Annotated in this window: 88 protein-coding genes (1 of these 88 cut by a window edge); 26 read left to right on the top strand and 62 right to left on the bottom strand. The window is 67.9% G+C overall.

The window, feature by feature from the left end; all coding sequences use genetic code 11:
- Positions 1-297 precede the first annotated feature (297 nt).
- The 3 genes from DFS13_RS16765 to DFS13_RS16755 form a co-directional block, all read right to left on the bottom strand.
- A complete protein-coding gene (locus tag DFS13_RS16765) occupies positions 298-1,092 on the bottom strand; it encodes an ABC transporter ATP-binding protein (protein WP_006486391.1) in 795 nt (264 codons plus the stop codon).
- A 1-nt stretch (position 1,093) separates the two neighbouring features.
- Complete coding sequence (locus tag DFS13_RS16760) at positions 1,094-1,990, bottom strand: ABC transporter permease (RefSeq protein WP_006486373.1); 897 nt, start codon at positions 1,988-1,990, stop codon at positions 1,094-1,096.
- A 139-nt stretch (positions 1,991-2,129) separates the two neighbouring features.
- Positions 2,130-3,095: an ABC transporter substrate-binding protein gene (locus DFS13_RS16755; protein WP_059721064.1), complete on the bottom strand. Its 966-nt coding sequence runs from the start codon at positions 3,093-3,095 to the stop codon at positions 2,130-2,132.
- Positions 3,096-3,427: 332 nt separating this feature from the next.
- Between DFS13_RS16755 and DFS13_RS16750 the strand changes: the two genes are divergently transcribed.
- Positions 3,428-3,745 (top strand): VF_A0006 family four-cysteine protein, encoded by a 318-nt coding sequence (locus DFS13_RS16750; protein ID WP_006499038.1) that lies wholly within the window; start codon positions 3,428-3,430, stop codon positions 3,743-3,745.
- An 86-nt stretch (positions 3,746-3,831) separates the two neighbouring features.
- Here DFS13_RS16750 and DFS13_RS16745 read toward each other — a convergent pair whose 3' ends face one another.
- Positions 3,832-4,647 (bottom strand): MetQ/NlpA family ABC transporter substrate-binding protein, encoded by an 816-nt coding sequence (locus DFS13_RS16745; protein WP_006486394.1) that lies wholly within the window; start codon positions 4,645-4,647, stop codon positions 3,832-3,834.
- A 226-nt stretch (positions 4,648-4,873) separates the two neighbouring features.
- Positions 4,874-6,511 (bottom strand): methyl-accepting chemotaxis protein, encoded by a 1,638-nt coding sequence (locus tag DFS13_RS16740; RefSeq protein ID WP_111441896.1) that lies wholly within the window; start codon positions 6,509-6,511, stop codon positions 4,874-4,876.
- A gap of 231 nt (positions 6,512-6,742) precedes the next feature.
- Between DFS13_RS16740 and DFS13_RS16735 the strand changes: the two genes are divergently transcribed.
- Positions 6,743-7,033 carry a YciI family protein gene (locus tag DFS13_RS16735; protein WP_006486398.1) on the top strand — a complete coding sequence of 97 codons (291 nt, stop codon included), beginning with the start codon at positions 6,743-6,745 and terminating at the stop codon, positions 7,031-7,033.
- Positions 7,034-7,185: 152 nt separating this feature from the next.
- On the opposite strand, the gene DFS13_RS16730 is transcribed toward DFS13_RS16735, so the two are convergent.
- The 5 genes from DFS13_RS16730 to DFS13_RS16710 are packed head-to-tail and all read right to left on the bottom strand — an operon-like array spanning position 7,186 to position 11,268.
- A complete protein-coding gene (locus DFS13_RS16730; protein ID WP_012492388.1) occupies positions 7,186-7,803 on the bottom strand; it encodes an SCO family protein in 618 nt (205 codons plus the stop codon).
- An 18-nt stretch (positions 7,804-7,821) separates the two neighbouring features.
- Positions 7,822-8,724 carry a heme o synthase gene (gene cyoE, locus DFS13_RS16725; RefSeq protein WP_006477738.1) on the bottom strand — a complete coding sequence of 301 codons (903 nt, stop codon included), beginning with the start codon at positions 8,722-8,724 and terminating at the stop codon, positions 7,822-7,824.
- 8 nt (positions 8,725-8,732) lie between these two features.
- Entirely contained in the window at positions 8,733-9,845 is a 1,113-nt protein-coding gene (locus DFS13_RS16720) for a heme A synthase (protein ID WP_006486378.1), read from the bottom strand.
- 25 nt (positions 9,846-9,870) lie between these two features.
- Positions 9,871-10,497, bottom strand: coding sequence for a cytochrome C oxidase subunit I (locus DFS13_RS16715; protein WP_111441894.1), 627 nt, complete (start codon positions 10,495-10,497; stop codon positions 9,871-9,873).
- Between the two features lie 60 nt (positions 10,498-10,557).
- Positions 10,558-11,268, bottom strand: a complete 711-nt coding sequence (locus tag DFS13_RS16710) for an SURF1 family protein (protein WP_241308687.1) — start codon at positions 11,266-11,268, stop codon at positions 10,558-10,560.
- An 84-nt stretch (positions 11,269-11,352) separates the two neighbouring features.
- Here DFS13_RS16710 and DFS13_RS16705 point away from each other — a divergent pair, with 84 nt between their 5' ends.
- Positions 11,353-11,562, top strand: a complete 210-nt coding sequence (locus tag DFS13_RS16705; RefSeq protein WP_006477735.1) for a twin transmembrane helix small protein — start codon at positions 11,353-11,355, stop codon at positions 11,560-11,562.
- 174 nt (positions 11,563-11,736) lie between these two features.
- Here the strand turns inward: DFS13_RS16705 and DFS13_RS16700 are convergent, their stop codons facing one another.
- From DFS13_RS16700 to DFS13_RS16670, 8 genes are all read right to left on the bottom strand, one after another.
- Entirely contained in the window at positions 11,737-12,594 is an 858-nt protein-coding gene (locus DFS13_RS16700; protein WP_006486364.1) for a cytochrome c oxidase subunit 3, read from the bottom strand.
- A 158-nt stretch (positions 12,595-12,752) separates the two neighbouring features.
- The gene (locus DFS13_RS16695; protein ID WP_006486367.1) at positions 12,753-12,953 is read right to left on the bottom strand and encodes a DUF2970 domain-containing protein; all 201 of its coding nucleotides are present in this window, start codon (positions 12,951-12,953) and stop codon (positions 12,753-12,755) included.
- Between the two features lie 16 nt (positions 12,954-12,969).
- Complete coding sequence (locus DFS13_RS16690; protein WP_006486387.1) at positions 12,970-13,581, bottom strand: cytochrome c oxidase assembly protein; 612 nt, start codon at positions 13,579-13,581, stop codon at positions 12,970-12,972.
- Between the two features lie 35 nt (positions 13,582-13,616).
- Positions 13,617-13,757, bottom strand: coding sequence for a cytochrome oxidase small assembly protein (locus tag DFS13_RS40335; protein WP_006486385.1), 141 nt, complete (start codon positions 13,755-13,757; stop codon positions 13,617-13,619).
- A gap of 80 nt (positions 13,758-13,837) precedes the next feature.
- The gene (gene ctaD / locus DFS13_RS16685; protein WP_006477731.1) at positions 13,838-15,445 is read right to left on the bottom strand and encodes a cytochrome c oxidase subunit I; all 1,608 of its coding nucleotides are present in this window, start codon (positions 15,443-15,445) and stop codon (positions 13,838-13,840) included.
- Between the two features lie 43 nt (positions 15,446-15,488).
- Entirely contained in the window at positions 15,489-17,087 is a 1,599-nt protein-coding gene (coxB, locus tag DFS13_RS16680; protein ID WP_006477730.1) for a cytochrome c oxidase subunit II, read from the bottom strand.
- 56 nt (positions 17,088-17,143) lie between these two features.
- Positions 17,144-17,668: a DUF2244 domain-containing protein gene (locus tag DFS13_RS16675; RefSeq protein WP_006486400.1), complete on the bottom strand. Its 525-nt coding sequence runs from the start codon at positions 17,666-17,668 to the stop codon at positions 17,144-17,146.
- A 195-nt stretch (positions 17,669-17,863) separates the two neighbouring features.
- A complete protein-coding gene (locus tag DFS13_RS16670) occupies positions 17,864-18,829 on the bottom strand; it encodes a methyltransferase domain-containing protein (protein ID WP_111441892.1) in 966 nt (321 codons plus the stop codon).
- A gap of 81 nt (positions 18,830-18,910) precedes the next feature.
- Between DFS13_RS16670 and DFS13_RS16665 the strand changes: the two genes are divergently transcribed.
- A complete protein-coding gene (locus DFS13_RS16665; protein WP_111441891.1) occupies positions 18,911-19,708 on the top strand; it encodes a ComF family protein in 798 nt (265 codons plus the stop codon).
- 102 nt (positions 19,709-19,810) lie between these two features.
- On the top strand, positions 19,811-20,281 hold the full coding sequence (gene trmL / locus DFS13_RS16660) for a tRNA (uridine(34)/cytosine(34)/5-carboxymethylaminomethyluridine(34)-2'-O)-methyltransferase TrmL (protein ID WP_006481560.1): 471 nt from the start codon (positions 19,811-19,813) through the stop codon (positions 20,279-20,281).
- 27 nt (positions 20,282-20,308) lie between these two features.
- On the opposite strand, the gene DFS13_RS16655 is transcribed toward trmL, so the two are convergent.
- The 5 genes from DFS13_RS16655 to DFS13_RS16635 all read right to left on the bottom strand — a co-directional run bounded on the left by DFS13_RS16655 (position 20,309) and on the right by DFS13_RS16635 (position 23,228).
- On the bottom strand, positions 20,309-20,833 hold the full coding sequence (locus DFS13_RS16655) for an O-acetyl-ADP-ribose deacetylase (protein ID WP_006481556.1): 525 nt from the start codon (positions 20,831-20,833) through the stop codon (positions 20,309-20,311).
- Between the two features lie 92 nt (positions 20,834-20,925).
- Complete coding sequence (locus DFS13_RS16650; RefSeq protein WP_006499050.1) at positions 20,926-21,924, bottom strand: NAD(P)H-dependent glycerol-3-phosphate dehydrogenase; 999 nt, start codon at positions 21,922-21,924, stop codon at positions 20,926-20,928.
- A 25-nt stretch (positions 21,925-21,949) separates the two neighbouring features.
- Positions 21,950-22,441, bottom strand: a complete 492-nt coding sequence (gene secB / locus DFS13_RS16645) for a protein-export chaperone SecB (protein ID WP_006481561.1) — start codon at positions 22,439-22,441, stop codon at positions 21,950-21,952.
- A gap of 107 nt (positions 22,442-22,548) precedes the next feature.
- Entirely contained in the window at positions 22,549-22,809 is a 261-nt protein-coding gene (gene grxC, locus DFS13_RS16640; RefSeq protein ID WP_006477722.1) for a glutaredoxin 3, read from the bottom strand.
- Complete coding sequence (locus tag DFS13_RS16635; RefSeq protein ID WP_006481558.1) at positions 22,806-23,228, bottom strand: rhodanese-like domain-containing protein; 423 nt, start codon at positions 23,226-23,228, stop codon at positions 22,806-22,808. Before DFS13_RS16635 ends, grxC begins: the two co-directional genes overlap by 4 nt.
- Positions 23,229-23,364: 136 nt before the next feature.
- Between DFS13_RS16635 and gpmA the strand changes: the two genes are divergently transcribed.
- From gpmA to DFS13_RS16620, 3 genes are all read left to right on the top strand, one after another.
- Positions 23,365-24,111: a 2,3-diphosphoglycerate-dependent phosphoglycerate mutase gene (gene gpmA, locus DFS13_RS16630; protein WP_006481562.1), complete on the top strand. Its 747-nt coding sequence runs from the start codon at positions 23,365-23,367 to the stop codon at positions 24,109-24,111.
- 234 nt (positions 24,112-24,345) lie between these two features.
- Complete coding sequence (locus DFS13_RS16625) at positions 24,346-25,899, top strand: S41 family peptidase (protein ID WP_006487071.1); 1,554 nt, start codon at positions 24,346-24,348, stop codon at positions 25,897-25,899.
- A gap of 104 nt (positions 25,900-26,003) precedes the next feature.
- Positions 26,004-26,756 (top strand): molybdopterin-synthase adenylyltransferase MoeB, encoded by a 753-nt coding sequence (locus DFS13_RS16620; protein ID WP_006487067.1) that lies wholly within the window; start codon positions 26,004-26,006, stop codon positions 26,754-26,756.
- A 67-nt stretch (positions 26,757-26,823) separates the two neighbouring features.
- Here DFS13_RS16620 and ptsP read toward each other — a convergent pair whose 3' ends face one another.
- From ptsP to DFS13_RS16585, 7 genes are all read right to left on the bottom strand, one after another.
- Positions 26,824-28,596 carry a phosphoenolpyruvate--protein phosphotransferase gene (gene ptsP / locus DFS13_RS16615; RefSeq protein ID WP_006487070.1) on the bottom strand — a complete coding sequence of 591 codons (1,773 nt, stop codon included), beginning with the start codon at positions 28,594-28,596 and terminating at the stop codon, positions 26,824-26,826.
- A gap of 201 nt (positions 28,597-28,797) precedes the next feature.
- The gene (locus DFS13_RS16610) at positions 28,798-29,067 is read right to left on the bottom strand and encodes an HPr family phosphocarrier protein (RefSeq protein ID WP_006477716.1); all 270 of its coding nucleotides are present in this window, start codon (positions 29,065-29,067) and stop codon (positions 28,798-28,800) included.
- A 73-nt stretch (positions 29,068-29,140) separates the two neighbouring features.
- Entirely contained in the window at positions 29,141-29,611 is a 471-nt protein-coding gene (locus DFS13_RS16605) for a PTS sugar transporter subunit IIA (RefSeq protein ID WP_006487073.1), read from the bottom strand.
- A gap of 237 nt (positions 29,612-29,848) precedes the next feature.
- A complete protein-coding gene (gene gshB / locus DFS13_RS16600; RefSeq protein ID WP_111441890.1) occupies positions 29,849-30,805 on the bottom strand; it encodes a glutathione synthase in 957 nt (318 codons plus the stop codon).
- 25 nt (positions 30,806-30,830) lie between these two features.
- Positions 30,831-32,120, bottom strand: coding sequence for a glutamate--cysteine ligase (gene gshA / locus DFS13_RS16595; RefSeq protein WP_006477713.1), 1,290 nt, complete (start codon positions 32,118-32,120; stop codon positions 30,831-30,833).
- A gap of 243 nt (positions 32,121-32,363) precedes the next feature.
- Positions 32,364-33,875, bottom strand: a complete 1,512-nt coding sequence (locus DFS13_RS16590) for an ammonium transporter (protein WP_006499054.1) — start codon at positions 33,873-33,875, stop codon at positions 32,364-32,366.
- A gap of 37 nt (positions 33,876-33,912) precedes the next feature.
- On the bottom strand, positions 33,913-34,251 hold the full coding sequence (locus DFS13_RS16585; protein ID WP_006398175.1) for a P-II family nitrogen regulator: 339 nt from the start codon (positions 34,249-34,251) through the stop codon (positions 33,913-33,915).
- Positions 34,252-34,606: 355 nt separating this feature from the next.
- Between DFS13_RS16585 and DFS13_RS16580 the strand changes: the two genes are divergently transcribed.
- Complete coding sequence (locus tag DFS13_RS16580; protein WP_006489451.1) at positions 34,607-34,858, top strand: accessory factor UbiK family protein; 252 nt, start codon at positions 34,607-34,609, stop codon at positions 34,856-34,858.
- A gap of 265 nt (positions 34,859-35,123) precedes the next feature.
- Positions 35,124-36,728 carry a YifB family Mg chelatase-like AAA ATPase gene (locus tag DFS13_RS16575; RefSeq protein WP_111441889.1) on the top strand — a complete coding sequence of 535 codons (1,605 nt, stop codon included), beginning with the start codon at positions 35,124-35,126 and terminating at the stop codon, positions 36,726-36,728.
- 332 nt (positions 36,729-37,060) lie between these two features.
- Here the strand turns inward: DFS13_RS16575 and DFS13_RS16570 are convergent, their stop codons facing one another.
- A complete protein-coding gene (locus DFS13_RS16570) occupies positions 37,061-37,633 on the bottom strand; it encodes a hypothetical protein (RefSeq protein ID WP_006499056.1) in 573 nt (190 codons plus the stop codon).
- A gap of 157 nt (positions 37,634-37,790) precedes the next feature.
- On the opposite strand from DFS13_RS16570, the gene DFS13_RS16565 reads away from it, so the two are divergent.
- Positions 37,791-38,327, top strand: a complete 537-nt coding sequence (locus DFS13_RS16565; protein WP_006490813.1) for a peroxiredoxin — start codon at positions 37,791-37,793, stop codon at positions 38,325-38,327.
- Positions 38,328-38,426: 99 nt separating this feature from the next.
- On the opposite strand, the gene DFS13_RS16560 is transcribed toward DFS13_RS16565, so the two are convergent.
- The 9 genes from DFS13_RS16560 to DFS13_RS16520 all read right to left on the bottom strand — a co-directional run bounded on the left by DFS13_RS16560 (position 38,427) and on the right by DFS13_RS16520 (position 51,372).
- Positions 38,427-39,779, bottom strand: coding sequence for a sigma-54 dependent transcriptional regulator (locus tag DFS13_RS16560; protein ID WP_006499057.1), 1,353 nt, complete (start codon positions 39,777-39,779; stop codon positions 38,427-38,429).
- Positions 39,780-39,866: 87 nt separating this feature from the next.
- Complete coding sequence (locus DFS13_RS16555) at positions 39,867-41,876, bottom strand: ATP-binding protein (RefSeq protein ID WP_006499058.1); 2,010 nt, start codon at positions 41,874-41,876, stop codon at positions 39,867-39,869.
- Between the two features lie 4 nt (positions 41,877-41,880).
- Positions 41,881-43,170 carry a dicarboxylate/amino acid:cation symporter gene (locus tag DFS13_RS16550; protein WP_006490818.1) on the bottom strand — a complete coding sequence of 430 codons (1,290 nt, stop codon included), beginning with the start codon at positions 43,168-43,170 and terminating at the stop codon, positions 41,881-41,883.
- 356 nt (positions 43,171-43,526) lie between these two features.
- Positions 43,527-45,212 (bottom strand): cation acetate symporter, encoded by a 1,686-nt coding sequence (locus tag DFS13_RS16545; RefSeq protein WP_062884303.1) that lies wholly within the window; start codon positions 45,210-45,212, stop codon positions 43,527-43,529.
- Positions 45,213-45,223: 11 nt separating this feature from the next.
- Positions 45,224-45,529, bottom strand: a complete 306-nt coding sequence (locus DFS13_RS16540) for a DUF485 domain-containing protein (protein ID WP_006477703.1) — start codon at positions 45,527-45,529, stop codon at positions 45,224-45,226.
- Between the two features lie 95 nt (positions 45,530-45,624).
- The gene (locus DFS13_RS16535) at positions 45,625-46,830 is read right to left on the bottom strand and encodes a CaiB/BaiF CoA-transferase family protein (protein ID WP_006490819.1); all 1,206 of its coding nucleotides are present in this window, start codon (positions 46,828-46,830) and stop codon (positions 45,625-45,627) included.
- Between the two features lie 29 nt (positions 46,831-46,859).
- Positions 46,860-48,005: an acyl-CoA dehydrogenase family protein gene (locus DFS13_RS16530; RefSeq protein WP_111441888.1), complete on the bottom strand. Its 1,146-nt coding sequence runs from the start codon at positions 48,003-48,005 to the stop codon at positions 46,860-46,862.
- A gap of 14 nt (positions 48,006-48,019) precedes the next feature.
- Positions 48,020-49,216 (bottom strand): acyl-CoA dehydrogenase family protein, encoded by a 1,197-nt coding sequence (locus DFS13_RS16525; RefSeq protein ID WP_111441887.1) that lies wholly within the window; start codon positions 49,214-49,216, stop codon positions 48,020-48,022.
- 29 nt (positions 49,217-49,245) lie between these two features.
- Positions 49,246-51,372: a 3-hydroxyacyl-CoA dehydrogenase NAD-binding domain-containing protein gene (locus tag DFS13_RS16520; protein WP_062911161.1), complete on the bottom strand. Its 2,127-nt coding sequence runs from the start codon at positions 51,370-51,372 to the stop codon at positions 49,246-49,248.
- Positions 51,373-51,531: 159 nt separating this feature from the next.
- Between DFS13_RS16520 and DFS13_RS16515 the strand changes: the two genes are divergently transcribed.
- Together DFS13_RS16515 and ggt are read left to right on the top strand one after the other, a co-directional pair.
- Positions 51,532-52,494 (top strand): LysR family transcriptional regulator, encoded by a 963-nt coding sequence (locus DFS13_RS16515; protein ID WP_006485246.1) that lies wholly within the window; start codon positions 51,532-51,534, stop codon positions 52,492-52,494.
- 83 nt (positions 52,495-52,577) lie between these two features.
- On the top strand, positions 52,578-54,452 hold the full coding sequence (gene ggt, locus DFS13_RS16510) for a gamma-glutamyltransferase (RefSeq protein ID WP_111441886.1): 1,875 nt from the start codon (positions 52,578-52,580) through the stop codon (positions 54,450-54,452).
- 56 nt (positions 54,453-54,508) lie between these two features.
- Here ggt and DFS13_RS16505 read toward each other — a convergent pair whose 3' ends face one another.
- Genes DFS13_RS16505 through tauA form a run of 3 tightly spaced genes read right to left on the bottom strand, consistent with a single transcriptional unit; the run spans position 54,509 to position 57,323 of the window.
- Positions 54,509-55,471, bottom strand: coding sequence for an ABC transporter permease subunit (locus DFS13_RS16505; RefSeq protein WP_077055806.1), 963 nt, complete (start codon positions 55,469-55,471; stop codon positions 54,509-54,511).
- Positions 55,471-56,268 carry a taurine ABC transporter ATP-binding protein gene (locus tag DFS13_RS16500; protein ID WP_006499066.1) on the bottom strand — a complete coding sequence of 266 codons (798 nt, stop codon included), beginning with the start codon at positions 56,266-56,268 and terminating at the stop codon, positions 55,471-55,473. The genes DFS13_RS16505 and DFS13_RS16500 overlap by 1 nt, the downstream gene beginning before the upstream one ends.
- A gap of 38 nt (positions 56,269-56,306) precedes the next feature.
- Positions 56,307-57,323, bottom strand: coding sequence for a taurine ABC transporter substrate-binding protein (gene tauA / locus DFS13_RS16495; protein WP_111441885.1), 1,017 nt, complete (start codon positions 57,321-57,323; stop codon positions 56,307-56,309).
- Positions 57,324-57,705: 382 nt separating this feature from the next.
- Between tauA and DFS13_RS16490 the strand changes: the two genes are divergently transcribed.
- From DFS13_RS16490 to DFS13_RS16475, 5 genes are all read left to right on the top strand, one after another.
- A complete protein-coding gene (locus DFS13_RS16490) occupies positions 57,706-58,257 on the top strand; it encodes a PAAR domain-containing protein (protein ID WP_166677914.1) in 552 nt (183 codons plus the stop codon).
- Positions 58,254-58,688, top strand: coding sequence for a hypothetical protein (locus tag DFS13_RS39905; RefSeq protein ID WP_134163149.1), 435 nt, complete (start codon positions 58,254-58,256; stop codon positions 58,686-58,688). The genes DFS13_RS16490 and DFS13_RS39905 overlap by 4 nt, the downstream gene beginning before the upstream one ends.
- A protein-coding gene (locus DFS13_RS16485) for an IS3 family transposase (protein ID WP_111441884.1) occupies positions 58,573-59,756 on the top strand; the annotation gives its coding sequence in 2 pieces (ribosomal slippage) (positions 58,573-58,840 and positions 58,840-59,756; 1,185 coding nt in all). The genes DFS13_RS39905 and DFS13_RS16485 overlap by 116 nt, the downstream gene beginning before the upstream one ends.
- Positions 59,757-59,822: 66 nt before the next feature.
- Positions 59,823-60,458, top strand: a complete 636-nt coding sequence (locus tag DFS13_RS16480; protein ID WP_134163150.1) for a glycine zipper family protein — start codon at positions 59,823-59,825, stop codon at positions 60,456-60,458.
- A 13-nt stretch (positions 60,459-60,471) separates the two neighbouring features.
- A complete protein-coding gene (locus DFS13_RS16475; RefSeq protein WP_060265670.1) occupies positions 60,472-61,140 on the top strand; it encodes a hypothetical protein in 669 nt (222 codons plus the stop codon).
- 300 nt (positions 61,141-61,440) lie between these two features.
- Here the strand turns inward: DFS13_RS16475 and lipA are convergent, their stop codons facing one another.
- From lipA to DFS13_RS16460, 3 genes are all read right to left on the bottom strand, one after another.
- The gene (gene lipA, locus DFS13_RS16470; RefSeq protein ID WP_006485242.1) at positions 61,441-62,433 is read right to left on the bottom strand and encodes a lipoyl synthase; all 993 of its coding nucleotides are present in this window, start codon (positions 62,431-62,433) and stop codon (positions 61,441-61,443) included.
- Positions 62,426-63,181: a lipoyl(octanoyl) transferase LipB gene (gene lipB, locus DFS13_RS16465; RefSeq protein ID WP_111441882.1), complete on the bottom strand. Its 756-nt coding sequence runs from the start codon at positions 63,179-63,181 to the stop codon at positions 62,426-62,428. The genes lipA and lipB overlap by 8 nt, the downstream gene beginning before the upstream one ends.
- A gap of 84 nt (positions 63,182-63,265) precedes the next feature.
- Positions 63,266-63,592: a DUF2917 domain-containing protein gene (locus tag DFS13_RS16460; RefSeq protein WP_006485239.1), complete on the bottom strand. Its 327-nt coding sequence runs from the start codon at positions 63,590-63,592 to the stop codon at positions 63,266-63,268.
- Positions 63,593-63,694: 102 nt separating this feature from the next.
- Here DFS13_RS16460 and DFS13_RS16455 point away from each other — a divergent pair, with 102 nt between their 5' ends.
- On the top strand, positions 63,695-64,684 hold the full coding sequence (locus DFS13_RS16455; protein ID WP_111441881.1) for a transcriptional regulator GcvA: 990 nt from the start codon (positions 63,695-63,697) through the stop codon (positions 64,682-64,684).
- Between the two features lie 23 nt (positions 64,685-64,707).
- Here DFS13_RS16455 and DFS13_RS16450 read toward each other — a convergent pair whose 3' ends face one another.
- From DFS13_RS16450 to DFS13_RS16405, 10 genes are all read right to left on the bottom strand, one after another.
- Positions 64,708-65,016, bottom strand: coding sequence for a YbeD family protein (locus tag DFS13_RS16450; RefSeq protein ID WP_011546305.1), 309 nt, complete (start codon positions 65,014-65,016; stop codon positions 64,708-64,710).
- The gene (locus tag DFS13_RS16445; protein ID WP_006485237.1) at positions 65,016-65,942 is read right to left on the bottom strand and encodes a D-amino acid aminotransferase; all 927 of its coding nucleotides are present in this window, start codon (positions 65,940-65,942) and stop codon (positions 65,016-65,018) included. The genes DFS13_RS16450 and DFS13_RS16445 overlap by 1 nt, the downstream gene beginning before the upstream one ends.
- A 48-nt stretch (positions 65,943-65,990) precedes the next feature.
- Entirely contained in the window at positions 65,991-67,301 is a 1,311-nt protein-coding gene (locus DFS13_RS16440) for a D-alanyl-D-alanine carboxypeptidase family protein (protein ID WP_006485243.1), read from the bottom strand.
- Between the two features lie 508 nt (positions 67,302-67,809).
- On the bottom strand, positions 67,810-68,454 hold the full coding sequence (locus DFS13_RS16435; RefSeq protein WP_006485236.1) for an alpha/beta hydrolase: 645 nt from the start codon (positions 68,452-68,454) through the stop codon (positions 67,810-67,812).
- Positions 68,455-68,467: 13 nt separating this feature from the next.
- Entirely contained in the window at positions 68,468-68,785 is a 318-nt protein-coding gene (locus DFS13_RS16430; protein ID WP_006485233.1) for a ferredoxin, read from the bottom strand.
- A gap of 154 nt (positions 68,786-68,939) precedes the next feature.
- Positions 68,940-70,091 (bottom strand): VanZ family protein, encoded by a 1,152-nt coding sequence (locus tag DFS13_RS16425; RefSeq protein WP_034201321.1) that lies wholly within the window; start codon positions 70,089-70,091, stop codon positions 68,940-68,942.
- Positions 70,092-70,110: 19 nt separating this feature from the next.
- Positions 70,111-70,734, bottom strand: coding sequence for an ABC-type transport auxiliary lipoprotein family protein (locus DFS13_RS16420; protein WP_011546311.1), 624 nt, complete (start codon positions 70,732-70,734; stop codon positions 70,111-70,113).
- Between the two features lie 79 nt (positions 70,735-70,813).
- The gene (locus DFS13_RS16415; protein WP_006481551.1) at positions 70,814-71,743 is read right to left on the bottom strand and encodes an MlaD family protein; all 930 of its coding nucleotides are present in this window, start codon (positions 71,741-71,743) and stop codon (positions 70,814-70,816) included.
- A gap of 17 nt (positions 71,744-71,760) precedes the next feature.
- Positions 71,761-72,675 carry an ABC transporter ATP-binding protein gene (locus DFS13_RS16410; RefSeq protein WP_111441880.1) on the bottom strand — a complete coding sequence of 305 codons (915 nt, stop codon included), beginning with the start codon at positions 72,673-72,675 and terminating at the stop codon, positions 71,761-71,763.
- Positions 72,672-73,796 (bottom strand): ABC transporter permease, encoded by a 1,125-nt coding sequence (locus DFS13_RS16405; RefSeq protein WP_012492376.1) that lies wholly within the window; start codon positions 73,794-73,796, stop codon positions 72,672-72,674. Before DFS13_RS16405 ends, DFS13_RS16410 begins: the two co-directional genes overlap by 4 nt.
- A gap of 343 nt (positions 73,797-74,139) precedes the next feature.
- On the opposite strand from DFS13_RS16405, the gene DFS13_RS16400 reads away from it, so the two are divergent.
- The 5 genes from DFS13_RS16400 (at position 74,140) to DFS13_RS16380 (ending at position 79,501) form a co-directional block, all read left to right on the top strand.
- The gene (locus DFS13_RS16400) at positions 74,140-76,209 is read left to right on the top strand and encodes a bifunctional 2',3'-cyclic-nucleotide 2'-phosphodiesterase/3'-nucleotidase (protein WP_058901841.1); all 2,070 of its coding nucleotides are present in this window, start codon (positions 74,140-74,142) and stop codon (positions 76,207-76,209) included.
- Positions 76,210-76,217: 8 nt separating this feature from the next.
- A complete protein-coding gene (locus tag DFS13_RS16395) occupies positions 76,218-77,063 on the top strand; it encodes a tetratricopeptide repeat protein (protein WP_034201318.1) in 846 nt (281 codons plus the stop codon).
- A 280-nt stretch (positions 77,064-77,343) separates the two neighbouring features.
- Entirely contained in the window at positions 77,344-78,264 is a 921-nt protein-coding gene (locus tag DFS13_RS16390; RefSeq protein WP_111441879.1) for a biotin--[acetyl-CoA-carboxylase] ligase, read from the top strand.
- Positions 78,261-79,061, top strand: a complete 801-nt coding sequence (locus DFS13_RS16385) for a type III pantothenate kinase (RefSeq protein ID WP_111441878.1) — start codon at positions 78,261-78,263, stop codon at positions 79,059-79,061. The genes DFS13_RS16390 and DFS13_RS16385 overlap by 4 nt, the downstream gene beginning before the upstream one ends.
- A 197-nt stretch (positions 79,062-79,258) precedes the next feature.
- Positions 79,259-79,501 carry a hypothetical protein gene (locus DFS13_RS16380; protein ID WP_006482093.1) on the top strand — a complete coding sequence of 81 codons (243 nt, stop codon included), beginning with the start codon at positions 79,259-79,261 and terminating at the stop codon, positions 79,499-79,501.
- Between the two features lie 16 nt (positions 79,502-79,517).
- Here the strand turns inward: DFS13_RS16380 and rfaE2 are convergent, their stop codons facing one another.
- From rfaE2 to DFS13_RS16345, 6 genes are all read right to left on the bottom strand, one after another.
- A complete protein-coding gene (gene rfaE2, locus DFS13_RS16375) occupies positions 79,518-80,003 on the bottom strand; it encodes a D-glycero-beta-D-manno-heptose 1-phosphate adenylyltransferase (protein WP_109343410.1) in 486 nt (161 codons plus the stop codon).
- 161 nt (positions 80,004-80,164) lie between these two features.
- Positions 80,165-81,043, bottom strand: coding sequence for a diiron oxygenase (locus DFS13_RS16370; RefSeq protein ID WP_011353352.1), 879 nt, complete (start codon positions 81,041-81,043; stop codon positions 80,165-80,167).
- A gap of 465 nt (positions 81,044-81,508) precedes the next feature.
- Positions 81,509-82,735: a patatin-like phospholipase family protein gene (locus tag DFS13_RS16360; RefSeq protein WP_006482098.1), complete on the bottom strand. Its 1,227-nt coding sequence runs from the start codon at positions 82,733-82,735 to the stop codon at positions 81,509-81,511.
- A 24-nt stretch (positions 82,736-82,759) separates the two neighbouring features.
- Positions 82,760-83,503, bottom strand: coding sequence for a PhaM family polyhydroxyalkanoate granule multifunctional regulatory protein (locus DFS13_RS16355; RefSeq protein ID WP_111441877.1), 744 nt, complete (start codon positions 83,501-83,503; stop codon positions 82,760-82,762).
- Between the two features lie 81 nt (positions 83,504-83,584).
- Positions 83,585-84,412: an enoyl-CoA hydratase/isomerase family protein gene (locus tag DFS13_RS16350; RefSeq protein ID WP_006495425.1), complete on the bottom strand. Its 828-nt coding sequence runs from the start codon at positions 84,410-84,412 to the stop codon at positions 83,585-83,587.
- 132 nt (positions 84,413-84,544) lie between these two features.
- The gene (locus DFS13_RS16345) at positions 84,545-85,537 is read right to left on the bottom strand and encodes a fumarylacetoacetate hydrolase family protein (protein ID WP_006490901.1); all 993 of its coding nucleotides are present in this window, start codon (positions 85,535-85,537) and stop codon (positions 84,545-84,547) included.
- A 129-nt stretch (positions 85,538-85,666) separates the two neighbouring features.
- On the opposite strand from DFS13_RS16345, the gene DFS13_RS16340 reads away from it, so the two are divergent.
- Entirely contained in the window at positions 85,667-86,533 is an 867-nt protein-coding gene (locus DFS13_RS16340; RefSeq protein WP_006490900.1) for an IclR family transcriptional regulator, read from the top strand.
- Positions 86,534-86,654: 121 nt separating this feature from the next.
- On the top strand, positions 86,655-86,955 hold the 5' end (the start) of the coding sequence (locus DFS13_RS16335; RefSeq protein ID WP_034201314.1) for a DUF3108 domain-containing protein. It continues 959 nt past the right edge of the window; the window shows 301 of its 1,260 coding nt (coding positions 1-301); it begins with the start codon at positions 86,655-86,657; its stop codon lies off the right edge, out of view.

Genomic DNA, 86,955 nt, shown 5'->3' with positions numbered 1-86,955 from the left:
CATACATCGAAACGGAGAGTCCTTGGCGACCCCACCGCAGAACGCTTTCACGCTTTTCGCCCTCAAACTATGTACTCCACGGGTATAGGTCCAAAGCGACGGATGAAGGGATTCGGGAGTAATGGAGGATGCGAGCATGACGCCACCCACAACTGTATGGATATACAGTATATGGCAATGCGCGCGCGTCGCACAGCACCGGTGCAAAACCGGTTTTCGTCGGAAGAAACCGGGGAGAAGCCGGCGCGCCCGTCATGTCACGGCGCGCCGGCCCGTCAGCCGTCGGTCAGCAGCCCGTCAACCGAGCAGCAACGCGTCGTCGTCGAGCTGCTCGTGCCGCACCTTCTCGAACATCTGCAGCAGATCCGGCACGTCCAGCCCCTTGCGCGCGTCGCCCGACACGTCGAGCACGACCTGCCCCTGGTGCAGCATCACCGTGCGGTCGCCGTAGTCGAGCGCCTGCCGCATGCTGTGCGTGACCATCATCGTCGTCAGCTTGCTCTCGGCGACGATGCGCGCGGTCAGCTCCAGCACGAACGCGGCCGTCTTCGGATCGAGCGCGGCCGTGTGCTCGTCGAGCAGCAGGATCCGCGACGGCCGCAGCGACGCCATCAGCAGGCTCACGGCCTGCCGCTGGCCGCCCGACAGCAGCCCGATCCGGTCGGTCAGCCGGTTTTCCAGCCCGAGGTTCAGCAGCCGCAGCTTGTCGCGGAACAGCTCGCGCGACGGCCGGTCGAGCGCCGCCCGGAAGCCGCGCCGCGCGCCGCGCGCCATCGCGAGCGCCATGTTCTCCTCGATCGTCAACGCCTCGCAGGTGCCGGCCATCGGATCCTGAAACACGCGCGCGACGAGGTGCGCGCGGTCCCACGCAGCCTTGCGCGTCACATCCGTGCCGTCGATCGCGATGCGTCCCGCATCGACGCGCTGGTCGCCGCTGACCGCATTGAGGAAGGTCGACTTGCCGGCGCCGTTCGAGCCGATCACCGCGACGAACTGGCCGTCGGGAATCTCGAGCGACAGCCCGCGCAGCGCGCGCGTCTCGATCGGCGTGCCGGGATTGAACGTGAGTTTGAGATCGTGTGCGGACAGCATGTCATGCCCCTCCGTTCTTGCGCGCGAACAGCTTCTTGCGCGTCGCCGGCAGCACCAGCGCGATCGTGACGAGCGCGGCCGTCACGAGGTTCAGATCCTGCGCCTTCAGGCCGATGAATTCGCTGTTCAGCGCGAGCGCGATGAAGAAGCGGTAGACGATCGCGCCGAGCACGACGGCAAGCGTCGTCAGCACCAGCCGGCGCGCCGGCAGCAGCGTCTCGCCGATGATCACGGCGGCCAGCCCGATCACGATCGTGCCGATCCCCATCGAGATGTCCGAGCCGCCCTGCGTCTGCGCGAACAGGGCGCCCGCGAGCGCGACGAGCGCGTTCGACAGCGCCATCCCGGCGAGCGTCGCCCGGCCGGTCGCGATGCCCTGCGCGCGCGCCATCCGCGGGTTCGCGCCGGTCGCGCGCATCGCGAGGCCGAGCTGCGACGAGAAGAACCAGTCGAGGCCGAGCTTCGCGATCACGACGACGATCGCGAGCAGCGCCGGGCGCAGCACGTAATCGGGCATCCAGTCGGGCTGCAGCACGGTGAAGAGCGTCGGCTCGGTGATCAGCGGCACGTTCGGCCGGCCCATGATCCGCAGGTTCACCGAGTAGAGCGCGATCATCATCAGGATACTGGCGAGCAGATCCATGATCTTCAGGCGCACGTTCAGCCAGCCGGTGACGAAGCCGGCTAGCGCGCCCGCAACGATCGCGAGCAGCGTCGCGGAAAACGGGTCATGGCCGGCCGAGATCAGCGTCGCGGCGACGGCGCCGCCGAGCGGAAAGCTGCCGTCGACGGTGAGGTCGGGGAAGTTGAGGATGCGAAACGAGATCAGCACCCCGAGGGCGACGAGACTGAAGATCAGGCCGATCTCCAGTGCGCCCAGAAACGAGAACAGAGACATGATGGGGAAATCCTGTTGCTTCCCGGCCGGACATGTACGGCCGGGCGAAGCGAACGGGCGGCCCCGGGTGGGAGCCGCCCGTCCGGCGATGTCGTCGAGGCCCGGATCGGGCCTGCAAGCGCGGCGGTCGGGCCGCGGCTTACTTGATGACCGTCTTCGCTTCCTTCACGAGATCCGGCGACAGCGTGACGCCCTGCTTCGCGGCCGCGCCCGTATTCACGAACAGTTCGAGGTTGCTGCTCGTCTCCGACGCGATCGCGCCCGGCTTCTCGCCCTTCAGGATGCGCGCGACGACCCTGCCCGTCTGGCGGCCGAGGTCGCCGTAGTTGATGCCGAGCGCCGCGATGCCGCCGCGCTTCACGCTGTCGGTGTCGCCGGCGACGAGCGGAATCTTCGCTTCGTTCGCGACCTTCACCAGCGCTTCGTACGCGGACACGACGTTGTTGTCGGTATTCGTGTAGATCACGTCGACCTTGCCGATCAGGCTCTTCGCGGCCGGGCCGATGTCGACGGTGCGCGGCGCGGCCGCTTCCTTCAGCGTCATCCCCTGCTTCGCGAGGATCTCCTTGAGCTCCTTCACGACGACGACCGAATTCGCCTCGCCCGGGTTGTAGACCATGCCGACCGTCTTCGCATTCGGCACGACGCGCTTGATCAGCGCGACCTGGCGATCGAGCGGCAGCTTGTCGGACACGCCCGTCACGTTGGTGCCCGACGGGCCCCAGCCCTTCACGAGCTGCGCGGCGACCGGGTCGGTGACGCCCGAGTAGACGACCGGCACGCTCTTCGTCGCGGCGACGACCGACTGCGCGGCCGGCGTTGCGATCGCGACGATCACGTCGGGCTTGTCGCCGACGAACTTGCGCGCGATCTGCGCGGCCGTGCCGGTGTTGCCCTGCGCGCTCTGGTACTCCCACTTGAGCTTGTCGTCGCCGTAACCTTCCGCCTTCAGTTCGGCGCGCACGCCGTCGCGGATCGCATCGAGCGCCGGATGGTCGACGATCGACAGCACCTTGACGGTCTGTGCATGCGCGGCGCCTGCCAGCGCGAGTGCGGCGACGCCGGCCGTGATCGAACGGATCGCGAAAGTCTTGAATCGCTTCATGGGTGAGTCTCCCCCGTATTGTGTCGGTTCTGGATGATGGATTCCCGCCGCCGTCGGGCGGGCGCCGCCCGTGCGTCCGAGACGCGGGCGATCGGCCCGCGCACGCTCCGGGAAAGCGTGCAGCGGCGAACGCACGAGGATACCATTTCCGCAGACCACCGCCTGACTCCGTGCTTTCGCGCGGCGCGCCGGACACAACCTCGCCGAGGCCCCGAGAAAGCGCGCCAAGCCTTGCCGGTGGCGGCGCCGATCCGCGTCGGCCAATGCGTCGGCCGCGCATGCGGCTTTACGCTATGCTGTCGGCCGACCCAATCCACTCCACCGGAGGGCAGATGAAACGGGGTATCCGAGCCGCCGCATTCGCAGCATTCACCGCCGTCGCGCTGACGCTGCCGGGCGCGGCGTTCGCGCTGACCGACGGCAACGCGCAATACGACGACTGCATGCTCAACGCGCTGCGCGAAAGCCGCAACGGCGCGGCGGCCCAGTTGATCCAGCGCTCGTGCGACGCGCTGTACCGCAACAACGCGATGCTGCTGCCGCGCGAACGGCGCTTTCACGAGTGCGTCGTGCAGTCGCTGCCCGGCGTGCGCGACAACTACGCGATCCAGCAGATCATGTCGATCTGCTCGCGGCGCGGGGAGATGTAGGCATAGGCGCGCGTGCCGCGCCAATGAAAAAAGGGCCTGCGCGATGCAGGCCCTTTTCGTTCAGCGGTCCGACCGGTGGGCGGCGTTCAGAACGACGCGACCATCGAGCCCTTGAACTGCTTCTTGATGAATTCCTTCACTTCCGGCGACTGGTACGCCTTGACCAGCTTCTTCACCCACGGCTGATCCTTGTCCTTCGCGCGCACGGCGATCAGGTTCGCGTACGGGCTCGTCAGCGATTCGAGCGCGATCGCGTCCTTGGTCGGCTGCAGGTTCGCGGCCAGCGCGTAGTTCGTGTTGATCACGGCCGCGTCGACGTCCGACAGCACGCGCGGCAGTTGCGCGGCGTCGAGTTCGGAGATCTTCAGCTTCTTCGGGTTCTCGGCGATGTCGAGCACCGTCGCGTTGTTGCCGCCCGTGCCGGCGCCGGCCTTCAGCTTGATCACGCCTTGCGTCTGCAGCAGCAGCAGCGCGCGGTTCTCGTTCGACGGATCGTTCGGCACCGCGAGCTTCGCGCCCTGCGGCAGATCCTTCAGCGACTTGAATTTCTTCGAGTACACGCCGATCGGCGAGATGTAGGTCAGGCCCGCGCTGACGATCTTGTAGCCGCGCTGCTTCACCTGGCTGTCGAGGTAGGGCTGGTGCTGGAAGCTGTTCGCGTCGAGGTCGCCCGAATCGAGCGCCGCGTTCGGCTGCACGTAGTCGTTGAACTCGATGACCTTCACGTTCAGGCCTTCCTTCTCTTTCGCGACCTTCTGCACGACTTGCCACACTTCCGAATCCGGGCCGGCGACCGTGCCGACCTTGATCACCTTGTCTTCGGCGTGCGCGCCTGCCGACAGCGTCAGCGCGGCGCCGGTGGCCAGCACGGAAAATACCTTCAGGAGACTGCGACGCTTCATCTGTTTCTCGCTTTCTTGCTTACTGGAAATGGGGCGCGATACGGGTATGCCCGGACTCGCAGGAAGGGCCAAATGGTGTCACAGGATCGGCGGGAAGTGAAATACATCCCGCTCATATGGGTATGCACCAGCGCAGTGCCGGCGGCCGCCGCACAACTCGGCCGTTAGTTGCATTTTTCCTCGACGCATCGACGCATCGACCCATTGGCCAATCGGCCGATACACGTCACGCCGCCACCGTCTCGTCGGCCGCCTTCGTGCCGAAAGCCGGCTCGGCCGCCCATGCACCGGTCCCGCGCGGCGACGGGCCGCCGGTATTGGCGACCCGGAACGCGCCGACCGCGTCGCGCAGCCGCGCGGCCTGTTCCTGCAGCGACGCAGCGGCCGCGGCCGCTTCCTCGACCAGCGCCGCATTCTGCTGCGTCACCTGGTCCATCTGCGTGACCGCGCGGCCGACCTGCGTGATGCCGCTCGCCTGCTCCTCGGACGCCGCCGCGATCTCGCCCATGATGTCGGTCACGCGTGCGACCGCCTGCAGGATCTCGCCCATCGTCGTGCCGGCCTGGCCGACCAGCGTCGAGCCGTTGCGCACGCGCTCGACCGAATCGACGATCAGCGCGCGGATCTCCTTCGCGGCCGTCGCGCTGCGCTGCGCGAGCGAGCGCACCTCGCCCGCGACCACCGCGAAGCCGCGGCCCTGCTCGCCCGCGCGCGCGGCTTCGACCGCCGCGTTCAGCGCGAGGATGTTGGTCTGGAACGCGATGCCCTCGATCACGCCGATGATGTCGGCGATCTTGCGCGAGCTGTCGTCGATCTCGCCCATCGTGCCGATCACGCGGTTCACGACGTCGCTGCCCGCACGCGCGATGTCCGACGCATTGTTCGCGAGCCCGCTCGCCTGCCGCGCGTTGTCCGCGTTCTGCTTCACCGTCGCGGTCAGCTGCTCCATGCTCGCGGCGGTTTCCTCGAGCGACGCGGCCTGCTCCTCGGTGCGCTGCGACAGGTCGTCGTTGCCGGCCGAGATCTGGCGGCTCGCCGACGCGATCGATTCGGCCGACTGGCGAATCCCGCCGATCGTCGCCTGCAACCGTGCCTGCATGTCGTGCATCGCGGCCATCATGCTGGTGCGATCGCCCGCGCGCACCGGCACCGGCTGCGTGAGGTCGCCCTGCGCGATGCGCGTCGCGAGCGCGGCCGCTTCGTCCGGCTCGCCGCCGAGGCTGCCGCGCACGTTGCGGATGATCACCAGCATCGCCGCGCTGATCACGAAGCCGATCACGAACACCATGGCCAGATGGCCGAACAGCGTCCGGTAGTACACGGTGTCGATGTCCTTCAGGAACACGCCGCTCGAGATATTCCAGTCCCACGGCGCGAACCGCGTGACGTAGCTGATCTTCGGCACGGCCGTCTCGCTGTGCGGCAGCCGCCCGCGATATTCGGCGAAGCCGCTGCCGGTCGCCTTCGCCGCGTTCAGGATCGTCACGAACAGCGGCTTGCCGTCCGGATCGAGATAGTCGCCGACCTGCGTGTTGACGAGTTTCGGCAGCGTCGGATGCATCAGCACGACCGGCTTCGAATCCATCACGAACACGTAGCCCGAATCGCCGTAGCGCATCGCGGCGAGGCTCGCGAGCGCGTCGCGCTTCGCGTTGGCCTCGGGCAGCGTGCCGCTCTGCGCGAGCGCGTGATAGGCCTTCACGATGCCCGCCGCCGAGTCGACGAGATTCGCGATGCCGGCCTTGCGTTCGGCGAGCATCGTCGCGCGCGTCTCGTAGGCGCTCCATGCGCCGACGCCCAGAAGACCGATCCATACCAGCGCAAGCGCGAGCCACAGCTTGCGGTTCAAACTCATTCTGCTCATCTGCGTGCCTCTGTCGATGTCGATGCATCCGACGCGCGAACGGCCGGCCGCGCGCAAACGGTTGCTCTTTTATTTACGGCAACGAGGCTTACATCTTGAATACGCGTCGCCGCGGCGAACCGGCGATCGATAGGCCCCCACGCGGCGCGCCGGCGCGACAGCCCGCATCCGCTGTGCTAAAAAGACCGGCTGGCCGGCGCGCGAAGCGCCGGCATCATTCCAGGGGCATCCATGTACGTCATCGACATCCACTACACCGCGTCGCTCGAGCGCATCGACGACGCGCTCGAACGCCATCGCGCGTACCTGCAGCCGCAGTTCGACAAGGGCATCTTCATCGCGGCGGGGCCGAAGGTGCCGCGCGCAGGCGGCATGATCCTCGCGGCCCGCATCGATCGCGACGCACTCGACGCGATCCTCGAGACCGACCCGTTCGTCACCGAGGGGCTCGCCACGTATCGCGTGACGGAATTCCGGATCACCCGCGCCGCGTCGGGCTTCAACGTGCCGGCGCTGCCGTAACGCGGCTTCGGCGCAATACGTGCGCAATACGCGCGCATGCCGACGCGCCGCCCGGCGGGCAGCGCATGCGCGCAAAGATGAGAGCGGGGAAACGTGACGGCGCGAACACGGCCGTCACGCGAAACGCCGGGCGGGCGCCCGGCGGCGGCCGGTCAGTCGACCAGCAGCTTCAGGTCGTGGACCCACGGGGCCGGGCCCTGGCCGTCGCGCACGAACAGGCGCAGCTTGCCGTCGCGGTCGAACACGTAGCTCGCGGCCGTGTGATCCATCGTGTAGCTGCCGGGCGTCTTGCCGGGCACCTTCGCGTAGTACACGCGGAAATCCTTCGTGACCTTCTTCAGCGCCGCTTCGTCGGCCGGCCGCAGGCCGATGAACGACGGATCGAACGCGGGCACGTACTGGCCGAGCAGCGCCGGCGTGTCGCGCTCCGGATCGACGGTGACGAACAGCACCTGCACGCGCTTCGCGGCATCCGGCCCGAGCTGCTTCAGCGCTTCGGACAATTCCGCCATCGTGGTCGGGCACACGTCCGGGCAATGCGTATAGCCGAAGAACATCACGACGGCCTTGCCCTTGAAGTCGGCGAGCGTGCGGACCTTGCCGCTCGTATCGGGCAGCGCGAAGTCGCTGCCGAACTGCGTGTTGCCGGTGATGTCGAGATTCTGGAATTTCGGCGCGTTGTCGCATCCCGCGAGCAGCAGCGCTGCCGTGAATGCGCACGCGAGCATCCAGCCTTGGCGCGCGCGGCGCCCGAACCGTGATGGGAGCATTGCGTTCAAACCGTGCGGTTACACGCCGAGCAGCGGGCGTGCGTAGTGATCGACGAGCAGCGCGGCAAACAGCAGCGACAGATAGACGATCGAGTAGCGGAAGGCCTTGCGGGCGAGTTCGTCCGAATAGTCGCGATGGATCTTCCACGCATACGCGAGGAACACCGCGCCGAGCAGTACCGCGCTCGTCAGGTAGACGGCCCCGCTCATCCCGGAAATGAAGGGCATCAGCGTGACCGCGAACAGGATCACCGTGTACAGCAGGATGTGCAGCCGCGTGAACTTCTCGCCGTGCGTGACGGGCAGCATCGGCAGCCCCGCGTTCTCGTAATCCTTGCGGCGATAGAGCGCGAGCACCCAGAAATGCGGCGGCGTCCACACGAAGATGATCAGCACGAGGATCCAAGCGTCGCCCGGCACCGCGCCGGTGACGGCGGCCCAGCCGAGCGCCGGCGGCATCGCGCCCGACGCGCCGCCGATCACGATGTTCTGCGGCGTCATCGGCTTGAGCAGCAGCGTGTAGATCACCGCGTAGCCGACGAACGTCGCGATCGTCAGCCACATCGTCAACGGATTCGTGAACGTATAGAGCGTCCATGCGCCGACGCTGCCGAGCACGGCCGAGAACAGCAGGATCTGCGGCGTCGTGATCTCGCCGCGCGCGGACGGGCGCCATGCGGTGCGGCGCATCATCGCGTCGATCTTCTGTTCGACGAGGCAGTTGATCGCGAACGCGGCGCCGGCCAGCAGCCAGATGCCGACGGTGCCGCCGATCAGCACATGCCACGGCACCATGCCCGGCGTCGCGAGGAACATGCCGATCACCGCGCAGAACACCGCGAGCTGCGTGACACGCGGCTTCGTCAGCGCCATGTACTGGGAAAAGCGGCTACCGGGCGATTGGGAGAGGGTGCTTTGCATGGGGGCGGTCACGCCGGGGCGGCGTCGCGCGCAGGCTGCGCGACACGGCCGGGGCGGCTTGAAAGGATGCGAAAGTTTAACATGACGACGAGCAGCAGCAGGATCGCGGCCCCGCCGTTGTGCGCGACGGCGACGGGCAGCGGCCACTGCAGCACGATGTTGGTCAGGCCCGTCACGAACTGCAGCAGGACGACCAGCAGCACGCCGTTCGCGGGCCGCCGCAGCGATTCGAAGCGGCGCATCTTCAGCGCGAACGCGACCAGGTACGCGACCACGACGAACGCGAACGTGCGGTGCGTCCAGTGGATCGCGACCAGCGCGTCCTGCGTGATCGCGTCGCCGTCCTTCGTCATCCCGAGCGCGCGCCACAGGTGAAAGCCGTGCTGGAAGTCCATCGGCGGAATCCACTGGCCGTTGCAGGTCGGGAAGTCGGTGCACGCGAGCACCGCGTAGTTCGTGCTCACCCAGCCGCCGAGCGCGATCTGCACGACCAGCAGCACGAGCGCCGCGAGCGCGGCCGCGCGGTAACGCCCGGCCTCGGGGTCATACGACGGCAGCGGCGTCTGGCGCGCCGCGAGCCAACCCAGCGTGCCGAGCAGCGTGAGGCCGAGCAGCAAGTGGATCGTGACGATCACCGGTTGCAGCTTCATCGTGACCGTCCATGCGCCGAACGCGCCCTGCACGAGAATCAGCAGCAGCAGGCTCGTCGGCCACCACGGCGACACGTGCAGCGGGCGGCGACGCAGCCGGGCGGCCCATGCGATCACGGTCTGCGCGATGATCAGCACGCCGATCGCCATCGCGAAATAGCGGTGGATCATCTCGATCCACGCCTTCGTCATGCTGACCGGCCCGGTCGGCATCGCCTGGTGCGCGGCCGTGATCGCCGCGTGCGCGATGAACGGCGACGACGTGCCGTAGCAGCCTGGCCAGTCGGGACAGCCGAGCCCCGAATCGGTCAGCCGCGTGAAGCCGCCGAACATCACGAGGTCGAGGGTCAGGAAGGTGGTGATCCACACGAGCTTGCGGAACTTGTCGTCGTCGGCCTTCACCCACACGTACGACAGCGGCAGCAGCGCGATGCACAAGCCGATCAGGCCGAGTTGCAGTAGATACGACATCGGAATGGTGCCTCGTTCTCTCGCCTTAACCGATGCTCGACCACTTCAGCAGCTTCGTCACGTCCGACTTGATCTTGCTGGGATTCGGGTCTTTCGGGAAACGCATCATCAGGTTGCCGTTCGGGTCGACCATGTAGATGTGGTCGCTGTCCTTCGTGCCGGCGTCGGCCGGCAGCCACGCGGCCACCGCGGCCGGATCGGCAACGAGCCGGCGCGTGTCCGGATACGCGTCCAGCACCTTCTGCGGCACCGCGCCCGCATCGCTGCGCAGCCACACCATCGTGATCCGGTGCCGTTCGCCCGCCTGCGTGACGCGGATCTGGCGCATGAAATAGAGCTTCTGCGCGCACGCGTCGTCGCACGCGCTGCGGTCGGTCATCACGAACAGCCAGACGCCGCGCAGCGCCGACAGCGGCACCGTCTTGCCGGCTTCGTCGGTGACCTGCAGATCCGCCGGGATCGGGCGCTGCGGCTCGATCAGCGTGCCGTAGTTGGTCGACCCGCCCTTCGGCTTGATCACGTAATAGGTGAAGTACGACGCGATCATCGGCGCGGCGCACACGAGACCCAGCAGCACGAGCATCCAGCGGCCGCGCTTGCGGGCCGCGGGCGACATCGGCGCAGCGGCCGGACCCTGACGGGGAGATTGCATGGACAAATCAGACCTCTCGAAACAAACCCGCGGCGCGCTCGCCGCGTCCTGGCATGACGCTCACGCGCCGGCCGACTTCTTCGCCGCACGCCGCGCGGCGTACAGCCCGAAGCCGAGCGCGGCCGCCGCCATCGCCCACCACTGAAACATGTAACCGTAATTGCGCTCGACGCCGGTCGTCGCCGCCGGCCAGTCGCGCACGAGCTTGTCGCCGTCGTCGCTCGTCTGCTGGATCACGAACGGCTGCAGCGGCAGCCCGGTTTCCCGCGCATACGCGGCGACGTCGAGGTTCTGGCGGATCTTCTGATGCGCGGCCGACCCGCCTTCGCCGAGCTCGAACGCGCGCGACGCATCGGCGCGCGCGATGCCGACGATCTCGACGTCGCCCGCCGGCGTCGCGAACGGCTCGATCGCCGTGCGATCGGCGATATTGCGCGGCAGCCACCCGCGGTTCACGAGCACGACGCCGCCGCCCGTGAGTTTAAACGGCATCACGACGTAAAAACCCGGCTGGTCGTTATACGGCCGATTGTCGAGGAACACCGCTTGCTCGGGCATGAAACGGCCCTTTGCCCGCACGCGATGAAACTCGATCGACGCGAGCGGAACCGGCTGCGCGCCGATGTCGACAGGGGCCGCCTGCTCGTAGCGCTCGATGCTCGCCTGCAGCGCTTCCTTCTGGTGCGCGCGGTCGCGCTGCCAGAAACCGAGACGGACCGTGACAGCGACGACGACGAGGATCAGCAACGCGGGCAGCCAGCGGATCTTCATCATGCGGCCCGCCCGGCACCTGCGCGAAAGCGAAGTGCGATAATTATCCTCTTCCTTTCGAATTGCCGTCGTCCGGTTCGTGTCATGCACATACTCGTTCCCATCGCCTTCGTCCTCATCATTGCCAGCATGGGCTCGGCGCTCTACTTCATGATGCACGACCGCGGCCATACGAAGCGCATGGTCTGGTCGCTCGCCACCCGCGTCGGGCTGTCGGTGTCGCTGTTCCTGCTCATCCTGTTCGCGAACTGGATGGGCTGGATCCATTCGACCGGCCTGCCGATCGGGCGTTGATGCCGTTGCCGCGCCGGCCGCTGTGACATTTCGCCGCACGGCCGCGCCACCAAGCAAAAGCGCCGCCTGACTGAGTCGCGGCGGCGCCAGGGTGGTGTCGCTCGCGGCTTCGCCGCCGCGCGCTCGACACCAATGAAAACGGCCCGCGCATTGCTGCGCGGGCCGTCGTTCCATTTACAGCCAGTAGACGACGACGTACAGGCCGAGCCAGACGACGTCGACGAAGTGCCAGTACCACGCGGCGCCTTCGAAGGCGAAGTGGTGATCGGGCTTGAAGTGGCCGCGGATCATCCGCACCAGCACCACCGCGAGCATCGTGCCGCCGAGGAACACGTGGAAGCCGTGGAAGCCCGTCAGCAGGAAGAACGTCGAACCGTACACGCCCGAGTTCAGCGTCAGGTTCAGTTCGTTGTACGCGTGGTAGTACTCGAAACCCTGCAGGAACAGGAAGCAGATACCGAACACGAGCGTCGCGGCCAGCCAGGCGATCGCCTTCTTGCGATGATCGTCACGCAGCGCGTGGTGCGAGATCGTCAGCGTCACGCCCGAAGACAGCAGGAACGCGGTGTTCAGCGTCGGGACCGGCCACGGGCCCATCGTCTTGAAGTGACCGGCGAGCGCGGCGGGGCCTTCGTTCGGCCACACGGCGGAGAAGTCCGGCCAGATCAGCTTGTAGTCGAGGCTGCCGAGCTGGTGCAGCGCGATTTCACGCGCATAGAACAGCGCGCCGAAGAACGCGCCGAAGAACATCACTTCCGAGAAGATGAACCAGCTCATGCTCCAGCGGTACGACTTGTCGACGTTCTTGCCGTAATGACCGCCTTCCGATTCGGCGATCGCGTCGCCGAACCAGTGATACAGCGTGAAGAGCAACCACAGCAGGCCGAGCAGCGCCGTAAACGGCGCCCAGTCGTGACCGTTGATCCACAGCGCTACCGAGCCGAGCATGACCAGCAGGCCGATGGCCGCGCTGATCGGATGCTGCGACGGATGCGGCACGAAATAGTACGGGGTCTGGTTTTGACCGCTCATGCTTGATTCTCCACTTCAGTCCAATTTGTGTACCGGAAACCGCTCCGGCTTTATTTCTTGCGCGGCGAGACCGCCACCGCTCTTTCCTGCACGCCGCGCCGTGGCGCCGCGCACTGCATTCTTTCGTCGCCGCGGGCCGCTAGCCGCTAACTGCGCCCTCAACCCACGACGGCACGCACGATCAGGATCAGCACGCCGATGAACACGCCGGCCGCGATCAACGCGACGATCAGCACGTGCAGCGGATTGAGCTGCGTCGCGTCGGCCTCCAGGTCGCGCCGCTTGCGCACCCCGAAGAACGACCACAGCACCGCTTTCAGCGCCTGACCGAACGTACCGCTCCGCTTGACCTCCGTCATCGCCCCGCCTCCGTCGTCATGCATCCGGCTTCGCCGCACCCTGCGCCGCCGCCGTACTGCGCTGCGCCGGGGCCGGCGTGGCCGGGGTATTCAGCTCGAAGAACGTGTACGACAGCGTGATCGTCTTCACGTCCTTCGGCAATTTCGGGTCGATCACGAACACCACCGGCATCTTGCGCGACTCGTTCGCGGTCAGCGTCTGCTGCGTGAAGCAAAAGCACTCGATCTTCTTGAAGAACTCCGTCGCCTGCTTCGGCGCGTAGCTCGGAATCGCCTGCGCGACGACCGGCCGGCCCTGCCCGTTCGTCACGTCGTACACGATCGTCGTCAGTTCGCCCGGATGCACGTCGAGACTGTTGTGCTCCGGCTTGAAGCCGAGCGGCCCGCGCGCGTTCGCATCGAACTCGACCGACACCGTGCGGCTGTAGTCGACCTGCGAGTTCTTCACCTCGCGCTCGCTGACATCGCGCTGCACCAGGTTGTTGATGCCGGTGATCTGGCAGATCGCCCGATACATCGGGATCAGCGCGAAGCCGAAACCGAACATCAGCCCGGCCACGACGAAGAGCTTCACCAGCATCGAACGATTGAACGCGCGATCCGCGGCGCCCTCTTCCGGCTTCGACATACGACGACTTCCTCGCTACTGCGTCAGTTACTGCATCAGTGGGTGGACAGCCACCACTGCTTGATCACGACACCCACAAAAAAAACGGCGGCGATGACGAGCAGGGTGAGGCCGAGCCGCTTGTTGCCCGCGCGGATCTGCTCGGGCGTTCGTCTTTCTTGTGGATTCCGGGTCATCTGAAACTTCGCTGAAACTTCCGTTTCGCGCCCGCCGCGCCTGCCTGCGCGGCAGGCAGCGGCGGAACGCTAGGTGAAACTTATTCGACGTGCGGCGGTTGCTCGAACGTGTGGAACGGAGCCGGGCTCGGGACCGTCCACTCGAGGCCCGTCGCGCCATCCCACGGCTTGTCCGACGCCTTTTCCAGCTCGCCGCCGCCACGGTAGGCCGGCAGCGCGACCGCGAACAGGAAGTACACCTGCGCGAGGCCGAAGCCGAATGCGCCGATCGTCGCCACCTGGTTGAAGTCCGTGAACTGCGCCGGGTAGTCCGCATAGCGGCGCGGCATGCCCGCGAGACCGACGAAGTGCATCGGGAAGAACGTCAGGTTGAAGAAGATCATCGACGCCCAGAAGTGGATCTTGCCGCGCGTCTCGTTGTACATCCAGCCCGTCCACTTCGGCGCCCAGTAGTACCAGCCCGAGAACAGCGCGAACAGCGAGCCGGCCACCAGCACGTAGTGGAAGTGCGCGACCACGAAGTAGGTGCCGTGATACTGGATGTCGAGCGGCGCCATCGCGAGCATCAGGCCCGTCAGGCCGCCGAACGTGAACACGAACAGGAAGCCGATCGCGAACAGCATCGGGGTTTCGAACGTCATCGAGCCGCGCCACATCGTCGCGAGCCAGTTGAACACCTTCACGCCCGTCGGCACCGCGATCAGCATCGTCGCATACATGAAGAACAGCTGGCCGGTGACCGGCATGCCCGTGGCGAACATGTGGTGCGCCCAGACCATGAACGACAGGATCGCGATCGACGCCGTCGCGTACACCATCGAGCTATAGCCGAACAGCGTCTTGCGTGCGAACGCCGGGATCACCTGCGACACGATCCCGAACGCCGGCAGAATCATGATGTACACCTCGGGGTGGCCGAAGAACCAGAAGATGTGCTGGTACATCACCGGGTCGCCGCCGCCTGCCGCGTTGAAGAACGACGTGCCGAAGTGGCGGTCGAACAGCACCATCGTGATCGCGCCTGCCAGAACCGGCATCACGGCGATCAGCAGGTACGCGGTGATCAGCCACGTCCACGCGAACATCGGCATCTTCATCAGCGTCATGCCCGGTGCGCGCATGTTCAGGATCGTCACGACGATGTTGATCCCGCCCATGATCGACGATGCGCCCATGATGTGGACCGCGAAGATCGCGAAGTCCATGCCCGGGCCCATCTGCGTCGACAGCGGTGCGTACAGCGTCCAGCCGGCCGCCGTCGCGCCGCCCGGCGCGAAGAACGAACCGACCAGCAGCACGGCTGCGACCGGCAGCAGCCAGAAGCTGAAGTTGTTCATCCGCGCGAACGCCATGTCGGATGCGCCGATCTGCAGCGGAATCATCCAGTTCGCGAAGCCGACGAACGCCGGCATGATCGCGCCGAACACCATGATCAGGCCGTGCATCGTCGTGAGTTCGTTGAAGAACTCCGGACGCATGATCTGCAGGCCCGGCTCGAACAGCTCGGCACGGATGCCGAGTGCCATCACGCCGCCCGACAGGAACATGATGAACGAGAACAGCAGGTACAGCGTACCGATGTCCTTGTGGTTGGTGGCGAACAGCCAGCGACGCCAGCCGTGCGGGGCTTCGTGCGCGTGGTCGTCGTGCGCGTGGTCCGCGGCTACGTCGTGCCCGATGCTAGACATGAGAATCTCCTAATGCGAATACGTCGACTAACTCAGCGACACGTCAAGCCGCCGGGCCGATCTCGACACGCCGGGCTTCCTTCGCGTCAGCCCCGCCCGTGATCGTTTCCGGCTTTTTGAGAATAATGTGGTCTTCCGCCACGCCTGCTGCCTTCAGCGCATCGCGCACGGCCTGCGCCCGATGCTTCGCCAGTTCGGCGTTCGCGTCGGCCGAGCCCGTCTTGTCGGTGAAGCCCGACAGCGCGAGCTTCGCGTCCGGATGCGCCTTCGCATAGTCGGCCGCGGCGGCGATCGCCGCCTTCGCGTCGGCCGGCAGCACGCTCTTGCCCGTCTCGAAGTAGATCGTCGACAGCGCGGCCGATGCCGCTGCCGCCGGCTGCTCGGCGCCCGACGCGGCTTGCGCCGGCGCCGAAGCCGCTTCCGCCGGGGCCGCTGCCGTTGCCGCGCCTGCCGTGTCTTCCGGCAGCTTGCCGTTGCGTGCGTCGGCCACTTGCTTCGGCTGCAGCAGGTCGTTCTTGTGGTTGCCCCACGAGTTGCGTTCGTACGTGACGACCGAAGCGATGTCGAGGTCCGACAGCGACGCCCACGACGGCATCGCGCCCTTGCCGTGCAGCACGCGCTCGACGTGCGCGGCGATCGGGCCGTTCACGATCGGGCTGCCGTCCATCGCCGGGAATGCGCCGAGGCCCTTGCCGTTCACCTGGTGGCAGGCCGCGCAGTTCGCCTTGTAGACTTCCTCGCCGTGCGCGACGAGTTCGGCCATCGTGTAGACCTTGTTCGGGTCGACCGCCGCGCTGGCCAGCTTGGCCTTCTGCGCCGTCACCCACTTCGCGTAGTCGTCGTCCGACAGGACTTCGACGACGACCGGCATGTACGCGTGCTCCTTGCCGCACAGCTCGGTACAGAAGCCGCGGAACGTGCCGACCTTGTCGGCCTTGAACCACGTGTCGCGCACGAAGCCGGGGATCGCATCCTGCTTCACGCCGAACGCGGGCACGTACCACGAGTGGACGACGTCGTTCGCGGTCGTGATGATGCGGATCTTCTTGTTGACCGGCACGACGAGCGGGTTGTCGACTTCCTGCAGATAGGTGTCGGTGATCGGCTTCTTGCCCATCACTTCGTCGCGCGGGGTGGTCAGCGTCGACAGGAAGCCGATGCCCTCGCCCGGGCCCTTCACGTAGTCGTAGCCCCACTTCCACTGGTAGCCGGTGACCTTGATCGTGAGATCGGCGTTCGTCGTGTCCTTCATCGCGACGACGGCCTTCGTCGCCGGCAGCGCCATCAGCACGACGATGACGAACGGCACGATCGTCCAGATGATCTCGACGGTCGTGCTTTCATGGAAATTGGCGGCCTTGTGGCCCTTGGATTTGCGGTGCGCGAAGATCGAATAGAACATCACGCCGAACACGCCGACGAAGATCACCGTACACAGGATCAGCATCATCGTGTGGAGATCGTAGAGCTCCTCGGCGATCTTCGTGACAGGCGGCTGAAAGTTGATCTCGTTGACACGGGGGCCGCCCGGGCTATCACCGACCGCCAGGGCCGCACCGGCAAAGAGCAATCCGCTGCATGCCAGCACGCCCGTGAGGGCTCGCTTGATTGTTTTCATAGCATCCTTACCCAAAATTTCCATTCAAACCCTCCCCCGTCGCAAGCCACCGGCCTCGTCCGGCCGATGACCGCGCCTCGTCAGCCGCAGCGCCTGAGCGACACGCGCAGTTCGTCGGCGAACTGCGCACGCTTGTACTGCGCGAGATGCTGCCCGATTACGACGGTCTGCCCGCGCGATACCAGCCGAATCGGATCGCGTGGCGTCGCACCCGGCTCGACCCGCACCCAGCGCGGGTTGAATTCGATCTGCGTGAGCCGCTCCGCATCCATCCGCTCGATCACGAGCCGGTGCGGAAACAGCCTGATGCGCTCGTAATCGACCGCATGGCGAGCATAGATCGCAAATGCGACACCCACCGCCAGCAACTCGATTCCGGTGAAGGGCATGACGAGCCAGACCCCTCTCCACATCAGCAACGCCGCGATCGCCAGCGAGAAGCCCGCGAGCGACGCATAAAACAGCACGAACTGGCGTGGCGACACCGAACAGTTGCGTTTCATGAGCCAGTCTTCGAGGACCGGTTCGCTGTCCGCCGTCTCCGCCAAAACCCTCGCTGCTTCCATCGCCGCCTCACGCGAATGGCATGCGATGCATGCCTGCATCGGACTCGTCGCCCCGTATTGCGGGGACCCCGGGACGACAAGCTGACGCATTATAGGCGGGTTCAATGGCATCCACAAGCAAGCGCCTATCGCCCGCCAAGCCAAGTGCGACAAGCTTTCCGGCCGTTTTTGGCGCCAATTCGACCCCGCTTTGCGCCGCTAATTTCAGACATAACAAAACCCCTCTTTACCGCTTTACCGATTCTTCGGACGCCCCTTGCCGATGTCCTCGATGCGCACGATCCCGTGGCCTTCCGCGGTCGTGCGCGGCACGGCCTTCCACGCGTGGCCGTAGATCACCTCGAAGGTCAGCGGGATCGTGCCGTCCTCGCGCCGGCGCGCGTCCAGCGCGTCGCCGAGCGCCGCGCGAAAGCGCCGCGTCGCGTGCTGCGGCGTCGCCCGCTCGAACGGATAGGCGCCCCAGCGGCGCACGTCGGCCAGCAGGGAGTCGGGGGATTTGTAGGTGACGGTCAGCACTTCCTGGTCCATCACGGGAATCTCGAAGCCGCTCTCGACAAGCATGTCGCCGAGGTCGTGCATGTCGACGAAATCGATTACGCGCGCGGCGGGCGGCGCGATGCCGAGCGCCGCTTCGGCGTCCGCGCAGGCCGCGCGCAGCTCGCGCAGCGTGTCCGGGCCGAGCGTGCTGAACATCAGCAGGCCGTTCACGCGCAGCACGCGCTGCCATTCAGGAAACACCGTATCGGGACGCGAATGCCAGTGGAGCGCGAGATTCGACCAGATCAGGTCGAACGCGCCACCGGGAAACGGCAGCGCGGCGAAGTCGGCCTGCGCGACGCGCGGGCCGCGCTGGCCCAGCGCCCGGCCGAGCGACGCCGGCAGCCAGCGGCGCCAGTTGGTCTGCTCGACCTCGCGCTGGCCGGCCCGCGCGAGCATCGCGCCGGACAGGTCCACGCCGAACACCGGCGCCTCCGGAAAGCGCGCGCGCAGCGCCGGCAGGTCGTCGCCCGGGCCGCAGCCCGCGTCGAGTACGGCCGCGGGGCTCACCTTGATGTATTCGAGACGCTCGTTCATCCGCTGCGCGATCTCGCGCGGCAGGAACGCGACCGCATCGAACGTGGCGGCACGGCGGTCGAAGATCCGCCGCAGGCGCCGGGTGTCATTGGCCGGACGGCCGGTTGAAGTCGAAGCTGGGGACATGTCGGGCACACTGGCGAAGAGCCCGAAGTATACTCGCTCGCCTCGCAAGCTTCATTGAGGCGGCGTGCCAGGAGTGTTGCGATGGTCCGCGGTTCCGCCGAGCGCACGATGCGCGTCGTTTTGTCGCAGGTTCGAACGCTGGTCGTGCGCGTTGCCGCGGTCGCATTGCCGAAACGCTGCGCGTTGTGCGGCAATTTGTCACACGGAGTGATTTGCGGCGCCTGCGATGCCGCGTACTGGAATGAAGCGAGGCTGCGCTGCGCGGTCTGCGCGCTGCCGCTCGGTGTCGGACATGCGCGATCGCCTGGCGGCCGTCGTACCGGCGCCGGCCGCGCGACCGCGTACCGGTGCGACGCGTGCCGCACCGCGCCGCCGCCGTTCGATGCGACGCTCGCGCTTGCCGATTACCGCGCACCGCTCGACGGGCTCGCGCGCGGCCTGAAGTTTCACGCGCGACTCGCGCTCGGCGGCGAATTCGCGGCCCGGCTCGCCCGGCTGGTCGACGATACGCACGGCGCGAGCGGCTTCGACCTCGTCGCGCCGGTGCCGCTGTCGCACCGGCGGCTCGTCGCGCGCGGCTACAACCAGGCGTGGGCGATCGCACGTCCGCTCGCGCGCCGGCTCGGCGTGCAAGCGGACGCAACCTTGCTCACGCGCGTCGCCGACACCGCGCCGCAGTCGCGGCTCGACCGGCACGCACGGCGCGACAACGTGATGACGGCTTTCGCGGTGGCCGGCGGCGTCGCCGGCCGCCACATCGCGCTCGTCGACGACGTGATGACGTCCGGCGCGACGCTCGCGGCGGCCGCGCAGGCGCTGAAGGCGGCGGGCGCCGCGCGCGTGACGAATCTGGTTGCGCTGCGCACCGCCAGGGATTAATTAGAGAGAGAGGCCGGCCGCCGCGAATGCGGCCGTCACGAACCGGTCGGCCGGGAGCCCGCGCGCGTTGCGCGGCTCCGGCCGGCCCAGCCAAACCGAAACATGTTCAACGTCGTCCTCGTCGCCCCCGAAATTCCGCCGAACACCGGCAACGTGATCCGCCTGTGCGCGAACACCGGCGCGCACCTGCACCTGATCGAGCCGCTCGGCTTTCCGCTCGACGACGCGCGCATGCGTCGCGCCGGCCTCGACTATCACGAGTATGCGCAAATGCGCGTGCACCGCAACTGGGACGCATTCGTCGCCTCCGAAGCGCCCGATCCCGCGCGGATGTTCGCGTTCACGACGCGCGGCTCGGGCCGCTTCCACGATCGTGCGTTCCTGCCCGGCGACTGGTTCGTGTTCGGCTCGGAAACGCGCGGCCTGCCGGCCGAGCTGCTCGAACGCTTCCCGAACGAACAGCGCGTGCGCCTGCCGATGCGACCCGACAACCGCAGCCTGAACCTGTCGAACACGGTCGCGGTGGTCGTGTTCGAGGCGTGGCGCCAGGCCGGCTTCGAAGGCGGCGCCTGACGCTCGCCGCGCGCGGCGTCGAACGCGTCAGGTTCGCGCGAGCCGTGCGCGGTACAGGTCGTAGATATCGGGGGAAAAGCACGCGAACACCACGCGTGTGAGGTTCGGCGCCTGCGCGAGCATCTCGGCGACGGTGCCGACCGCGATATCGACGGCGGCTTCAGCCGGATAGCGGTAGACCCCGCAACTGATCGCCGGGAACGCGATCGACGTCGCGGCGACTTCCTCGGCCAGCTCGATCGCGCGCCGGTAGCACGACGCGAGCAACTCGGCCTCGCCACGCGCGCCGCCGTACCAGACCGGCCCGACCGCGTGGATCACATAGCGCGCCGGCAGCCCGTGGCCGCGCGTGAGCTTCGCGTCGCCGGTGTCGCAGCCGCCGAGCGTGCGGCACTCGGCGAGCAGGCCGGGGCCGGCCGCGCGGTGAATCGCGCCGTCGACACCGCCCCCGCCGAGCAGCGAGCCGTTCGCGGCGTTGACGATCGCGTCGACCTCGAGCGTCGTGATGTCGACGACTTGCGCATCGAGCGTGGTGGAATGGATCTGCAGCATGACGACCTCGCGGAACGCCGGAGATTGTTCAAGCGTAGTCCGCTTTGGCGCCGCGCGCCCGGCGCAACCGTGCCGGGCGAACCCGGCTCGCGCTACTCGGCGCGCGCGTCGCGGCGCAACAGGCCGCTGACGGCGTCGCGCGGCGCGATGCCGTCGAACAGCACCCCGCACACGGCTTCCGTGATCGGCATTTCGATCGATTGCGCGCGCGCGAGCGCCAGCACGGCCTGCGCGCAGCGCACGCCTTCGGCCACGTGGCCGAGCGCGCCGAGGATGTCGTTGAGCGTGCGGCCGGCCGCCAGTTGCAGGCCGACCGTGCGGTTGCGCGACAGGTCGCCCGTCGCGGTGAGGATCAGGTCACCGAGGCCCGTGAGGCCCGTGAAGGTTTCCGCGCGGCCGCCGAGCGCCACGCCGAGCCGCGACATTTCGGCGAGGCCGCGCGTGATCAGCGCGGCGCGCGCGTTCAGCCCGAGGCCGAGGCCGTCGGAAATGCCGGTCGCGATCGCCAGCACGTTCTTCACCGCGCCGCCGACCTCGACGCCGACCACGTCGTCGCCCGTATAGATCCGCATCGCGCCGTGATGGAACGCGGCGAGCGTGCGCTCGCGGCATCCGGCCGACGTGCTCGCCACCGTCAACGCGACGGGCAGCGACTGCCCGACCTCGCGCGCGAAACTCGGGCCCGACAGCACGCCGTTGCTCTGCTGTCCGGGCAGTTCGGCCGCGATCACCTGATGCGGCAGCAGGTGCGTGTCGGCCTCGAAGCCCTTGCAGACCCAGACGATATGCGCGGGCACGCAGCCGGCGTCGCGCATCGCGTGACACAGCGTGCGCAGCCCGGCCACTGGCGCGGCGATCACGCACAGCGCGTCGTCCGCGGCGCCATGCGCGAGCGCGACGCCGAGATCGGCGTCGTAGCGCAGCGCGTCAGGCAACGCGATGCCGTCCAGATAGCGGGAATTTTCGTGCCGGGCCTGCAGCCCGGCGATGAGCGCGGCGTCGCGCGCCCACAAAAGCGTATCGTGCCGCGCGGCCAGATGGCCCGCGAGCGCGGTGCCCCAGGCACCGGCGCCGAGAACGGCTACTTTCATACCCAGCACCGGTCCGAGCGAAACGTCAGTTCAGCGTCGTGCCATTCGGCGCGCCGTTCGGTGCGCCTGCCGCACCAGCCTGCTGCTGGAGCTGCGCGAGACGCTGCTCGTACAGCGCCTGGAAGTTGATTTCCGCGAGGTGGATCGGCGGGAAGCCGGCGCGCGTGATCGCGTCGGCGATGTTCGAGCGCAGGTACGGGAACAGGATCGTCGGGCATGCGATGCCGACGAGCGGGTCGAGCTGTTCGTCCGGAATGTTGCGAATGTCGAAAATGCCGGCCTGCTTCGCTTCGATCAGGAACGCGACCTTGTCCTTCACCTTCGCGGTGACGGTACCCGACACGACGACTTCGAACACGCTTTCCGCGAGGCGGTCGGCCTTGACGTCGACTTCGACTTCAACCGACGGCATGTCCTGCTCGAGGAAGATCGCCGGCGAATTCGGCTGCTCGAGCGACATATCCTTCAGGTAGACGCGCTGGATGTTGAAGAACGGTTGGTTTTCGACGTCGGACATGGTGTTTCCCTAAAAGTGGTGACGGGGCGGCCCGGCTGCTCGCCGGCCGCCACGGATGAATCCTGCGCGCCCAAGCCGCGGCGCGGCCGGCGGCCATTCTGCCCTAATCAGGCCGCTTGCAGAAGCGGCACGAGGCCGCCTTCGCGGTCGAGCTTCGACAGATCGTCGTAGCCGCCGACGTGCGTGTCGCCGATATAGATCTGCGGCACCGTGCGGCGCCCCGTGCGCGTCATCATTTCCTCGCGGCGGGCCGGATCGCGATCGATCAGCACCTTTTCGATCTGCTCGACGCCGCGCAGCTTCAGCAGGCGCTCGGCCTGCATGCAATACGGACACACCTGCGTGCTGTACATCAAAACCTTGTTCACTTCGCCACTCCTTGTTTGACGACCGGCATCCCGGCCTGCTGCCAGGCGGCCACGCCGCCTTCGAGCACGTGCACCTCGGCGTACCCCGCCGCCTCGACCTCGCGCGCCGCCTTCTGCGACTGCTGGCCGTTCTGGCAGACGAGCAGCACCGGGGTGCTCTTGTTCTTCGCGACCTGCGCAATTTTCGCGCCGATCTCGCCCGCCGCGACCTGACGCGCCGACGGCAGGTGGCCGGCGGCGAAGTCGGACGCGGCGCGCAGGTCGATCACGACCGCGTTGCGGCGATTGATGAGCTGCGTCGCCTCGGCGGCCGACAGGCCGCCGCGGCCGCGGCGCAGGGCCGGCCATGCGAGCAGGCCGCCGGAAACCAGCAGGATCGCGATAAGGGCCAGGTTCGTGTAATTGGTAAAGAACGTCACGGAATGCCGCCGGAAAAAGAGAAATCGGATGAGGACAATCCCGCCATTATAAAATAACCGTCTTGCGCGATGTCGGGCCCCGGTTCGGTCCCGTGCGACGCGCCCCGCTTCCCTATCACTACCGACCGCAAGATCCATGTACAAACTCGTTCTCATCCGCCACGGCGAATCGACGTGGAACAAGGAAAACCGCTTCACCGGCTGGGTCGACGTCGACCTGACCGAACAGGGTCGCAACGAGGCCTACCAGGCCGGCGAATTGCTCAAGGAGGCCGGCTATACGTTCGACATCGCGTACACGTCGGTGCTCAAGCGCGCGATCCGCACGCTGTGGCACGTGCAGGACAAGATGGACCTGATGTACCTGCCGGTCGTCCATTCGTGGCGCCTGAACGAGCGCCACTACGGTGCGCTGTCGGGCCTGAACAAGGCGGAAACGGCCGCCAAGTTCGGCGACGAGCAGGTGCTCGTGTGGCGTCGCAGCTACGACACGCCGCCGCCCGCGCTCGAGCCGACCGACGAACGCGCGCCGTTCAACGACCCGCGCTACGCGAAGGTGCCGCGCGAGCAGCTGCCGCTCACCGAGTGCCTGAAAGACACGGTCGCGCGCGTGCTGCCGCTGTGGAACGAGTCGATCGCGCCGGCGGTGCGCGCCGGCAAGCAGGTGCTGATCGCCGCGCACGGCAACTCGCTGCGCGCGCTGATCAAGTACCTCGACGGCATCTCGGACAGCGACATCGTCGGCCTGAACATCCCGAACGGCGTGCCGCTCGTCTATGAGCTCGACGAAAACCTGAAGCCGATCAAGCACTATTACCTCGGCGACCAGGAAGCGATCGCGCAGGCGCAGGCCGCCGTCGCGAAGCAAGGCAAGGCGGGCTGACGCCCGGCGCGGCGTGCCCGGCCCCGGTCGCCCGCTGCACGCGCTGCACGCCGCGCGAACCTTCACGGCCCCGCTGCGGTCGAACCCGCTTTCGAACCGCAGCGCCCCCGCCGGGGCCTCTGCGGCCTTTTCGACGCTTTTCGCGCCGTTCCACTGAGTTATCGGACGAACAGTTATACTTGTCCGCTACATCCCCGCTACCGCCACGCGCTTCCCGACCGCACCAGACTCTCTATGCGAATGAATTTGAAGAACATCGGCCTGATTGCCGCGGGCCTCGCCACGGGCGTGTTCGCCACGCTGCAGGTTTCCGCATCGGCCGAGCAGACCGCCACGGCGCCGCTTCCCCTCGACCAGCTCCGCCTGTTCGCGGAGGTATTCGGGCAGATCAAGCGCGAGTACGTCGAACCGGTCGACGACAAGAAGCTGCTGACGGCGGCGATCAAGGGCATGGTGTCGAGCCTCGATCCGCACTCGTCATTCCTCGACAAGACCGACTATGACGAGCTGCAGGAGCAGACGAAGGGCCGCTTCGCGGGTCTCGGCATCGAGATCTCGCAGGAAGACGGCCTCGTCAAGGTGATCTCGCCGATCGAGGACACCCCCGCGTTCCGCGCCGGCATCCGTCCGGGCGACCTGATCACGCGCATCAACGACAAGCCGGTGCGCGGCATGACGCTCGACAAGGCCGTCAAGCAGATGCGCGGCGAGCCGGGCACCAAGGTCACGCTGACGATCTTCCGCAAGAGCGACGACCGCACGTTCCCGGTCACGGTCACGCGCGCGATCATCAAGGTCCAGAGCGTGAAGATGAAGATGCTCGATCCGGGCTACGCGTATGTCCGCATCACGAGCTTCCAGGAGCGCACGACGCCCGATCTCGCGCAGAAGCTGCAGGACATCGCGCGCCAGCAACCGAACCTGAAGGGCCTCATCCTCGACCTGCGCAACAACGGCGGCGGCCTGCTGCAGAGCGCGGTCGGCGTGGCCGGCGCGTTCCTGCCGCCCGACTCGGTCGTCGTGTCGACCAACGGCCAGATCCCCGATTCGAAGCAGGTCTACCGCGATACGTACGACAACTATCGCCTGCCGTCCTTCGACGGCGATCCGCTGAAGAACCTGCCGCCGATCTTCAAGACCGTGCCGATGATCGTGCTGACGAACGCGTATTCGGCGTCCGCGTCGGAAATCGTCGCCGGTGCGCTGCAGGATTCGAAGCGCGCGCAGATCATGGGCAAGACGACGTTCGGCAAGGGTTCGGTGCAGACGGTGCGCCCGATGACGGCCGACACCGCGCTGCGTCTGACCACCGCGTACTACTACACGCCGAGCGGCCGCTCGATCCAGAACAAGGGCATCACGCCGGACGTGCCGGTCGATCAGTACGCGGACGGCGATCCGGACGACGTGCTCGTGACGCGCGAGGTCGACTACACGAACCACCTCGCGAACACGCAGGATCCGAACGAGAAGAAGGAGCAGGAAGAACGCGAACAGCGCCGGATGGATCAGCTGCGCATTCTCGAAGAGCAGAACGACAAGAAGACGCCGGAGCAACGCCAGAAGGATCGCGATCGCAAGCCGATCGAGTTCGGCAGCGCCGACGACTTCATGATGCAGCAGGCGCTCAACAAGCTCGAAGGCAAGCCGGTCCAGGAATCGAAGTCGCTGCTCGCCGAGAGCACGACCAAGAGCCCGGCCGCGAAGGCGGCGACGGCGTCGAAGGCATCGGGCGCAAGCGCCGCGAAGCCGGCTTCCGCACCGAAGCCCGCATCCGCGCCGAAGTAAGCGCCGGCCGGCATCGAACGGGCCATCGCGGGAAGACCGCGATGGCCCGTTTTTCATGCGCGCCTAAAATAACGAACGTCCGCCCGCCTCGCTCACGACTCCCCATGAACGACGATCAACTCCTTCGCTACTCCCGCCACATCCTCGTCGACGAGATCGGTATCGAGGCGCAGCAGCGCTTTCTCGATGCGCATGCGATCGTCGTCGGCGCGGGCGGCCTCGGCTCGCCGGCCGCGATGTATCTCGCGGCATCCGGAGTCGGCACGCTCACGCTCGTTGACGCCGACACGGTCGACCTCACGAACCTGCAGCGGCAGATCCTGCACGTGACGGCCTCGGTCGGCCGCAGCAAGGTCGAGTCGGGGCGCGACGCGCTCGCGCAACTGAACCCCGAGGTGACGGTGAACGCGGTCGCGGAGCGCGTCGACGATGCGTGGCTGGACGCGCACGTGCCGCATGCGAGCGTCGTGCTCGACTGCACCGACAACTTCGCGACGCGGCACGCGATCAATCGCGCGTGCGTCGCGCACGGCGTGCCGCTCGTGTCGGGCGCCGCGCTGCGCTTCGACGGCCAGATCAGCACGTTCGACTTCCGCGACGCGGCCGCGCCCTGCTATGCGTGCGTGTTCCCGGAAGACCAGCCGTTCGAGGAAGTCGCGTGTTCGACGATGGGCGTGTTCGCGCCGACCGTCGGGATCATCGGCGCGATGCAGGCGGCCGAGGCGCTGCGCGTGATCGGCGGCATCGGCAAGACGCTCAACGGCCGGCTGATGATGCTCGATTCGCTGCGGATGGAATGGACGACGATGAAAATCGCGCGCCAGGCCGACTGCCCCGTGTGCGGGGGTCGGCACTGACGCGCGACGGGCATGCGCTGGACGCGCATGCGTGACACTTCGCTACAGTTGGCGGCGACGAAAACGCCTACGCGGCCGCGTCCGCCCGCGGCTCGGCGACCGACAGCCGCTGCAGCGCCGCCTGCACTTCCTCCGGCTCGAACGCGGCCAGCACGTCAGCCGTCGGCTTTTCGAGCGCCTTCAGGTGCGCGCGCAGGATCTCCTGCTTCACGACGAGCAACTGGCTCGGGTGCATCGAGAACTCGGTGAGCCCCATCCCGAGCAACAGGCGCGTGAGCGCCGGGTCGCCCGCCATCTCCCCGCACACCGACACCGACACGCCCGCGCGCTTCGCTTCGCGCAGCGTGTACGCGATCAGATGCAGCACGGCCGGATGCAGCGGGTCGTACAAGTGCGCGACCGCGTTGTCCGCGCGATCGATCGCGAGCGTGTACTGAATCAGGTCGTTCGTGCCGATCGACAGGAAGTCGAAGCGCTTCAGGAACAGCGGCAGCGCGATCGCCGCGGCCGGGATCTCGATCATCGCGCCGAGGCGCACGTTGGGATCGTATGCGAGCCCCGCGTCGTCGAGCTGGCGCTTCGCCTCGCGGATCAGGTCGAGCGTCTGGTCGATCTCCTGCGCATGCGCGAGCATCGGGATCAGGATCTTCACCTGGCCGAACGCGGACGCGCGCAGGATCGCACGCAACTGCGTGAGGAACATCTGCGGCTCGGACAGGCTCCAGCGGATCGCGCGCAGCCCGAGCGCCGGGTTCGGCGCCGTTTCGTAGCCTTCGTCGAGCGCCTCGAGCGGTTTATCGGCGCCGACGTCGATCGTGCGGATCGTCACCGGCATGCCCTTCATCCACTCGACGGCCCGCTTGTACGCGGCGAACTGCTCCTCCTCTTCCGGCATCTCCTTCTGATGCATGAACAGGAACTCGGAGCGGAACAGGCCGACGCCGACCGCGCCGGCCTCGACGGCCGCCTTCGCGTCGTCGGGCAGCTCGATGTTCGCGTACAGCTCGATCTTCGTGCCGCACAACGTTTGCGTCGGCGAGAACTTCAGGCGCTGCAGCTTGCGTTGCTCCAGCAGCTTCTCGGACTGGCGGTACGAATATTCCTCGAGGACGATCGGCGCCGGATCGACGATCACGATGCCCTGGTCGCCGTCGACGATGATCAGGTCGTCCTGGCGGATCAGCGAGCTCGCATGCTGCACGCCGACCGCGGCCGGAATGCCGAGACTGCGCGCGACGATCGCCGTGTGCGACGTGCGCCCGCCGAGATCGGTGACGAACGCCTGGAACGACTGCGTCTTGAACTGCATCATGTCGGCCGGCGCGATGTCGTGCGCGACGACGATCATGTCGTTCGTGCCGTTCCTGGCCGCGCCGTCGAGCGCCTGCGACGCGGACGGCGCACCGGCGAGCGCCTTCAGCACGCGCTCGACCACTTGCTCGATGTCGGCCTTGCGCTCGCGCAGGTACTCGTCCTCGATGTCGTCGAAATGGCGCGTCAGCAGTTCGAGTTGCTCGGTCAGCGCCCATTCGACGTTGTAGCGGCGCGTGCGGATCAGGTCGATGGTTTCCTGCACGAGCATCTCGTCGCTCAGGATCATCGTGTGGACATCGATGAATGCGCCGACTTCGCTCGGGGTGTCGTCGGTCAGGTCGGCGCGCAGCGCTTCGAGCTCGCGACGCACGACGTCGAGCGCCGTGCGGAATCGCTCCACTTCGGCGTCGATCTGGTTGGCCTCGATCAGGTAATGGGCGACGTCGAGCGCCGCCGGCGCGATCAGATACGCTCGCCCGATCGCGATACCTCGTGAGACGGGAATGCCATGCAGCGTGAAGGACACGCGCACCTCCTCTGTACAAGTAAAGCCGCGGCACACTGCTGCGATGCGCTTATGACCCCGGTTAGCGATTATAAATTCCGCGACTCCCTGCTGACTGCATGCAGCGCAGCATTGCGCATTCCGCATCAATGCTTCCGACGAAAAAAATGCCGCGAGATCCGCGGCATTCTGACTGGAAACGGCAATGATTCCGCGTGGCGATCACTGGCCTTCGCCGAACTTGTCGGCGATCAGCTTCAGCAGCGCGTCCATCGCTTCCCGCTCGTCGGGCCCTTCGGTTTCGATCGTCACGGTGCTGCCGATGCCGGCCGCCAGCATCATCACGCCCATGATGCTCTTCGCATTGATCTTGCGCCCGTTGCGTGTCATCCAGACTTCGGACTGGAAGTTGCCGGCCAGTTGCGTAAGCTTGGCCGATGCGCGCGCATGGAGCCCCAATTTATTGACGATGGTGGTTTCTTGTTGAAGCATGATTCTCGGTCGGGTCGGTCTGGACCGCCGGCGGCACGCGTCGGCAGGTCGGTCTAAAACGGAAAACGGCGGCTCAGTGCGATTCGGTGCGCGGTTGCGGCTCCGGCGGAATCGGCGCGCACTGGCCGCAGCCGGTTTCCGTCGGCGGCGGCGGCGTGCCGGACGACACCTCGTGGACGCCCTTCGCGCCGCCGGACAGCGCCTTGTCGACCAGCTTGTCGAGCGGCACGGTGCGGTAGCAGACGGCTCGCACGAGCATCGGCAGGTTCACGCCGGCCAGCACGCGCACGTTGTCGAGCTTCGCGAGCTGGCCCGCGATGTTCGCGGGCGTCGCGCCGTACATGTCGGTCAGTACGACCACGCCGTTTTCTTCCCGCAGCCGCGCGAGTTCCGCGTGCGCAAACGCCATCACTTGGGTCGGATCGCTGTCCGCCATCACGTCGATACAGCCGATGCGGGCAGGTACGCCGCCGTAGATGTGCGCGATACAGTCCCGCAGCGCGGTGGCGAGCGGGGCGTGCGCGATGATCAGGATCCCGGCCATGTCAGATCGCTCCCGGCCGCCCCTGGCGGGCCGATACCCCGCGGCGGGGCAATGAGCGTAGCGAGTGTGGGGAACGTTTCATGTTCAGCCTTGCAACAGTGTCGGCCCGACCGCCGGGCCTTCGGTGCGCCGATCACGGCACCGGGCGAGCGGGCATTGTAGCAGGCCGGTCAAGCTGCTCCGGCGACGGGGGACCTGCGCGGCCGCCGCCGGGGTTGCGCGGGAAACGGGTCGGGCCTACGCGGCCGCACGCTCCAGCGCGTCGATGAACATCGCGGCAACGTCGAAACCCGTCTGCTCCATGATCTCGCGGAAGCACGTCGGGCTCGTGACGTTCACCTCGGTCAGCCAGTCGCCGATCGCGTCGAGCCCGACCAGCAGCAGCCCGCGCGATGCGAGCACGGGCCCGAGCGTGTCGGCGATCTCGCGGTCGCGGGCCGTCAGCGGCTGCGCGACGCCGAGCCCGCCCGCGGCGAGATTGCCGCGCACCTCGCTGCCCTGCGGAATCCGCGCGAGCGAATACGGCACCGGCTCGCCGCCGATCAGCAGGATGCGCTTGTCGCCGGCCTTGATCTCGGGAATGAACTTCTGCGCCATCACCGAGCGCGTGCCGTCGTGGCTCAGCATCTCGACGATCGAACCGAGGTTCATGCCGTCCGGCTTCACGCGGAACACGCCCATCCCGCCCATCCCGTCGAGCGGCTTCAGGATCACGTCGCCGTGCTCGGCGTGGAACGCGCGCAGCCGTTTCGCGTCGCGCGTGACGAGCGTCGGCGCGACGAACTGCGGAAACTCGCCGATCGCGAGCTTCTCCGAATGGTCGCGGATCGACTGCGCCTTGTTGAACACGCGTGCACCCGCGCGCTCGGCCAGCTCGAGCAGCCACGTCGACGTCACGTACTCCATGTCGAACGGCGGATCCTTGCGCATCAGCACCGCGCCGAACGATTCGAGACGGCGCGCGTCGACCGGGCCCGCGTCGAACCAGGTGCCGCGATGCAGGTCGTCCAGCTCGCCGACGAACGTGATGCGCCGCACGTCGGCCTCGACGGCCGAGCCCGTCCACGCGAGGTGGCGCGGCTCGCACGCGTACACCGCATGCCCGCGCCGGGCGGCCTCCGCCATCATCGCGTAGGTCGAATCCTTGTAGATCTTGAAATGCTCGAGCGGGTCGGCGATAAAAAGAATGTCCATGCGGGTCCTGTACGTAGCGAAGCCGTTACACCTGGATGGCTTCGGGATCGGTCTTTTCCAGTTCGATCGACGACGCGATCAGCGACAGCCGCGCGACGACGCCGTACATGTAGAAACGGTTCGGCGGCGCGGCGCCCGGCTTGGCGCCTGCATCCGGCAGCGCGGTGTGCTCGAAGCCGAGCGGCACGTAGTGCATGCCCGGCGCGTTCAGGTTCTGGTCGCGCTCGCGGCCGCCGTGCGTGCGGTAGAAGCCGCCGACCACGTAGCGGTCGATCATGTAGACGACCGGCTCGGCCACTTCGTCGCCGACGCGCTCGAACGTGTAGACGCCTTCCTGCACGATCACGTCGCGCACCGCGAGGCCGGCCTTCGATTCGGCCATCTGCGCGCGCTCGGCCTTCGTCATGCGGCCGATCTCGGCCGCGTCGTGCACGGTCATCACGCCACGGCCGGCGGTGCCCGCGTCGGCCTTCACGACGACGTACGGCTTCTCGCTGATCCCGTATTCGCGATACTTGCGCGCGATCTTCTTCAGCACGCCGTCGATCGCGTCGGCGAGCGCCTGCTCGCCTTCATGCGCCTGCCAGTCGACGCCTTCCACGTGCGCGAAATACGGATTCACCATCCACGGATCGACGCCGACCATCTTCGCGAACTTCTTCGCGACGTCGTCGTAGCACGAGAAATGCGTCGACTTGCGGCGCACGGCCCAGCCTGCGTGCAGCGGCGGCAGCAGGTACTGCTCGTGCAGGTTTTCCAGCACGGCCGGGATGCCGGCCGACAGGTCGTTGTTCAGCAGGATCGAGCACGGATCGAAATTCTTCAGGCCGAGGCGGCGCTGCGAACGCTCGAGCGGTTCGAGCACGATCTTCTGGCCGTCGGCCAGCGTGATCGGCGTCATGTCGGTGATGCTCGGGTCGAGCGAGCCGAAGCGCACGTTCAGGCCGGCCTGGCGCATGATCGTCGCGAGGCGCGCGACGTTTTCCAGGTAGAACGCGTTGCGGGTCGGCAGCTCGGGAATCACGAGCAGATTCTTCGCGTCCGGGCAGATTTTCTCGATCGCGGCCATCGCGGCCTGCACGGCGAGCGGCAGCACTTCGGACGGCAAATTGTTGAATGCGCCGGGAAACAGGTTCGCGTCGACGGGCGCCAGCTTGAAGCCGGCATTGCGCAGGTCCACCGAACAATAGAACGGCGGGGTGTGTTCCTGCCATTCGAGCCTGAACCAGCGTTCGATCGCAGGCGTCGCGTCGAGGATCTTCTGCTCGAGTTCGAGCAGCGGACCGTTCAACGCGGTAACGAGGTGGGGAACCATGAATCACTCGCGAGCGGGAGAATGAAGATTGTAGAGCAATTGCCTTGCCCATTTGGGGATTGTTCCCGGCTTCGCAAGGATATCGAGGAACTTTTCGGCTATTGACCCGATAGAGTGAAGGGTTATCCGCTACGGCAGCGGGTGACAGGAGAAAAAAAGCCCGCCGGGTGGGCGGGCCGAAGTCGCTGCGCTCATTCGGAGCGGGCGCCGTCGTCGCGGCGGCCCGCCGTTGATTCGTATGACTTATTCCACGTGCTCGCCGTGCAGGATCACGTCGAGACCTTCGCGCTCTTCCTCTTCGGTCACGCGCAGGCCGATCGTCAGGTCGATCAGCTTCAGCAGCACGAAGCTCAGCACGCCGCTGTAGACCAGCGTGATCAGCACGCCCTTGGCCTGCAGCAGCAGGCTGCCGTCGAAGCCGCCGATGTCCTTGACCGCGAATACGCCCGTCAGCAACGCGCCGAGAATCCCGCCGATGCCGTGCACGCCGAACGCGTCGAGCGAATCGTCGTAGCCGAGCTTGGACTTGAGCCAGGTCGCCGACCAGAAGCAGACGACGCCCGCCGCGATACCGATCACCAGTGCGCCCGCCACGCCGACGAAACCGGCGGCCGGCGTGATCGCCACGAGACCCGCGACCGCGCCCGACACGATGCCGAGCACCGACGGCTTACCCTTCGCGATCCACTCGGCAAACATCCAGCCGAGCGCCGCGCAGGCGGTCGCCACTTGCGTGGTCAGCATCGCGAAGCCGGCACGGCCATCGGCCGCGACCGCGGAGCCCGCGTTGAAGCCGAACCAGCCGACCCACAGCATCGAGCCGCCGATCATCGTCAGCACCAGGTTGTGCGGCGCCATCGATTCACGGCCGTAGCCGACGCGCTTGCCGAGCACGAGGCACGACACGAGGCCCGCGATACCGGCGTTGATGTGCACCACCGTGCCGCCCGCGAAGTCGAGCACGCCGTCGGCCGACAGCCAGCCGGTCGGCTCCCACACCATGTGCGCGATCGGCACGTAGACGATCAGCGACCAGAGCGTCATGAACACGAGCATCGCCGAGAACTTCATCCGGTCGGCGAACGCGCCGCAGATCAGCGCCGGCGTGATGATCGCGAACGTCATCTGGTAGACGAAGTAGACCGATTCCGGAATCGTCGTCGCGAGATGGCTGACCGTCAGCGTCGTCGCCTTGTCGCCCTTGATGTAGTTCATGCCGTGCAGGAACGCACGCGACAGGCCGCCGATGAAGCCGTTGCCCGGCGTGAACGCGAGGCTGTAGCCGACCACCGTCCACAGCACCGTGATCACCGCGGTGATCGCGAAGCTCTGCATCACGGTCGCGAGCACGTTCTTCTTGCGGACCATGCCCGCGTAGAACAGCGCGAGGCCCGGGATCGTCATGAACAGCACGAGCGCGGTCGACGTCAGCATCCACGCGGTGTCGCCCGCGCTGATCTTCGACGAATCGACCGAGAACGGGGCGGTGGGCGCGGCCGGGGCGGCCGGCGCGGACGCGGCGGCGGCAGCCGATGCGTCGGTCGCGCCCGAAGCCGGTGCGGCCGCAGCGGCGGTGGCGGATGCGTCGGCGCTCGGCGCCGAAGCGGCCGGTGCGGCGGCAGCCGATGCGTCGGAAGCGGTGGCGGCAGGCGCGGAACCGGCCGCGGCGGACGCCGCGTCGTCCGCGAGCGCGGAGCCGACGCCGGCCGCGATCAGCGAGCCGGCCATCAGCAGGGACATCAGAAGTTTGCGCATCTTGGGTTTCCTCTTGTCGCTTGTCTTGTGTGTTCTGTTACAGCGCGTCCGCGCCCGTCTCCCCGGTGCGAATCCGGATCACCTGTTCGATCGGCGTGACGAAGATCTTGCCGTCGCCGATCTTGCCCGTGCGCGCGGCCCGCTCGATCGCTTCCACCGCCTGGTCGACGAGATCGTCGGACACGGCCGCCTCGATCTTCATCTTCGGCAGGAAATCGACCACGTATTCGGCGCCGCGATACAGCTCGGTGTGCCCCTTCTGGCGCCCGAACCCTTTCACCTCCGTCACCGTGATGCCCGAGACGCCAAGCGCCGACAGCGCCTCGCGCGTCTCATCGAGCTTGAACGGCTTGATGATTGCGGTAATGAGTTTCATGAAGTCCTCTCGCTGGGTTGTCCCGTCGAATGAGTTGGAATGTTGTAACGGACTCTTCTCAGCAACTCGCATGCCATGTTCGTCCGAACACCGTCTCGAAGGGCTTCGAAGCGGGGTCGCATCCCGTGGTGTAAGGCGCGGAAGCCCGGCCGAATGGCCAACATGGCCCGGTTTGCTGGCGCGGCGAAAGGATCGTTGCTAGAGTGCACGCACGTCCCGGATCGCCGGGCCATTCACCCATGCGGGCGCCATGCCCGGAATTCGCGCCCCGCGCGCACCATTTCCGGTCATGCGTGCATCATGGGCACGTACGCAACTGAAGATGCACATTTTTTGTGCAAGGAAGGGAAATCACATGAAGCAACCCAGCGACGTTTTCAACGATCTGCAGTCGCGCGTCAGCGATTTGCTGAAAAACTCGCCGGCCAAGGACGTCGAGCGCAACGTGAAGGCCATGCTGTCGCAAGGCTTCTCGAAGCTCGATCTCGTCACGCGCGAGGAATTCGACACCCAGGCACAGGTGCTCGCCCGCACCCGCGTGCGCCTCGAGGAACTCGAAAAGCGCGTCGCGGAACTCGAGCAGAAGCTCGCCGCCCCGCAGGCCTGACGCCCCACCCGGCCAAACGGTCCGGGCGCGGGCCGCCTCGTGCGGCCCGCGCCCCCCACCCCCGAAGCCGGTCCCGCTCTTCGTCGTCCGTCGTTCTTCGCAGCACCCTCCGCTCTTCGCAGTCCATCGCTCTTCGCAGTACGTCGTTCCGCAACACCTCGTTCTTTCCCCCGCGCCACGCCGGCAAGCGCGCACCCGATTCCTCCGATTCCCGCGGCATGCGGCCCCGAACGGCCGTCGTCCGCCCGTTCACAGGAGCCTCGCCATGTCGCTCGCCGTGGTGCGCAGTCGCGCGCCCGCCTCCGGCCGCGCGCCGGACGTCACCGTCGAAGTCCATCTCGCCAACGGATTGCCGTCGTTCTCGATCGTCGGGCTGCCCGATCTCGAAGTCCGCGAAAGCCGCGAGCGCGTGCGCGCCGCGCTGCAGAACTGCGGATTCGAATTCCCGGTACGCCGCATCACCGTCAATCTCGCGCCGGCCGACCTGCCGAAGGAATCGGGCCGCTTCGACCTGCCGATCGCGCTCGGCATCCTCGCCGCGAACGGCCAGATCCCGGCCGACGCGCTGGCCGGCCGCGAATTCGCGGGGGAGCTGTCGCTGACGGGCGCACTGCGGCCGATGCGCGGCGCGTTCGCGATGGCGTGCGGCGCCGCGCGGGACTGGCGTGCGGCGGAATCCGGCGCGGGCCTCGCCGGCGGCCCGAGCCCGGATTCCGGCGCCGCGCGCGATTCCGTCGCGACCTCGCGGCCGCCCGAGCTGTACCTGCCGCTCGACAGCGCCGCCGAGGCCGCGCTCGTGCCGGGCGTGACCGTATTCGGTGCGCGCGACCTGCCCGCGCTGTGCGCGCACCTCGCGGATGCGCCGGACGGGCGGCTCACGCCGGTCGCGGCGCCCTGTCTCGACGGCCTGCCGGCGCCCGCCGCGCCCGACCTCGCGGACGTCGTCGGCCAGCGCGGCGCCCGGCGCGCGCTGGAAGTCGCGGCCGCGGGCGGCCATCACATGCTGATGGTCGGGCCGCCCGGCGCCGGCAAGTCGATGCTGGCCGCGCGGCTGGCCGGGCTCCTGCCGCCGCTGACCGACGACGAGGCGCTGACCTCGGCCGCGCTGCTGTCCGCGAGCCGGCTCGGCTTCTCGCCCGCGCAGTGGCGCCGCCGGCCGTTCCGCGCGCCGCATCACTCGTCGAGCGCCGCCGCGCTGGTGGGCGGCCGCAATCCGCCGCAGCCGGGCGAAATAACGCTCGCGCACCTCGGTGTGCTGTTTCTCGACGAACTCCCGGAATTCGACCGGCACGTGCTGGAAATGCTGCGCGAGCCGCTGGAAGCCGGCCGCATCACGATCTCGCGCGCGGCCCAGCAGGCCGACTTCCCCGCCGCGTGCCAGTTGATCGCCGCGATGAACCCGTGCCCGTGCGGCTGGCACGGCGATCCGTCCGGGCGCTGCCGCTGCTCGCCGGACGTGGCCGCCCGCTATCTGCGCAAGCTGTCGGGGCCGCTGCTCGACCGCATCGACATCCAGATCGACCTGCCCGCGCTGTCGCCGGCGGAACTCGCGACCCGCGCGACGGCACCCGGCGAGCCGAGCGCGGCGGTGGCCGCCCGGGTCGCACAGGCGCGGGCGCTGCAGCTCGATCGGCAAGGCAAGACGAATCACATGCTGAGCGGCCGCGAAACCGACGACCTGTGCCGGCCGACCGACGAAGGCGAGCGGCTGCTGCGCGAGGCCGGCGAGCGCTTCGGCTGGTCGGCGCGCGCGTATTTCCGCGTGCTGAAAGTCGCGCGGACGATCGCCGACCTGGCCGGCGACCCGCTGCCGACGGCCGCGCAGATCGCCGAGGCGATCCGCTACCGGCGCGCGCTGACGGCGCTGTGAGCGCCCCAGGAGGACAAAATCAGGCTGTCAAGACTTGACTTATGCACAATTTCGCGAATCCGGCCCCGGTTCGCGACTCGCCGCGGCCTTTGCCGGACGGAATTCGTATCCCGTTGTTTTGATTGATTTTTCTCAAAGGGCGTACGGACGACCAAACGGGCCGGAAGGCCGTCCGGCGCGGCTCTGCGGGAAATGCGCGCGACTTTTCAACAAAGTTATCCACATGCGCTGTGGATAGCCGAAAAACCCTCGCAAAATCCGGCGATTAGCGTCGAAAGCTGCGAACGAACTTTCAGTTGTCACAGTGTGTCCGGGCGCCGCGCCGGCCGTCGTCAATCGAGCTTGAACGAGCCGAAAAACTGGTCGAGTTGCTCCTGCGCGAGCGGCCCGTCGGCGATCACGACGGCCTGGTACGCATGCCGGCCGCGCGCGGCGAGCCGCGCGACGATCGTCTTGCGCGCGCGATCGCCGCCGGCGGCGGCGCCCGTGACGCGCAGCTCGAGCCCGTTCACCGCGCCGCCGGCCGCGAGCGGCACGGGCACCGACGCCGTCTGCGGCACGCCCTCGAGGTTGCGCGACAACCCGGCGCGCAGGAAGTCGAGCGCCGCGCGGCGCGTGTCGTCGCGGTCGTCGGGCAGCGTCAGCGTGCCGACCGCGAACACCGCGCCGTCGACGTGCGCGGCCTGCATCCGCATCGGCATCGACGCGCCGCCGAGCGCCACCGGCTGCTGCTCGACGGTCGGCTTCGCCGGCAGGTCGATCGTATAGCCGGCGTCGTTGTGCAGCGTGCGCCAGTCGTACGACGGCGAGCACGCGGCCAGCGCGGCGCTCAGGCAGGCGAGCGCGGCGAAGTGTCGCAGCGGGCGAAAAAGGGGGCGCAACGAATCGGTGACTTCCTTCGGCATGGCGTGGATCGCGGCAGGCAAAACGGCCATTATCCGCCGAACCTGACAACCGGGATGCGGGGCCGCCGCCGGTGCGCGCGCCGCATTCGCGCTAAAATGAGCGCCGAATTTCGACGTCCCTTGCATCGATCCGCGTCATCGACTCCGAGAGCACCAGATGAACACCACGCCCCCCGCCCGCCGCAGTACCGGCCCCGTCCGCTATATCGTCGCGGCCGCAGTCGTCGCGGCGATCGCCGTCGCCGGCTTCTTCGCGTTCAACGGCAAGTCCAGCGTGCCGGACGCGACCTTCACGCTGCTGTCGGGCCAGAAGGTCTCGACCGCCGGCGACCTGAAGGGCAAGGTCTATCTCGTGAATTTCTGGGCGACGAGCTGCGCGACCTGCATGCAGGAAATGCCGCAGATGGTCGATACCTACAATCGCTTCAAGGGTCAGGGGCTGGAATTCGTCGCGGTCGCGATGAACTACGATCCGCCGATGTACGTCGCGAACTACGCGCAGACGCGCCAGTTGCCGTTCAAGGTCGCGCTCGACGACGGCAGCGTCGCGAAGCAGTTCGGCAACGTGCAGCTCACGCCGACGACCTTCGTCGTCGACAAGGACGGCAAGATTCTGAAGCGCTACGTCGGCGCGCCGCAATTCGCGGAGCTCGACGCACTGCTCAAGAAGGCGCTCGACGGCAACGCGGCCTGAGCGCCGCCCGATCCGGCTCGCAGGCGCGCGCACCGCGCCCTTCCGGCAAGACAACGGACCGCATGACCGGGCAACCCGGTTCCGCGGTCCGTTTGCTTTTCAGCGCTCGGTGTCGCCTTTCGCCGACAGCCCGTAGCGCTTCATCTTCTCGTACAGCGTCGCCTTGCCGACGTGCAGCCGGTCGGCCGTTGCCGCGACCGCACCGCCCGTCTGGTTCAGCGCCTCGGCGATCACCGCGCGCTCGAACTGCTCGATGCGCTCCTTCAGCGTCTGGTCGTTGTCGGCGTCGTCGCCCGCGCCCGTTTCCTGCGGCATGTCGGCCACGCCGAGCACGAAGCGGTCGGCCGCATTGCGCAGCTCGCGCACGTTGCCCGGCCAGTCGCGCTGCATCAGGCTCGCGCGCTGCCGGTCGGTCAGCACCGGCGCGGGCCGCCCGTAGCGCACGGCCGCGTCGAGCATGAAATGCTCGAACAGCGGCACGATGTCCTCGCGGCGCTCGGCGAGCGGCGGCAGCGCGATCGTCACGACGTTGAGCCGGTACAGCAGGTCGCGCCGGAACGTGCCGGCCGCGACGAGCTCGCTCATGTCGCCCTTCGCGGCCGCGACCACGCGGCAGTTCACGCGGATCGGCTGGTTCGAGCCGAGCCGCTCCAGCACACCGTCCTGCAGCACGCGCAGCAGCTTGACCTGCAACGCGAGCGGCATGCTTTCGATTTCGTCGAGGAACAGCGTGCCGCCGGACGCGTACTCGAGCTTGCCGACGCGCCGCTTCGCCGCGCCGGTGAACGCGCCGGGCTCGTAGCCGAACATCTCCGACTCGAACATCGGCTCGGGCAGCGCGCCGCAATTGACCGCGATGAACGGCTTGTCGCGGCGCGGCGACAGCTCGTGCAGGCTGCGCGCGATCAGCTCCTTGCCGGCGCCCGTGTCGCCGTTGATCAGCACCGACGCGTCGGTCGGCGCGACGTTCGCGATCAGCTTGCGCACCTGCTCGATCGCCGGGCTGCGGCCGATGATGCGCGGCGCGACCACGTGCTGCCCGGCCAGTTCGCGCCGCAGCGCGTGGTTCTCGAGCACGAGCTCGCGGCGCTCGAGCGCGCGGCGCACCGTCTCGATCAGGCGCTCGGCCGCGAACGGCTTTTCGATGAAGTCGTACGCGCCGTCGCGCATCGCCTGCACGGCCATCGAGATGTCGCCGTGCCCGGTGACGAGGATCACCGGCACGTCGGGCACGCGCTCGCGGCACTGCGCGAGCACGTCGAGCCCGCTCGCGCCGGGCAGCCGGATGTCGCTGACGACCGCGCCGGCGGTATCCGCGACGATCGCCTTCTCGGCCGCTTCGGCCGACTCGAAGCCGGCGACGTCGAAGCCCGCCAGTTGAAGGCTCTGCACGCTCGCCCGGCGCACGAGCGCATCGTCTTCGATATAGATCACTTGCAGCCGGTTGGCCATCTTGGTCACTTGCTCCTGACAGGCCGCGCGGCGCGCGCACGCGGCTCTCGATTGATGCCGGTCGGTCGCCGACCGGGCCTGTTCACGCTAATGCGAACCCGCCGGCTCGGACACGGAGTCCGGATGATGCGTGCGGGCGCGCCGCAGCGTCAAGACGAACAGCGCGCCGCCCGACGGGGCGTTGCGGGCGGTCAGCGCGCCGCCCGCGTCGCTCGCGATCGACGACGAGATCGCGAGGCCGAGCCCGAGCCCGCGCCCCATTTCCTTGGTCGTGAAGAACGGCTCGAACAGGCGCGGCAGCAGATCGGGCGCGATCCCGGAGCCGTTGTCGCGCACCTCGACCGCGAGCGTCGCGGCCGACACCGCGATCGTCACCTCGATCGCCGGCGCCGCGACGCCGGCCACCGCGTCGAGCGCGTTGCCGAGCAGGTTGATCAGCACCTGTTCGAGGCGCAGATCCTCGCAGCGCGCGACGAGTTCCGGATAGTCGCGCGCCAGGTCGAGCGGCGCATCGCGCGCGGGCGACACGGTCGCGTCCTGCAGCGTCAGCGTGAGCGCGACGCCGCGCAAGCGCTCGTCGAGCAGCGACAGCACGCTGCGCAATGCGCGCACGACGAGGGCCTGCTCGTTGCGCGGCTTCGCGCGGCCGACGAACAGCTTCAGCTGGTTGGTGATCTTGCCCATCCGCTCGGTCAGCGCGGCGATCGCCTCGAGATTCTCGCGCGCGGCGGCCTGCTCGCCGCGATCGAGCAGCACGCGCGTGTTGTCCGAGAAGCTGCGCAGCGCCGCGAGCGGCTGGTTCAGTTCGTGCGTGATGCCGGCCGCCATCTGGCCGAGCGCGGCGAGCTTGCTCGCCTGGATCAGTTCGTCGTGCGCGGCGCGCAGCTCCTGCTCCGCGCGGATCCGGTCGCCGACTTCCTTCTGCAATTGCTCGTTCGCTTCCGACAAATCGGCCGTACGCTCCTCGACGCGCCGGTTCAGCTCCGCGTACGCCTGCTGCAGCAGCGCGCGGCCGCGGATCATCTCGCGCACGCGGGCGCGGCGCATCCGCCAGTAGAACGCCAGCAGCGCGACCGACACGAAGCCGAAGCCGGTGACGATCGTCGCGTTGCGCGCATCGGCATCGATCGGCGCGATCGGCGCGAGCGTGACGAGCAGCCAGTCGGGCTCGCCGATCCGCCGCTTGCTGGCGAGAAAGCGCGGCGCACGCCGGCCGGCGCCGAGGCGCACGATTTCCGCATCGGCGCCGAGCGTCTGCTCGACGCGCAACGGCAGCGGCGTGACCGGTTGCTGCGCGTACTGGCGCGTTTCGTAGATCGACGCGGCGACCGGTCCCGTGAGCGGGCGCAGCGTGTGGTACTTCCACGCGGGCACCGACGACAGGAACACGACGCCGTGATCGTCCACGACGACGAGCGGCTCGGACGCGTCGGCGCCCTGGAACCATTCGAGGTTGAGCTTCACGACGACGACGCCCGCGATCTTGCCGTCGTGCCACACGGGCTGCGAGATGTAGTAACCGGGGTCGCGCGAGATCGTGCCGATCCCGAAAAAACGGCCGACCTGGCCGTTCATCGCGTCGAGAAAATACGGGCGGAAACGGTATTCGATTCCGACGAAGCTGTCGGGCGCGCGCCAGTTGCTGGCGGCGACGCACAGGCCGTCCGCGCCGATCACGTAGGTGACGGTCGCGTGCGCGTGTTCGTTGAGGTCTTCGAGATAGCGGTTGACGCGCGCGGTGTAGTCGCCGCGCTTGGGCTCCGCGAGCAGATCCTGCACGTACGGATGGCTGCCGAGCAGGTAAGGCAGCGATTCGTAGCGGTCGAGCGTGCTCTTGAGCGCGTTGGTGGTGCGGTCGACGCGCACCGCGGCATTGCGCTGCAGCTCGGCGACGCCGCGCTGCCAGGTGACCGTCCACGTGAGCGCGCACGCCGCGACGAGCGCGGCGGCAAGCACGACGAGGATGAGCAGGCGGCGCGTCACGGTCGAGGCTTCCTGGCGATGCGGATCGCCTATTGTGTCATAGGCCTCCGCCTCGATGCCCCGGGCGCCGCGGGCCGCACGGCCGGCGGGCGGCGCCGCCGCCTGCTCGTTCATCGCGTCAGACGCCGGCCGTCTCGGTCGGCGCGACTTCGCTGCCGCCCTTCAGCGCCTGGCGCAGCTTGTTGCGGTCGAGCTCCTTCTCCCAGGCCGACACGACGACCGTCGCCACGCCGTTGCCGACGATGTTGGTCAGCGCACGGCATTCGCTCATGAAGCGGTCGATGCCGAGGATCAGCACCATGCCCGACAGCGGGATCGTCGGCACGACGGCCAGCGTCGCGGCGAGCGTGATGAAGCCCGCCCCGGTCACGCCGCTCGCGCCCTTCGACGTCAGCATCGCGACGGCCAGCAGCGTGAGCTGCTGCATCCAGGTCAGCTCGATGTTGGTCGCCTGCGCGATGAACAGCACGGCCATCGTCATGTAGATGTTGGTGCCGTCGAGGTTGAACGAATAGCCGGTCGGCACGACGAGGCCGACGACCGAACGCGAGCAGCCGGCCTTCTCGAGCTTTTCCATCAGCTGCGGCAGCGCGGCTTCCGACGAGCTCGTGCCGAGCACGATCAGCAGTTCTTCCTTGATGTACGACACGAAGCGGATGATCGAGAAGCCGGTGAAGCGCGCGATCGCGCCGAGCACGACGAGCACGAACACGACCGACGTCAGGTAGAACGTGCCGATCAGCTTGAGCAGCGGCACCAGCGAGCCGACGCCGTACTTGCCGATCGTGAACGCCATCGCGCCGAACGCGCCGATCGGGGCCAGCTTCGTGACGATGTGCACGATGCCGAACAGCACCCGCGTCAGGCCGTCGATGAAGTCGGTGACCACGCGGCCGCGCTCGCCGAGGTGCGCGAGCACGCTGCCGAACAGCAGCGCGATCAGCAGGATCTGCAGGATTTCACCCTGCGCGAACGCGTCGACCATCGTGTTCGGGATGATGTGCATCAGGAAGTCGACCGTCGACTGCCCGTGCGCCTTCGCCGCGTACGACGCGACGGCCTTGCCGTCGAGCGTCGCCGGATCGATGTTGAAGCCGACCCCCGGACGCAGCAGGTGCGTGGCCGCGAGGCCGAGCAGCAGCGCGAAGGTCGACACGATCTCGAAGTACAGCAGCGCCTTGCCGCCGACGCGGCCGACCTTCTTCATGTCCTCCATGCCGGCGATGCCGGTGACGACCGTACAGAAGATGATCGGACCGATCACCATCTTGATCAGCTTGATGAACCCGTCGCCGAGCGGCTTCATGTCGGTGGCGAGCGCCGGGTAGTAGTGGCCGAGGATCACGCCGACGATGATGGCGAAGATCACCTGCACATAGAGCACTTTGTAGAAGGGTTTCTTCTTCACGATGGTTCCTGCTGAAGTAGATGATGAGCCGGTGGAAACGGCGTCACGCGCGCAGGCGAATGTCTCAGGGGAAAGTCACTCGCCCGCGCGGCTGCCGTGCCGCAACAAGCGATGCCTCAGAACATCCGGAGGGGGAGGAAGGCAGTGGTCATCGGTTGTCTCCTTGGTTTAATAGTCAGGCCGGGGGCCGGCCATGCGCTTTATATTGCAAGGTCGATGCCAGGTTTCCGGAACCCCTCAAGCCGTTGTTTTCATTGTATTTCTCATAATGCGGCAGGCAAGAAAATCCGGGATTCCGGATTTCCGGAAAATATCCGTCCGGCGATCCGGACGGATGTGTCGCTTCGTCAGACGAATCAGTGCCGCACGGCCTGGCTGGCCAGCACGCCGGTCTGCGCGTAGAACTCCTGCTGCGCGAACGCGTCGCGCTCGCGGCGTGCGCGCTCGCCGCGATCCGCGAGCGAACCGATGACGATCCCGACGAACGCGAGCGGCACCGACACGAGCGCAGGGTTGTCGAGGAACACCGGCGCATGCGCGTGGTGCAGCACGTCGACCCACACCGACTTCGACAGCACCGTGAGCGCGACCGCCGACACGAGGCCGAGGCCGCCGCCGAGCACCGCGCCGCGCGTGGTCATCCCGCGCCAGAAGATCGACATCGCGAGCACCGGGAAATTGGCGCTCGCGGCCACCGCCGCGACGAGCCCGACCATGAACGCGACGTTCACGTGCTCGAACAGGATCGACAGCCCGATCGCGACGGCCGACAGCACGATCGTCGCCGCGCGCGAGATCCGCATCTCCAGCCGTTCGTCGGGCTTGCCGCGCGCCCACATCTGCGCATACAGGTCGTGCGAGATCGTCGTCGCGCCGGCGAGCGTCAGGCCCGCGACCACCGCGAGGATCGTCGCGAACGTGACGGCCGCGATGAACCCGTAGAACCAGTTGCCGCCCACTGCCTGCGCGAGCTTCACCGCGACCATGTTGGAGCCGCCGAGCAGGTCGTGCGTCAGGTTGAACGTGCCGTTCGCGCCGAGCCGGAAGAATTCCGGATGCTGCGCGAGCAGCACGATCGCCGAGAAGCCGATCACGAAGGTCAGCAGGTAGAAGTAGCCGATGAAGCCCGTCGCGTAGAGCACCGACTTGCGCGCCTCCTTCGCGTTCGGCACCGTGAAGAAGCGCATCAGGATGTGCGGGAAGCCGGCCGTGCCGAACATCAGCGCGATGCCGAGCGACAGCGCGTTGGCCGGGTCGCGGATCAGCTTGCCGGGCCCCATGATCGACAGCGCGCCCGGATGCACGGCCACCGCGCGGCGGAACATCGCGTCGATGCTGAAGCCGAACTCGCCGAGCGCGAGCACCGCGAGCAGCGTCGCGCCGCACAGCAGCAGCACGGCCTTGATCACCTGCACCCAGGTGGTCGCGGTCATCCCGCCGAAGAACACGTAGACGACCATCAGCACGCCGACGATCAGCTCGGCCGTGCCGTACGACAGCCCGAACAGCAACTGGATCAGCTTGCCCGCGCCGACCATCTGCACGACGAGGTACAGCACGACGATGGTCAGCGCGTTCGCCGACGTCAGCAGCCGGATCGGCCGCTGCGCGAAGCGGTACGCGACGACGTCGACGAACGTGAACTTGCCGAGGTTGCGCAGCGGTTCGGCGATCAGGAACATCACGAACGGCCAGCCGACCAGGAAGCCGATCGAATAGATCAGCCCGTCGAAGCCGAACATGAACACCATCCCCGACAGCCCGAGGAACGACGCGGCCGACATGTAGTCGCCGGCGATCGCGAGCCCGTTCTGCAGCCCGGTGATGCCGCCGCCGGCCGTGTAGAAGTCGCGCGTCGAGCGGGTGCGGCGCGCGGCCCAGCGCGTGAGCGCGAGCGTCGCGAACACGAACGCGAAGAACATCGCGATCGCGACCGGGTTCAGCTCGACCTTGTCGGGCATCGGGCCGGCGACACCGGTCGCATGGGCGGTGGAGGAGACGAGAACGGTCAGCGCGCCGAGCGCGCGCGCAATGCGTCGCATGCGGGCCTCCGTCACGAACGTTGCAGGATCGCGTCGACGCGGCGGTCGAACGCACGGTTCGCGCGCAGCACGTAGCACGCGGTCAGGCCGATCGCGATCAGGATGATCGCGACACCCGCGGCGATCCCGACCGTCGTCGTCGCGCCGCGGTACAGCGGCGCGGCGAGCACGTGCGGCGCAAGCGCGACGAGCAGGATGAAGCCGTAGTAGGTGGCGATCATCAGCGCCGTCAGCGTGAAGCTGAAGCGGCGCCGTGCCCGCACGAGCTGCTGGTAGTCGCGGCGCGCCGTGACCGATTCGATGACGGAAAGCTCCATGGTGTCTCCATTTCCAGCTCGTCATGGCGAGCGGTGTTTTGTGGAATGGTCGGCGCGCGTCGACTGTTCCGCCCGCGCCGCGGCGGTAAATTGAATTACACGACGCGATCCGCGCGCAGCCGCGCGACGTCCTCCGCCGACATCCCGAGCCAGCCGCCGAGCACCGCATCGGTATCGGCGCCGAGCACCGGCGGTGCACCGCGCACCGGCAGCCGCGCGCCGTCGAAGCGGTACGGCGGCGCAAGCACGTCGACGCCGCCCGCGACCGGATGCGGCTGCCGCGTGACGAGCCCGGCACTCGTCGCACGTTCGGACGTCAGCGCTTCGTGCAGCCCGAGCACTTCGCCGCACGGGATGCCCGCATCGGCGAGCGCGGCGAGCAGCGTCGCGCGCGACCGGCGTGCCAGTTCGCGACGAATCTCGGGCAGCAGGTCCGCACGATTCTCCGAGCGGCCGAGGTTGGTCTTGTAGCGTTCGTCCGCCGCCAGGTCGGGACGCTCGATCGCGTCGCAAAAGCGTGCGAACTGCGTGTTGTTGCCGACCGTGATCACGAGCGGGCCGTCGGCCGCGTCGAACACGCCGTACGGCACGATCGACGGGTGCGCGTTGCCGTAGCGCGGCGGGTCCTCGCCCATCAGCAGCGCGTCGAGCCCGTAGTACGCGGTGATCATCAGCCCGCAGTCGAACAGCGCCATCTCGATGCGCCGCCCGCGCCCGGTCGCATGGCGTTCGTACAACGCGGCCAGGATCGCCTGCGCCGAATACATGCCGGTGAACAGGTCGACCGCCGCGACGCCGAACTTCAGCGGCGGCTGGCCGGCCTCGCCGTTCAGCGCCATCAGCCCGGCCTCGCCCTGCACCACGAGGTCGTAGCCGGGCCGCGCGGCCTCGGCACCCGACCGGTCGTAACCCGAAATCGCGCAGTGCACGAGGCGCGGGTTCAGCTCGGCCAGCGCGTCGTAGCCGAGGCCGAGCTTCTCCGCGCCGCCGAACTTGAAGTTGTGGATCAGCACGTCGGCCTGCGCGGCCAGCTCACGCGCGATGCGCTGGCCGGCGTCCGTCTGCAGGTCGACGCAGATCGACCGCTTGCTGCGGTTCACGCTGTTGAAATACGTGGTTTCGGTGTCGCCGATCCGCAGCCCCCAGTCGCGCGTATCGTCGCCGCGCGCCGGATGCTCGACCTTGATCACTTCCGCACCGAAATCGGCGAGCACCATCGCGCACCACGGGCCCGCGAGCACGCGCGAGAAATCGAGCACCTTCACGCCGGCCAGCGGCAGCGCGCGCGGTTCGTTCGTCATCCTTGTCTCCTCCATTCGCGTTTTCGCCGTTACTGTTTCGACAGCGCGATGTAGCGCGCGAGATGATGATCCTCGTCACCGAGCTGGTGATCGATCATCACGAGCCGCTTCGCGTAGTGCGACAGCGGCAACTCCCACGTCATCCCGATCCCGCCGTGCAGCTGGATGCTTTCCTCGGCGACGAGCGTGCCGATCCGGCCGATGCTGTATTTCGCCGCCGCGAGCGCGCGCTCGCGCACCGCGCGCGGCGCGTCGAGCTGCGCGGCCGCGTTGATCACGGCCGAGCGCGCCTGCTCGACTTCGAGCAGCAGGTCGGCCATCCGGTGCTGCAGCGCCTGGAAGCTGCCGATCGGCAAACCGAACTGCTTGCGCGTGCGCAGGTAGTCGAGCGTGTGCTCCTTCGCGACGTCCATCGCGCCGAGCGCTTCCGCCGACAGCGCGAGCAGCCCGTAGCCGAGCACGCGTTCGAGCAGCTCGGCGCCCGCTTCGCCGTCGAGCGCCTCCGGCGCGCCGAGCGCGGCGTCGGCCGGCAGCGCGACACGCTCCAAGCGCACTTCGGCCGCGCGGCCGCCGTCGATCTTCCGGTAGTCGCGCAGCGACACGCCCGACGCATCGGCCGGCACGACGAACAGGCCGATGCCGGCCGCGTCGTCGTCGTTGCCGGACACGCGCGCGCTGACGACGAAGAACGCCGCCTGCGCGCCCTGGTCGACGACACCTTTCGCGCCGGTCAGCACCCAGCCGTCGCCGGACCGTTCGGCGCGCGTGCGCACGGTCGTCAGTTCATAGTGCGAGCCCGGTTCGTCGTGCGCGAACGCGGCGCTCGCGCTGCCGTCGATCAATGCGGCGAGCCGGTCGCGATGCGCATCGCCGCCGGCGAGCGACAGCGCGCGGCCCGCGAGCAGCGCGCCGAGGAACGGCTCGACGACGAGCCCGCGCCCGAGGCATTCGAACACCACGGCGATGTCGAAGCCCGCGCCGCCGAAGCCGCCGTCGGCTTCGGCAAACAGCGCGCCGACCGTGCCGAGTTCGGCGAAGCGCTGCCACATCGCGCGGTCGAAGCCTTCGGCCGACTGCGCGATGCGGTCGCGCACCGGGAACGCGTACTGTTCGGCGATGAAGCGGTTCAACGTGTCCGCCAGCATCCGGCGGTCTTCTGTGTGCTGGAAATCCATCGTCGCGTCCCTCGTTACAGCCCGAGCATCATCTTCGCGATGATGTTCTTCTGGATCTCGTTCGAGCCGCCGAAGATCGACAGCTTGCGGTTGTTGAAATACTGCTGCGCGGCGCTCGCGGCTTCTTCCGGGCCGACCGGTTCGCCGTCGTAATCGGCGTCGAGCGCGTCGTCGACGAACGGCTGCGCGTACGGCCCCATCGCGCGCCGCATCAGCGCGGTGATCTCCTGGCGGATCTGCGTGCCGCGAATCTTCAGCATCGAGCTTTCCGCGCCCGGCACGCCGCCGCCCGCGACCGCGGCCAGCACGCGCAGGTTGGTCGTGCGCATGTTTTCCAGCTCGATCTCGACGCGCGCGAGCCGCGCCGCGAAGAACGGATCGTCCGCGAGCGGCCGGCCGTTCTTGGTGACCTTCGCGGCCACCGCGCGCAGCCGGTCGAGCGCGGCGGTCGAGAAGCCGATCCCCGCGATGTTGGTGCGCTCGTACGTGAGCAGGTATTTCGCGTAGGTCCAGCCGCGATTCTCTTCGCCGACCAGGTTCTCGACCGGCACGCGCACGTCGGTGAAGAACACTTCGTTCACCTCGTGCTCGCCGTCGAGCGTGATGATCGGACGCACGTCGACGCCCGGCGTATTCATGTCGATCAGCAGGAAGCTGATGCCTTCCTGCTTGCGCACGTCGGTCGCGGTGCGCACGAGGCAGAAGATCATGTTCGCGTAGTGGCCGAGCGTGGTCCACGTCTTCTGGCCGTTCACGACGTAGTGATCGCCGTGGCGCACCGCGCTCGTCTTCACCGACGCGAGATCGGAGCCGGCGCCCGGCTCCGAGTAGCCCTGACACCACCAGTCGGTGCCGTCGAGGATGCGCGGCAGCCAGTGGCGCTTCTGCGCGTCGTTGCCGTACTTGATCAGCACCGGGCCGAGCATGTTCACGCCGAACGGCACGATGCGCGGCGCGCCGGCGAGCGCACATTCGTTGTCGAACAGGAATTTCTGCGCGACGCTCCAGCCGGGGCCGCCGCATTCGCGCGGCCAGTGGCTCGCGAGCCAGCCGCGCGCGTTGAGGATCGCGTGCCATTCGCGCATGTCGTCGCGCGTCAGGTGCAGGCCGCCCTTCACCTTGCGCGCGGTGCACGCCGGCAGTTCGGCGGCGAGGAAGCGCTGCACTTCAGCGCGAAAGGCTTCCTCTTCGGGAGTGAAATCGAGGTCCATCTTCGGTCCGTGGCAAATGCGGTTGGCGTTCAGTCGATGTGGTTCAGGCTCGCGAAATCCGCGCCGCGCGCGACGAGATCGACGAGCAGCGGCGACGGCTTCCAGAACAGCGGATCGTCCTTCGCGAACGTGCGGATGTCGGCGAGCACGTTCGCGAGGCCGAGCGTGTCCGCGTAGTGCATCGGGCCGCCGCGATAGCGCGGGAAGCCGTAGCCGTGCAGGAACACCGCGTCGACGTCGAGCGGGCGCAGCGCGATCTTCTCGTGCACGACGTTCGCGCCTTCGTTGATCATCGCGGCGAGGTAGCGGCGCAGGATCTCGTCGTCGGTGAACGTGCGCGGCGTGATGCCCTTCTTCGCGCGTTCTTCCGCGACGATCGCGTCGACTTCCGGGTCGGGCGTGCCGACGCGCGCGCCGTCCAGATACAGGTAGTAGCCGCGGCCGGTCTTCTGCCCGAACCAGCCGCGCTCGCACAGCCGGTCGGAAATCTCCACGTAGCGCGCATTCGGATCGCGCGTCGCCGCGCGGCGCTTGCGGGTCGCCCAGCCGATGTCGCCGCCCGCGAGGTCGACGACCTGGAACGGCCCCATCGGGAAGCCGAATTCGCGCACCGCGCGATCGATCTGGTACGGCGACGCGCCGTCTTCCATCAGGTAGTCGGCCGCCGTCCGGTAGACGGCGAGGATCCGGTTGCCGATGAAGCCGTCGCATACGCCCGCGCGCACCGGCGTCTTCTTCAACTGCCGGGCCAGCGCGAACGCGGTCGCGACGACGTCCGGGCTCACGCGCGCCGGCACGACGATCTCGAGCAGCTTCATCACGTTGGCCGGCGAGAAGAAATGCAGGCCGATCACGTCGGCCGGCCGGTCGATGCTCGCGGCGAGCGCGTCGATGTCGAGATACGACGTGTTGGTCGCGAGCACCGCGCCCGGCTTGCACACGCGGGCGAGTTCGGCGAACACGGCCTGCTTCACGGCCATGTCCTCGAATACGGCTTCGATCACGACGTCGACCTGCGCGAGCGCGTCGTACGACGTGCTGCCCTTGAAGCGCGCGAGGCGCGCCGCGTGCGCGGCGGGCGTCATCCGCCCTTTCGCGACGAGGCCGTCGTACACCTTCTCGACGTGCGCCCGGCCGCGCGCGAGCGAGGCTTCGTCGCGCTCGATCATCGTCACCGGCAGCCCGGCGTCGAGCGCCGCGACCGCGATGCCCGCGCCCATCGTGCCGCCGCCGACCACGCCGATCCGCCCGACCGGCCGTGCGCTCGCGCGTCGCGCCTCGGGCGCCTTCGCCGCCTCGCGTTCCGCGAAGAACGCATGCACGAGGCCCGCGCGCTGCGGGCTGTCCAGACATTGCAGGAACAGGCTGCGTTCGAACTTCATTCCCGCGTCGAACGACTGCGTGAGCGCGGCCTCGACCGCGTCGACGATCTTCGCCGGCGAGAACAGGCCGCGCGACTTCTTCGGCAATTCGGCGCGGGCCGCGTCGATCGCCGCCTGCGCGGCCGTGCGGTCCGCCAGGCCCTGCGCATCGCGCGTGCGGCGCACCGGTGCGCCGAGCGACACGAGTTCCTGCGCATAGGCGAGCCCTTCGGCGAGCGTGTCGTCGCTGTGCGCGACGCGATCGACGAGGCCGAGCGCGAGCGCTTCCTCCGCGCTCGCATGACGGCCCGTCAGCATCAGGTCGAGCGCGGCCTTCGCGCCGATCAGGCGCGGCGCGCGCTGCGTGCCGCCCGCGCCGGGCAGCAGGCCGAGCGTCACTTCGGGCAGCCCGAGTTTCGCGCCGGGCACCGCGAGCCGGTAATGCGCGGCCAGCGCGACTTCGAGGCCGCCGCCGAGCGTCGCGCCGTGCAGCGCGACCACGACCGGCTTCGTGCCGGACTCGATCCGCTCGCACACGTCGGGCAGCGACGGCGGCACCGGCGGCTTGCCGAATTCGCGGATGTCGGCGCCCGCGATGAAGTTGCGGCCGGCGCCGACGATCAGCACCGCGCGGATCGCGTCGTCGGCCTGCGCGGCGTCGATCGCGTCGGCGAGGCCGCGCCGCACGTCGGCGGACAGCGCGTTGACGGGCGGATGGTCGATCGTGACGACGAGCACCTTGTCGCGCCGCTCGCGCGTGACGGTGCCGGTTGGGGGCGTGGCGGGGGAATTCATGGCGTCTCCTGTCGAAGCTGTCGATGCAGCAGGCATGACCCGATTCTCGATTGATCGAGATTCATTGACAATTCCCGCACGCCTTTACAAGCTGTCAAGTCTGACTTGACACTGGATGCTTTCCGACCGTTAAACGGGCCGGATCAGGAGAACACGGGCATGGACCTGAACGCGCTGACGCTGCTCGTCGAGATCCTCGACGCCGGCAATCTCAGCAAGGCCGCGCAGCGGCTCAAGATGAGCCGGGCGAACGTCAGTTACCGGCTCAACCAGCTCGAGCGCTCGATCGGCCAGCAGCTGGTGCGGCGCACGACGCGGCGCATGGAGCCGACCGAGATCGGGCTGAAGCTGTACGAACACGGCCGGCGCATCCGCAACGAACTGCTCGCCGCGCAGGAATCGGTGACGACGCTCGGGCAGGACCTGCAGGGCCGCGTGCGGCTGTCGGTGCCGAGCGGCTACGGGCAGATCGTGATGTCCGAATGGCTGCTCGCGTTCAAGCGGCGGCATCCGGGCATCGTGCTCGACGTGGTGTTCGAGAATCGCGTGGAAGACCTGATGCGCGACGAAGTCGACATCGCGATCCGCGTGATGTCCGAGCCGCCGCAGAACCTGGTCGCGCGCGACATGGGCGCGGTGCGCTACGTCGCGTGCGCGTCGCCCGCGTTCGCGGCCGCGCACGGGATGCCGGCGAGCCTCGGCGCGCTGGCCGCCGCGCCGGTCGTCACCGCGACGGTGATGGGCCGGCAGCTCCGCATCGCCGCGTATCTCGGCGACGAACGCCACGAGGTGCTGCTCGAACCGACGCTGATTTCGGAGAACTTCCTGTTCCTGCGTCAGGCGATCCTCGCGGGGATCGGCGTCGGCATCGTGCCCGACTACGTGATGCAGGACGACCTGCGGCACGGCGCCGTCGTCACGTCGCTCGACGCGTACCGGCTCAGCATCTTCGGCACCCACATGTACATGCTGTACATGCCGAATCGCCACCACACGCGCGCGACCTCGACGTTCATAGAGTTCATCCTCGAACAGGCCGGAAAGACCGGCCGGGGCGGGCCCGGCGGGATGCGTCAGGGTTTCCTGTCGGATGACAAGCCGCCGGGCGCGCGGCGACAATAGCGCGCCGGGGCGGGCAGCGCCGTTGCGCCCGCGCCGACGTCCACGCCGCCGTCTCCTTCGAATTCACTGCTGCCGAGGGTTCAATGTTCGACCGGATTCGTCCGTATTCGCGTCCCTGGACGCTGCTCGCCGCCGTCGCGCTCGTCGCGTTCAACGCCGGCTGCACGTCCCCGTCCGCGCCATCGGGCGCCGTCGTCCCGGTCACCGCCGCATCGGGCGCGGCCGTCCCGCTGCCGGGCGTTCACGCGCCCGAACTGTCGTCCGGCTGGACGGACAAGTCGGGTTGGACCTCGCAGCATTTCATGATCGCGGCCGCGAACCCGCTCGCGACGCAAGCCGGCTACGACATGCTGAAGGCCGGCGGCACCGCGATCGACGCGGCCATCGCGACGCAGATGGTGCTGGCGCTCGTCGAGCCGCAATCGTCGGGCATCGGCGGCGGCGCGTTCATGCTGTACTTCGACGGCCGTGCAACGCAGGCGTACGACGGCCGCGAAACCGCGCCGGCCGCCGCGACCGACCGGCTGTTCTACGGGCCGACCGGCCAGCCGATGAGCTTCTACGAAGGTGTCGTCGGCGGGCGCTCGGTCGGCACGCCGGGCGTGCTGCGCATGCTCGACGCCGCGCACCGCGCGCACGGCAAGCTGCCGTGGCGCCGGCTGTTCCAGCCGGCCATCCGGCTCGCCGAGCGCGGCTTCACGATCAGCCCGCGGCTCGCGATGCTGATCGCGAACGACAAGTACCTGAAGAACGACCCGGCGGCCCGCGCGTACTTCTACAACGCGGACGGCACCCCGAAGGCCGCCGGCACGGTGCTGAAGAACCCGGCGCTCGCGACCGTGCTGCGCCAGGTCGCCGACCGCGGCGCGAACGCGTTCTACAGCGGCGCGATCGCGCGCGACATCGTCACGAAGGTGCGCAAGCACCCGACCAACCCGGGGCTGCTGTCGCTGCAGGATCTCGCGCGCTACAAGGCGAAGGTCCGCGCGCCGCTGTGCGCCGACTACCGGCGCTCGATCGTGTGCGGGATGCCGCCGCCGTCGTCGGGCGGCCTCGCGATCGCGCAGATGCTCGGCATGCTCGAAGCGATGCCCGACTGGCAGCAGATCGGCGCGCAGAAGCCGGTGCGCAACGACGTCGGCTACGAGCCGACGCCGTTCGCCGCGCACCTGTTCAGCGAAGCCGGGCGCCTCGCGTATGCGGACCGTGCACGCTACGTGGCCGATCCCGATTTCGTGCCGCTGCCGGGCGGCACCTGGGCGAGCCTCACCGACAAGACCTATCTCGCGCAGCGCGCGCGGCTGATCGGCGACACCAGCATGGGCGTCGCGCAGGCCGGCACGCCGCAGGGCGCGACGCTCGCGATGGCCGACGACCGCAGCCCCGAACTGCCGTCGACCTCCGACATCGCGATCGTCGACCGCTACGGCCAGGCGCTGTCGATGACGACCAGCATCGAGGACGCGTTCGGCTCGCGGCTGATGGTGCGCGGCTTCATGCTGAACAACCAGCTCACCGATTTCTCGTTCGTGTCGAACGACAACGGCCGGCCGGTCGCGAACCGCGTGCAGCCGGGCAAGCGGCCGCGCTCGGCGATGTCGCCGGAGCTCGTGTTCGACAAGAAGACGAAGCAGGTGACGATGATCGTCGGCTCGGCCGGCGGCCCGGCGATCATCAATCACGTCGCGAAGACGCTGGTCGGCGTGCTCGACTGGGGCATGACGATGCAGCAGGCGATCGCGCTACCGAACTTCGGGTCGATGAACGGGCCGACGCAGCTCGAACGGGGCCGCGTGTCGGACGCGCTCGTGGACGGGTTGAAGGGACGCGGGCACGACGTGCAGATCGTCGAGATGAACTCGGGGCTGCAGGGAATCCAGCGGCTGAACGTGCAGGGGCAGACGGTGTGGTTCGGCGGCGCGGATCCGCGACGCGAAGGGATCGCGATGGGCGATTGAGCGTGAAAGGCGCGGGCGGCGCGTACGCGCCCGTTGCCCGTGCCGTCAGTGTGACGTCACCCTCTCCCCTTCCACGGCACCACCCGCCGCTCGACCCACCGCATCGCGAGATCGAACAGCCACGCGATCGCGCCGATGAGCAGGATGCCCATCACGACGATGTCGGTGCGCAGGAAGCTCGACGCGTTGAGCACCATCTGCCCGAGCCCGGCCGTCGCGGCGACCATCTCGGCCGCGACGAGCGTCGTCCAGCCGAACCCGATCGCGATCCGCAGCCCGGTGAGGATTTCCGGCAGCGCGGCCGGCAGCACGACATGGCGCACGATCTGCGCGAAGCTGCCGCCGAGCGAATACGCGGCGTTGATCTGCTCGACGGTTGCGGCACGCACGCCGGCGCGCGCGGCCATCGCGATCGGCGCGAAGCACGCGAGGAAGATCACGACCAGCTTGGCCGTCTCGTCGATGCCGAACCAGATCACGACGAGCGGCAGATACGCGAGCGGCGGCAGCGGCCGGTAGAATTCCAGCAGCGGATCGAGCACGCCGCGTGCGACGCGGCTCACGCCCATCAGGATGCCGGCCGGCACGCCGATCGCGGTCGCGAGCGCGAACGCGCCGAACACGCGGGCCGCGCTCCACAACAGATGGTCCGACAACGGCAGGCCGCCCTGGATGCGGCCGTGCCACGCATCGACGAATGCGGTCCACACTGCTTCCGGCGCGGGCAGGAACAGCGGCGGCAGCCACTGCAGATGCGTCGCGACCCACCACAGCACGGCCAGCGCCGCGACCGTCGCGGCGCTCAACCCGGCCGTCTTCCCCTGCCCCGGCAACCGGTAACGGCGCGACGACGGCGCACGGCGCGGCGCCGCCCGACGCGGCGTGCGATCGTCCCGTTCGAAATCGGCGGCCGCACGATCGGCCGTCCAAGAATCCTGTGTGCTCATGCTGTCCTGCCTGTGCAAAGTGCTGTTCCGGCCGCGCCCCACGGCCACCCCGTGCCGTGCGAGTTCACTCATCACGCGGGCTCCGCCGCCGCCTCGTCGCGATGCAGGTACGCGATCAACCGCTCGCGCCACGCGATGAAGTCCGGCGACGACTTCACCGCGCGCGCATCGCGCGATTCGACGTAGCGGCGCGCGAACGGCAGCTCGAAGGTTTCGGCAATGCGACCGGGGCCCGGCGTCATCACGACGAGACGCGTCGCGAGGAACAACGCCTCCTCGACGTCGTGCGTGATGAAGAACACCGTCTTGCCGGTGCGCGCCCACACGTCGAGCACGAGCGCCTGCATCGTGCCGCGCGTCATCGCATCGAGCGCGCCCATCGGTTCGTCCATCAGCAGCACGCGCGGGTCGCTCGCGAGCGCACGCGCGATGCCGACCCGCTGCTGCATCCCGCCCGACAGCTCGTACACGCGCGCACGCGCATGACGCTCGAGGCCGACGAGTGTGAGCATCTCGCGCGCCCGTGCATCGCGTTCGGCCTTCGACACGCGCGCGAAGCGCAGTCCGAGCGCGACGTTGTCGAGCACGTCGAGCCACGGCAGCAGCGCGTATTTCTGGAACACGACGCCGCGATCGGCGCCGGGGCCCGTGACCGGCACGCCGTCGACCCGCACGTCGCCCGTCGTCGGTGCGACGAAGCCGGCCATGCAGTTCAGCAGCGTGGTCTTGCCGCACCCGGACGCGCCGAGCGCGACGACGAATTCACCGGCATCGATGCGCAGGTCGACCTGCGCGAGCGCCTGCGTCGTCGGCCTGCCGCGCTCGCCCGGATAGGCGACCGATACCTGACGGACTTCCAGCGTGCTCATGATCGGGGCTCCGCGATGAGTGGGCTGAATGGCCGCGCTCAGCGCGCGGCCTTCTGCACGAACTGCGGATCGACGCCGGCCGAATAGTCGGACAGCACCGTCTGGATCGTGCCTTGCGATTTGAGGAACGTGGCCGTGGCCGCGAGCGACTTCGCGGCGCCCGATTGCGCGCCGCCGCCGAGCCACGTCGGCGATGCCTGCTCGGCCGCCGTCGGGAACGCGTAGAGCGCGAGGCTGGCCGGCACGTCCTGCGCGTTCGCGCCGGACACCTTCGCCACCGCCGCGACCTGCGGCGAGCCGACCTTCCACGCCGCCGCATGCGCGCGGTAGTCGGCGTCTGCCGCCGCGAGCACCTTCACGAAACGCGTGACGAACTCGGGGTTCTCGCGCGCGAACTTGCGGCTCACGACGAAGCCGTCGAAGGTCGCCTTGCCACTTTCCTTCGCAACCTGGCCGGACGTCGTCAGCACGGTGCCCGACTGCTTGACCTTCGCGAGCACCGGATCCCAGATATAGGTCGCGTCGATGTCGCCGCGCGCCCACGCCGCCGCGACTTCGGGCGGACGCAGGTTGACGACCTTCACGTCGTTCGGATTGACGCCCGCGGCCTGCAGCGCGACGAGCGTATGGAAGTGCGACGTCGACACGAACGGCACGCCGATCTTCTTGCCCTTCAACGCGGCGATGCTGGTCACGCCCGAGCCGTTGCGCGCGACGAGCGCCTCGGCATCGTTGATGTTGTCGAGCACCCAGAACAGCGAAATGTCGAGCCCCTGCGACAGGCCGGCCGCGATCGGGCTCGAGCCGGCTTCGCCGAGCTGCACGGAGCCCGACGCGAGCGCGCGGATCACATCGGCGCCGCTGTCGAGCTTGCGGAACGTGACCTTGTAGCCGGTCGCCTTTTCGACTTCACCGCTCGCCTGCGCGTAGCGCCACGGCACGACCATGTCCTGGTACGCGATCACGACTTCGCGCGATTCGGCGTGCGCCGCGCCGAGCGCGGCAAAGGCGGTCAGCGCGACGACGGCGCGGCGGATGAAGCTGAAACGGGACATGCGGCTCTCCTTCGGAATGCGGGCATTGCTGCGGGAGAGCCGACTTTACGGGCTTTGCGCGCGGCGGGAGCGAACTTATCCTGCGAAGCTATCGATGCCGTTTCAGCTTTGCTTTCCACGCTGAAATGGATCGCGCGTCCGGTCCGGCGACGATTGTCGTGCGGTGGCGGGTCGTTGCCGCGCGTACCCCCCCGCTCGTCAGTCGATGCAAAGTCTTAGCGAACTTGCAAGACTTCCAAGCTCCACACATTCGCTGTGAAAAATAGATAAACCCGGAAGATTTCTAAAAAATTCGGATTGCAGATTTTTCAGTACCTGTCTGATTGCTGCGCACTATGCCACCATGATAATTCTTCGCCTGTTGCGAAAACAGGTGAGGAGCATGAAACGGTACTTGCTTAAAGTTGGCGACAAGTCGACTACCGGCGGCATCGTCATCGAGGGGGTAGACAGTTGCACGCATCACGGCACAGCCCTGACTTTTGTTGGCGCTCAGGTCGTTTGTAACGCGTGCCGGTCCACGGGTGTGATCGCGGCACAAGGTCCTCGTTGGCCGGATCATTTGATGGGTAAAGAACAGGCGCTTGATGGCGACTTGTGCCTTTGCAAATGCCACCCTCCTCCTGTAATGATCGCTTCCCAAACCGATAGCTTTCATAGCGTCGAGTCTCATAACCTCGCCGAGATGGGATACGGATCTTCAGTGCAATCTCTGACGGAAGAGTATCGAGGCAACTACGATGAGCGCGTCCGCGTACTCGACGCCAATAGTCAACCTGTTTGCAGTTCGCCCTATCACATTCGCACGTCAACAGGGGCAGTCTATAAGGGGCTGACGGACGCCCAAGGTTATTGTCCTCGCGTCTACACGAAAGATGTGTCAAAGCTGGACATTGCAGTCGGCCTGCAAGCTCTGGAGCGGTGGGAGCAATGAGCAACTTCGTATATCGAACAACGACAAACACTACCGCTGACTCCAAGTATGATGTCCTCGGGCATCACATGCCTGCTCGCATTTTCTTCTTTGTTACTGTTGAAGAAGTCGGAAAGGACGGCATGTTGGTCCGTCGCACGTACAGCACGATCAACGATCCATATCTCAAGCAACTTGAACTCTCACCGCTTGGTGAGATGCGCGAAGTCTATCCAGAGAAATATGGTCTGTGGAGCAAGGGCGGTCCCAAAGTGAGCTTGCCCCCGAAAAACGAATCCCTTGCTGAGCAGGTAAACTCACGCAAGGAGAAGAACAATGACAGGCAAGGCAAAACGGGCACAGTACACGCTCGAATTCAAGCTGGAAGCGGTGCGGCTGGTCAAGGCCGGGCAAAGCATGGCGGCGGTGGCGGCGACATTGGGTTTGGTTGAACAGACGCTGTACAACTGGGTAAAGGCTGACCGGGAAGGCAAGCTGGCCGGAGCCGGCGCAAAGCCGGTCAGTCCAGAACAGATGGAACTGGCGCGGTTGCGTGCGGAAGTGGCTCGTCTGAAGATGGAGCGGGATATTTTAAAAAAAGCCGCAGCGTACTTCGCGAAGGAGTCGATGTGAAGTGCGCGTTCATTGACCGGAATCGACACCACTGGCCAGTCTCAGTCCTGTGTGAAGCGCTGGAAGTCAGCCCCAGCGGATATCACCAGCGCCAGCAGCGCACCGGCGGCGACAAGCCGCACAGAGGCCACGTAAGCAACGATGCCCTGCTCGCGCACATCAAGGCCATTCACGCGCAGGTCAAGGGCGAATATGGCTGGCCGCGCATGTGGAAGGAACTGGTTGCACGCGGGGTACGCGTGGGCAAGGAGCGCGTTCGCAAGCTGATGGCGCAGCATGGCATCCGTGCACGACACAAGCGCAAGTACATCGCGACGACGAACTCGAATCACAACCTGCCGGTGGCTCCTAACCTACTGGAGCGCAACTTCACCGCTACGACGCCCAACCAGGTCTGGACCAGCGATATCACGTACTGTGCGACGGCCGAAGGCTGGGTCTATCTGGCTGTCATCATCGACCTGTTCAGCCGGCAGGTGGTGGGCTGGTCGATGCAACCGCACATGAAAGCTGAGCTGGTCACCGACGCGTTGCGCATGGCGTGGTTCCGACGCCGCCCACAGGCCGGCGTCATCGTGCATAGCGACCGGGGTAGCCAGTATTGCAGCGGCCTGTTCCAGGACACGCTGAAGGCCTACGGCATGCGCTCGTCGATGAGCCGACGCGGCGATTGCTGGGACAACGCCCCGACGGAGAGTCTGTGGGGTTCGCTAAAGGTTGCCCGCCTTCACGGCCGACACTTCGCGACGCGGCGTGCGGCGATGGATGAAATCGTCGACTGGCTTGGTTTTTATAATTCGCGCCGGCTACACTCAACGCTCGACTACGTCAGCCCCATGACATTCGAGCAAAACTGGTTCACGGCTCAGCAGGGCGAAGCCGCATAATTTCCTCAGCTATGGGATTCGCGAAACAGGGGCAAGGTCAAAGCTCCAGGCAGCGTGGTTGAGCACGTGCTGGAATACGACAAGCTAACTTCCTATGCCTCTGCCAGTCGCACCTACCCTGAAGGCGCGGGCAGAATGGCGGGCAAGACTGTGTATGTCGACATCGCCAAAGCCAAGCGAGCAGGAGCGAGGCTCGTGACGACCGACGAAATCGTTCGAGCCATCGATGAATATGCCGCCAAGGCTCGCTCAAAAGACAGGCGGTGGGCGGAACATATCAAACAAAAAGTCCTGGCCATGGACAAGGAGGTTCTGGTTCAACCACGGCCAATGGTGCCAGGTGAAGGTGTGTTCTCGCAGCGCGGTTTGGCTATCAGCCTCGGCATCGTCAAATATGCTCGGGTTGTGCGGGTTGTCGGCCTCGCTTTTACCGGCTATGACCTCTCGGTGGCATCCAATGAATCCATTCGTCTAAAGTCCATTCGTCCTCTGGAAAAGGAAGTCATTCGCCAGGCTGGTGGATGGGCAGGTAGTTGGGCCGGCGCCGTTGCTGGAGCCAGGGTGGGGGCTACAGCGGGTGCGATGGTTGGTATTGAACTTGGGCCTGGTGCCGTAATAACCGGCGCCATCGGTGGCATCGTCTTTGGCGCCATCGGCTATTTCGGCGGTTCTATGATTGCCGGCCAGATCCCGGATAAATGATGAGGGAGGAGATGTGTCTTTCTTCAAGCGCAAGGTTGAAGAGTTGCAAACGAAGCGTGCGGAGCGGGAAAGTCTGAAGAGTCTGGAAGATGCCTTTGGAAGGTCGCTCGGTGAATTGCAAGCTATTTTCGGCTCAGGCGCGATCGATCTGGAACAGCAGCAACTTCCCACCTATCCCAAGCCGATATATCAAGGCGATGCAGGTATCAATGCTTTTGGTCTGGTTCATCATGTTCAGCCTGGCCAGTTTCCAGCTTTGCTCAATCTCGTGCGGCAAGGCAGGGACGAGGTTGCGTATTTCCATTTCATCCGCGAAGTCGACGGGCAGTCGCTGAGCACCATCATCTCCCCCACATGGAGGTTTGCAGAGCGAGTCGTGCGCTTGCTCTCCAACGATATTGAACTGATTGCGAAGCTCTCGGAACAAGGCTTCCACCCCACCCCGCCGTGGATCGCGTTGTATGAGTTCGGACCGGTTCTGCATATCGGTCAGGGCGACCCTCACTACTGGCTGAACTATGTATGGGACTCGTTCTGGGAAAGCCTGAGCCTGGATGAACAGACGAGCTTTCTGAAAGAAGGAAGGGAAGAGGCTGGCGCCTATATCTCGGCCGAGGACTGGAAACTGTGGATCCAGAGTATCAGAATGCGCGATGCCCGTTTTCGCGAGCTTGAAGACTAAGAGCCCGTGTCCGGTAATGGCACGATGCGACGTGATGGCCCCGCGCTTACCCGATCTGGTCTCTTCAGCTATGGCTGATTCACGTCAATCAGTAACGGATCGCGACACTTTGCCATGACCAGCAGGAGTGTGAAGGCGGAATGACGCAAGATCGACCGAATGCTGACTGCTGCTGGAAGCACTGACGAAATTGTGCTGCGCTAGAAGGCGATGCTTCGCTTCGTCAGGACAGCGAGACAAAGAAATGCATAAAAAAACCCGCAAAGCGGGTCTTTTTATGCGTGGAGCGTCAGCGAGCGATCAGACCACCCCGGCCCCATGCGCCTGCAGATCGGCGTGATAGCTCGAACGCACCATCGCACCGACGGCCGCGTGCGTGAAGCCCATCTTGTACGCCTCTTCCTCGTACATCTTGAAGGTATCCGGATGCACGTACGCGCGCACCGGCAGGTGGTGCTCGGACGGCTGCAGGTACTGGCCGATCGTCAGCATGTCGACGTCGTGCGCGCGCAGGTCGCGCATCACCTGCAGGATTTCCTCTTCCGTCTCGCCGAGGCCGACCATCAGGCCCGACTTCGTCGCGACGTCCGGATGCTGCGCCTTGAAGTCCTTCAGCAGCTTCAGCGAGTGCGCATAGTCCGAACCCGGGCGCGCTTCCTTGTACAGGCGCGGCACCGTTTCGAGGTTGTGGTTCATCACGTCGGGCGGCGCGGCGTTCAGGATCGAGATCGCGCGGTCGAGACGGCCGCGGAAGTCCGGCGTCAGGATTTCGATGCGCGTGTCCGGCGACTGCTCGCGCACTTCGCGGATGCACTCGACGAAGTGAGCCGCACCGCCGTCGCGCAGGTCGTCGCGGTCGACGCTCGTGATCACCACGTACTTGAGCTTGAGCGCCGCGATCGTGCGCGCGAGGTTCTTCGGTTCATCGGCGTCGAGCGGATCGGGACGACCGTGGCCGACGTCGCAGAACGGGCAGCGGCGCGTGCACTTGTCGCCCATGATCATGAACGTCGCGGTGCCCTTGCCGAAGCATTCGCCGATGTTCGGGCAGCTCGCTTCCTCGCACACCGTGTGCAGGTTGTGCTCGCGCAGGATCGTCTTGATCTCGTTGAAACGCGAGCTGCCGGTGGCCGCCTTCACGCGAATCCACTCGGGCTTCTTCAGCTTTTCGATCGGAATGACCTTGATCGGGATGCGCGCCGTCTTCGCCTGCGCCTTCTGCTTGGCGGTCGGATCGTAGGCAGGGGTCGCGGCCGTATCGGCCGGTGCGGGAGAAGCGGTAACGTCAGTCATTCGATTGTTCCAGTGCGTGCGGCTTGTCGGCGGCCGCGGATGCGCCGTCGAGGTTGGCGATCAGACGGCGCACCAGCGTGCGGGCGACGTCGTTCCAGTCGGCGGCAACCTCGAGGCTCGCCATGTCGACGGTTTCCAGTCCGGCATAGCCGCACGGGTTGATCGCAAGAAACGGGCGCAGATCCATCTTCACGTTCAGGCTCAGCCCGTGATAGCTGCAGCCGTTACGGATCTTCAGGCCGAGGGCCGCGATTTTCGCGCCCTCGTGCACGCCGGATGCCACGTAGATCCCCGGCGCGCCCGCCTTGCGGACCGAAGCGAGATTATACGCCGCGAGGGTTTCGATCACGGCCTCCTCGATCTTCGTCACGAGCGTGCGCACCATCAGCTTGCGCCGGCGCAGGTCCAGCAACAGGTAGACGACGATCTGGCCGGGGCCGTGGTAAGTGATTTGTCCGCCGCGGTCGACCTTCACGAGCGGCACGCCGCTGTCGGCCACCAGCAGGTGCGCCGGGTCGCCGGCCTGGCCGAGCGTGTAGACGGGCGGATGCTCGACCACCCAGATCTCGTCGCCGGTGTCGGCCGTGCGCGTATCGGTGAACGTGCGCATCGCGTCGAAGCTCGCCTCGTACGCCTCGCTGCCCCGCCAGCGCACGGTGACCGGCTGGACCGGCTGATCCGGGGCTCCGGCGGGCGATGCGGAAACGGCGACAGGCGTGGACACGATGGAAACCGGCGAAACGGACATGGGCGGTAGTTTACCGAAAACCCGTGGGTCTCGCCGGCCTGGGGAGGGGGACGGATCGCCGGTATCCGTCGGATGAAATGATGGTCAGACGGTGCGCCAGCCGTCATGGAACAGCGCGCTCACGCGTTGGCGCAGCCGGGTCAGCCCGCCGAGCGCGACTTCCCGCGGCGGCCGCGACACCGAGAACGCGACGCACGCGCCCTCGCGGCCTTCCGCGCTGAGCCACAGCCGCTCGCCGCGGCGCAGCTTCAGCGTCTCGCCGTCGGCCAGGAAGTAGTCGTCGACGTCGTTGCTGCGCGTCGCCCAGACCGGCCCGCACTGGACGACCAGCCGCGTGCTGCGTTGCACCCTCATCGGCACGGTCTCGCCCGGGGGAATTTCGAAGGTGATGCTTGAAGAGATTTCTTGCATGATCGACTCCGCCAATAAGTGCTCCGATGGCTACAATCGTAGTCACTCGAAGGCGTCCGACCAAACGACCAATTTTCACGTCGATGTGAGGAAAATTAGCAAATGGACCTCCGCCAGCTCCCCGCGCTGAACGCGATTCGCGCGTTCGAAGCCGCCGCGCGCCACGAGAACTTCTCGCGCGCCGCCGACGAGCTGTTCGTCACGCACGGCGCGGTCAGCCACCAGGTGCGCGCGCTCGAGGAAGAGCTCGGCGTGCAGCTGTTCACGCGCAACGGCAAGCGGCTGTGCCTGACCGACGCCGGCATGCGGTACGCGCAGCAGATCCGCACCGCGCTGATGGTGATCGCCGACGCGACGCGCGACGTGCGCGCGAGCGACCGCGACCGGCGGCTGGTGGTGTCGATGCTGTCGTCGTTCGCCGCGCGCTTCATCACGCCGCGCATCGGCACGTTCATCGAGCGGCATCCGGAAATCGACGTCGAACTGCAGTCGACCAACTCGCTCACCGATTTCGCGCGCGACGACGTCGATCTGGCGATCCGCTTCGGCTTCGGCAGCTATCCGGGGCTGCACGTGGAGCCGCTGTTCGAGGAGGTGTTCTTTCCGGCCTGCGCGCCGACGCTGAATGGCGGCAAGCTGCCGCAGACGCCCGCCGATCTCGTGCACTACCCACTGCTGCGCTCGGACGACGAGCTGTGGCGGCCGTGGTTCGACGCGGCCGGGCTCGATACGCTGACCGAGCCGAAACGGGGGATCCTGTACCAGGATTCGTCGAACCTGCTGCTGGCCGCGATCGAGGGCCAGGGCATCGCGCTGGTGCGCCGCTCGCTCGCGGTCCACGACCTGCTCGACGGGCGCATCGTGCGCCTGTTCGACATCGACGGGCCGAGCCCGTGGCACTATTTTTTCGTGTGTCCGCCGCCGCTGCTCAACACGCCGCGCGTGCAGGCGTTCCGGACCTGGTTGTTCGAGGAGGTCGCCGAATACAAGCGGCTGTGCGACGAGCTGGACGCGCGGCGCGCGGCGGGAAAATGCCCCGCCGAGTGCGCGCTGGAGGGAGGATGGAAAGGGATCAGCGGCAGTTTGCGCTGATCCCGGGCCACCGGAACGGCCCCTTAGAGCACGACCTTGACCATCGGATGGCCGGTCAGCGCGCGGTAGATGTTGTCGAGCTGTTCCTGGCTCGTCGCGCGCACAGTGATCGTCAGGCCCGTGTAATTACCGCCGCTCGACGCGCGCTCCTCGATCTTCTCGACGTCGATCTCGTTGTCGTGAACGGCCACGACCTTGAAGATCGTGTCCTTGAACTCGGGATGCGCCTTGCCCATGATCTTGATCGGGAAATCGCACGGAAACTCCAGCAGCGACTCCTTCCGGGTCTCGATCGCGCCGGTGACCTCGACGGTTTTGGTCGGTTCGCTCATCATTTTCTCCGGGTTAGGTCAAACTGTTCAAACTCGCGTGCCTTCGCACGCTGGTACGCGTCATACAGCGCCGCGAACACGGGGCCCGGCTTGCCGCCCTGCACGGGCAGATCGTCGAGCGACGTCACAGGCAGGATTTCCTTCGTGGCCGACGTCAGCATGATCTCGTCGGCCGAGCGCAGTTCGACCTCGCTGATCTCGCGCGCGACGAACCGGATCCCGCATTCGTCGGCCAGCTGCTCGACCAGCGCGTAGCGGATCCCTTCGAGGATCTTGTTGCTGCGCGGCGGCGCGAACAGTTCGCCGTTCTTCACGATCCACACGTTCGACGACGAGCCTTCCGTCACGTTTTCGTCGCGCAGCTGGATCGTCTCGAACGCATCGCGCTCGGCCGCATGCTGCGCCATCAACACGTTGCCGAGCAGCGAGATCGACTTGATGTCGCAATGCAGCCAGCGACGGTCCTCGGCCGTCACGCAGCGCACGCCCTTCGCGCGCTCCTCTTCCGACGGCAGGCGCAGCGGGCTCGTCATCGCGAACACCGTCGGCACCGCGTTCGCCGGGAACGCGTGGCCGCGCTTCGCGACGCCCCGCGTCACCTGCAGGTAGACGAGCGCGTTGCCGTCGCCGAGGCCTTCGGCGTTCGCCGCGACCACCCGCTCGATCAACGCGCGCCAGCCCGCCGCATCGTGCGGGTTGTCGATGCCGATCTTCTTCAGGCTGCGCGCGAGCCGGTCCAGATGCTGTTCGATCCGGAACGGCACGTGCGCGCCGTCGTGCGCATAAACGGGGACGACTTCATACACGCCGTCGCCGAAGATGAATCCGCGGTCGAGCACCGGCACACGGGCTTCGGACAGCGGCACCAGTTCCTCCTGCGCCGAGACGCTGAGGTAGACGATCGGTTCGAATTCGGCTTGGCTCATGGCTATGACAGATGGGGATGAAGTCGTGAAAACAAAGGCCCGTCGTGCTTACTTCTTCTTGCTGAACATCAGCAGGATCGAGTCCCAGATACGTCCGAAGATACCCGCTTCCGGCACGGCCTGCAGCGCGACGACCGGGAATTCGGACAGCGTCTTGCCGTCGGCGACGATCTTCACGGTGCCGACCTGCTGGCCTTCGGCGAGCGGCGCGATCAGCGGCGCGTTCACGTCGACTTCGGTCTTGACCTTGTCGCCGAGGCCGCGCGGCACGGTCGCCCACTGGTCGCCCTTCACGCCGACCTGCACGGTGTTGTCCTTGCCCTTGTAGATGCGCGGCGTCGAGATCGCCTGGCCGCCCTTGAACAGGCGCACCGAATCGAACGCGCTGTAGCCGTAGTTCAGCATCTTCATGCTGTCCTGCGTGCGGTCGTTTTCCTTCTGCTCGCCCATCATCACCGACACGAGGCGGCGCTGGCCGTCGACACCCGGGATCGCGCGCTTCGCCGATGCGATCAGGCAGAAGCCGGCCGCCTGCGTATGGCCCGTCTTCAGGCCGTCGACCGTCGGGTCGAGCCACAGCAGCCGGTTGCGGTTGCCCTGGCGGATGTTGTTGTACTTGAATTCCTTCTCCGAGAAGATGCCGTAGTACTGCGGAAAATCGCGGATCAGGTGCGCGGACAGCTTCGCGAGGTCGCCGGCCGTCGTGTAGTGGTTCGGGTCGGGCATGCCGTTCACGTCGGCGAAGTGCGTGCCCTTCATGCCGAGACGCGCCGCCTCGTCGTTCATCAGCGTGACGAACTGCCCTTCGCTGCCGCCGACGAGTTCGGCCAGCGCGATCGCGGCATCGTTGCCCGACTGGATGATCATCCCGTACACGAGGTCGTGCACGGACACCGGCTTGTTCGCCTCGATGAACATGCGCGACTCGTCGCGGCCGACGCGGCGCACCGCGTCGCTCGGCGTGACGATCTGCTCCATCGAGATCTTCTTCTTGTCGAGCGCCTCGAACACGAGGTACGCGGTCATCAGCTTCGTCAGCGATGCCGGCTCGACGCGTTCGTCCGCATTGCCCGATGCGAGCACCGTGTTGCTCGTCGCGTCGACGAGCACCCACGAGCGCGCGTTCACGCCCGGCGGCGGCACCGCGCCCGGCATGTAGGTCGCGGGCGCGCCGGTGAACTGCTCGGCGGCCGGCGCCGCATGCGCGGCCTTGGCCTTGGCGGCCGGCTTCGCCTCGGCGACGACGATCGTCGACGCGAGCGCGACGGGCAGCATCACGCCGAGCGCTACGTTGCGCGCGGCGGTGCCGAAGGCGATGGAGGAAGCGAGGGACTTGAGGCCTTGGGAAGACAGACGCATGATCGATTCAGGCTGATGGCAGAAAGTGCGGTGCGAAACGCGCAGGGTTGAACGGCAAGGCGACGGGCGTGTCGGGCACTCGCCCGACACCGTCGGGCGACGCGAAACGCGCCGGTTGGACTCGTGCGGACGCGTTCGGTTCGCGGCCGTCGCGAGCGGGCGGACAGGCGGCGAAACGAGCGCGGCATGGGCCCAGCCGGGCCGCGGGCGACGCGGAATGCGGCCATTATACGTGGCCGCGAACGGCGTTTTCGCGAACCTGGCAGCGGACGCCCGCATACCGGCTGCGAGAGCATAGCGTGGAGACGCGGCGGGCACGTGCGCTCGAAGCCGCGCGAAAGGCATGCGCAGGCGGTGTGCAAGTCGGGTTGCGCCACGATGCCGTAGGCGGCGCACCGCGCTGTGCGGCGCGCTGTCGCGTGAAGTTTCGGGAAGGGTCGCGCATCGTCCGGCCGAGGCCGATGCGCGGTACGGGCCGCCGGCGCCTACGCCGACGCCCGCATGGCGGCTAGCGCCACGCGTCGACGATGATGCGCTTCAGCACGTGCAGCTTGCGATGGAGGAAATGCTCGGCGCCGGGGATCACGACGACGGGCAGCTCCTGCGGCCGCGCCCAGTCGTACACCGATGCGATCGGCACCGTGTCGTCGGTTTCGCCGTGGATCACGAGCGTGTTCTCGGGCACGTCGGCCACTTGCCAGCGGCTCGCGGCCGTGCCGACGAACACCATCCGCTCGATCGTCTCGCCCGCATCGCGCAACCGCTTCGCGACGTGCGACAGCACGAAGGTGCCGAACGAGAAGCCCGCGAGCACGAGCGGCAGGTCCGCATACGCGGGCTGCGCGCGCATGTGCGCGAGCACCGCGAGGAGATCGTCGGCCTCGCCCGTGCCGTTGTCGTGCACGCCCTCGGTCGCGCCGACGCCACGGAAATTCGACCGGTAGACGACGTAGTTCAGCTGCACGAGCGTGCGCGCGAGCGTCTGCGCGACCTTGTTGTCCATCGTGCCGCCGAACAGCGGATGCGGATGCGCGACGAGCGCGATGCCGCGTGGCGCGGCGCCGCCTTCGCGCACGGCGTCGGGCAGGTCGACCGCGATTTCGATCTGGCCGATCGGGCCCGCGATCAGCGATTTCTGCGTATGAACGTTCATTCGGCCGGCCCGCTCAGATCTTCAGGCGATCGACGACCTTGCCGTCGCGCAGATGCGATTCGACGATCTCGTCGATGTCGGCCTGATCGACGTACGTGTACCACGTCCCCTCCGGATACACGACCATCACCGGCCCTTCCTCGCAGCGGTCGAGGCAGCCGGCCTTGTTGATGCGGACCTTGCCCGGCCCCGCGAGGCCGAGTTCCTTCACGCGCTTTTTCGCGTATTCCTGCATGGTCTGTGCATCGCATTGCGCGCAGCTCGGACGTTCGGCGCCCGGGTCGCGCTGGTTCAGGCAGAAGAAGACGTGGTGCTGGTAGTAGGAATCCATAATGGTGACGAGCGGCCCGGCACGAGGCCGTGCGGAAAGAGGGGCGATGGATTGCCGTTGCGCGAGGCGGCAACGGAGGATGCGGACGATTATAGCGACCGGCGCACGCGGCTGCCCGCGGCACGGCCGCCGCCGCACGGCCCGGACTGCGGCGTCAGCGGCGCAGCGCGGCCGGCAGCCACGCGTGCTCGACGCGCTGGCCGAGCCAGATCAGCGCCGCGTAGGGCCAGATCCACGCGAGCCAGCGCGCGAGGCTGTTGAAGTGCACGTAGCGCCCCTGCCGCCAGCCCGACAGCGTAAAGTCGAAGAACGGATTGACCGGCAGCAGGTTCACGAGCGCGACGCCGGCCAGCAGCGCGAGCGCCGCGAGCAGCGCGCGCCACGTCGCCGGCACGCGCAAGGCGACGAGCGCCGCCGCGAAGCCGAGCTCGATGCCGAGCCGCGCGCCGGGCGTCGCCCACACGACGACGAGGCCGGTGGCCGACTGCATGAAGGTCGCCGCGGCCTTCAGCACGAGCGTGGCGACCACCAGCGCGACCAGCAGCCGGATGCGCGGCGCGTGCGGGCGCATCGCGAGCGACGCGATCGCCAGCGCGGCGAACAGCATCAGCCCGCCGAGCATGGCTTCCCACGCGGAATCGGACAGCCAGCCGTCGACCCGCTCGGGCCATTCGCTGACGCGCCAGGCGGCCGGCAGCCACGCGAGCACTGCATCCTGCATCGACGCGTCGGCGCGCTCCCATAGCGCGGCGGGCCAGTCGCCGATGCCGAACAGGAACGGCGACGGAAACACGATCGCGAACGGCCACAGCGCGGCGAGCAGCAGCGGCGTCGACCCATCGGCTTCCAGCCACGCGAAGCGCAGCCGGCGCAACACGCCGCGGTCGAGCAGCGCGCCGGTGGCCGGCGCGGCGAGCGCCGCGCCCAGCAGCGCGCCGAACGCGTTGGCGCCGAGATCGAGGTTCGACGCGACACGCGTCGGCAAATAGGTCTGCAGTGCTTCCATCGCGCCCGACAGCAGCACGCCGAGCCCGCCCGCGATCAGCGTCGCGGCCACGCCGCGCCAGCGCGGATGCAGCGCGAGCACGCCGAGCGCGCCGAACGGCAGATAACCGAGCACGTTCGTGACCACGTCGAACGTCGTCACGTAGCGCTGCATCGGCGCGAACAGGTAATCGAACGGGCCGATGCCGAGCGCCGCCCAGCCTTCGAACGGATACAGCGACGCATAGACGATCAGCGCCGCATAGGCGGCAAATGCCTGCCGTGCGAGCGGTGACGCGCGATGCGGGCCCGGCACGTTCATCGCGGCTGCACGGCGTGCGTCACGGCGTGCCCGCGTACGCCTGCACGCCGACCCACGCGGCGATCTGCGACACGAGTTCGTCGCTGGCCGCCGCGAGCGCGCGCGCACCGCCGGCGGCGTCGGGCGTGCTCGACGGCGCGCGCGCGACGAACGTGCGCTGGCCGAGCACCTTGCCGTCGAGCATCAGCGTCGCGCGCGCGGTCACCGCGCCGTGGCTTTGCGACTGGCCGTCGAAGACCTGTTCGAATTCGCTGAGGTCGACCTTGAGGGTCGGCGCACGCACGCCGTCGGCGCCTTCGAGCACCGTGCCACGCGACGACAGCGCGCCGCGCAGCCGCTGCGTGAGCAGTTGCGCGGGCGGCGCGGTCCAGCGGCTGTCGCGATAGACGGCCACGTGCTGCGCATCCGCGTACGCGAGCCGATACGCGAACTTGTCCGAGTCGAGCGCGTCGGGCGCGGCGACGTCGAGCACCTTCAGCGCGGGGCCCGAACCGGTGGTCGTCACCGACGACGCAGGCCCGAGGTCGTAGCGGATGTTCGACAGCACCGCGTCGTTGCCGGCGCAGCCGGCCGCCAGTGCGAGCGTCAGCACGGCCAGCGCGGCCGCGGCCGGGCGCAGCGCGCGGTCAAGGATTCGTGGCATGGCGTATTCCTGCATGATGTTTCCGGTTTCGATGGGCGTCATGACCCGGCCGTTTCCGGCTGGACCCTCGATGGGTTTTTCACTTCCCGGCCGCGGCACCCGGCCACACGAAGCCCGCTTCGCCGGGCCCCGGCGCCGCGCCGGGCGAACCGAACAACAGACTGCGCGGGTTGCGGCCGAGTTCACCGGCGACGTCCTTCAATTGCCGCGACGCGTCGCCGACGCTGTCGGCCAGCGCATTGAAGCGCGGCAGCGTGTCGTACTGCACGCGCGCGTTGAGGCCGTTCAGCGCGACGCCGACCTGCTCGGCGGCCGTGCCGGCCTTGTTCAGATTCGACACGAGGGGCCCGTTCGGCTGCATCAGCGTGTTCGCCGACGCCATCGCGCGGTTCACCTCGTGCATCGTCTCCGGCAGCGCGGTGACCGCCGGGCCGAGCTGCTTCGTCAGCGTCGCGGCGCCGTCGGCCGCGTGCTGCAGGCTTTCGGCGGTCGCGCGCAACTGCTCGCGCATCTCGGGCGACATCAGCGCGTTCGCGCTCTTCGCGGCCAGTTCGAGCTGCCGCAGCAGCACGTCGCCGCGCTCCTGGATCTGGTCGAACAGGCTCGGCCGCATCGGGATCTGCGCGATCGCCTTCGGCGACGACGGCAGCGGCGACAGATCGCGCCCCGTATCCTCCAACTGCACGAACGCGATGCCCGTCACGCCCTGGAAGCCGAGGCTGCCGTAGGTCGACTGCGTGATCGGCGCGTCGTGATCGACGAGAATGCGGATCCGGATCTGACCCGGATGCGTGCGATCGAAGCCGATCGACTGCACCTTGCCGACGTCGAGGCCGCGAAAGCGCACGGCCGCGTCCGGGAACAGCCCCGTCACGTTGGTGCGCGCGAGCAGGTCGTACGGCACGCGCACGGTGCGGTCGACGTTGAACCAGAACACGGTGCCCGCGATCGCGAGCGTCAGCGCGATCGTGAACAGGCCGGCCCAGAACGCATGTGATTTGTTTTCCATTCGCGGGTTCCTTGCTTCTACAGCTCGACGCTCGACAGCGCCGGTTCGAGGGCCGCCTTCGGCAGCTTCGCGCGCCGCTCGGGCGGCAGCGCCTGCAATGCGCGGCGCCCGCGCAGCCCCAGGAAATATTCGTGGATGAACGGATGGTCGACGTTCGCGGCCTCCTCGACGGGCGCGGCGACCAGCACCTTGCGGTCGGCCAGCACCGCGACGCGCGTCGACAGCGCGACCATCGTGTCGAGGTCGTGCGTCACCATCACGACGGTCAGCCCGAGCGTGCGGTGCAGTGTCGCGATCAGCTCGACGAATTCGTCGGACGCCTGCGGATCGAGGCCGGCCGTCGGCTCGTCGAGGAACAGCAGTTCGGGCTCCAGCGCGATCGCGCGCGCGATGCCGACCCGTTTCACCATCCCGCCCGACAGCGCGGCCGGCATCTTCGACGCGTGCTTGCACGGCAGCCCGACCATCTCGAGCTTCAGCATCACGATGTCGTGCAGCAGGTCCGGCGGCACGCGGCCGAGCTCGCGCAGCGGCTGCGCGACGTTGTCGAACACCGTCATCGACGAGAACAGCGCGCCCTGCTGGAACAGCATCCCCGAGCGCGTGCGCATCATCCGCGCGCTGGCGTCGTCGATCGTCGCCGTATCCTCGCCGAACACCTTGATCGTGCCCGACGTCGGCCGCTCCAGGCCGAGGATCTGGCGCACGAGCGTCGTCTTGCCGGAGCCCGAGCCGCCGACGATCGACACGATCTCGCCGCGCCGCACGTCGAAGTCGAGCTTCTGGTGAATGATGTTGCGCCCGTAGCGCTTGGTCAGGTTGCGCACCTCGATCACGAGGTCGCCGGCATCGTCGGCCACTTTGGGCCGGGCGCCGACCGACCCGGCGCCGATGGCCGCGGCATGCGCGGTCGTTTCGTTCGATGCGTTCATCCGAGCCCCACGTTCTGGAACAGGATCGCGAACACCGCGTCGGCGAGGATCACGACCGTGATCGACGACACCACCGACGTGGTCGTGCCTTCGCCGAGGCTCTGCGAGTTCGCCTTGATCCGGAAGCCGAAATGGCACGCGACCAGCGCGATCAGCATGCCGAACACGACGCCCTTGCCGAGGCCGATGTACAGGTTCGCGATCGGCACGACGCCCGGCAGCGAGCGCACGAAGTAATTGACGTCGATGCCGAGCACGAACTTCGCGGCGATCGCGCCGCCCGTCAGCGCGATGATGTTGGTCCACATCACGAGCAGCGGCATCGCGACGCCGAGCGCGAGCACGCGCGGCAGGACCAGCCGCAGCCCGTGCGGGATGCCCATCACGCGCATCGCGTCGAGTTCCTCGGTCACGCGCATCACGCCGATCTGCGCGGTGATCGCCGAGCCCGAGCGGCCCGCGACGAGGATCGCCGACAGCACGGGGCCGAGCTCGCGAATCACCGACAGCCCGAGGATGTTCACGATGTAGCGGTTCGCACCGAACGTCTGCAACTGCTGCGCGGACAGGTAGCTCAGCACGATGCCGATCAGGAACGCGACGAGCGCGGTGATCGGCAGCGCCTGCGCGCCGGCGCTGTAGATGTTCGCCGAGGTTTCCCTCCACGGCATCGTCTGCGGGCGGCGCAGCACCGACAGCGCATCGAGGATCACGAGGCCGAACATCGCGATGCCGCCCTGCAGGTGTTCGCCGAACGAGAAGATCGCCTGGCCGAGCCGCGTGACGGGATCGACGCGCACCACGCGCTCGGGCGCCTCGCGTTCACTGTCGAGCCGCTCGATGCGCTCGAAGATCGTGCGCTGCGTGGCGCTCAGCGCGACGCCGGCCGGCAGCTTGCGGCCCCATACGCGCCACAGCGCCTGGCCGCCGACGTGGTCGAGCCGCTCGATGCCGGACAGATCCCATTCGCTCACGCGCCCGGTGGCGATGCTCGCGACGCGGCGCGCCACGGCGCCGCGATTGCGCGCGAGCGCGAGCGCGGTCCACTGGCCGGTCAGGCGCACCGTCTGGCCCTGGCCGCCGACGTCGACCGACAGGCCGGGAGGAGTCTCGAAGTCCAAGGGCAGGTTGTTTGCAAAAGGATGACAGCGGCCATTGTAGCGAACCGCCCGGCGCCGCGACGTGAGGATTTCCGTGTGGGCGGCGAGCTCGGGGCGCGAGCGGGGGCGCGCAGCTGAGGGCCGCCGCGCTCGGCGCGCGTGGTCGGGAGCGCCGGGCCGGGGCGCCGGCCGATCGGCCCGAAGCCGCCACGAGCCTGCCCGCCGCCGGCATCGCGACCTTTCATTGTTCCGTCACGTTTCCTTTCGATACTCTCACGCGCCGCACATCAGGCCGTCGGCGCGCCGCGCCGCCATTCGTGCGTATCTCGCGTTTCATAAAACAGAACACCGAACAGGACAACCGATGCGTCTCCCCCCGCTTTCCCGCCGCCACGTACCGGCCGCCGCCGCGCTCGCCAGCCTCGCCTTCGTCCTCGCCGGCTGCGGCGGCGACGACGTCACCGCCACGCCGCCGTCGCAGCCCGAGGCCCAGGCGCCCGTCGGCACGACGGCCACGCTCGCGCTGCTCGAGACGACCGACCTGCACACCAACGTGCTGTCGTACGACTATTTCAAGCTCGCCGCCGACAATTCGCTCGGCTTCGAGCGCGTGTCGACGCTGATCGCGCAGGCGCGCAAGCAGTACCCGAACACGCTGCTGCTCGACAACGGCGACACGATCCAGGGCACCGCGCTGTCGGACTACCAGGCGCTCGTGAAGCCGGTCGGCTGCGACCAGACGCTCGCGATCTACAAGGTGATGAACGCCGCGAAATTCGACGGCGGCGGGATCGGCAACCACGAGTTCAACTACGGGCTGCCGTACCTGTCGCAGGTGACCGGCAACACCTTCGAGGTCGACGGGCTGCCCGCGCCCGCCCAGCAGAAGAAGTGCGCGGGCCCGAACTTCCCGCAGGTGCTCGCGAACGTGATCAGCGCGAAGACCAACGCGCCGCTGTTCACGCCGTACACGATCCTGACGCGCACGGTGACGGCCACGACGCCGGACGGCAAGACGGTCAGCGCGCCCGTGAAGATCGGCATCATCGGCTTCACGCCGCCCGCGATCATGAACTGGGACAAGCGCTGGCTCGACGGCAAGGTTTATACGACCGGGCTGAAGGAAGCGGCCGAGAAGTACATCCCGGAAATGCGCGCGAAGGGCGCCGATCTCGTCGTCGCGATCTCGCACGGCGGCCTCGACAATTCCGCGTATTCGCCGACGATGGAAAACGGCAGCTGGTGGCTGTCGAAGGTGTCCGGCATCGACGCGATGCTGATCGGCCACTCGCACCAGGTGTTCCCGGACGCGAACAGCACCGTGTCGCAGTTCAACCTGCCGGGCGTCGACAAGGTCAAGGGCACCGTCAACGGCGTGCCGACCGTGATGGCCAACTACTGGGGCAAGCATCTCGGCGTGATCAAGCTCGGCCTGAAGTTCGACGGCAAGACGTGGATCGTCGACAAGTCGCAGACGACCGTCGAGGCACGGCCGATCCAGAACGCCGACAAGAGCTACGTCGCGGCCGACCCGTCGGTGTCCGCCGCGATCGCGGCCGAGCACCAGGCGACGATCGACTACGTGAAGACGCCGATCGGCTCGACCGACTACCGGATGAACTCGTACTTCGCGGACGTCGGCGATCCGGGCGCGATCCAGATCGTCAACGAGGCGCAGGCCGACTACGTGAAGACCTACGTGCAGGCGAACCTGCCGCAATACGCGTCGCTGCCGGTGCTGTCGGTCAGCGCGCCGTTCAAGAGCGGCTTCGGCGGCGGTACCGACTACACCGACGTCGCGCCGGGCGCGCTCGCGATCAACAACGCGGCCGACCTGTACCTGTATCCGAACACCGTGTACGCGGTGAAGGTGAGCGGCGCCGACGTGAAGAACTGGCTGGAGACGGCCGCCAAGCGCTTCAACCGGATCGACCCGACCAAGGCGACCGTGCAGCCGCTCGTCAGCACCTTCCCCGGCTACAACTTCGACATGTTCACGTCGGCCGACCTCGCGTATGAAATCGACGTCACGCAGCCGGTCGGCAGCCGGATCAGGAACCTGACGTACAAGGGCGCGCCGATCGACCCGAACGCGCAGTTCATCGTCGCGACCAACAACTACCGCGCGAGCGGCGGCGGCAATTTCCCGGGCCTCGACGGCAGCAAGACGATCTTCGCGTCGCCCGATGCGAACCGCGACGTGCTGATCGCGTTCATCAAGAAGCGCGGCGCGATCACGCGTGCGGCCGACGGCGCGCAACGCAGCTGGCGCTTCACGAAACTCGCGAGCTCGGTCGCGCACGTGCAGTTCGCGTCCGCGCCGAACCGCCTCGGCGATGCGGCGGCGGCCGGCCTGACCGGCATCACGCAGGTCGCGGCCGACGACGGCTCGGGCAAGAACCTCGCGACCTACGAGATCGACCTCACGCAATGAGACACGCGATGCAACCGATCCGGACGATGCGGCCCGCCGAAACCGGCTTCGCCGCCGCCGCGCGGCGCGTGCTGCGCGCGAAACTCCCGCCCGCCGCGCTGCTCGCGGCGGCGGCCGTGACCGTCGCGGCCGTCGTCACGATGACCGGCCTGCGCGGCGCCGGCCCCGCGCCGAGCGCCGCGCAGCTCGACGAATGGCAGGCGATGGTCACGCAGGCGAACGAGCCGCATGCGCTGGCCCAGTTGCGCACGCTCGCGCGCCGCGGCTCGGGCGCCGCGCAGGCGGCGCTCGGCATCGCGCTCGTCGATGCGCACGAGCCGGAGCTGCGCGATGAGGGGCGCGGCTGGCTGGAAACCGCCGCGGCGGCCGCCGGCAAGGCCGACGCGCCGGCTGCGCGGCGCGCGCAGCTCGCGCTCGGCAAGGCGTTGCTGCTCGGCAGCGGCGACCTCCCGAAAGACTATGCACGCGCCCGCGCGCTGCTCGGCGCAGCCGCCGAACAGGGCGACCCGGCCGCCGCGTATTACCTCGGGCTGATCTACCGCAGCGGCTACGGCATCGCGGCCGACCCGGTGCAGGCCGCGCACTGGTTCGACATCGCGTCGCGCGCGGACATCCCGGCCGCCGACTTCATGCTCGCGAACGCGTACCGCGACGGCAGCGGCGTGCCGCGCGACGAAGCGCGCGCGCTCGCGCTGTATCGCCGGGCCGCCGAACACGAGTTGCCCGAAGCCGTGCAGACGCTTGCGATGGCTTATCGCAACGGCGAACTCGGGCTTCGGCCCGACGCGGACGAGTTCCACGCGCAGTGGATCGAGACCGCGCATGCGCTGAAGCACCCGGTCGTCGCGCCGTGATGGCCGTTCGGCCGGGGGACGCGCGAGCGTGACCTGGCCGAACGGTGGTTGCTTCGCATGCGTCGGCCGCGCGGCGTCGGCGGCGCACCGATCCTCGTTTCGACCCGCCAAGGCCCGGCGCTGAAGGGCAAGACACTGCTCGCGTGCGAGATGACGTCGGAAGCGGGCATCGAGGCGCTGGAGCGGATAGCGATGCCGCGCCAAGCCACGCCGTGTCGTCCCGCAGGTTGCGTGCGCCGTCCGGCGCGCGCCAACGCCCCCTGTCGCTACAATAGGCGCCATGAACGCCCCCACCTCCTCCGACACGCCCGAATCCGGCGACGCGCACATCGCGCGCAACCGGCTCGAGGCGCACCTGGACGCCACGCCGCGCGCGTGGCCGCTCGACATCGTCGCCGCCACCGGCTCGACCAACGCCGACGTCGCGACCCGGCTCAAGGCGCTGCCGCGCACCGCGAGCGCGTTGCCCGCGCCGCTCGTGCGCGTCGCGTTCGAGCAGACGGCCGGCCGCGGCCGGCAGGGCCGCCCGTGGTTCGCGCAGCCCGGCAATGCGCTGCTGTGCTCGGTCGGCTGCATCGTGCCGCGCGCCATCGATGCGCTCGGCGGCCTCAGCATCGCGATCGGCGTCGCGCTCGCCGAAGGGCTGGCCACGCTGCCGCTCGACGCCCGCATGCGGGTCGCGCTCAAATGGCCGAACGACCTGCTGCTGACGACCGACGACGACGGCACGCCGCGTATCGTCGGCAAGCTCGCCGGGATCCTGATCGAAACCGTCTGGACCACCGCCGACGCCACCGCGGTCGTGATCGGCTTCGGCATCAACGTGCGCGGCGCGGAAGCCGTGGCCGCGCAGGTCGACGCGCTGCGCGCGCGCGAAGCGACGCTCGCGAGCGGGCTGCCGCCCGCCGCGCTGTCGATCGCGTGCGCGTCGGCGAACCTCACCGATACGCTCGCCGCGTCGCTGAACGCGCTCACGCCCGCGCTCGCACAGTTCGGCACCGACGGCCTCGCGCCGTTCCTGCCGCGCTGGCACGCGCTGCACGCGTACGCCGGCCGCGAAGTCGTGCTGCTCGAACAGGGCGTCGAACGGGCGCGCGGCATCGCGACGGGCATCGACGCGACCGGCCAGTTGCTGCTCGACACGCCGAACGGCCTACAGACGATCGCGGCCGGCGACGTGTCGCTGCGCGAAGCGCAATGAGCGAACCGCACCTGCTGATCGACGCCGGCAACAGCCGGATCAAGTGGGCGCTCGCCGACGCGCGGCGCGCGCTCGTCAACACGGGCGCGTTCGGCCACACGCGCGACGGCGGCGCCGATCCCGATTGGTCGCGCCTGCTGCGGCCGCGCGGCGCATGGATCTCGAACGTCGCGGGCGCCGACGTGGCCGCGCGGATCGATGCGCTGCTCGACGCGCGCTGGCCGGGCCTGCCGCGCACGACGATCCGCTCGCGGCCCGCGCAATGCGGCGTGACGAACGGCTATACGACACCCGAGCAGCTCGGCAGCGACCGGTGGGCCGGCCTGATCGGCGCGCACGCGGCGTTTCCGGGCGAGCATCTGCTGATCGCGACGTTCGGCACCGCGACGACGCTCGAGGCACTGCGCGCGGACGGCCGCTTCACGGGCGGGCTGATCGCGCCGGGCTGGGCGCTGATGATGCGCGCGCTCGGCACGCACACCGCGCAGTTGCCGACGCTGACCACCGACATCGCCAGCGGCCTGCTCGCGGGCGCGCAGGCCGAACCGTTCCAGGTCGATACGCCGCGCTCGCTGTCGGCCGGGTGCCTGTACGCGCAAGCCGGTCTGATCGAACGCGCGTGGCGCGATCTCGTCGCGGCGTGGCAGGCGCCCGTGCGGCTCGTGCTGGCAGGCGGCGCGGCGGACGACGTCGCGCGTGCGCTGACGGTCGCGCATACCCGGCACGACACGCTGATCCTGTCCGGGCTCGCGCTGATCGCCGCGGACGCGGCCGACCCGGCAACGGCGCCGGATTGATGCAAAGGCGCCGGCATCGCGCCGGCGCGTGACGACGCAAGCCCAAACGGGCCGGCTTCACGCCGACGATGCCATCCGCGCGGTGCCGCGCCAGCGGCCCGCACGGACGATCCACGAAAGCCATGAAAAAAGCCGGCCCTGCGGCCGGCTCGACTGAACGACGTGAACCACGTCAATGACGACAAGGAGTTTCGACGATGCTGCGCTGGCTGATCGCTGTTCTCTTTCTCGCCAACATGCTCGCGTTCGTGGTGGCGCGCGGCGTGTTCGGGCCGCTGCCGGCGGCCGGCCCGCGCGAACCCGGCGTGCTGTCGCGGCAGGTACGGCCCGACGCGCTGCATGTGACGCCGCTCCTGCGGGCGACCGATCAGCCCGTCGTCGGCGGCCCGATCGCGGCGCCAGCCGTCACGACCGCACCGCTCGCGGCGTCCGCCCCGTGACGACGCCGCGTCGCGCTCAGGGCTGTTGCGCGCGCACCTTCTTCAGCAACGCGGTGGTCGAGCGATCGTGCTCGAACGGGATCGCCAGCGCACGGCCGCCCCAGCCGCGCACGAGCGCCGATTCCGGCAGCGCATCCATGTCGTAATCGCCGCCCTTCACGAGGATGTCCGGACGGACGGCCTCGATCAGCGACACCGGCGTCTTTTCCGCGAACGTCACGACCCAGTCGACGCTTTCCAGCGCCGCCAGCAATGCCGCGCGATCCTCTTCGCGGTTGATCGGCCGGTCGTCGCCCTTGCCGAGCATGCGCACCGACGCATCGCTGTTCACGCCGACGATCAGACAGGCGCCGAGCGCTTTCGCATCGGCGAGATACGTGACGTGGCCACGGTGCAGGATGTCGAATACGCCGTTGGTGAACACGACGGGCGACGGCAGCGACTCGCGCAGCGCGACGAGGGCATCACGGGTGATCAGCTTGCGTTCGAAAGTGGCGGACATGATGAAGAGCGGACGGAATGGACAACGGCTCGCGCGACGGCGGCACCCGATAAAAAGCCCGCCGGACCGGCCGGGCGGGCTTCATGCGATGAACGCAACACGGTGCCGCGCGCCGGGCGCGAATCGGGTGCGACTCGCGCCGACGGCGGCCCCTGCCGGCCTCAGGCCGGCTGCGCGGCCGACGACGGGCCGCTTTCTGCCTGCAGGCGGCCGGTGACTTCCTTGCGATAGCGGTTCAGCTCCTGCGCGGTCGCGAACGTGCGCTCGAACAGGATCGACAGGTTGTGCAGGATCCGCTCGACGACCTTCTTCTCCCACTCGCCGTCGAACCGGATCTGCTCGTCGAGCCAGCGCTCGAGCCATTCCGGATCCGGCAGACGCGACTGCACGGTGTCGCGCGGGAACAGCGCCTGGTTCACGTGCAGGTTGGTCGGGTGCAGCGGCTTCTCGGTGCGGCGCGCCGACGCCATCAGCACGCCGATCTTCGCGAATGCGGCACGGGCGACGTCGCCGCAGTTGTTCAATGCCTTCTTCATGTAGCGCAGGTACGCGCCACCATGACGCGCTTCGTCGCGCGAAATCGTTTCGTAGATCTGCTTGATGACGGGCTCGGTGTGCCAGTCGGCCGCGCAGCGGTACCAGTGGTTCAGGCGGATCTCGCCGCAGAAGTGCAGCATCAGCGTCTCGAGCGGCGGCGCCGGATCGAACTGGAAGCGCACCGCGTGCAGTTCCTCTTCGGTCGGCACCATCTCCGGCTTGAAGCGGCGCAGGTATTCCATCAGCACCAGCGAATGCTTCTGCTCCTCGAAGAACCACACGCTCATGAACGCGGAAAAGTCGCTGTCGTGCTGGTTGTCGCGCAGGAACATTTCCGTCGCGGGCAGCGCCGACCATTCGGTGATCGCGTTCATCTTGATCGTCTTCGCCTGCTCGTCGGTGAGCAGCGAAGCGTCGAACTTGTCCCACGGAATGTCCTTCTCCATGTCCCAACGGACAGCTTCGAGCGACCTGTAAAGTTCCGGATAAAGCATGGTGTTCATGATGGTCCCACCCCTGTTCTGCGCAATGCGACTTCTCTAAACGTGACTGTTGCCGCGCAAGCACGCCACGCGCGCTTTTTGCAGCCAAGACTCTAATTTTACGCGGGAAACCGGCCCGCCGGACGCTGATTCCTCGTCCGGCTGCCTGGCGGCCGCGTTGCCGCCGTTGGGCATGCCGCAACCCCGCTCCGTTCGGACGGAGCCGGCCGCGCTTGCCTGAGTGGGGGCCGGCGCTGGCCGGCTCAGTGGCGCGCCCGTCCCCTGCCCCAGGCGGGTCCCCGAAAGGTCCCGTGCGGATGCCGGATCGGCGGGCTGCTCGATATGGTGTATACGGCGGCGGCCATGATAGCACGCGTGCATGACGGTTCCGAGACGCTCGCCCCGTCGCGTGCCGCCAGCCACGGTGCGGCGATCGGTCGCGGCCGACCGTCGCGAAAACGCAACCTTACATTGCGCCTGCGCGTGTCAGACCCGTATTTCACCGGTCGCGAGACCGTCTTCCGGCGGCGTGCCGGCCGCCGGCGCACTGCTGCCGTCGGCCTGCGCGATCCAGCCGGCGAGCGTCTCGCGCTGCGCCCGGCCGTCGCGGTAGCCGAGCTCGATCAGCTCGCGCGTGAAGGCTTCCTCGAACAGCAGATAGCTCGCGAACGACGCGCCGGCCGGCTGGCTGCCGCCGATCGCACCGAGCAGCCCGCGCATCGTCGCCGGCATCTGCTTCAGGTGTTTCGCGGCGATCAGCTCGATGCGCTCGGACGGCGCGATCGCGAGCACGTCGACGTGCCGCCAGCCGCTGTCGACCTCGACCTGGTGCGGCAGGTGCTCGATCATCCGGTTGATGTGCTCGATCCGTTCGATGTCCGAGCCGATCGAGTCGAGGAACACGCTCGCGAGCACCTGCTGGCCGATCTGCGCGAGCGTCGGATAACCACGGGCCCGTCCCGCGCCGTTCGCGGCCGGAATCTCGGGCCGCGGATCGGCCGCGCCGATGACGACGATCCGGTCCGCGCCGAAGTGGATCGCCGGCGACAGCGGCGCGATCTGCCGGATCGAGCCGTCGCCGAAGTACTCGATCTGCCCGTCGAGCACGAGCGGCACCGCAGGGAACACGAACGGAATGGCCGACGACGCGAGCAGGTGCGACGCCGACAGGTCGACGAGCCGCGCGGTGCGCTGCGCGCGCCGCCACGCCTGGATCGGCTGGGCGGCCTGGTAGAAGGTGAGGTGCCGGCCGCTCGAATAGCTGAGCGCGGTGATCGCGAGCGCGTGCAGCAGGCGCGCCTCGAGCATCTGCTCGATCCGGTGGAAGCTCAGCTCGCGCTGCAGCAGGTGCGCGAGCGGCGTGTTGTCGAGCAGCCCGCGCGGCGAGCGGCGCGCCGCCCAGCCGAACGTCATCGTCGCGAGCCAGCGCGCGCCGGCGGCCGCGATGCCGAGCCAGTCGGTGCGGTACACGTAATCGGCGCGCAGCGGCTCCCAGAATTCGAGCAGGCGGCGCACGCCATGGGAAAAGTCGTCCGCGTGGCTCGCGATCGACGTCGCGTTGATCGCGCCGGCCGACGAGCCGCACACGATCGCGAACGGCAGCGTGTGCCGCTGCGGATCGGCCTCGCGCGCGATCTCGGCCAGCGCCTTCAGCACGCCGACCTGGTATGCGGCGCGCGCGCCGCCTCCCATCAGAACGAGCGCGAGTCGCATGATCGACCTGCTACCTGCGCCGCATCACGTCGAGCGCTTCGGCGGACGCGTTTCGGGTGACGAAGCGGCCGCCGCGCGCGCCGCGGCCGAACCGGACGGCTTCGCGCGCTTCGCGGCGGGCTTGCGCGGCGCGGCAGCGGCCCCGGCCGGCTTCGCGGCCGGCTCCGGCGCGGCGGCGTCCGGCGGCACGGCGCCCGGCGCGGCAGGCTGCATGCCCGGCTGCGCCATCGCGAGGCTCGCGAGCTGATTGAATTGCGTCTGCAGCAGGTTCCACCAGCCGGCCGGGTCGAACGGTTGCTGCGCGGGGTCGCCCGCCGGCGCATCCCCCGCGGACGCCGCGGCATCGGGCGCGGGCTCGCCCGCCGACGCGGGCTTCGCGGCCTGCGCGGCGGCCACGGCCGCTTCCTCGGCCGCCGACATCGAGCTTTGCGCGAACGCGCCGAACGCACGCAACGTCGCGAGCGTCGCGCGCTGCACCTCGAGCGCCTGGATCGCGGACTGCAGCATCCCCAGATTGAGCTTCAGCCATTGCTCGACCGCGCGCAGATCGGTGATCCGCTTGTCGAGCTCCTCGACGTTCGTGAGCGGCGACATCATGTCGGACATGCTCGACAGCGACGGCGGCAGCCCGTGCGTGGCGCCCGGAAACGGCGCCATCCCGCCGAACGGCGACATCCGGATCATGTCCCACATCCGGTCCATCATGTCGGCGGGCTGGAACCCGGCAAAGCCGGCGAAAGGGTTGGCGCCGGAGGCATCGGTCGTCATACGGGCATCCTGGTTGACTGGGGGAGCGAGGCGGCCGCCGTGCGTCGCGCAGCCGCGCGTGATTCGATCATAGCGCGCACGTCAGAACGGCGCGTCGCCGGGGAACGCGGGCGGGCGCCGCTCGCGCAGCGAACGGATGCCCTCCTGCACGTCGGGCCCCGAAAAACCCATGAATTCGAGCGCGAGCGACGTATCGAAGGTCGGGCCGGCCGTACGCAGCCAGTTGTTCAGCGCGTACTTGGTCCAGCGGATCGCCGACTGCGAACCGTGCGCGAGCCGCTCGGCCACTTCGTATGCCTTCGGCAGCAGGTCGGCCGGCTCGACCGCGAGCGACACCAGGCCGATCCGCTCGGCCTCCTCGCCGCTCACGGGCTCGCACAGCATCAGGTAGTACTTCGCCTTCGCCATCCCGCACAAGAGCGGCCACACGATCGCCGCGTGATCGCCGGCCGCGACGCCGAGCCGCGTGTGGCCGTCGATGATGCGCGCATCCTTCGCGGCGATCGAGATGTCGGCGAGCAGCCCGGCGACGAGCCCCGCGCCGACGGCCGGGCCATGCATCGCCGACACGATCGGCTTGCTGCAATTGATCACGTTGTAGACGAGGTCGCGCGCCTCGCGCCACACGCGGGCGCGCACGTCGAAATCGTTCGCCATGTCCTCGACGAGCGCGAGATCGCCGCCCGCCGAAAAGCCCTTGCCTTCGCCGCGGATCACCGCGACGCGCGTGTCGGGATCGCGATCGACGTCGCGCCAGATGTCGGCGAGCTCGCGATGCATGCGCGCGTTCGCGGTCGCGAGGCCGCTGCGGTTCGCGCCCTCGCCGCTCATCACGATGTCGAGCACGCCATGGTCGCGGCGCGTCACCTTCAGTGCTTCGTAACCGCCGTACGCGGCAAGATCGGCCATCTGCTGCTCCTTGTGCGAGGCGCTCGAACGCCTGAATCGAGTGTAGCCAAGCCCGCGCGGTCAAACATCGGGCGAAACCCGGCGCGCGGGCCGAAGCCGGGTTTCGCCGCTGCGTTGCTTGCCCCGCGCCGCTTACGCCGCGCCGTCGGGCGGCGCGACCGACTGCTCGATCGCGCCGAAGATCGACTTGCCGGCCGCGTCGAACATCTCGATGCGCACGGTGTCGCCGTAGCGCATGAATTCGGTCTGCGGCGCGCCGTGCTCGATCGTCTCGAGGCAGCGCTTCTCGGCGATGCAGCAGTAGCCGCGCTTCGCGTCCTTGTTCGAGACCGTACCGGAGCCGACGATCGAGCCGGCACGCAGGTTGCGCGTCTTCGCCGCGTGCGCGATCAACTGGCCGAAGTGGAACACCATGTCGGTGCCCGCGTCGGGCTGGCCGACCTTCTTGCCGTTCCAGTGGACGATCATCGGGCGGTGCACGCGGCCTTCGCGCCACGCGTCGCCGAGCTCGTCGGGCGTGACGGCGACCGGCGCGAACGCGGTGGCCGGCTTGCTCTGGAAGAAGCCGAAACCCTTCGCGAGTTCGGCCGGAATCAGGTTGCGCAGCGACACGTCGTTCACGAGCGTGACGAGCCGCACGGCCTTCAGCGCGTCGTCGGGCGACGCGCTCATCGGCACGTCGCCGGTGATCACCGCGACTTCCGCCTCGAAATCGATGCCCCATTCCTCGGACGGGCACACGACGTCGTCGCGCGCGCCCAGGAAATCGTCGCTGCCGCCCTGGTACATCAGCGGATCGGTCCAGAACTCGGGCGGCATCTCGGCGCCGCGCGCACGGCGCACGAGCTCGACGTGATTCACGTACGCGGAGCCGTCGGCCCACTGGAACGCGCGCGGCAGCGGCGCCATGCAGTTGGCCGGGTCGAACGCGAACGCGTTGCGCGCGCGGCCGTGGTTCAGCGCGTCGTACAGGTCGCGCAGTTGCGGCGCGTAGAACGCCCAGTCGTCGAGGACGCGCTGCAGCGTCGGCGCGATCGCATCGGCAATCGCCGCGGTGTGCAGGTCGCGCGACACGACGATCAGCTGGCCGTCGCGCGTGCCGTCCTTCAGCGAAGCAAGTTTCATAGGGAGGATCTGCCGTTGTAGTGACGATGGAGGGAATCTATTTTACGATGGTGAATCCCTGCGGCGCGCCACGATCGCGCACGCCGTTTTCGCCCCGTTTCCTGTCGCATTTTCGCGCACCCGCTGCCCATGCCCGCCAGCCTGCTTCCCGACGACGATCTCGCCGACTCCGATACCGACGACGCCGCCTCCGGCGAACCCGGCGAGAAGGTCCGTTCCGGCATCCAGTCGATCGAGGTCGGCTTCCGCCTGCTCGACGTGCTGACGAGCGAGCCGCGCGCGATGATGCTGCGCGATCTCGCGCAGCGCGCGGGCATGAGCCCGGCGAAGGCGCATCGCTATCTGGTCAGCTTCTCGCGGCTCGGCGTCGTGTCGCAGGACCCGGTCTCGGGCCGCTACGAGCTTGGCGGCTTCGCGCTGCAAATGGGGCTCGCGCGGCTCGCGCGCGTCGACGGCGTGAAGCTCGCGCGGATCGCGCTCACCGAATTCCGCGACCGCCTCGACCAGACGGTCGGCATCGCGGTGTGGGGCAACCAGGGGCCGACGATCGTGCACTGGATGGAATCGAGCCATCCGGCGAAGGCGTCGCTGAAGCTCGGCGACGTGATGCCGCTGCTCGGCTCCGCGACGGGCCTGCTGTTCGCCGCATACCTGCCGCGCAGCAAGACCGCCGCGATGCTGGAGCGCGAACTCGCCGATACGCGCCGCTCGCCGCACCACGGCGGCCCGCGGACGCTCGACGAAGTCGAGACGGTGCTCGCCGACGTGCGCCAGCACCAGGCCGCGCGCGTCGAAGGGATGCTGCTGCCGACGATCCATGCGTTCTGCATGCCGGTGTTCGACGCGGTCGGCGAACTCGCGCTCGCGATCGTCGCGCTCGGCCAGGAAGGCTCGTTCGACATCGCATGGGGCGGCGAGATCGACACCGCGCTGCGCGCCTGCGCGCAGAAACTGTCTTACGAACTCGGCTATAGTCCCGACGCACGCGACGCCTGACGCATCCGGTTCACGCCACGTCACGCATCGCGAACGCGCGGCCCATCCGACGGTCCGATTCCTGTGGCGCGCGCCGCGCGCCGCGCGCCCGACGTCACGCCAGCGCCCCGACCCTGTTCCGATGCCCATGCAGCCTGCCGATCTTCGCCCGCGTCACGCCCTGCCCCGCCGCTGGCTGCGCGTGGGCGTCGCGCTCGTCGCCGTGCTGGTGCTGCATGCGCTCGCCGGGTTCTGGCTGATGCGCAACCGCGAATCGTTCACGCCGCCGCCGGCCACGGAGATCCCGGTGCAGATCGAGCTGCTGAAACCGCAACCGATCGAGCGTCAGCCGGCCCCGCCGGCGCCGAAACCGGTCGAACGTCCGGCCGAATCGGCGGCGCCCAAGGCCGCCGCACCGAAGGTGGCCCCGCCGAAACCCGCGC

Source organism: Burkholderia sp. 28_3 (genome assembly GCF_003253915.1).
GTDB classification, from domain to species: Bacteria; Pseudomonadota; Gammaproteobacteria; order Burkholderiales; family Burkholderiaceae; genus Burkholderia; species Burkholderia cenocepacia.
The sequence above is the reverse complement of the archived record's forward strand: the minus strand, read 5'-3'. Positions and strand labels throughout refer to the sequence as shown.

Coding starts and splice junctions, on each gene's coding strand:
- DFS13_RS16765 (WP_006486391.1), bottom strand. CDS start 1,092: ATGCTGTCCGCACACGATCTCAAACTCACGTTCAATCCCGGCACGCCG.
- DFS13_RS16760 (WP_006486373.1), bottom strand. CDS start 1,990: ATGTCTCTGTTCTCGTTTCTGGGCGCACTGGAGATCGGCCTGATCTTC.
- DFS13_RS16755 (WP_059721064.1), bottom strand. CDS start 3,095: ATGAAGCGATTCAAGACTTTCGCGATCCGTTCGATCACGGCCGGCGTC.
- DFS13_RS16750 (WP_006499038.1), top strand. CDS start 3,428: ATGAAACGGGGTATCCGAGCCGCCGCATTCGCAGCATTCACCGCCGTC.
- DFS13_RS16745 (WP_006486394.1), bottom strand. CDS start 4,647: ATGAAGCGTCGCAGTCTCCTGAAGGTATTTTCCGTGCTGGCCACCGGC.
- DFS13_RS16740 (WP_111441896.1), bottom strand. CDS start 6,511: ATGAGCAGAATGAGTTTGAACCGCAAGCTGTGGCTCGCGCTTGCGCTG.
- DFS13_RS16735 (WP_006486398.1), top strand. CDS start 6,743: ATGTACGTCATCGACATCCACTACACCGCGTCGCTCGAGCGCATCGAC.
- DFS13_RS16730 (WP_012492388.1), bottom strand. CDS start 7,803: ATGCTCCCATCACGGTTCGGGCGCCGCGCGCGCCAAGGCTGGATGCTC.
- cyoE (WP_006477738.1), bottom strand. CDS start 8,724: ATGCAAAGCACCCTCTCCCAATCGCCCGGTAGCCGCTTTTCCCAGTAC.
- DFS13_RS16720 (WP_006486378.1), bottom strand. CDS start 9,845: ATGTCGTATCTACTGCAACTCGGCCTGATCGGCTTGTGCATCGCGCTG.
- DFS13_RS16715 (WP_111441894.1), bottom strand. CDS start 10,497: ATGCAATCTCCCCGTCAGGGTCCGGCCGCTGCGCCGATGTCGCCCGCG.
- DFS13_RS16710 (WP_241308687.1), bottom strand. CDS start 11,268: ATGAAGATCCGCTGGCTGCCCGCGTTGCTGATCCTCGTCGTCGTCGCT.
- DFS13_RS16705 (WP_006477735.1), top strand. CDS start 11,353: ATGCACATACTCGTTCCCATCGCCTTCGTCCTCATCATTGCCAGCATG.
- DFS13_RS16700 (WP_006486364.1), bottom strand. CDS start 12,594: ATGAGCGGTCAAAACCAGACCCCGTACTATTTCGTGCCGCATCCGTCG.
- DFS13_RS16695 (WP_006486367.1), bottom strand. CDS start 12,953: ATGACGGAGGTCAAGCGGAGCGGTACGTTCGGTCAGGCGCTGAAAGCG.
- DFS13_RS16690 (WP_006486387.1), bottom strand. CDS start 13,581: ATGTCGAAGCCGGAAGAGGGCGCCGCGGATCGCGCGTTCAATCGTTCG.
- DFS13_RS40335 (WP_006486385.1), bottom strand. CDS start 13,757: ATGACCCGGAATCCACAAGAAAGACGAACGCCCGAGCAGATCCGCGCG.
- ctaD (WP_006477731.1), bottom strand. CDS start 15,445: ATGTCTAGCATCGGGCACGACGTAGCCGCGGACCACGCGCACGACGAC.
- coxB (WP_006477730.1), bottom strand. CDS start 17,087: ATGGAAATTTTGGGTAAGGATGCTATGAAAACAATCAAGCGAGCCCTC.
- DFS13_RS16675 (WP_006486400.1), bottom strand. CDS start 17,668: ATGCAGGCATGCATCGCATGCCATTCGCGTGAGGCGGCGATGGAAGCA.
- DFS13_RS16670 (WP_111441892.1), bottom strand. CDS start 18,829: ATGTCCCCAGCTTCGACTTCAACCGGCCGTCCGGCCAATGACACCCGG.
- DFS13_RS16665 (WP_111441891.1), top strand. CDS start 18,911: ATGGTCCGCGGTTCCGCCGAGCGCACGATGCGCGTCGTTTTGTCGCAG.
- trmL (WP_006481560.1), top strand. CDS start 19,811: ATGTTCAACGTCGTCCTCGTCGCCCCCGAAATTCCGCCGAACACCGGC.
- DFS13_RS16655 (WP_006481556.1), bottom strand. CDS start 20,833: ATGCTGCAGATCCATTCCACCACGCTCGATGCGCAAGTCGTCGACATC.
- DFS13_RS16650 (WP_006499050.1), bottom strand. CDS start 21,924: ATGAAAGTAGCCGTTCTCGGCGCCGGTGCCTGGGGCACCGCGCTCGCG.
- secB (WP_006481561.1), bottom strand. CDS start 22,441: ATGTCCGACGTCGAAAACCAACCGTTCTTCAACATCCAGCGCGTCTAC.
- gpmA (WP_006481562.1), top strand. CDS start 23,365: ATGTACAAACTCGTTCTCATCCGCCACGGCGAATCGACGTGGAACAAG.
- DFS13_RS16625 (WP_006487071.1), top strand. CDS start 24,346: ATGCGAATGAATTTGAAGAACATCGGCCTGATTGCCGCGGGCCTCGCC.
- DFS13_RS16620 (WP_006487067.1), top strand. CDS start 26,004: ATGAACGACGATCAACTCCTTCGCTACTCCCGCCACATCCTCGTCGAC.
- DFS13_RS16610 (WP_006477716.1), bottom strand. CDS start 29,067: ATGCTTCAACAAGAAACCACCATCGTCAATAAATTGGGGCTCCATGCG.
- DFS13_RS16605 (WP_006487073.1), bottom strand. CDS start 29,611: ATGGCCGGGATCCTGATCATCGCGCACGCCCCGCTCGCCACCGCGCTG.
- gshB (WP_111441890.1), bottom strand. CDS start 30,805: ATGGACATTCTTTTTATCGCCGACCCGCTCGAGCATTTCAAGATCTAC.
- gshA (WP_006477713.1), bottom strand. CDS start 32,120: ATGGTTCCCCACCTCGTTACCGCGTTGAACGGTCCGCTGCTCGAACTC.
- DFS13_RS16590 (WP_006499054.1), bottom strand. CDS start 33,875: ATGCGCAAACTTCTGATGTCCCTGCTGATGGCCGGCTCGCTGATCGCG.
- DFS13_RS16585 (WP_006398175.1), bottom strand. CDS start 34,251: ATGAAACTCATTACCGCAATCATCAAGCCGTTCAAGCTCGATGAGACG.
- DFS13_RS16580 (WP_006489451.1), top strand. CDS start 34,607: ATGAAGCAACCCAGCGACGTTTTCAACGATCTGCAGTCGCGCGTCAGC.
- DFS13_RS16575 (WP_111441889.1), top strand. CDS start 35,124: ATGTCGCTCGCCGTGGTGCGCAGTCGCGCGCCCGCCTCCGGCCGCGCG.
- DFS13_RS16570 (WP_006499056.1), bottom strand. CDS start 37,633: ATGCCGAAGGAAGTCACCGATTCGTTGCGCCCCCTTTTTCGCCCGCTG.
- DFS13_RS16565 (WP_006490813.1), top strand. CDS start 37,791: ATGAACACCACGCCCCCCGCCCGCCGCAGTACCGGCCCCGTCCGCTAT.
- DFS13_RS16560 (WP_006499057.1), bottom strand. CDS start 39,779: ATGGCCAACCGGCTGCAAGTGATCTATATCGAAGACGATGCGCTCGTG.
- DFS13_RS16555 (WP_006499058.1), bottom strand. CDS start 41,876: ATGAACGAGCAGGCGGCGGCGCCGCCCGCCGGCCGTGCGGCCCGCGGC.
- DFS13_RS16545 (WP_062884303.1), bottom strand. CDS start 45,212: ATGCGACGCATTGCGCGCGCGCTCGGCGCGCTGACCGTTCTCGTCTCC.
- DFS13_RS16540 (WP_006477703.1), bottom strand. CDS start 45,529: ATGGAGCTTTCCGTCATCGAATCGGTCACGGCGCGCCGCGACTACCAG.
- DFS13_RS16535 (WP_006490819.1), bottom strand. CDS start 46,830: ATGACGAACGAACCGCGCGCGCTGCCGCTGGCCGGCGTGAAGGTGCTC.
- DFS13_RS16530 (WP_111441888.1), bottom strand. CDS start 48,005: ATGGATTTCCAGCACACAGAAGACCGCCGGATGCTGGCGGACACGTTG.
- DFS13_RS16525 (WP_111441887.1), bottom strand. CDS start 49,216: ATGGACCTCGATTTCACTCCCGAAGAGGAAGCCTTTCGCGCTGAAGTG.
- DFS13_RS16520 (WP_062911161.1), bottom strand. CDS start 51,372: ATGAATTCCCCCGCCACGCCCCCAACCGGCACCGTCACGCGCGAGCGG.
- DFS13_RS16515 (WP_006485246.1), top strand. CDS start 51,532: ATGGACCTGAACGCGCTGACGCTGCTCGTCGAGATCCTCGACGCCGGC.
- ggt (WP_111441886.1), top strand. CDS start 52,578: ATGTTCGACCGGATTCGTCCGTATTCGCGTCCCTGGACGCTGCTCGCC.
- DFS13_RS16505 (WP_077055806.1), bottom strand. CDS start 55,471: ATGAGTGAACTCGCACGGCACGGGGTGGCCGTGGGGCGCGGCCGGAAC.
- DFS13_RS16500 (WP_006499066.1), bottom strand. CDS start 56,268: ATGAGCACGCTGGAAGTCCGTCAGGTATCGGTCGCCTATCCGGGCGAG.
- tauA (WP_111441885.1), bottom strand. CDS start 57,323: ATGTCCCGTTTCAGCTTCATCCGCCGCGCCGTCGTCGCGCTGACCGCC.
- DFS13_RS16490 (WP_166677914.1), top strand. CDS start 57,706: ATGAAACGGTACTTGCTTAAAGTTGGCGACAAGTCGACTACCGGCGGC.
- DFS13_RS39905 (WP_134163149.1), top strand. CDS start 58,254: ATGAGCAACTTCGTATATCGAACAACGACAAACACTACCGCTGACTCC.
- lipA (WP_006485242.1), bottom strand. CDS start 62,433: ATGACTGACGTTACCGCTTCTCCCGCACCGGCCGATACGGCCGCGACC.
- lipB (WP_111441882.1), bottom strand. CDS start 63,181: ATGTCCGTTTCGCCGGTTTCCATCGTGTCCACGCCTGTCGCCGTTTCC.
- DFS13_RS16460 (WP_006485239.1), bottom strand. CDS start 63,592: ATGCAAGAAATCTCTTCAAGCATCACCTTCGAAATTCCCCCGGGCGAG.
- DFS13_RS16455 (WP_111441881.1), top strand. CDS start 63,695: ATGGACCTCCGCCAGCTCCCCGCGCTGAACGCGATTCGCGCGTTCGAA.
- DFS13_RS16450 (WP_011546305.1), bottom strand. CDS start 65,016: ATGAGCGAACCGACCAAAACCGTCGAGGTCACCGGCGCGATCGAGACC.
- DFS13_RS16445 (WP_006485237.1), bottom strand. CDS start 65,942: ATGAGCCAAGCCGAATTCGAACCGATCGTCTACCTCAGCGTCTCGGCG.
- DFS13_RS16440 (WP_006485243.1), bottom strand. CDS start 67,301: ATGCGTCTGTCTTCCCAAGGCCTCAAGTCCCTCGCTTCCTCCATCGCC.
- DFS13_RS16435 (WP_006485236.1), bottom strand. CDS start 68,454: ATGAACGTTCATACGCAGAAATCGCTGATCGCGGGCCCGATCGGCCAG.
- DFS13_RS16430 (WP_006485233.1), bottom strand. CDS start 68,785: ATGGATTCCTACTACCAGCACCACGTCTTCTTCTGCCTGAACCAGCGC.
- DFS13_RS16425 (WP_034201321.1), bottom strand. CDS start 70,091: ATGAACGTGCCGGGCCCGCATCGCGCGTCACCGCTCGCACGGCAGGCA.
- DFS13_RS16420 (WP_011546311.1), bottom strand. CDS start 70,734: ATGCCACGAATCCTTGACCGCGCGCTGCGCCCGGCCGCGGCCGCGCTG.
- DFS13_RS16415 (WP_006481551.1), bottom strand. CDS start 71,743: ATGGAAAACAAATCACATGCGTTCTGGGCCGGCCTGTTCACGATCGCG.
- DFS13_RS16410 (WP_111441880.1), bottom strand. CDS start 72,675: ATGAACGCATCGAACGAAACGACCGCGCATGCCGCGGCCATCGGCGCC.
- DFS13_RS16400 (WP_058901841.1), top strand. CDS start 74,140: ATGCGTCTCCCCCCGCTTTCCCGCCGCCACGTACCGGCCGCCGCCGCG.
- DFS13_RS16395 (WP_034201318.1), top strand. CDS start 76,218: ATGCAACCGATCCGGACGATGCGGCCCGCCGAAACCGGCTTCGCCGCC.
- DFS13_RS16390 (WP_111441879.1), top strand. CDS start 77,344: ATGAACGCCCCCACCTCCTCCGACACGCCCGAATCCGGCGACGCGCAC.
- DFS13_RS16385 (WP_111441878.1), top strand. CDS start 78,261: ATGAGCGAACCGCACCTGCTGATCGACGCCGGCAACAGCCGGATCAAG.
- DFS13_RS16380 (WP_006482093.1), top strand. CDS start 79,259: ATGCTGCGCTGGCTGATCGCTGTTCTCTTTCTCGCCAACATGCTCGCG.
- rfaE2 (WP_109343410.1), bottom strand. CDS start 80,003: ATGTCCGCCACTTTCGAACGCAAGCTGATCACCCGTGATGCCCTCGTC.
- DFS13_RS16370 (WP_011353352.1), bottom strand. CDS start 81,043: ATGAACACCATGCTTTATCCGGAACTTTACAGGTCGCTCGAAGCTGTC.
- DFS13_RS16360 (WP_006482098.1), bottom strand. CDS start 82,735: ATGCGACTCGCGCTCGTTCTGATGGGAGGCGGCGCGCGCGCCGCATAC.
- DFS13_RS16355 (WP_111441877.1), bottom strand. CDS start 83,503: ATGACGACCGATGCCTCCGGCGCCAACCCTTTCGCCGGCTTTGCCGGG.
- DFS13_RS16350 (WP_006495425.1), bottom strand. CDS start 84,412: ATGGCCGATCTTGCCGCGTACGGCGGTTACGAAGCACTGAAGGTGACG.
- DFS13_RS16345 (WP_006490901.1), bottom strand. CDS start 85,537: ATGAAACTTGCTTCGCTGAAGGACGGCACGCGCGACGGCCAGCTGATC.
- DFS13_RS16340 (WP_006490900.1), top strand. CDS start 85,667: ATGCCCGCCAGCCTGCTTCCCGACGACGATCTCGCCGACTCCGATACC.